59 protein-coding genes are annotated in these 94215 nt (G+C 54.8%); 29 read left to right on the top strand and 30 right to left on the bottom strand.

Going from position 1 to position 94215, the window contains the following annotated elements:
* Positions 1–215: 215 nt before the first annotated feature.
* The 3 genes from arcA to G497_RS0105280 all read right to left on the bottom strand — a co-directional run bounded on the left by arcA (position 216) and on the right by G497_RS0105280 (position 4963).
* Positions 216–1472 carry an arginine deiminase gene (gene arcA, locus G497_RS0105270; protein WP_027187375.1) on the bottom strand — a complete coding sequence of 419 codons (1257 nt, stop codon included), beginning with the start codon at positions 1470–1472 and terminating at the stop codon, positions 216–218.
* A 37-nt stretch (positions 1473–1509) separates the two neighbouring features.
* Positions 1510–3015: an amino acid permease gene (locus G497_RS0105275; protein ID WP_027187376.1), complete on the bottom strand. Its 1506-nt coding sequence runs from the start codon at positions 3013–3015 to the stop codon at positions 1510–1512.
* A gap of 445 nt (positions 3016–3460) precedes the next feature.
* The gene (locus G497_RS0105280) at positions 3461–4963 is read right to left on the bottom strand and encodes an amino acid permease (RefSeq protein ID WP_027187377.1); all 1503 of its coding nucleotides are present in this window, start codon (positions 4961–4963) and stop codon (positions 3461–3463) included.
* Between the two features lie 380 nt (positions 4964–5343).
* Between G497_RS0105280 and G497_RS0105285 the strand changes: the two genes are divergently transcribed.
* The 5 genes from G497_RS0105285 (at position 5344) to G497_RS0105305 (ending at position 26684) form a co-directional block, all read left to right on the top strand.
* On the top strand, positions 5344–6915 hold the full coding sequence (locus G497_RS0105285) for an alpha/beta hydrolase (RefSeq protein ID WP_027187378.1): 1572 nt from the start codon (positions 5344–5346) through the stop codon (positions 6913–6915).
* Between the two features lie 417 nt (positions 6916–7332).
* Positions 7333–9060 carry an adenine deaminase gene (ade, locus tag G497_RS0105290; RefSeq protein ID WP_027187379.1) on the top strand — a complete coding sequence of 576 codons (1728 nt, stop codon included), beginning with the start codon at positions 7333–7335 and terminating at the stop codon, positions 9058–9060.
* A 230-nt stretch (positions 9061–9290) separates the two neighbouring features.
* Complete coding sequence (locus tag G497_RS19020; RefSeq protein WP_051257865.1) at positions 9291–11333, top strand: HD domain-containing phosphohydrolase; 2043 nt, start codon at positions 9291–9293, stop codon at positions 11331–11333.
* Between the two features lie 120 nt (positions 11334–11453).
* The gene (locus G497_RS0105300; protein ID WP_169726973.1) at positions 11454–13658 is read left to right on the top strand and encodes a CHASE2 domain-containing protein; all 2205 of its coding nucleotides are present in this window, start codon (positions 11454–11456) and stop codon (positions 13656–13658) included.
* A 381-nt stretch (positions 13659–14039) separates the two neighbouring features.
* Positions 14040–26684: a Calx-beta domain-containing protein gene (locus tag G497_RS0105305; protein WP_027187381.1), complete on the top strand. Its 12645-nt coding sequence runs from the start codon at positions 14040–14042 to the stop codon at positions 26682–26684.
* 191 nt (positions 26685–26875) lie between these two features.
* Here the strand turns inward: G497_RS0105305 and hisF are convergent, their stop codons facing one another.
* From hisF to G497_RS16875, 3 genes are all read right to left on the bottom strand, one after another.
* On the bottom strand, positions 26876–27658 hold the full coding sequence (gene hisF / locus G497_RS0105310; RefSeq protein WP_027187382.1) for an imidazole glycerol phosphate synthase subunit HisF: 783 nt from the start codon (positions 27656–27658) through the stop codon (positions 26876–26878).
* A gap of 3 nt (positions 27659–27661) precedes the next feature.
* Entirely contained in the window at positions 27662–28291 is a 630-nt protein-coding gene (gene hisH / locus G497_RS0105315; protein ID WP_027187383.1) for an imidazole glycerol phosphate synthase subunit HisH, read from the bottom strand.
* Between the two features lie 218 nt (positions 28292–28509).
* Complete coding sequence (locus G497_RS16875) at positions 28510–30207, bottom strand: M99 family carboxypeptidase catalytic domain-containing protein (protein WP_245576349.1); 1698 nt, start codon at positions 30205–30207, stop codon at positions 28510–28512.
* 633 nt (positions 30208–30840) lie between these two features.
* On the opposite strand from G497_RS16875, the gene ilvB reads away from it, so the two are divergent.
* Both ilvB and ilvN read left to right on the top strand, forming a co-directional pair.
* The gene (gene ilvB / locus G497_RS0105330) at positions 30841–32517 is read left to right on the top strand and encodes a biosynthetic-type acetolactate synthase large subunit (protein ID WP_027187385.1); all 1677 of its coding nucleotides are present in this window, start codon (positions 30841–30843) and stop codon (positions 32515–32517) included.
* 300 nt (positions 32518–32817) lie between these two features.
* On the top strand, positions 32818–33156 hold the full coding sequence (gene ilvN, locus G497_RS0105335; RefSeq protein WP_027187386.1) for an acetolactate synthase small subunit: 339 nt from the start codon (positions 32818–32820) through the stop codon (positions 33154–33156).
* Positions 33157–33394: 238 nt separating this feature from the next.
* Here ilvN and argJ read toward each other — a convergent pair whose 3' ends face one another.
* Both argJ and secA read right to left on the bottom strand, forming a co-directional pair.
* Positions 33395–34579 (bottom strand): bifunctional glutamate N-acetyltransferase/amino-acid acetyltransferase ArgJ, encoded by a 1185-nt coding sequence (argJ, locus tag G497_RS0105340; protein WP_027187387.1) that lies wholly within the window; start codon positions 34577–34579, stop codon positions 33395–33397.
* 38 nt (positions 34580–34617) lie between these two features.
* The gene (gene secA, locus G497_RS0105345) at positions 34618–37335 is read right to left on the bottom strand and encodes a preprotein translocase subunit SecA (RefSeq protein ID WP_027187388.1); all 2718 of its coding nucleotides are present in this window, start codon (positions 37333–37335) and stop codon (positions 34618–34620) included.
* 674 nt (positions 37336–38009) lie between these two features.
* Between secA and G497_RS0105355 the strand changes: the two genes are divergently transcribed.
* The 3 genes from G497_RS0105355 to G497_RS0105370 all read left to right on the top strand — a co-directional run bounded on the left by G497_RS0105355 (position 38010) and on the right by G497_RS0105370 (position 41660).
* Positions 38010–38636, top strand: a complete 627-nt coding sequence (locus tag G497_RS0105355) for a DUF47 domain-containing protein (RefSeq protein WP_027187389.1) — start codon at positions 38010–38012, stop codon at positions 38634–38636.
* Complete coding sequence (locus G497_RS0105360) at positions 38629–39639, top strand: inorganic phosphate transporter (RefSeq protein ID WP_027187390.1); 1011 nt, start codon at positions 38629–38631, stop codon at positions 39637–39639. The genes G497_RS0105355 and G497_RS0105360 overlap by 8 nt, the downstream gene beginning before the upstream one ends.
* Before the next feature lie 590 nt (positions 39640–40229).
* Positions 40230–41660, top strand: a complete 1431-nt coding sequence (locus tag G497_RS0105370; protein WP_027187391.1) for a basic amino acid/polyamine antiporter — start codon at positions 40230–40232, stop codon at positions 41658–41660.
* 197 nt (positions 41661–41857) lie between these two features.
* On the opposite strand, the gene G497_RS0105375 is transcribed toward G497_RS0105370, so the two are convergent.
* From G497_RS0105375 to hisD, 9 genes are all read right to left on the bottom strand, one after another.
* Positions 41858–42253 (bottom strand): DUF4911 domain-containing protein, encoded by a 396-nt coding sequence (locus tag G497_RS0105375; protein ID WP_245576350.1) that lies wholly within the window; start codon positions 42251–42253, stop codon positions 41858–41860.
* A gap of 79 nt (positions 42254–42332) precedes the next feature.
* Positions 42333–43736, bottom strand: coding sequence for a MiaB/RimO family radical SAM methylthiotransferase (locus tag G497_RS0105380; RefSeq protein ID WP_034636793.1), 1404 nt, complete (start codon positions 43734–43736; stop codon positions 42333–42335).
* A 341-nt stretch (positions 43737–44077) separates the two neighbouring features.
* Entirely contained in the window at positions 44078–44314 is a 237-nt protein-coding gene (locus G497_RS0105390; protein WP_027187394.1) for a ubiquitin family protein, read from the bottom strand.
* Positions 44315–44537: 223 nt separating this feature from the next.
* The gene (recD2, locus tag G497_RS0105395) at positions 44538–46745 is read right to left on the bottom strand and encodes an SF1B family DNA helicase RecD2 (RefSeq protein ID WP_027187395.1); all 2208 of its coding nucleotides are present in this window, start codon (positions 46743–46745) and stop codon (positions 44538–44540) included.
* A complete protein-coding gene (gene hflX / locus G497_RS16880) occupies positions 46723–48540 on the bottom strand; it encodes a GTPase HflX (RefSeq protein ID WP_500683359.1) in 1818 nt (605 codons plus the stop codon). The genes recD2 and hflX overlap by 23 nt, the downstream gene beginning before the upstream one ends.
* 198 nt (positions 48541–48738) lie before the next feature.
* A complete protein-coding gene (locus G497_RS0105410) occupies positions 48739–49332 on the bottom strand; it encodes an IMP cyclohydrolase (RefSeq protein WP_027187396.1) in 594 nt (197 codons plus the stop codon).
* Positions 49333–49356: 24 nt separating this feature from the next.
* Entirely contained in the window at positions 49357–49524 is a 168-nt protein-coding gene (locus G497_RS20080; RefSeq protein WP_156907947.1) for a hypothetical protein, read from the bottom strand.
* Between the two features lie 256 nt (positions 49525–49780).
* Positions 49781–50560 carry an enoyl-ACP reductase FabI gene (locus tag G497_RS0105430; RefSeq protein ID WP_027187397.1) on the bottom strand — a complete coding sequence of 260 codons (780 nt, stop codon included), beginning with the start codon at positions 50558–50560 and terminating at the stop codon, positions 49781–49783.
* A 498-nt stretch (positions 50561–51058) separates the two neighbouring features.
* Positions 51059–52384: a histidinol dehydrogenase gene (gene hisD / locus G497_RS0105440; protein WP_027187399.1), complete on the bottom strand. Its 1326-nt coding sequence runs from the start codon at positions 52382–52384 to the stop codon at positions 51059–51061.
* Between hisD and G497_RS0105445 the strand changes: the two genes are divergently transcribed.
* From G497_RS0105445 to G497_RS0105475, 6 genes are all read left to right on the top strand, one after another.
* Entirely contained in the window at positions 52383–52607 is a 225-nt protein-coding gene (locus G497_RS0105445) for a hypothetical protein (protein ID WP_027187400.1), read from the top strand. The genes hisD and G497_RS0105445 overlap by 2 nt on opposite strands.
* A 492-nt stretch (positions 52608–53099) precedes the next feature.
* On the top strand, positions 53100–55922 hold the full coding sequence (locus G497_RS20555; protein ID WP_245576351.1) for an Rne/Rng family ribonuclease: 2823 nt from the start codon (positions 53100–53102) through the stop codon (positions 55920–55922).
* Between the two features lie 298 nt (positions 55923–56220).
* Entirely contained in the window at positions 56221–56949 is a 729-nt protein-coding gene (locus tag G497_RS0105460) for an epoxyqueuosine reductase QueH (protein WP_027187403.1), read from the top strand.
* Positions 56950–57003: 54 nt separating this feature from the next.
* Positions 57004–57807: a nitroreductase family protein gene (locus G497_RS16885; RefSeq protein ID WP_051257866.1), complete on the top strand. Its 804-nt coding sequence runs from the start codon at positions 57004–57006 to the stop codon at positions 57805–57807.
* A gap of 343 nt (positions 57808–58150) precedes the next feature.
* The gene (locus G497_RS0105470; protein WP_027187404.1) at positions 58151–59065 is read left to right on the top strand and encodes a TIGR00269 family protein; all 915 of its coding nucleotides are present in this window, start codon (positions 58151–58153) and stop codon (positions 59063–59065) included.
* A 115-nt stretch (positions 59066–59180) separates the two neighbouring features.
* Positions 59181–60770: a sulfatase-like hydrolase/transferase gene (locus tag G497_RS0105475; protein WP_027187405.1), complete on the top strand. Its 1590-nt coding sequence runs from the start codon at positions 59181–59183 to the stop codon at positions 60768–60770.
* A gap of 143 nt (positions 60771–60913) precedes the next feature.
* Here the strand turns inward: G497_RS0105475 and G497_RS16890 are convergent, their stop codons facing one another.
* The 4 genes from G497_RS16890 to G497_RS0105495 form a co-directional block, all read right to left on the bottom strand.
* Positions 60914–64006 carry an FAD-binding and (Fe-S)-binding domain-containing protein gene (locus tag G497_RS16890; RefSeq protein WP_084516017.1) on the bottom strand — a complete coding sequence of 1031 codons (3093 nt, stop codon included), beginning with the start codon at positions 64004–64006 and terminating at the stop codon, positions 60914–60916.
* Positions 64007–64203: 197 nt separating this feature from the next.
* Positions 64204–64977, bottom strand: a complete 774-nt coding sequence (locus G497_RS0105485) for a TIGR03915 family putative DNA repair protein (RefSeq protein WP_027187406.1) — start codon at positions 64975–64977, stop codon at positions 64204–64206.
* Between the two features lie 211 nt (positions 64978–65188).
* Complete coding sequence (locus tag G497_RS0105490) at positions 65189–66463, bottom strand: putative DNA modification/repair radical SAM protein (protein ID WP_027187407.1); 1275 nt, start codon at positions 66461–66463, stop codon at positions 65189–65191.
* A gap of 167 nt (positions 66464–66630) precedes the next feature.
* Positions 66631–67827: an MFS transporter gene (locus G497_RS0105495; protein ID WP_034636799.1), complete on the bottom strand. Its 1197-nt coding sequence runs from the start codon at positions 67825–67827 to the stop codon at positions 66631–66633.
* A 467-nt stretch (positions 67828–68294) separates the two neighbouring features.
* Here G497_RS0105495 and ahbC point away from each other — a divergent pair, with 467 nt between their 5' ends.
* The 9 genes from ahbC (at position 68295) to proC (ending at position 78862) form a co-directional block, all read left to right on the top strand.
* Positions 68295–69479 (top strand): 12,18-didecarboxysiroheme deacetylase, encoded by a 1185-nt coding sequence (gene ahbC, locus G497_RS0105505; protein ID WP_027187410.1) that lies wholly within the window; start codon positions 68295–68297, stop codon positions 69477–69479.
* Between the two features lie 478 nt (positions 69480–69957).
* Positions 69958–70932, top strand: a complete 975-nt coding sequence (gene hemB, locus G497_RS0105515) for a porphobilinogen synthase (protein WP_027187411.1) — start codon at positions 69958–69960, stop codon at positions 70930–70932.
* A gap of 185 nt (positions 70933–71117) precedes the next feature.
* Entirely contained in the window at positions 71118–72221 is a 1104-nt protein-coding gene (gene ahbD / locus G497_RS16895) for a heme b synthase (protein ID WP_034636832.1), read from the top strand.
* A 306-nt stretch (positions 72222–72527) separates the two neighbouring features.
* A complete protein-coding gene (locus G497_RS0105525; protein WP_027187412.1) occupies positions 72528–73910 on the top strand; it encodes an MATE family efflux transporter in 1383 nt (460 codons plus the stop codon).
* A gap of 1 nt (position 73911) precedes the next feature.
* On the top strand, positions 73912–74793 hold the full coding sequence (locus G497_RS0105530; RefSeq protein WP_027187413.1) for a DUF2156 domain-containing protein: 882 nt from the start codon (positions 73912–73914) through the stop codon (positions 74791–74793).
* Between the two features lie 534 nt (positions 74794–75327).
* The gene (locus G497_RS0105540; RefSeq protein WP_027187414.1) at positions 75328–76512 is read left to right on the top strand and encodes a pyridoxal phosphate-dependent aminotransferase; all 1185 of its coding nucleotides are present in this window, start codon (positions 75328–75330) and stop codon (positions 76510–76512) included.
* Between the two features lie 235 nt (positions 76513–76747).
* Positions 76748–77290 carry a bifunctional pyr operon transcriptional regulator/uracil phosphoribosyltransferase PyrR gene (gene pyrR / locus G497_RS0105545; RefSeq protein WP_027187415.1) on the top strand — a complete coding sequence of 181 codons (543 nt, stop codon included), beginning with the start codon at positions 76748–76750 and terminating at the stop codon, positions 77288–77290.
* A gap of 291 nt (positions 77291–77581) precedes the next feature.
* Positions 77582–78004, top strand: coding sequence for a nucleoside-diphosphate kinase (gene ndk / locus G497_RS0105550; protein ID WP_027187416.1), 423 nt, complete (start codon positions 77582–77584; stop codon positions 78002–78004).
* Positions 78005–78013: 9 nt separating this feature from the next.
* Positions 78014–78862, top strand: a complete 849-nt coding sequence (gene proC / locus G497_RS0105555) for a pyrroline-5-carboxylate reductase (RefSeq protein WP_051257867.1) — start codon at positions 78014–78016, stop codon at positions 78860–78862.
* A gap of 194 nt (positions 78863–79056) precedes the next feature.
* On the opposite strand, the gene G497_RS0105560 is transcribed toward proC, so the two are convergent.
* Both G497_RS0105560 and G497_RS0105565 read right to left on the bottom strand, forming a co-directional pair.
* Positions 79057–79617: a GNAT family acetyltransferase gene (locus G497_RS0105560; protein ID WP_027187418.1), complete on the bottom strand. Its 561-nt coding sequence runs from the start codon at positions 79615–79617 to the stop codon at positions 79057–79059.
* 393 nt (positions 79618–80010) lie between these two features.
* On the bottom strand, positions 80011–81525 hold the full coding sequence (locus G497_RS0105565; RefSeq protein WP_027187419.1) for a sulfatase family protein: 1515 nt from the start codon (positions 81523–81525) through the stop codon (positions 80011–80013).
* Between the two features lie 57 nt (positions 81526–81582).
* Here G497_RS0105565 and G497_RS20725 point away from each other — a divergent pair, with 57 nt between their 5' ends.
* The gene (locus G497_RS20725; protein WP_342663656.1) at positions 81583–81729 is read left to right on the top strand and encodes a helix-turn-helix domain-containing protein; all 147 of its coding nucleotides are present in this window, start codon (positions 81583–81585) and stop codon (positions 81727–81729) included.
* Between the two features lie 158 nt (positions 81730–81887).
* Here the strand turns inward: G497_RS20725 and G497_RS0105575 are convergent, their stop codons facing one another.
* The 3 genes from G497_RS0105575 to G497_RS0105585 form a co-directional block, all read right to left on the bottom strand.
* Entirely contained in the window at positions 81888–83063 is a 1176-nt protein-coding gene (locus G497_RS0105575; protein WP_084516021.1) for a cyclic di-GMP phosphodiesterase, read from the bottom strand.
* Positions 83064–83315: 252 nt separating this feature from the next.
* The gene (locus G497_RS16900; RefSeq protein WP_051257868.1) at positions 83316–84485 is read right to left on the bottom strand and encodes a cyclic di-GMP phosphodiesterase; all 1170 of its coding nucleotides are present in this window, start codon (positions 84483–84485) and stop codon (positions 83316–83318) included.
* Between the two features lie 97 nt (positions 84486–84582).
* Positions 84583–86244, bottom strand: a complete 1662-nt coding sequence (locus G497_RS0105585; protein ID WP_051257869.1) for a glycosyltransferase family 4 protein — start codon at positions 86242–86244, stop codon at positions 84583–84585.
* 575 nt (positions 86245–86819) lie between these two features.
* On the opposite strand from G497_RS0105585, the gene nifJ reads away from it, so the two are divergent.
* Positions 86820–90356 (top strand): pyruvate:ferredoxin (flavodoxin) oxidoreductase, encoded by a 3537-nt coding sequence (gene nifJ, locus G497_RS0105595; RefSeq protein WP_027187422.1) that lies wholly within the window; start codon positions 86820–86822, stop codon positions 90354–90356.
* 349 nt (positions 90357–90705) lie between these two features.
* On the opposite strand, the gene G497_RS0105600 is transcribed toward nifJ, so the two are convergent.
* Together G497_RS0105600 and G497_RS0105605 are read right to left on the bottom strand one after the other, a co-directional pair.
* Complete coding sequence (locus G497_RS0105600) at positions 90706–91059, bottom strand: L,D-transpeptidase family protein (RefSeq protein ID WP_027187423.1); 354 nt, start codon at positions 91057–91059, stop codon at positions 90706–90708.
* Positions 91060–91061: 2 nt separating this feature from the next.
* Positions 91062–91622 (bottom strand): hypothetical protein, encoded by a 561-nt coding sequence (locus tag G497_RS0105605; protein WP_027187424.1) that lies wholly within the window; start codon positions 91620–91622, stop codon positions 91062–91064.
* A 147-nt stretch (positions 91623–91769) separates the two neighbouring features.
* Here G497_RS0105605 and G497_RS16905 point away from each other — a divergent pair, with 147 nt between their 5' ends.
* Positions 91770–91919 carry a bacterioferritin-associated ferredoxin gene (locus tag G497_RS16905; RefSeq protein ID WP_034636807.1) on the top strand — a complete coding sequence of 50 codons (150 nt, stop codon included), beginning with the start codon at positions 91770–91772 and terminating at the stop codon, positions 91917–91919.
* Positions 91920–91965: 46 nt separating this feature from the next.
* Here the strand turns inward: G497_RS16905 and crcB are convergent, their stop codons facing one another.
* On the bottom strand, positions 91966–92406 hold the full coding sequence (crcB, locus tag G497_RS0105615) for a fluoride efflux transporter CrcB (RefSeq protein ID WP_245576352.1): 441 nt from the start codon (positions 92404–92406) through the stop codon (positions 91966–91968).
* Positions 92407–92918: 512 nt separating this feature from the next.
* Between crcB and G497_RS0105625 the strand changes: the two genes are divergently transcribed.
* On the top strand, positions 92919–93767 hold the full coding sequence (locus G497_RS0105625) for a zinc metalloprotease HtpX (RefSeq protein WP_027187426.1): 849 nt from the start codon (positions 92919–92921) through the stop codon (positions 93765–93767).
* Positions 93768–93971: 204 nt separating this feature from the next.
* Here G497_RS0105625 and tnpA read toward each other — a convergent pair.
* A partial coding sequence (gene tnpA / locus G497_RS0105630; protein ID WP_027187427.1) for an IS200/IS605 family transposase occupies positions 93972–94215 on the bottom strand: 244 nt, incomplete at its 5' end.

Raw genomic sequence — 94215 nt, forward strand, 5'->3', positions numbered from 1 at the left:
TCTGAAGCAGGAGTGGACTCTTCCGTCCTCGACTGCTTCAGAAAAAGTGAAGTAACGCCGCCAAACGGTAAAAGACACATCAAATCAGGAAATGGGTGGATTTTTGGGTTTGGCTAGGCGCGATGTTTTTTTGGAGGGGAGGGCTGGGTTCTTTCACCCTGCCCCCCCGACAAAAAAGCAAGCAACACCGCCAAACCCAAAAAGACACTTATTTCCTAGAAGGTGACGGCGTCACGGATGATCGGACACGTCATGCAGTGGCCGCCGCCACGCCCACGGCCCAGTTCGCTGCCAGAGATTTCAATAACTTCCACGCCTTGTTTACGCAGCATGGCGTTGGTGTGGGTATTGCGGTCGTAAGCAAACACCACACCAGGGGAAACGGCCACCATGTTGTTGCCGCTATCCCACTGCTGGCGTTCCGTGGCGTAATCGTTGCCAGCGGTTTCCACCACCCGGATTTTCTTCAGGCCAAGGGCACCTGCCACCACTTCCACAAAGGTGCCTTTGTCGCGGGTCAGCTCAATGCCACCGGGCTTGTTGCTGGGCCGCAGGGAGAAGGTGCGTACCTGGTCCATAATGTGGGGGTACAGGGTTACCAGGTCGATGTCGCAGAAGGTGAACACGGTGTCCAGGTGCATGGCGGCACGCAGGCGGGGCATGGCGGCAATAATCACACGCTCAGCGGCCTTGTTGGCAAACAGGGCTGCGGCAAGCTGGCTGATGCCCTGCCAGGAGGTACGTTCACTCATGCCAATAAGCACGTTGCCATTGCCCACGGGCATTACGTCGCCACCTTCTACTGTGGCAGTACCGTGGCTAATGGTAGGGTCGCCGTACCACACGTTCACTTTACCGGCAAAGTCCGGGTGGAACTTGTAAATGGCGGTGGTCAGCACAGTTTCTTCATGGCGTGCAGGCCAGTACAGGGGGTTCAGGCTCACGCCACCATACAGCCAGCAGGTTGTGTCGCGGGTGTACAGGGTGTTGGGCAGCGGGGGCAGCAAGTATTCGGTAATGCCCGCAGCTTCACGCACCAGTTTCAGCATGTCTTTGCCATAGGTTTCCGGCACTTCTGCGGTGGAAAGGCCACCAATAAGGTGTTCTGCCAGGGTGCGAGGGGGCAGGCTGTCCAGGAAGGCGCGTACGTCGTCCACAAGGCCAAGGCCTACTTCATTGGGCACAATTTGCTGGTCCAAAATCCACTTGCGTGCTTCGGGAATTTCCACGGTTTCTGTGAGCAGGTTGTGCATTTCCACAACGTCCACACCGCGTTCACGCAGCTTCACAATAAAGTCAAAGTGGTCACGCTTGGCGCGTTCTACCCACAGCACATCGTCAAACAACAACCTGTCGCAATTGCTTGGGGTAAGGCGGGTGTGGGCAAGGCCTGGGGCGCACACCATTACCTTACGCAAGGTTCCCACTTCGGAATGAACACCAAAAGGCATTTTTTTCGTATCGGTAGTCATTGTGTATTCTCCTGTAGTTAACAGTAATAACAGCGAATTAGATGGTAATAATACCCGTTGCCAGGCAGTAGGCTGCCACGGCAGCAGCAGCTACCACACCCAAGAAGACTGTACGTTCACTCCCCGTAAACACACTCACGCCCTGCTCACGCCGAGCCATGATAAACAGGTAAGAACCCGGTGCATAAATAAGGGCCGAAAGCAGAATGTACTTTAACCCGCCAGCAAACAGCATGAGCAGCGCATAGAACGTACCAATGGCAGCTATGGTCAGTTCTTTGTTTCTGGCTCTGGGGTTTATGTCGTAGGTTTCGCGGGTAAGGGCAAGCTTGTAGCCGTAAGCACCCACAAAGAAATACGGAATAAGGCTAAGGGCGCTGGTCAGTTCCAGGGCAAGCATAAAGGCATAGTCGGTGAACAGGGTCACCACAAGGAAAGCCTGAATAAGAATGCTGGTAAGCCACATGGCGTTGGCGGGCACGCCTTCACTATTTTCCTTTCGGAAGGTAGCTGGCACGGAACCGCTTTTTGCCACGTTAAACAACACTTCCGCAGCCAGAAGCGCCCAGGAAAGGTAGGCACCCATAACGGAGACAATAAGGCCCACACTAATAAAAATGGCACCGGGCCTGCCGAGCAGGTGTTCCATTACCCCGGCCACGGAAGGTTGGCGCAAGGCGGCCAGTTCCTGGCGGGACATAACGCCGTAGGAAAGCAGGGTAACCATAACAAACAGGGCCATAACACCCAAAAACCCCAGCACAGTGGCAGAGCCCACATCTTCCCGGCGCTTGGCAAGGCGGGAATAAACGCTGGCACCTTCAATACCAAGGAACACGAACACCGTCACCAGCATGGTGTTGCGCACCTGGGTGAACAGCGATTCTGCCGGGACTGTTTCAATGAGCATTTCCGCATGGCCCACAAAGCCATACTTTTCAAGCCCGGCAAGGTCGGCCTTGAGGTTGTCCACAATGTTGTAGCTGAACATGTTCATAGAGAACGTGTCGGAATTGAAGGCCCAAATAACCACCCCAATAAACACCACAAGGGGCACTACTTTGGCCACCGTAACAATGGTGTTAATGGCGGCTGCGCCTTTTACGCCGCGCAGAATAAGAAAGTGGTAGGCCCAAAGCAGTACAGAGGCAAACAGCACCGCAGCAATGGTGTTGCCGTCGCCAAAAATGGGAAAGAAAGCCCCAAGGGTGGATTTGATGAGTACAAAGTAGGAAACGTTCCCTACGCAGCTTCCGGCCCAAAAGCCAAAGCCGGAAATAAAGCCCATGTAATTACCAAACCCTTCCTGGGCGTAAATAAACACCCCGGCATCCAGGTCTGGTTTTCGGGCGGCAAGAGTTTGGAACACAAAGGCCAGCATAAGCATGCCGCTGCCTGCAATGGTCCAGGCAATAAGAGCGCCTGCCACGCCAGTTGAACGACCAAAGGTTGCCGGCAATGAAAAAACACCCGCGCCAACCATTGAGCCCACCACAAAGGCAACCATTGCCCAAAAGGATAATTTTTGTTCAGTTGACGCCATAGCGCACTGCTCCTTTAGAAGTTGCAACCACATATGCTTACGGCAAAAAGCTGCCACAGCAACGAATATTCAGGGGATACAAGAAATAAGAAGAAATGATATTCACCTGTATTCCCATGCAGCAAAAACGCACAAGAAAATACAATAGAACAGATGTCAAGCTATCACTCAGCCTGTTTTATGTCAACGGCATCACTTAATTAAGCAAATACTTTTATACATTCCATGGCTATTGCACAAAACATTTGAACTGTAAGAGGACTTCTTCCGTAAAAGCCGTGCATGCACAGGTAAACACCGTGCAAATAGGTGCCCAATGCCTATGCACTGCTGTACTGCGAGGCATAACATATCATACTAAACTACTTACAATTTTGTACAATAGTGATAGTAGTGAAGTCGAGTTTATTTTTCGCACTGCCAAACGGAATAATTCAGCGTTTCCTTAAATAGTAATGGTACCAGAATACAGCCCCGCCACCGCAGCTATTGCTGCACACCACACCGCAACAAGCAGCATTTTTTCCCATGGCGGCAGGCGCAGCACCCCTTGTTCGCGCCGGGCCATAACATACAGCACACTGCCAGGGGCATACACCAGGGCACTGAGCAGAACATACTTTATACCCCCGGCCCACAGCACCACCAAAAGATACAAAATGGCAACGCAGGCAATAATGGCATCACGTACCCGCAGCGTGCTATTGCGTGCATAGGTTTCTCCGGAAAGGGCCAACTTCAGGGCAAAGCCAGCCACAAAAAGATACGGCATACGGCTAAGGGCGCTGGTCAGTTCCAGAGCAAAGCCATAGGCATAGTCGGAAAACACGGTACACAGCAAAAAAAACTGTACCAGGCCACTGGTGGCCAGCAACGCAAGGTGTGGCACCTGGTTACGGCTCATGCTGTACATAAACCGGGGCATCCCTCCCCGTTTTGCTGCACTGTACAGCACTTCCATGGCTAAAAGCACCCAGGCAAGGTACGCCCCAAGCACCGTAACCACCAGCCCGGCCCGCACAAACAGGCCACCACGTGTGCGGCCCAAATATTCCAGAATTCCTGCCAGGGAAGGCTGACGTAGCGCCGCAAGGCTTTGGCGTTCCATAACACCGTATGAAATAAGAGTAACCAGAATAAACAGAAGCAGAACGATGAAAAAACCCATCAGTGTGGCAAGGCCCACGTCTTTTCTGCGCCGGGCATACCGCGCATAAATGCTGGCTCCTTCCACCCCAATAAATACATACGCAGCCACCAGCATGGTGCGGCGCACTTGCTCCACCAACCCTTCCGGCCCCTGGGCCCGCATTAGCCATGCGGCGTGCCCGGTGCGGCCATAATAATCCAGGGTGTCCACATCTGCCGGGGGCGGGGGTAGCGGGCCACCCCAAAAATTCAGTTGAAACATTTCCGGCTCAAAGGCCCCGGCAACAATAACGATAAAAATAATAACGATAAGCACCTTGGCCACGGTGGCCACGGTGTTAATGACTGTGGCCTGGCGTATGCCGCGCAATACAAGAAAATGCACCAGCCAAATGCCTGCGGAAGAAAGCAGCACGGCAAGGGGGGTGTTGCCTTGACCCAAGGCAGGAAATACCAGGCTGAATGTAGACTTTATAAGCAGGAAATAGGAAACGCTGCCCACACAACAACTTGCCCAAAAACCAAACACCGCGAAAAACGCCGGATATTCCCCAAACCCTTCCCGAACATAGTCATATATGCCAGCCTTCAAGGTAGGCTTGCGCCAGGAAAGTTTTTGAAACAGCAAGGCCAGCATAAGCATGCCTACCCCGGCAATAACCCAGGCAATAGTCGCCCCAAGCGCTCCTGCGGCCCTGCCAAAGGTAGCAGGCACGGAAAAAATGCCTGCATCCAGGATAGAGCCCACTACAAGCGCTGTTAACGCCGCAAGGGAAAGCTGGTGCGCCTTGGGAACCATAAAAAGCCGCCTCATTCTTTTGGAACAACTGTTAAGGGAGCAACGCTGCCAAACGGAATACATCAGCGTTTCTTTTTATGCGAATAATTACATGCTGGTATATGCCAGCACTATACAAGAAACAGCCATTCTATCAACTGAATATTCTCCAGCCTGCACAGGCACGCATTCTCTTTGCGCCAGAACATCTGCACATAGGCCCAGCGACTAAAGCCTGCTGTAGTTATGCGCTTTCAACTTTTACCAGCTTGCATTCCTGGCCGCAATTGCGCTACTATATATTCAAGGGACTACACAAGAAGAACAATCACTTATTTGTTACTCCACTGCCAAATAACAGCCCGTCCACACTCCACTTTTGTAAGAAAGGAAAACACCCAATGCCGCGAAAAGTGAAAAGTATATTGAAATTTTGTGCCTTTGCCGTTGTGGTTGCCCTGTTTACCATGTGGGGGGTGCGTGCCTTTAATGCCTGGCAGTCACCGCCACTGCAACTGTGGCACACCGTTATTCCCCAGGAAATGCGTGAGGCCGAACTGAACAAGGCAGACTGGGCAGCCTACTTGCAGCGCGAAAACGAGCTGTTTGAAACAGTGCGCAAGGAAGTGACCGATAAAATCCCCCAGGCAGCCCAGGTGCCCAGTAACCGTTTTTATGCCAAAGCCCCCATTTACCCCCCCAGCTTTGCAGACAACTGGAACCGCTCCTATGTTATGGAACCCCAAGGCCCCATCAAGGGGGTTGCCATATTCCTGCATGGCCTGACAGACACTCCTTACAGCTTGCGCCACCTTGCCCGCCGCTATACGGAAAGTGGCTTTCTTGCCATTGGCCTGCGCGTGCCTGCCCACGGCACGGTGCCCGCAGCCTTAAGCGACGTTACCTGGGAAGACTGGCTGGCTGCCACCCGCCTTGCCGTGCGTGAAGCAAAGCGCCGCACCGGGCCGGAGGCCCCCCTGCACCTGGTGGGCTTTTCCAATGGCGGGGCACTGGCTGTAAAGTACGCCCTGGATGCCCTGGAAGACCCCACCCTTGCCAAGCCCCAAAAGCTTATTCTTATTTCCCCCATGATTGGCGTAACCCGCTTTGCCCGGTTTGCTGGCATTGCGGCTGTGCCTGCCCTGTTCCCCCCATTTGCCAAGGCAGCCTGGCTTGGGGTTGTGCCGGAATTTAACCCCTTCAAGTATAATTCGTTTCCTGTAAACGGCGCACGCCAGTCGCACCGCCTTACCGCAGAACTGCAAGAACAACTGGCCCGCCACGCCAGGGCTGGCACCCTGGAGGCAATGCCCCCCATACTCACGTTCCAGTCTGTTATCGACTACACCGTCAGCACGGCGTCCATTATTTCTGTGCTGTACTCCCGCCTGCCCCAAAACGGCAGCGAACTGGTGTTGTTTGATATTAACCGCGCCTCTGTATTTGGCCCGCTCATGCGCTCTGCCTCGGAAATTGCCCTTTCCCGCCTGCTGCCCCCCTTTCCCCAGCGGTTCGACCTTACGGTGGTGGGCAACCGGGCAGTGTACGACATTCGCACCAACACAAGAACCATTGTGGCAGGCACTTCCGTAGAACAGGTGCAGGACCTTGACCTGGTCTACCCGCAACAAATATTCTCCCTTTCCCACGTGGCCCTGCCCTTTCCCATGGACGACCCCCTGTACGGCATGTCAGTGCGGGCAGAGGGCCCCCACCCCTATGGGGTAAACCTTGGGGGGCTTTCCCTGCGCGGTGAACGCGGCGTCCTTATTGTAAACCCTGCCTCACTCAGCCGCACGTCTTCCAACCCGTTCTTCCCGTACCTGCAAGAACGGGTGGAATTGTGGCTGGAAAAATCGGTTCAGGCGGTGCAGCATTCCATCAAAGCCGCCCCCCTGCCCCCTGGCTATGAAGAAAACGCAGAACACATGCAGGAACCAGAACAAAACCTGCCGCAAGACGAAGAAATGTAACGCGAAAGCACTGTATAATAGGCTACTGTAATTTTGTGCTCTTTGCGCTTGGCAGAGGGGGGCAAAGCCTCCCCAACTCAATGTAGAAAGTTTATGAACCGCTGATTAATTGGCATTTAGGAAACGCTCAGTTATTTCGTTTGGCAAGGCACAAGCGTTTCTTGAAGCAGGAGTGGACTCTTCCGTCCTCGACTGTTTCAAGAAACGCGAAGTAACGCAGCCAAACGAAATAAATCAGTGTTTCCCCACACAGGGGGCACCAGCCCCCTTTTTTTATGCTGGCAAGACTTGCCAGCCCCTGTTAGTATACACCTATACATTGTTCAAAAAAGACACCATAGTGGACTCAGGAGAGATAATTTCCCTGAGCGCCAAAATACTACCAGCATACCCGTTTCTTTTTTTACGGAGAAGACCATGCAAAAACCGCTTGAGGGCCTTGTTGCCGTTGCCCAGCGCCAAAAAAAAGCCCATATTGTCATCAAAAATGCCGAAGTATATAACGTATTCACCAAAACATTCCGCCTGGCAGAAGTCGCCATTTATGGTGGCTACATTGCTGCCATTGGGGCAGGCTACCACGGGGAAGAAGAAGTGGACGCCCAGGGAGCCATGCTGGTGCCAGGGTTTGTGGACGGCCACGTGCACATTGAAAGTGGCATGGCCATGCCCCAGGAATACGCCCGCACCCTGGTGGCCCTTGGCACCACTACCATTATTGCCGACCCCCACGAAATTGCCAACGTCGCAGGCATTGCCGGCATTGAATATATGCTGGAAGCCACGGAAAATGCCCCCATTAACGCCTATTTCATGCTGCCCTCCTGCGTGCCTGCTTCCCCCCTGGAAATGGGGGGCCATGCCCTGGAAGCTGCCCACCTTGCCCCCCTGCTGGCCCACCCACGGGTGCTGGGCCTTGGGGAAATGATGAACTACCCTGGGGTGCTGGCAGGCGACGCCGGGGTTATGGCCAAACTGCGCATGGCAGAAGGCCGCCCCATTGACGGCCATGCCCCGGCCCTGAAAGGGGATGCCCTGCAAGCCTATGCAGCGGCAGGTATACGCAGCGACCATGAATGCCTGCTGCCGGAAGAAGCCCAGGCCCGCCTGGAAAATGGCATGGCCGTTATGTTGCGTGAAGGGTCTGCCACGCGCAACCTGCTCAGTTTACTGGCCGTGGTGAACGATGCCACAGTGCCGTACTGCTTTTTTGCCACAGACGACCGCCACCCGGAAGACCTGGAACAGCGCGGGCACATTAACCACATGGTGCGCCTTGCCCAGGAAGATGGCAGGGTGAACCTGCCCAATATTTTGAACATGGCCTGCTTTAACGCTGCCCGCCACTTTGGCCTGCGCGACATTGGCGCCATTGCCCCTGGCTACCGGGCCGATTTGGCCCTGTTCCCCAAAAACAGCAACTGGCGGCCCAGCCATGTATGGAAAAGCGGCACCCTTGCCGCCCATAATGGCAAAGCCCTGGGCACATGCCGGGCAGTGAACGAACAGGCAGTACGCGGCAGCATGCACCTGCCCCCCCTTGGCCCCCAGCACCTGCGTGTGCCTGCCACCAGCAACAAAGCCAGGGTTATTGGCACCATTGCAGAGCAGGTGGTCACCCAGAAACTGGTTATGGAACTGCCCCAGGAAGCGGGTTGCTTTGTACCAGACCCGGCAAACGATGTGGCTAAAATTGCGGTGTTTGAACGCCACCGTGGCAGCGGCAACGTGGGGGTGGGCTTCATCAAAGGGCTTGGGTTGCAGCAGGGGGCTGTGGCTTCCACCATTGCCCATGATTCACACAACCTTGTGGTGGTGGGCATGGACGATGCCAGCATACTGCTTGCCGCACAAGAATTGCAGCGCATTGACGGCGGGCTTGCCATTGCCTGCCAGGGCCGTGTGGTGGCTTCCCTGCCCCTGCCCCTGGCTGGCCTTCTTTCCGACAAGCCAATGAAAGAATTGACAATATGCCTGAAGGACATGCACAATGCCGTGCGTGAACTGGGCCTTGCCCAGGGCAACGACCCCTTCATGACCCTGGCCTTTATGAGCCTGCCTGTTATCCCCCACCTTAAAATAACAGAGCGCGGCCTGGTGGATGTGGATGCCTTCACCGTAGTGCCTGTAAGCGTGGCCCCATAAAGCAGGCACGGCAAGTACCAAAATTCCCCATGAAGGGGCTTGTTTTTCATGGCATATCTATTACAGTAGTGCTATACACTGGAGCATTGCATAGGGAATTTCGCCTTACAAAGGCATGCGCGGCAACACACTTGGCCTGCACAATACCTCTACGCCAGGGGGGAATGGAACAAGTCACCAGTGTTTCCTTAACAGCCTGTTAAGCACAGGCAGTAGTTCATGGACAGCTTATGGAAATTACACTTTGGGGAGTTCGCGGCAGTATTTCTAGCCCCTCATCCGCAACTCAATACTACGGGCCCAACACCGCCTGCATTGAATTACGCACGGAAGATGATATGTTCCTTGTGTTTGATGCAGGCTCGGGCATTCGCCTTTTAGGCGATAGCCTGCCCGACAAAGGCACCTGCCATTTGTTCATTACCCATGGTCACTTAGACCATGTGCAGGGCCTTGGCTTTTTCAAGCCATTGCACCACCCAGGGTGGACAACACACCTGTATTTGCCGGAATGGCTGGCAGACCTGCCGGAAGCCTATTTCAATGGCACCCTTTTCCCCATTGCTTTTAGTTCGTTGCGGGGCAGCACTATTCGCCACATGGTTACACCCGGCACCCCCCTCCTGTTAACTAGCCCACAAGGAACAGAAGTGCGCGTGGAAGGCATTTTGACCAACCACCCCGGTGGCAACATGGCCTACCGCGTGCAAACCGAAGGCCTTACCTTTTTCTACTCTGGCGACCACGAAATTACAGACACCCCGGAAGTGTGGGCCAGCACCAAAGCCATGCTGCACGGTGCCAATGTAGCTGTGGTGGATGCTTCCTATAACAGAAGCGACAAAATGCCCGGCTGGGGCCATTCTGCCTGGGAAGACTGGGTAGAGGCGGCTAGAGAGGTGGAAGTGGGCTGCCTTGTCCTTTCCCACCACCAGCCAAGCCGCACAGACACAGAACTGGACACCCTGCAACGCAACCTGCTGCTTTATAAAGAAGAAGGCACCCCCCCCATGTATGTGGCGCGGGAAAACATGCGCCTGCTTCCCCCGGCCCACCCCCCGTACCAGCCGGAAAGTAGCACATGGCTGCATGAATTTTTAGACGACCTTGCCCTGTACCGGGAAGAAAACGTCATTCTTGACCGTATTCTTGCCAAAGCGCGGCACATTACCCGTGCGGATGCAGGCACCATGTTCCTGGCAGAAGGCAATGAACTGGTCTTTGCCTATACCCATAACGACACGTTTTTTCATGTAAACAGCTCCTACCGTTATGCCTATGTGAACATGCGCATGCCCATTTCCCGGGAGTCTCTTGCAGGCTACGCCGCCGCCACCGGGGCCACGCTGAACATTCCTAATGTGCACCTGCTGCCTGCCGATTCCACCTACAAATTCAACAGCGAATTTGACGCAAAAACGGGCTACAACACCCAGTCTGTGCTTACCATGCCTTTTTTTGGCAGAAACAAGCAACTGTTGGGGGTGCTGCAACTGCTTAACAGCGTTCACCCCCGCACCAAGCAGCCCTGCCCCTTTACAGCCGACATGGAAGCCAATGTACGCATACTGGCCCGTGAGGCCGCAAAATTCCTGGAATTCGGGGCCATATTGCGGCAAAATATTTACCGCATGCTGCACATAACCGCCATTCACGACCCCAGGGAAACTGGCCCGCACGCCGAACGGGTGGGGGCCATTACCGCTGAACTGTACCAACGCTGGGCAGAAAAGCAGGACATTTCCCCCGACCAGATCCGCCACTTCAAAAGCCAGTTGCGTATGGCAGCCATGCTGCACGACATTGGCAAAATTGGCATTAGTGACCTTGTGCTGAAAAAGCCGGGCAAGCTTACCCCTTCGGAATTCATTGTCATGCGCGACCACGTTTCCCTTGGCGGTGCCCTGCTTGCCTCGGAAGACCAAGATATTACCGAACTGGCCTGCCTTATTGCCCGCCACCACCACCAGCGCTGGAACGGAACAGGCTATGCAGGCTCCGGCCAGGAAGGTTTGCTGGCAGGTGAAGACATTCCCCTTGTGGCCCGCCTTACCGCCCTGGCAGATGTCTTTGACGCCCTTGTTTCCCCCCGCTGCTATAAGGCACCGTGGTCTTTTGAAGACGCCCTGGGCTACATACAGGAAGAATCCGGCAAGCACTTTGACCCGGAACTTGTCACCTGTTTTATGGAAATAACCGATATTGTCCGCATGATTGGCCAGCGTTACCCGGATACCAACATCGCTTCTGCCCTGCTCCCCCCCGTGGATTAACACAGGGGCCCCAGGAGAAACGCTGATACATTCCGTTTGGCACGGCACAAGCGTTTCTCAAATGCCATGTCACCGCTGGTTCCCAAGATTTTCGTTGCGTTCCCCATAAGGCATTGCACTATGCTCTCCCCTAAACTACGCAGTATGTTCTTCAAGCAGTCTGTGCTGTTCGCAGCCATTGCTGCATGCCTTATGGGGGCCATACTTGTGCTGCACGCCTTGCAGCCAGCCCCGCTGCGCATGGTGGAACTGGCAACCTACGACGCCCTGCTCCCCCTGCGCACCCGGCCCGCGCCTTCCGCCTTGCCAGTGGTTATTGCCATTGATGAAGAAACCCAAGAGACTTACGGCCCGTGGCCCTGGCCCCGCACCTTGCTGGCCCGGCTGCTGGAAGCCGTTGGAAAGCAAAAAGTAGCCGCCATTGGCCTTGACCTGGTGCTTTCAACCCCGGACAACACATCCCCTGCCAGCCTTGCCGCCACCCTGCTCCCCAACAGGCAGAACCTGGAACTGATACACGCCCTGAATAACCTGCCAGACCCGGACACCATTCTTGGAAACACCATTCAGGTGCTGCCTGTGGTGCTGGGTGCCTATGCCCGCGTTGACAGCCAGCCAAGACCAAACACCCCCATGCCACCCCCTGCCGGGTTTGTAGCCGTTGGGCATGGGGCCAGCCCGCAATTTGAAAAACACCTTACTGAGGCAAGCGGGGCCTATTTCCCCCTGCCCCAATTTTGGCACCATGCCCCTGTGGGAATGGTGAACCTGCCGCCAGATACCGACGGCGTGCTGCGCCGAATTCCCCTGGTAACACAACTTGGGGAAGGGGTGTATGCCACCCTTGCCTTGCGCACCCTGATGCGGGCTTTGCACATACCCAACATACGCATTACCATGGGCAGCCGTGGCCCTTCCACCCTGCATGCCGGGCCCTTTGCCATTCCTATTGCCCACGATGGGTCCATGCTACTGCCTTTTCAGGTGGAAACCCAAAATACACAGCACATAAGCGCCAAAAGCCTTTTAGATGGCACCCTGCCCCCTGAAACCTTGAAAGGCCGCATTGCCTTTGTGGGCGTTACCACCCCCAACCTGCCAGGGGCCAGGCCCATTTTGGAAATGGAAACACCGGAAAGCACAGCCGTACATGCCGCCCTGCTTAATGCCATTGTTTCCAACGACTTTCTTGTGGCTGCCCCCTGGGTGCCCCTGCTGGAATCAGTCCTCATTGTACTTGCCAGCCTTGTAGGCTTTGCCTTTTTTGGCTTTCTTCGCCCCATGGCGTGCGCTGCTGCCGTTATTCTTCTACCCGGCATTATGCTGCTGGGTACCTGGCACTTTACCAAGCAAGGTATTTTTGTTTCCCCTTTATACACTCTGCTTGCCTTTACCCTGCAAGGCATTGTGCTGGGCACCCTGCGCTACCGCACCCTGGCAAGCCACAAGCAAGCCATTATGGCGGCCCTGCACCACGCAGTCACCCCTGGAGCATTGCAACGCATTACCCGCCTGCCCATGCCCCTGCACCCAAAGGAACACGAAGTAACGGTGCTGTATGCCAGGCTACGCGGCTTTTCCACCCTAACCCGCAAACTGGCCCCGGCCCAAAGCCTGGAAGTGCTGAACCATTTTTGCGCCACCCTTAACCAGGAATTGCTGGCACACCACGCCACCCTGGATACCCCCATTGATGTTGGCCTGCGAGCATTTTGGAACGCCCCCCTGCCACAGCCAGGGCACAAAGCCCACGCCGTGGAAGCAACCCTTGCCTTGCAGCAAAGCATGCGCGCCCTGAACACCCAGTTGCGTGCAACCCATGGGCTTTCCCTGCATGTGCACATGGGGCTGCACACCACCACAGCCCCTGTGGGGTGCCTATTCACGGGTTCCCGCCCGCAATATACCCCTGTGGGGCACAATGTGCGCCTTACCATTCAACTGGAACACATAGCAGCGCAGTATGGTATTCCCCTTGTGGCAAGCGCGGCAGCCGCACCCCCCCCCACCCCCCATTTGGTTATGTGCCCGCTAGACACCCTGGCCCTGCCTGGCAGCCGCACCCCTGTTGCCCTGTGGTTTCCCCTGACGCAGGAAGAAGCTGACGCGCGCAAAGAAGAATTGGAGGCTTGGCAGGAAGCCCTGTTGCTATATAAAAAAGGCGAATTTGCAGAAACCGCCTTGCGCTGCATTGACCTGCACGACCAGCACCCGGACGAAGCCCTTTACGCCCTGTTTGCCGACCGCGCCCAGAAACTGGCTGCCGCCCCGCCCATTTATTGGGAGGGGGTGTGGAATTTATACGATGCAAAGCCCCACTTTTAGGGAAGGACTTCTTTTTTTCGTTTCCCTATATTTCCATCTAGTTCAACAAATAACACATACACCCCTTTCTTTTCCCATTATGTATTGACACAGTAGCCAAATCAGACTATTTCTTCTTACTATGAGTGAAATCACTGAAACGGTTTTGCTACTTCCTGGCGCAAGCGGCATGCCACATGGTGTGCAAAGCAGCTCTTCAATTCAGGCAGTAAGCAAACCCGCGCACGTGCATACCACATACCCTGGCTGCCAAGCGGCTTGTTGTGCCTGCATATGCTCGCACTCTGCACAAACAAGCGCCTCAAAGACAGTTTCAGGTGAAAATATCATCAGGCCTTCAAGCTACGGTACGTTGGTAAACAACACCGGTGGAGAAGAAGTATGAATTCCGTTGCTACAGTCAGCCAAATATCTGGTGAGGCATATGTTGAACGTAATGGCCAAAAAGTAGCCTTGCAGCAAGGTGACCCCGTATTTGTGGCAGATACGGTGCTCACCAGTGCTGATTCCAAACTGGAACTGCACTTTGCAGACGATGCCGTTATTTCCCTTGGCGCTTCTACAAAAATCGCTGTGCAAGACTTCGCCTTCGACCCGCAGGGGAAAACGCCCCCCTCCTTTGCCCTGGAAATGCTGGACGGCTTGGTGCGTTCTGTTTCCGGCAAGGTGGTGGAACAAAACCCCGAAGCGTTCAAGCTTTCCTCCCCTCTTGGTACTGTAGGCATTCGCGGTACGGAAACGCTGCACCACATTACCATGAAGTATGAAGTGCACACCGTGGTAAACATGGAAACAGGGCACACCGTGGTTATTACCACGCCCGACGGCCGCCAGGTGATTATTGCCGAATCGCTTAAAGGGGTAACCATTTTCCAGGACAACCCCGGCCCCCTCAACCCGCGTTCTGTAAACCCCGACGAAATTCAGGAAGAACTCAAGCAAACCTTTGCCAACGATGAACCGGGCGCACGCCCCCTGAACGGCTTTTTCGTGCTGGCCGACACGGCCTTCTTATCCGCTTCCGGGGCCAACCATGTGGAAGGCGGCCCTGCGTTCATTTCCGGCGCACAAATACAAAGCCTGTTTGGTGCCCTGAACAATTTCATGACCAGCCTTGGCTACTCCGGCCTTAGCCACTCACTGGGGCAGTTCGGCAGCGGCATATCAAACTACAGCGACTATTCCGGCAGCCTGGTAGGTTCCATTGGCCGAATGCTGGCCTATGGCAATGCCTGGAACTGGTCTAACAACGCATCCTCAGCCGACTTCTTCCCTGTGCTGCCCCCAAGCGCTCCGATTGTGGTGCCCAGCACCCCCACGGCTCCCATAGCCCCCACGGGCCCCACCCTTGCCATTGGCTTGCAATACGGCAGCTATTACTTCGCCAACAACCAGAAAGTGCTGGAAAGCGACCCCTTTGGCATTCAGTGCCGGTTGCAACTTTCCGCCCCCACCACGGGGCAGCCTCTTATTCTGTCCATTGGCGGCAATGCCGTGGCAGGCACCCATTACGAAAGAACACTAGGTGTGGGCGATATTATTGAAGACTGGAAGGTGTACCCCGCCGCTAACACCCTTTTTTCTGCATTTTCAGAACCCCTCCCCATTGATGGAGCCTACATTACCTGGCTTGGCGACGGCAAAATAGCCATTCACTTGCCCCCTGGGGTAACCTCCTTCTACTTCCAGGTGCCACTTATTGACACCCTAGGTGGATCTTCTGCCCACACCTTTGAATACACTTTGGTGGATTCCGGCGGCTACACCCTTTCCACCAGCCCCACCGGCAAAGTTACCATTGTGCCAGACGAAGTGGCACAGGAAAACGGCTGGGTGCCACCTGTTCCCGGCACTCCGGAATATAACGACTTCATAACCAATCTCAACGTACCCGGCCCCAAAGGGCCCCTTGTGGCTATTACCCAGGGCAGTGGCTCTGTGCTGGAAAATGCTGACCAAAGCTACTCCATTTCCCTCACACCACGCGGGGGAACCCTTGCCCTTACTGGCGGCACCACCACCATTGTTCTGGAAATTACCGGAAAAAATGGAGCGCTGTTAGGCAACACCAACTTTGATGGCACCACATTAGCCTCTACCATTGCTTCCACCTATGGAATAACGGCAACTTACGACGACACCACAGGCAAGCTTACCATTACCCTGCCCAACGGCTGGACAGGCACCTCCATAGACTTCTCCACTGGCCTTACCCCAGATTCCACTGTGGAAACCGGAACAGCCAGCGAGCAAATCAACATCAGGGTGGAAAGCGTTGCAGGTAATGAAGCTTCCCATAACCCGGAGAAGATCGAAACCGATATTATCGACATTCCCACCGTTTCCGTGGAAGCCGGGGCCGCGTCATTCAGCGAAGACGGCGGCACGGTAACCTTTACCTTTACCCTGAGTTCCGGCATTCCAAGCGGCCTGCCCATTACCTTGGACTGGACTGGAACCGCTGCTGGCGGCTGCAAGCTGCTCAACGGCGACCCCCTGCCCACCAGCATCACCATTCCCGCAGGGCAAACCACCTATACCATTACGGTAAAGGGCACCAACGACCACCTGCAAACAGGCAACAAGCCCCTGAACGTAACCATTGTGCCTGATGGTGGAACAGCTGAGGCAAATGACAACTACCATGTAAGCGGAACCGACGGCACAGCAGACGCAACACGCATAGACGACGTACCGGCAAACTACGACGGCCCCTTGGTGCGCCTTGTGGCTGGCACAGGGGATGTAAGTACCAATGGCAACGACCGCCACGCCGTGGTGAATGAAGACGGCAGCGCAGGCAACACCAATGGTGGCATTACCTTCAAAGTGGAACTGGTAGACCGGGCAAACACCACCCAGGCCTATAGCGCACAAGAAACCATTACCGTTACCCTTACCCTTGCCGGCAAGGGCGGGGCTGCGTACGGCACCGACTATAAGCTGGACTGGGCAGCCATACAGGCCATTGACTCCGCCGCCACCTTCGACAACATTACCGGGAAACTGGTCATTCACCTGCCCGCAGGCACCACAAGCTTTAGCCTGCCTGTTATTACGTTAAGCGATGCCATTAAAGAAACGGGTGAAGGCTTCAGCCTGAAAATTGATTCTGTGGATGGGAACGAGAGCACCGTGCTGCAAAGCAAAGACACGGTGGAAACCGACATTGCTGATGGGGAAACCCTTGTTTCCCTCACCACCAACGCCACCCCGGTGAACGAAGGCAGCAACGTAACAGGCACCATTACCCTGGATAAAACCTTTACTGAGCCTGTTACCATTACCTTGAAGCTGAATGACGGCAACGGGAACATTACCACTCACAACGTTACGGTTGCCGCCGGAAGCACCACCGCTACCTACAGCCTGCCCACCATCAATACAGACAAGCAGGAAGGCAACAGAACCTACACCGTAAGCGTGGACAAGGTGGAAACCGCAAGCAACGCTGCGGCTGAAGCCGTTGCCGACCCCACCAACGGTACGGCCACGGGCACCTTGCAAGACGTCATGAACGGCCCTGTGCTCAACCTTACAAGCAGTGGCACAACCGTATCGGAAGCAGGCACTGCTACCTATACTGTCAACCTGACTAAAGCCTCCGTGGAACCCATTGATGTGGTGCTGACCTTAAGCCCCACAGGAACCAACGGGGCCACCATTGGCACAGACGTGAAATGGCCCGACAATGCAGACATTCTCAGCTCGCTCCCTTCCGGGTTCAGCATTGTCAGCAATGTCAATGGCGTGCTGACAATTCGCGTACCAGCTAACTACGCCGGTGGCTCGTTCAGCGTGAATGCCAGCATTGTGAACGATACCTTGGCGGAAGCGAACGAGAGCTTTAAGGTGACGCTTGGGCTTGGCACCCCTTCGGTAAATGCACCGGGCAGTGAAGCCACCCTTAATAACGCCCAAAAAGAAGCCACCACCACCATTACTGACGACGGCAACGGCCCGCAAATTAGTATCACAGCAGACAAACCCGCCATGGAAGAAAACGAGGGCACTTCGCTGTTCACCATTAGCGTGAACGGCACGCCTTCTGAACCCATTGACCTGAAGCTGTCGTTCAGCAGCTCCGCCGGGGGGGCTACCCTTACGGGTACGAATGCTGACGTAAAGTGGCCCACCGCCGCAGAAGTACAGAATTACCTCACAACCAACTACGGCGCGGGCTTTACCGCTACCGCCAATGGGGACAACACCCTTACCATTCGGGTGCCTGCGGGCTTTGCCCTTGGGGCATTCAAGGTGCCGGTAACAGTGGTGAACGATGTGCTCACCGAAAACCCGGAAAGCTTCAACGTGAACGTAGCCATTGTGCCCGGCACCAACGGCAATGGCAGTGAAGCGAAAATTGCCAGCGGGGGCGGCAGCGCCACGGTAACCATTACCGACGATGCAAACCTCGACCCTTCCCTGCGTACCGGGCCCAAGCTGCGCCTTGTGGCACTGGATGCCAGCAACACCCCTGTGGCAGACCGCGACGTTTCCGTAATGGAAGACAACGCCAGCAAGCAAGGCAGCACCATTACCTACCGCCTGGAACTGCTAGACAGAAATGATGGCACCACCCCCCAGGCAGCCGGGGAAGAAATCAAGGTCACCATTGATGTGAAAAGCCTTGGGGGCGCTACTTATGGCAGCGGCACCGGAGGCGACTTCTACTTCGACCTTGCCAGCATTCCCGCCAAGTATAAAGCCACATACGACAGTGGCAGCGGCAAGCTGACCATTTATGTGCCCAAAGGGGAAAACCACGTTGACATTCCCGTAAAAACGGTACCTGACCTGCTTACGGAAAAAGACCGCCCGGTTTACGATGCCAACGGCGACCCGGTAATGGATGGCAGCCAGCAGCAAAAGCTGGAAGACGAAGGCTTTGAGCTGAAAATTAGTGACGTTCACGGCAACGAAGCTTCTATTATTACAGACAAAAACACCATCACTACAGAGATTGACGAAGAGCCTAGCGGCGTACAGGTGGGCATTCGGGCCATTGCAGCTTCCAATGTGAAAGAAGAAGGAGTAGCAAAATTCCAGATATTCCTTTCCCAGGCAGCAGACGAAGACGTGGAAGTCATTCTGCGCCCCACGGGAGCTTCCAAAGACAATTTTGAAACACTCCGTTTTATCATTCCCAAAGGGCAAACAACCCTGAACATTGAGGTGCCCATTGCCAACGATCAGGTAAGCGAAGGCACTGTGCCCTTTACCATGGAAATTGCCGACGTTATTGGCGGAGAAGGCTTTGTAAACACCAATGCTTCCAGCGCCAACGGCAGTTTTACAGACAACATGGACGGCCCGGAAATTTCCATTACCGGCGACGCAAACGCCCAGGAAAGCCAGGCCGATGCCATAGAGTATACTATTTCCCTGGGCGGCACCTACCCTGTGCCTGTGGAAGACATTGACCTGCGCATTACCCTGAGCAACAGTGTGGATGCCAAATTTGGCGACTTTGCTGATTTGTGGGATGCTCTTGCAGACCAGGGCATTGAACTGCTTGAGCGTACCAGCGACGGCAGCATTCTGGTGCGTGTGCCCACCGGGTGGAATGGTGGCAGCTTCAACTTTCCTGTGAATGTGGTGGACGACTTCAAAACAGAAGGCCCTGAAACCATTACCGTTTCTGTGGCAGTGGTTACCAGCACTGAAGCCCCCGGCAGCGAAGCCACGGTAAAATCAGGGGAAGGCTCAACCAGCACCGTTATTGCAGATGACGACACCAACATAACCCGCGACGGCCCCTTCCTGAAGCTGGTGGGCACCGGGTTTATCAGTGAAAGTGGCGGCTATGCCAATTACAAGGTTATTTTGTGCGATGCACACGGCAACCCCATTGACCCAAGCCTGATTACCGAAGATGTGACCATTACCCTGGGCTTTGGCCCAACCCCTGGAGCACCCAACCAGGCCCAAGAACGGGTAGACTACGAACTACTGCCCGGCCAGGAAACCCTGGTTATACGGGCAGGCACCAACAGTGCTTCTGTGGACATACGTATTGCCGACGACAACCTGACCGAAGAAAACAAAAGCTTTGATGTGTGGATTGATGATGCCACAGGGCAAGAGGTGCGCTACAACACCCCTACCCTGCAAGACAACAAAGTGACCACCGTTATTGTGGACGACACCCAGCCCTGGCCCAAAGATGGCAACAACCAACCCGTGGAAGGCGTGGGGAGTGAAGGGCACGGCGCCGAGGCAAAACTGGAAGGCCCTGCTGTAAGCCTGTTCGGCCCTGGGCACATTCTGGAACCGGAATTTGGCAGCACGGGTGAGGCAGATTTCACTTTAAAACTCAGCAGCATTTCCCAAGAAGATGTAACGGTAACCATTAAGCTGGACATTGCACCAACCGGAACAGCGGGAGTTAAAGGCTTTGACCTTGCCGACCTGTTTGCAGGCACAACCTCTGCTGCCATTCTGGCAGAGTTGGAAGCCCTGAACCCAACCCTGACCTTTTCCAACTGGCAGCAGTCCGGCACGGGCTATACCTTTGATATTACGGTGACAGCCAACAGTACATTTACCACCTTCAAGCTGCCCATTCAGGCAGATGATATTTCGGAAAACAACTGCACCTTTATCACCAAAATTGAAAAGGTAACAGGCAACGAAGCCCACATAGACACCAACCTTGACGATGTGCAAACAACCATTGTGGACGAACCCCTGGGCGGGCCAAAAATAAGCCTGGAAGTAAAGGATTATAACGCTGATGGCAGCAGCAGCTGGGGAAGCTCCGCTGACCTGCCGGAAACCTATACACCCAGTGACAGCGGGGACACGGACAAGGTGTATTTCCGCCTTACCACAGACAGGGTCGTTTCAGAACCTACAGAAGTGGTTTTCCGCCTGTACGACAGCAACCGGAACGTTATTGACAGAGGGCTTATCCCGGGGCTGACAAAAGGTGTGGACGCCTATGGTACCTACTACAAGATTACCATTCCCGCAGAGCAAAATGAAGTTACGTTCAGCGTGCCCAAAATAGTTGGTCAGTATGATTATTTCCAGTTGCAGGCAGAGTCTGCCACTGGCTCTGAAACCGTTATTGACCAGGATTCCTGCATTACAGAAGCTGAACAACATTGGGGTAGCACAACCACCCGGCCCATAGTGAGTGTGGAAAAGGTAAACGGAAATAGCTCGCATGATGCAGAAGGCGCAGACGCGGCCTTCCGCCTGAAAGTGACCAATGGTTCCATTGACACCCCAACCACCGTTACCCTGAAAATTTCAGGGCTCAACACTGGCTTTAATACCGCAGATATTAAAGAACTCAATGGCGTAGCCATAACCTGGCTGGACCCATCCCGCGGGCTCTTCACCGTCACCCTGCCTGCAGGGCAAAGCGTACTGAACTTTACCTTGGGGCTGCAAGAAAACGACGGCTATGAAGGCCCGGAAAGCTACATCATTAACGTGGTGGGAACAGAGGGCAAGGCGTGGTCTGGCAACTCTGCCACTGGCGTTATTGACGATGGCCACACCCCCCCTACAGTTTCCCTGGGGCAGGAAGGCACAGGCACATTCCAGGAAGGAACTTCCGCTAAGTACTACCTGGAGTTTGATACCGCCATCAAACCCACAGAACTAGTCACGGTAAAATTAACGTATACCAGCAACGGGGCCACACCGGGGGACTATACCCCTGTGAACACGCTGTATATTGACCCAAGCGACAGCAACTGGAGCTTTGACAACGCAACCCAGAAATGGCGCTATTCCTTTAGCGTGGAACTGCCCAACGACGAATTTTCGGAAGGGAATGAACAATTCAAGGTGGAAATTGCCGATATTTCCCAAGGATTCAGCAAAAACCCGAACCCTGTGGAAACCACTATTGAAGAAGTCAAGGACGGCCCCACCATTTCCTTCGACCATGGCAGTGCTACCGTGGCGGAAGACGGAGTGAATGCCCCCACCTTTGAACTGGTGCTTACCCGCCCGGCCGTGGAAGACGTGTTTGTATACCTGCGTGTGAACGCAGGCAGCACCAAGGTTTCTGGTACCAACGACCCGGCTTCCCCCCTGGATGTGGACTTTTCCCGCATTAGCGGGGCTACCGCCATTTGGGATAACACGGAAAACTGCTGGTTCATCAAAGTAAAAATTCCTAAAGGTGACATTCAGGCCACCCTCGATTTGGCTGGCATCTTCAATAACGACAAATCCACCGAACTGGACGAAAACTTCAGCTTTACCATAGACCATGTGGATGGCGGCGAAGTGCACATTAATAGCGGCAAAGACACCGCAGCCATTACCCTGGAAGATTCCCGTGATGGAGACAGCATTACCGTTACTGCGGACAAAACCAGCGTTAACGAATGGGACGGAGTGGAAGGCAACACAGATACACTTATTACTTATACTTTTTCCTTGCCTCCAGGTGTTACCGCCACGGAACCCATTACCATTACCTTTACCGTGGGCGGCATTCGGGCAGATGGCCTGAGCGCCGATGACCTGCGCAATGTCTTTGGAACCCATACCGTAACCATTCCGGCTGGGGCAAATTCCATTACATGGGTTATGAAAAAAGATGCCCTGGTCAACGACAAAATTGACGAACGTAGCCCGGCAGAAGGCATTGTGGTAGAAATTACCAACGTGCATGGCAACGAAGCAGGCGGCGAAGGTGGCAAGGCAACGGTGACCATTACTGACGACGACCATGCCCCGGTGACGAACCCGGACGATGTGGTTATTCTGGTGGCCCCGCATTCCGGCAACGATAGCTGGACCATTGATGTGCTGCACAACGACACCGATGCCGATGGCGACCCCTTGCGCACCGTGGCCAAAACCATTCAGGGCAGATACGGCACATTTTCCATTGATGATAATGGAAACATGACCTACACGGTGGACAACGATTCCACTGCCATTAAAAATGGCAGCAAGGGCGACAAGTTCACAGAATTTAACGGGTTTTCCTTTGAAGTGGCAGACACAGACGCCCTCACAGGCAACGCCATCTATAATATTGTGAACAGCAATGCCACCCTGGAAGTGCAGGTTACCGATACGTACACAGGCAACGGCAATGCCCAGTGGATTATGGGTTCCGGCCAGGCAGAAAAAATTGATGCCGGCGGCGGCGCAGACGTTGTTCGCGCTGGCGGTGGCAACGATACAATCACCGTGAACAACGACGCCAAGGGCGAATACTTTGGCGATGCTGGCAGCGACACCTTTGTGGTAAAACCCAAAACGGGCATTGTGGCTGCGGCAGCCGACTTTGGCACGATTCACGGCGGCAACGGCACAACCGACACCGAAGTGGATAGCATAACCCTTGCCGGAACAGGCCAAACCTTAAGCTTTACAGGCTGGGACGGCACCAAAATTACCGGCATTGAAGTGCTGGACATTACCGGCACGGGCGACAACAACGTGCTGCTTGACCTTGACGCTGTGACCAAGCTTAATGCCCAGCGTGGCGACACCACAAACCCCATTCGCATTGTGGGCAATGAAGGTGACACCTTTACCCTGACCGATGCCGAAACTTGGACCGCCACGGGGCCTGAAACAGTAAACGGGGCCAATTACTACCGCCTCACAAACGGCAGCCAAGAACTGCTGGTGCATGAAAGCGTGCGCCTTGTGGTGAACGGCACGGCAGGTGCTGATGCCATTGACGTGGCCAGCCTTGCCAACCAGGGCACAGGCCGCTTTGTGGTGGAAGCAGGAGACGGCAACGACACCATTACGGCTGGCACCAGCAGCAAAGACATAGTCAACGCAGGTGCTGGTGACGACGTTATTACCCTGAATGACGCAGGCACCCCCAACGGCACCTTTGACAAAGACGACATCACCAAAGTGGATGGCGGCGCAGGTAACGACACCCTGCGCTTTGCAGGCGCAGCCGGGCTGGTTATGGACTTTACCACCGGCCTGCACGCCAATATTAAAAACGTTGAAGTGCTGGATTTAAGCCAGAGCGCAGGAAGCATTCTGCGCCTGAACGGAGCTGCCTTCCAGGCCCTTGCAACCACGGACACAGGCAACAGGCTGTATGTGGAAGGGGGCAACACCCTGGAACTGTGCAACACCACGGAAAACACCTTTGCCAACTGGCAGTATGCCAGCACAGACGGCGACTATTACGTGTTGCAGTGGGGTGCTGATGCCAGCAAACAACTGTATGTGCACAATTCTGTCACCCTGTCCATTAATGGGGGCACAGGGGCTGACACCATTAACTTTGCAGACTACCCCGGTGCACTGACCATTACATCTGGCGACGGCAACGACACCATTACCGCAGGCAATGGGGTAAACACCATTACCGCAGGCCTTGGCAACGACAGCATTACTGGTGGCACTGGTTCCGGCACCTACAACGGCGGTACTGGCAACGACACCATTACTGGCGGCACTGGCAACGAGGCCATTAACGGCGACGACGGGGCAGACGTACTGCGCGGCGGCGGCGGGGCCGACACCATTCACGGTGGCGCTGGCACCGACACGCTGTATAACGGCAGCGCCCAGGAAGCCCTGTTTGGCGATGCAGACAATGACACATTCATACTGCACAGCCTTACAAACAGCAGCACCGTTACCGTTAACGACTTTGGCACCATTGACGGCGGCACAGGCACCGATGTGCTCAAGCTGGCAAGCACCGACCAGACCCTTGACCTTTCCGGCCTCGGCACTGGGGAAATTGACGGCATTGAAACCATTAGCCTTACAGGCACAGGCGCAAACCACCTTATTCTGGATGCCAGCACCCTTACCAACATGGGCATTGCCAATGGCGGTATACTGGCCGTAACAGGCGACGCAGCAGACACCTTTGAACTGCAAGGCACCTGGACTTTTGCCGGGGAGAACGGCAGCAACGTGCAGTACCGCGACCCCAACGGTTGCCTTGTGGAACTTCCCGGCACCATGCGCCGTGTGGTTGCAGACGCCATTGCCCTGCCAGACAAAGACGCAAGCGGCATCATTACCGCCGATGAACTTGGTACCATTACCGGGAAAACTGGTCTGACTACCCTTACCCTGGACAGCAGCCAGAACGACACGGTGCTTGACCTTGTCAGCATTGCCAATAGCCAAATTACAAACATAAACACCATCAAACTGGACGGCTTTGGCAGCAATAACCTGGTTATTGGGGCAAACACCCTGGCCAACATGGGCCTTGGTTCCGGCACCTTAACGGTTGAAGGCGACACCAACGACACCTTTGTGCTGCAAGGGGCGTGGGCTTTTGCCGGGCTGGATAACGGTTATGCCACCTACACCCTGGGCGGGGCCACCCTAAAAGTACACAGCAACATAAACCAGTTGTACCAGGGCACCCCCAGCAATGATACGTTTGCACTGGTGGACAAAGACAACAACGGCATTATCAGCGGTAACGACTTTGCCCGTATTGATGGCAAGGCAGGCAACGACTTACTGGCCCTGGATGCAACCCAGACCGGAAAAACCCTTGACCTTTCCAACCTTGGCGCAAACAAAATCAACGGTGTGGAAATCATTGACCTTTCCGGCGCTGGCAACAACAGGCTTGTGCTGGACGAGAACACGTTAACCAACATGGGCCTTGCTGCCAACGAAACCTTGACGGTGTACGGCACGGCACAAGATTCCTTTGAACTGAAAGGCACAGGCTGGAACTACATCGGGCTGGATAACGGCTACTATGTGTACAGCAACAACGCCGGGCAGTTCCTGCATGTGCAGGAGGGCCTCACCAGGGCGCAGGAAGGCACCAGTGCTCATGAGATATTCTCCATTATTGACACCGACACCATTGGTGGCATTACGGCAGCAGACTTTGCCACTATCCACGGCAACGGTGGTAACGACACCCTGCGCATAGACGCCCACGCCAGCCAGGATGATAAATCCCTTGACCTGACTGGCCTTGGGGCCGGGCAAATAAGCGGCATTGCCACCATAGACCTGACTGGTAATGGCAACAACCTGTTGCGCCTGGATGCAAGTACCATTGGCAACATGGGGGTAGACACCCTTACCGTAACAGGCAATGCTGGAGACACCTTTGAACTGGCAGGCAACGACTGGTCATACCAAGGGGTAGACGCTAACGGGCAACTGTTTCAAGATGCCAGTGGCAAGAGTTTGCTTGTGGGCTTTGACATGCTCAAGATGACCGCCCCCGGCACCCTTACCAACACCTCCGGGTCTGATTACCTGCTGGGCACCAGCGCAGACGACACCTTCACATTGAAAGGATTCAATGCAGGCACTACCTTTGTAGGCCTTGACTTTGGCAAAGTAGATGGAGGTGAAGGGCATGACATTGTTTCCTTTGAGGAAGACTATCGTTGGATTAATCTCACGAACTTGGGCGCAGGCAAGCTCACCAACATTGAAGGCATAAGCCTGACAGACCACGGTGCCAACCAGCTTGATGTGGATGAAAACACCTTTGAGGCCAACAAGCACTACATCATTACGGGCGATGCCAACGACACGGTGAATTTTGTTGATGTAGATACCAACTGGACATACGAGAGCCTGGCAGACGGGTGGGCCAACTTTGTGCACAACACCAACGGCACCACAGTAGCTATTGCCGAAGCCTTGATGCAGGGCTACCCTGCCCCCAGCAGCCTTATGGCCCCGGCTTCCATGACGGCAACGGAAGAAACAGACGTGTATGCCCCCACTGCCAGCCAGAGCGAACCCCTGACAGGGGAAAACACAAGCAGCGTGCTGGAGCTTGCCACCTTTACCCAAAACGGCATGGACACCATAGCACTGCACGACGGGCAAATACTGCACATTGATGCTGATGGCCTGAATGCCCTGCACGAAAAAGGCGGCGTTGCCATGATAAGCGGCGACGAAACCACAGAAGTTGTGCTTGAAAGCGTCACCTTATTCCGCACAGGCAGCACGGTGGAATTGGAAGGCAACCAGTTTGAATACTGCACCTTCACCGCACCGGATGAAACAGAAATACAAATGCTTATTCAGACGACGTTGCTTACAGGGCAGGCTGGGTAAGGGTTGGCCTTAGCGGAATAACTGCAATAAAAAAAGCGCTGTGCGAAAACACAGCGCTTTTTTTGATTTGGTATGACTTAACAATTTTTGCGGCGCAAGAACCCTCGCAGAGCGAAAGAGTTAAAAAACCACAAGCCGTTGCGGCGCAAGCGCCACACAACCCTCCAGCGCTTTGCCAAACAACAAACCCCTTACCCCGTTACAGGCCTCACTTTACACCCTTTGCCAGCCAAATATTCTTTAATAACCGGAATAGTATACTCCCCGTAATGCACAATGGAAGCAATAAGCGCAGCAGAAGCATGCCCCTGGGTTAACGCTTCATACATATGCTGGGGCGAGCCTGCCCCGCCGGAAGCAATAACCGGAATGCGCACACCATCGGCAATGGTGCGGGTCAGGGTCAGTTCATAGCCTGCCTTGGTGCCGTCGGCATCAATGGAATTCACGCACAGTTCCCCTGCCCCCAGCTCCTCGCACCGTTTGGCCCAGGCAATGGCATCTATGCCCATGTGGGTACGGCCGCCATGAATAACAATTTCATAGCCCGAAGGAATGGCCGCCGTAGGGGGCACCTGTTTTACGTCCATGCCCACCACAATGGCCTGGGAACCAAAGGCCTCGGCCCCGTTACTGATAAGTTCCGGGGTTTTCACCGCCGCAGAGTTAATGGAAACTTTTTCAGCTCCAGCCACCAGCACGGCCCGCATGTCTGCCACGCTGGCAATGCCGCCCCCCACACTAAAGGGAATGGCAATGGCTTCTGCCACGCGCTCTACCACGTCCAGAAAAATGCCGCGCTCCTCGGCAGAGGCCGTAATGTCGTAAAACACAATTTCGTCGGCCCCTTCTTCATAATAGCGCCGCGCAGTTTCCACAGGGTCGCCAATGTCTACGTTGCCCTGAAATTTCACGCCCTTGGTAAGCTTGCCATTACGTACATCCAGGCAGGGGATAATGCGTTTGCTCAGCATGGGCTACCTCGTTTCTGTGTAAGTATAAAAGTTACGCAACAGCCGCAGCCCGGCGGCACCGCTCTTTTCCGGGTGAAACTGCACAGCCCAGAACCCTTCACGCCCGTAAATGGAACAGAATTCCACCCCGTGGGTGGTGGTGGCAATTACCAGTTCCGGGGCAGGTTCTGTGTAATAGCTGTGCACAAAATAAAATTCCGCTGCCGGGTGAATGCCTTCCAGCAACGTGCTTTTTTGCTTGGCTTGCAAGCTATTCCACCCCATGTGGGGAATGATGATGGGCTGGCCTTCCTCATCCTTCAGGGCAGGGTCAAAACGGCGGCAAATGCCCTTTTCAATGCCCAGGGTGGGAGTATTATTTTCCTCACTGCGCTCCAGCATAATCTGGCAGCCAAGGCACACACCCAGCAGGGGCTTGCCATCAGCTATCAAGGTGCGCAGCACAGCGTCCATGCCTGTGCGCTGCAACATGCCCATGGCTTGCCCCGCAGCACCCACACCAGGAAAAATAACGCCTGTAGCAGCGCCAAGCTCTTCCGGGTTGCGGGTAATGGCGGCGGGAATGCCAAGGCCTTCCAGGGCGCGGCGCACACTGGTCTGGTTTCCTGCTTCGTAGTCGAGTATGGCAATCATACGGTTCCTTTTAAGGCTGTTGTTTTTCTTTGGGGAGGCTCTGCCTCCCCAAACCCCTCCGCCAAGGGCATGATGCCCTTGGAACCCCACATCGGCGTTCAGTTTTTCGCTACGCGAAGAACTGAACGCTAATGGGGGTCAAGGGGAATCATTCCCCTTGCAGGGGTTGGGGGACAGCGTCCCCCAAGTGAAATACTGTAAGAACAAAAGACCATGGATTAGAAGCCAAGAACAGACTCAGGCCCGGACGTAGCAGTTAATGCGCCAGTTGAAGGCCCATGCCCTGTTTCCCCAAACCGCACCAGCACCATGCCTGCAAAGGCTTCCCCCTTGTACACTTCCACGCGGTAAGTGCTGCCGTCTTTATCCAGGGAGTATTGGGGCAAAAAATCTTTCTGGAACAGTTCCACCCCGGCTTCTGTGCCGTTTTGTTCCTTACGCGCTCCAATGGCATTTACCCGGTAGCCTTCCGGCACTGTCACAGTAAACGAATCGCGCACCCCCACCACATTGCCCAGGGGCACAGTTACGGGGCTGGCGGTGTCGCACTGCATACCAAGGCTTGGCAGGGAATTGTCAAATTCCATAAACTGCGGCTTGAAGCGCGTCAGGGTACGGTTGCCATAGGCCACCCGCCATGTACCATCTTTTTCCGGCACCATTAACAGCAAGGGCTTGCTGGCTTGCAGGGCAGGGGCTTCCCCCTGTTTGAAAGGCAACAGGCTTAAGCTCGTCCGGGCATTATCCAGGGGCAGCACCAGCTTGCTATCAAAGGCAGCAAGCATAAGGTTGGAATTCAGGGTAGCCAGCACCCCTTGCGGGGTAAGGGTAAAATTGCGTGTAAATTCTATGCCCATTTGCCGCATGAACGATTCCACAAGCAGCAGGTGATAATAGCTGCGGTATTCAGTGGAAAATTCTTTGCTGGCTTCCAGCCCAAAGGCTGGTTTGCCACTGCACACCGCAAAATAGCTCAAGGTTTTTTCCATTTCCTTGTCGCCCTGGCGGGTATGGGTATTGCGCAGGTGGTAGCGGTGTTCCGGGTGGAGCAGTTTTTTATTGGCATCTTCCGTAGCGGTTTGGGCCATGCCTTGCAGGTTAGCAAAGCGCGGGGCGCTCATGTCTTCCTGGTCAATAATCACGCTTTGTCCCCAGCGGCCGGGGTTATGTAGCTTGTCTTCAAATGCGGGGCGGTAAAAGCCACTGCCATCATGCAGGTTCAGCACCAGGTCCACGGTGCTTTCCGTAAGCACTTCTTTGATGCGGGTCACGGTGGCGTAGTCCGGGTCTGTGGTGTTGAGGAAAGCAAATTTGCGGTTCATGTCGCCGGAACTGCCCCGGTTGCGTAGCAAAATGCTGGGCAAGTTCAGGTCTGGCACCACCCACACGGCACCTTTGGTAATGGTATAATGCGAAGCAATTAAGGCTGCGGCAGAAAAACCGCCGGGTTCGTCGCCCTGAATGCCCCCGACAACCAGCAGGGTGGGGCCACCAGGGGCACCCATTTTATGCAGAATAAACGAAGAAGCCGAAGGGGCAAAAGGCAGGGTAGGTAACGGCCCGGTGGCCAGGGCTAATGCATTTTCCACCATTGCTTGTGGAATCGCTTTTGAAGGCAGCACAGAGGAAGGAAGAGCGGTGGGCACAACGGTACCTTGCCCGGCCTGACTGGTTAGGGCCTGGGGGGACGAAAGGCTGGCAGCAAGGGCTGGTGATTTTGGGGAGGCTGTTTCACTCTGGCGGGGTAGGCTGGGTTGGGTTGCATCAGCAACAGGCGCACTGCCCTGCGGGAGGGAGGCTGGCAGAAAAGAAAGGAGCGTTTCAACACGCAGGCTGCTCCAATAGGAGGTAACACCGCTGCCCAATGCTGCACCAAGCAGGAAAGTACCCAATAATATAAAGTGCGTGCGTTTCATGTGCGGTGGCGTATGCCGCTCCTTTAAGGAATAATACCGTGTAGTGCGTTTATACAGTGCCATATTTTATGCAAAATTCCAAGAGAACCCTGCAAAGCTTCCCCATGCCCCGGTGGCCCTGTTTTTGGGGTTATGGCCCCAGCACCAACCACGCGGGAATAGCCTTTGCCTGCCCCCTTCCCCACACGCACAATCCCACGTGGTATGGGTCAAAACAAGCTGAAAAACATATCCCTATGAAACAATTTTTACTTTCATGAAGCCTGGGGACTTGACAAATTAAACCAAGAACCGTAGCGTTATTTTACGCAAAAACACGTTGACCGATATACTCCGGCCAATGCATTTTGCTCAAAATTGTTTTACCACGCCAACCTACTTTTCGGGAACCACACAGTATGTCCTTCTCCTCCATTTCCCTACACAGCACACTTTTGCAGAACAGCCTTCTTGGGCTGATTCTTGTTGTCGTCTGTGTTTTAGCGGGAATGCCGTAGCGGGATTAGTGTATTTTCATACAGAACCCCCCGTCGGCATTCCCGGCGGGGGGTTTTTTGTTGACCCCGCTGGCATACCACGGGAAAACCAGGCACTTTGGAAATGCAACCCAAAGGGTCAAGCCAAGGAGGCTCTATGTATTCCATGCAAGGCGCGGACCTTGTTATCCGGCTTCTTGAACGACAAGGAATAGACGTGGTTTGCGGTATTCCCGGCGGCGCGGTGCTGCCCCTGTATGACGCCCTGCTACGCCACGGCGGCATTCGCCACGTGCTGGCCCGGCATGAACAGGGGGCAGGGTTTATGGCCCAGGGCATGGCCCGCGCCACAGGCAAAACAGCCGTGTTTTTTGCCACATCCGGCCCGGGGGCCACCAACACCCTTACGGCCCTGGCAGATGCCCGTGCCGATTCTGTGCCTGTGGTGTGCATTACCGGGCAAGTGGCAAGCCCCCTTTTGGGCACCGATGCCTTCCAGGAAGTAGATACCTATGGAATGAGCCTGCCTGTGGTAAAACACAATTTTTTGGTACGCAGTGCACAAGAGTTGCTCAAGGTTATTCCTGAAGCGTTCCGCATTGCCGCTTCTGGCAGGCCTGGCCCGGTGCTGGTAGACATTCCACGCAACATTCAGCTTGCTCCCGTGGAATTTGCTGCATGGCCGGAACCCGGCACAGCCACGCCCCACCCCCAGGCCCAGGAAGCAACCCTGCAACAGGCCCTTGCCCTGCTGCTTTCTGCCAAGCGCCCGGTTATTATGGCTGGTGGGGGCGTAATGGGGGCTGGTGCGGTGGATGAAGTGCGGGCACTGGCAAAAGCCATGGGTGCCCCTGTGGCCATGTCGCTGCTGGGGCTTGGCACCATGCCGGAAGAAAACCCCCTTTCCCTTGGCCTTATTGGTATGCACGCCGCACGCTACACCAACATGGTCATTGATGTGTGCGACCTTTTGCTGGTGGTGGGGGCACGGCTGGACGACCGGGCCACAGGCCTTGTGCAGGGCTTCTGCCCAGAAGCAAAAATTGTACACATTGATATTGACCCCAGCGAGTTGGGGAAAATCCGGCAAGCCCACATTGATATAGTGGCAGACGCTGGTGCATGTTTACGCTGGTTCCTGGAACATATGCCTGCCGATGCAGCTAAGGCCCGTGCCCCGTGGCTGGCCCAGGTGGCAGCCCTTAAGCTGGCGCACCCCCTGCACACCCCCGGTGCAGATAAGCCCACTACCCCTTATGGCATGGTGCGGGCCGTGGCCCAGCGTGTGCCGGAAGACACCATTGTGGTGACCGATGTGGGCCAGCACCAAATGCGCACGGCCCAGTTTTACCCCATACGCCACCCCCGCAAGTGGCTTACTTCCGGCGGGCAAGGCACCATGGGCTTTGGGTTGCCTGCCGCCATTGGCGCAGCCCTGGCCTTTCCACAGCGCACAGTGGTGTGCTTTTCAGGCGACGGCAGCCTGCTTATGAACTTGCAGGAAATGGCAACGGCAGCAGACCAGGACGTGAATGTTAAAGTGATTCTGGCTGACAACGGCGGCCTTGGCCTTATTCAGCAAATGCAAAACCTGCTGTTTGAAGGGCGCACAGGCGTTTGGCGTTATGAACGCCCGGTAGATTATGTGAAGGTGGCGGAAGGGTTTGGCTGGTACGCCGTGGACCTTGGGGCAAGCCAGAACCCGGCAAAAGCCTTGCAGGAAGCGCTGGAACGCCCCGGCCCGGCCCTGGTGCGGGTGCCGGTGGCAGCTGAGGAGAATGTGTACCCGCAGGTTTTGCCAGGGGCGGCCAATACTCAAATGATCGGCAATTAAGCACACTATGCCCTTTTGCCCTCTCGCTACGTCAGGTGGCGTCGTGTATTTCAGTCATGTACCAAAGCGTACACTCCTTCATACACGACTTACCTTCCTTGCGAGAGAGCAAAAATCCTATAGTGTGCTATCGGTAAAAACGTAGTTTTTCATCCGGTAAGAGCACCCCCTGTAAAAAACACTCGCGCCTTGCCAAGCAAAAAAACTCACCATTTTCATCCCTATGACGTTATTTAGGAAACGAGCCCTGCCTCGGAGCATCTATCCCGCCCCAGGAGCGGAAGAAAGGAGTTAGGCAATATGACGACTACTTCAGAAAATAACACACCCCTGGTGGCCCTGCGCCTTACGGTGCTGAACCATCCAGGGGTGATGAGCCACATTTGCGGTATGTTTGCCCGCCGGGCGTTTAACGTGGAAAGTATTTTTGTTATGCCCATGCCCGGCACAGACAAAAGCCGGGTGTGGCTGTTGGTACATGAAGATGACCGCCTGGAGCAGGCCCTGCGCCAAACAAGCAAGCTGCATGATGTGTTTGAGGTGACCACCTGGCCTGGGGGGGTGGATGCCTTCCAGCGGTTTGCCGCGTTTATGGATGTTTGGGAGGCCACCGCCGCCAACCTTACGCCAAAACGCTGATTTTTTCCGTTTGGCGGCGTTGCTTCATGTTTTTTACAGGGGGGCAGGGCTAAAGAGCCCACCCCCCCTATAAAAAACACTTGCGCCTTGCCGGACGGATAAAAACGGGCTTTGGGAAACGCTCAGTTTTTCGTTTGGCAAGGCACGAGATTTTTTTGAGGCGGGTGCTGGACTCTTCGGTCCTGCCCCGCCTCAAAAAAACCGAGTAACGCCGCCAAACGGAAAACTCAGCGCTTCCCTAGCTGCGGTAGTCCGCATTGATGTTCACATACTCATGCGTCAGGTCTGAAGCCAGCAGGGTATATTCCCCGTCTCCGCTTCCCAGCACAATGTCCATGGCCAGGTCGCGCCCCTGCAAGGGTTCTTTCAGCAGGGAATCAAAATCAAGGGGGGTGGGCTGGCCCCCGGCAAACAGTTCCACACCGCACAAGGAAACCCGCACTTCTTCCGGCACAAACTTAGCCCCGCAGCGCCCAAGGGCTGCTACAATACGCCCCCAGTTGGCGTCTTTGCCGTACATGGCAGTTTTCACCAGTTGGGAATGGCCCACGGTACGGGCAGCGCGTTCCGCGTCGGCTGCGTTGCGTGCGCCAGTTACGTGAATGTGCATCACCTTGGTGGCCCCTTCACCATCTTGCACCAGCATATAGGCAAGGTTCCCCAAAATGCGCACAAGGGCCGCTTCCATAAGGGCCATGTCCTGCCTTGCCACCCGCACCCCGGAAGCGCCGTTGGCAAGGCCATACAGGGTGTCGTTGGTGCTTGTGTCGCCGTCTACCGTAGCCCGGTTAAAAGTAAGGGCCACAGCGCGGGAAAACAGACGCTGCCAGGCAGCCGGGGGAATAACCGCATCACACAGCACCGTGGAAATCATGGTGGCCATATTGGGGCAAATCATGCCTGCGCCCTTGGCAAACCCTGTCAGGGTGACCACACCGCCTGTAAGGGAAACCTGCTCTCCGCAAAATTTGGGAAAGCTGTCTGTGGTCATCATGGCTTTAGCCAGCTCTTCCACCGAGGCGTTGCCAAGGTTTTGCACAAGCGCCGGCACGGCGCTTTCCCAGGCGGGCATATTCATTTGTGCGCCAATAACCCCTGTGGAAGCGGGCAGAATTTCTTCCGGCCCAATGCCAAGGGCAGTGCCCACCAGTGTTTGGGTGTGGCGGCAGTTGGCAATGCCTTGCTCCCCGGTGCAGGCATTGGCCTGCCCGGTGTTTACCAGCACAGCGCGGGCATGGGGCGATTTGTGCAGCATTTCCTGGCCCACCAGCACAGGGGCGGCCTTGAACATGTTGGTGGTGAACACCCCGGCCGCAGAACACGGCAACTGGCTGTATACAAGGCTTAAATCAGGTTTGCCGGAACGCTTGAACCCGGCGGAAACAGCGGCAAGCTGGAATCCTTTTGCAAGTGGTGTAGACATACTCATATCCTGTAACCTTGAAGTATTGTTGCCTGTGGCTATTTGCCGCAGCATTTCTTGAATTTTTTGCCACTGCCGCAGGGGCAATCATCGTTGCGCCCCACTTTGGGCGTTTCGCGTTTATCCGGTCCTTTTTTGTGGCCTTCCCCTGCGCCGGAGTAAGAAAGACGGGAAGAACGGTCTTTGTGCATAAATGGAGATTGCTGCGGCCCAGGCTGCGCGGAAGCACTTTCAAATTCCTGCTCTGGTTCTTGCTGGGCAGGGGCCTGTGGTACCGCTTCGTTGTGCCGGGGCACACTGGCTGTGCCCACCACCGGGCCTTCTTCAACAGTGGTTGCGGTCTCAGGCGCTTCAGCGGCATCCTGCCCCACGCTTACCCCAAGGTAGGTGGTGTCTTCCCCTTGCTCGTTCTGGCCTTCTGCCACTTGGAAGCGGAGGCGGGCAACGGTTTTCAGCACGTTTTCCTGCAAGCGCATAAGCATGTCGCGGAACAGGGCAAACCCTTCACGCTTGTATTCTTGCTTGGGGTCGCGCTGGCCATAGCCGCGCAGGCCAATACCGTCGCGCAGGTGGTCCATGTTCAACAGGTGTTCTTTCCAGCAGCGGTCCAGTTCTTCCAGCACAAAATAGCGCAGAATGTCCTGGTAAATTTCCGGGGCAGCTTCACGCACTCGGGCCAGCATACGTTCAGCACATTCGCGGGCTTCATTCTGGTTGGGCAACTCTTCGCCCTGCCAGTAGGCATTCATGCTGAAAATATCTTGCAGGTTGGCCCGCAGCATGTCTTTTTCTTCTTCACTCAAGGCGCCGCGTGCCGCTTCGTACCCTGCATACAAATCGTTGAGCACAGCATCAATAAACTCTTGCACCAAGCCTTCCACTTCCGGGCGGCTGATGGCATCATAACGCAAGGAATACACCACTTCGCGCTGCTGGTTCATAACGTTGTCGTAATCCAGCAGGGTTTTACGAATTTCAAAGTTATGGCCTTCCACCCGCTTCTGGGCATTTTCAATGGCCCGTGAAATCATGCGGTGTTCAATGCATTCGCCGTCTTTCAGGCCCAGGGTTTCCATAACCTTCATGATGCGTTCTGAACCAAACAGGCGCATAAGGTCGTCTTCCAGGGAAAGGAAGAAGCGCGAACAGCCAGGGTCGCCCTGGCGGCCGGAACGGCCCCGCAACTGGTTGTCAATACGACGGCTTTCGTGCCGTTCCGTACCCAGAATGAACAGGCCCCCAAGCTCGCGCACGCCGTCCCCAAGCACAATGTCTGTACCCCGGCCTGCCATGTTGGTGGCAATGGTCACTTTGCCCAGTTGCCCGGCTTCTGCCACAATGTCTGCTTCCTGCTCATGGTGCTTTGCGTTAAGCACGTTGTGCGGAATGCGGTCACGCTTCAGCAGGGTGGAAAGCAGTTCAGAAGTTTCAATGGAAATGGTGCCCACCAGAACAGGCTGCCCCTTGGTGTGCAATTCTTTTATCTGCTCCACAATGGCTAGGTACTTTTCCTTGCGGGTGCGGTACACCACGTCAGGCAGGTCTTTACGCACCATAGGCCGGTGGGTGGGAATGGAAACCACCTCAAGCCCGTAAATTTCATGAAATTCAACGGCTTCAGTATCTGCCGTACCTGTCATGCCGCTGAGTTTTTCATACAGGCGGAAGTAGTTTTGGAAGGTGATGGAAGCCAGGGTCTGGTTTTCCGCCTCCACTTTTACGCCTTCCTTGGCTTCAAGGGACTGGTGCAACCCGTCGGAAAAACGGCGGCCCGGCATAGGGCGGCCTGTAAATTCATCAACAATCACCACCTGTCCTTCTGTAACCACATAATCCACATCCAGGCGGAAAGCGTGGTGGGCCTTCAAGGCCTGCAACACGTGGTGCTGCAAGGTGATGTTTTGCATGTCGAACAGGTTGTCTACCCCCAGCAGTTCTTCACACCGCTGCACGCCAGCATCGGTAAGCATGGCGGTTTTGGCTTTTTCGTCCAGGGTAAAATGAGTTTCGCGCTCCAGCAGGGGAATGATATTGTTCACGGTGCGGTACAGGTCGGTGGAATCGTCTGCCGCGCCGGAAATAATAAGGGGGGTTCTGGCTTCGTCAATAAGAATGGAGTCCACTTCGTCCACAATAGCAAACTGGTGTTTGCGCTGCACAAGCTGGTTCTGGTAAAACTTCATGTTGTCGCGCAGGTAGTCAAAGCCAAATTCGTTGTTGGTGCCGTAGGTTACGTCCGCAGCATAGGCGGCTTTGCGTTCTTCGTCGCTCAGCCCATGCACAATAACGCCCACACTCAACCCAAGAAAATTGTACAGTTTGCCCATCCAGGCAGCGTCGCGCTTGGCCAGGTAGTCGTTCACCGTAACCACGTGCACGCCTTTGCCGCCCAGGGCATTAAGCACCACGGCAAGGGTTGCCATGAGGGTTTTCCCTTCCCCGGTTCTCATTTCCGCAATTCTGCCACCATGCAATGTCATGGCACCAATAAGCTGCACGTCAAAGTGGCGCATGCCCAGCACACGGTTGCTGGCTTCACGCACCAGGGCAAACACTTCCGGCAAAAGTTCGTCTGGGGTCACTTCCTCTTTGCGCAAGGCTTCCTGCCATGCGCAAATTTGGGTACGCATGTCGTCGTCTGAAAGAGCCTGCATGCGCTCTTCCAGAGCGTTGATTTGCGCCACAAGTTGCGTCTTGCGTTTAATGTAGCGCTCGTTCTGCGAACCAAACAACTTTTTAAATATAAGGCTGAACATGAGTACTCCAGGGAGGGTAGGTGGCTGCAACACTTGAGGTAAAGTAGGCGTTAACCCGGCAGAGTCAAGCGCGGGCTGGAAAAAAGTCATTTTTACACAGGGTGGGCAGCCGGGGTACAGTACCCCAAAAAGACCCACAAAAAATGGCAGCACTGTTCCTTGGGCTGTGTGTGTAAAAATGTGTGGTGCAGCTTGCCAGTGTAGCTTTTTTGGTAAAAAAAACAAAGTGTTCTTTTTTTGGGCAAAACCCCCTGAAAATCCATGCAATTCAGTCTACCCAAACGATTCCGCAAAGGGTATGGGCGGTTACTTTTTACCGGACATCAGGCAGTTTTTGCGGCAGCACAAGGCCTACTTCAGTCGCGTACAAAACACACTGCCCGGCACAATTCATGACGGAAGGCATGGGGTTATTATAATACAGCAATAAAAAGTATATATTTCAATTACATGTTGCGGTACAAACACGAGAGAGCCTTTCAGAGTTACATCTCTTTTTTGCTGACTTTTTTGCTATTTTATGAAATTGTCAGCACCACGCAAACTGGCAGGCAACAGCCGTTTTTACTTTGCCAACCTTTTCTTCTTCCACAGGAACGATTCTTCTGGGTGTTGAAGTAAACAACCTATTGTAAAGAATTACGTTCGGGAAACGTTCGACAGGAGACACTGTCATGTTCAACTCTCTTCTTCCTCAATCAGCCCCATTTTTCAAGCTGTTGTTAAAACAAAACCAGATATTGCGCACTGTAGCTGCCGCTGTTGTGGAAATTCTGGAACACAACAATGCCCTGGACAAACAACACAGGGAAGTGGCCACACTTGAAGCCAAGGCAGACAACCTGCATATGGTTATCAGCCGCCACCTTTCCCAAACGTTTATTACCCCCATTGACCGCGAAGATATTTTGCACATTAACAAGGCGCAAGAAGAAGCCATTGACCAACTGCACAACATGGCCAACCGCCTGTATATTTTTGAATTTGCCAAAATCCGCTTTCCCATGCTGCGCCTTGCCCGCACCCTGCACCACATGGTGGAATTAACAGGCAACATGCTGCAAGGCCTGAGCAAACGGAGCGACAGCCACAATACCCGCGAATTCCGCACCCTGCGCAATGAATGTGAAATGCTGCTGAGCATGGGCCTTGGGGAGTTACACGACCTGAGCGACCCCACCCCGGCCAACATTCTGGAAGTGCTCAAATGGAGCCAGGCCTACGACCGCATGGAACTGGCCCTGGAACAGGTGGTGGAACTGGCAGAAGCCATTGAGGAAGCGGTGCTGAAAAATGCTTGATATACCTCTATTACTGGTAATCATCATCTTTACTGCCCTTATTTTCGACTTTACCAATGGTGCGCACGACTGCGCCAACGCCATTGCCACAGTGGTTTCCACCAAGGTACTCAGCCCGCGCACCGCTGTAACCCTTGCTGCACTGCTCAACCTTGTGGGTGCTCTGCTTGGCACGGAAGTGGCCAACACCCTTGGCAGCGGCATTGTGCGGCCTGAAGTGGTTGCGGGCAGCCACATACTTGTTCTGGCAGCGCTTTTTGGGGCCATTTTCTGGAACAGCATTACCTGGTATTTTGGCATTCCCTCTTCTTCTTCCCACGCCCTTATTGGCGGGCTTATGGGCGCTTCCTTTGCCCACGCTGGCCTTGAATCGCTGAACTTTCTTTCTATTTTCAAAAAAATTATTGTGCCCCTGCTTGCCTCCCCCATTGCCGGGTTCATTATGGGCGGGCTGCTTATGTGGCTTATTTACCTGATTTTTGCCAAAGTTAACCGACCCCTGGTCAACCGCATTTTCCGCAAGTCGCAAATGCTTTCCGCAGGGGTTATGGCCCTTAGCCACGGCCTGAACGATGCCCAGAAAACCATGGGGGTTATTACCCTTGCCCTGCTTATTTTTGGCAGAATTGAAACCTTTCATGTTCCCCTTTGGGTAAAGCTGGCCTGTGCCTTGGCCATGGCCGCAGGCACTGCCATGGGCGGCTGGAAAATAGTGAAAACCATGGGCCACAAAATATTCAAAATGGAACCTGTGCATGGTTTTGCTGCGGAAACCTCCGCCGCCATGATAATTGGCTGCGCTTCCATGATTGGCGCCCCCATTAGCACCACCCATACCATTACCGCCAGTATTTTTGGGGTAGGTTCCACCAAGCGCCTTTCTGCCGTGCGCTGGGGCGTTGCCGGCAACCTGATTATTGCCTGGGTTATTACCATTCCTGCTTCTGCCACCGTGGGGGCGCTTAGTTTTTGGGGGCTTGAACTGCTGGGCGGCCTTTTCTAGGGAAACACTCATTTATTCCGTTTGGCAGCGTTGCTTCGCTTTTTTTGAAACAGTCGAGGACGGAAGAGTCCACTCCTATTTCAAAAAAAACTCGTGCCTTGCCAAACGAAATAACTGAGCGTTTCCAAAATACTATGTAATCAGTTTTTTTTAAATTCCAAAACCTCCAGGGAGAATCGCGCAATACGCCACGCTTAAAGGACTCCCTGTAAAAATCAGTAACACATTTCTATACACAATAAAAAAACGGCGGGTTTCCGCCGTTTTTTTATTGCCCTTGTTGCAAAACTAACACCATAAGCTAGCTGCACAAAACATCCAAGTTACCTATTGAAAATGCGTGCAATATCAAATACAATTCCTGTACCAGCCTGTAATGCCTATACAGAATCACATCTTTTATTCCTGTATTCCGGCACCACACCTATGCGTTTCCTGCTGCCAGGGTTACCTTTGGGCATTTTCCTGGCAGAGCAGGTAGCGGCCTCACTGCACCCAGGTAAAATTCCCCGCACGCACTGCCACCCCCGCCAGGCATTCTGACATTGCCTGTTTGCCAACGCATAACACCTTCAGCACAAGGCGGAAGCATGTCTCTTTCCACAGACCAAAAACTTTCCCTGCGGGCGCTTGTGGCGCTTGTTATGGGCTCCATGATAGGCTCTGGTATATTTGCCCTGCCCTCTGCCCTTGCCCAGCAAACAGGTTCGCTGGGGGCCATTATTGCCTGGTGTATTGCGGGCTGCGGTATGCTCACCCTGGCCCTTGCCTTCCAGAACCTTTCCCGCAGAAGGCCCGATTTAGATACTGGCATTTTCGCCTATGCCCAGGAGGGCTTTGGCGATTACCTTGGCTTTTCTTCTGCCCTTGGCTACTGGATTGGCTGCTGCATTGCCGACGTGGCCTGCATCATTCTCATTAAAGCCACCCTTGGGGTATTTTTCCCCATGTTTGGCGACGGCACCACCCCTGTGGCCCTGGTTGCGGGCACCGCCCTTATTTGGGGCGTGCATTTTCTTATTCTGCGCGGCATCAAGGAAGCGGCCATATTAAACACCATTGCCACCGTAGCCAAAATTGTGCCCATTTGTGTATTTATTGTGGTTATTCTGTTCCATTTCGACAGCAAAATATTTATGGAAAACCTGTGGGGCGGCGTGGGCTACACCCCCTCTTCCGTGCTGGGGCAGGTGCGCAACACCATGCTGGTTACCGTATTTGTGTTCGTGGGTATTGAAGGGGCCAGCGTCTATTCACGCTATGCCAAGCGGCGGGAAGACGTGGGCATTGCCACTGTGCTGGGCTTTTTGGGAGTGCTGGGCCTTTTGGTACTGGTTACCGTGCCCGCTTATGGCGTTATGCTGCGGGCTGAAATGGCAGGCTTGCCCACCCCTTCCATGGCAGGGGTGTTTCAGGTAATTGTAGGGCACTGGGGCGCTGTGTTCATTGCTACGGGGCTTGTTGTTTCCATTCTGGGCAACTACCTTTCCTGGTCGCTTCTGGCTGCGGAAGTGATGTTTTCCGCTGCCAAGGCCAATGCCATGCCCGCCTTTTTGGCCAAGGAAAACAAAAATAACGCCCCCATTACGGCCTTGCTGGTTTCCAACATTATCATCCAGTTTTTCCTGCTGCTTACCCCGTTTGCCGATTCCGCCTTCAAACTGGCCCTGAAAATGACCAGCGCCATGACGCTTATTCCCTACCTGCTGGTGGGGGGCTATGCCTTCAAGCTGGCATTCACCGGGGAAACATATGAAACAACCCCAGCCCCGCGCCGGGGGGACCTTGTAAAAGGGTTCCTGGCAACCCTGTATGCTTTTGGCATGCTCGCCGCCGGGGGCCTGCGCTTTATTATGCTTTCCGCCATTCTCTATTTCATCGGCACCGTTTTGTATATTATGGTGCGCCGGGAACAAAAAAAGACCCTGTTTACCCCTGTGGAACTCATGGTGTTCCTGGCCGTGGGAGCCATGGCTTGCTTTGGGGTGTGGAGTTTGGCCTCCGGCAACCTCGTATTTTAAGGAATTATCTTGGGGGACGCTGTCCCCCAACCCCTGCAAGGGACGTGACGCCCCTTGACCCCCATTTACGCTCTCAGTTTTGCATTGCGAAACTGAGAGCGTAAATGGGGGGATCCAAGGGCATCATGCCCTTGGCGGAGGGGTTTGGGGAGGCAGAGCCTCCCCAATAAAAATCAATACAATTTGTACACAATAATCTACCCGGCATCTGCCGCCAATGTCTCCACGGGGAGAATGGTAAAGGGCACGGTTTCCATCATACCTGCCAGCCATTCCCGCACTTCCCGTTCCTGATGCGGTGAAAAGCGCACCAGCAGCACGGCCCCCCACCTGTCCACCACGGTCATAATGCCCAGGTTATCTTCCGCTTCCAGCAGGTACCGGAACATATGCACCTGCCCGGCATGAATTTTTACATACAGCCTGCCGGAATAGGCAGGGGCAGGGTATACCTTGCCCTTGCGCGGCCTGCGGCGCTTGCCCCGGCTTTGCCCGGCAGGCTGCACGCCCATGGCCGGGCAATGGCCTTTGGGCAAGCAGCGTTCCCCGGCTTGCCCGCTGGCACTGGGCACTTCACGCACTACGTCTTCCATAAATAGCTCACACATTCCTGCGGTTATCCGAAATTTTCATTGCGTTACAATGGATTAATGCAGCAAGTTTCCGGTAAGTTTACTCAGCACACAGCTCCACAGGCTCCAGCAACAATGTTGTGCCTTGGGCCTGCACGGGCCTGCCAGCCACAAACGAACCATCGTGCGGCAGCCGCACAGGCCCGGTAAAGCGGCATTCTGTGTAATATTCATTCACCCCTTGCACCTCGCTGGCTACGCTGCCACGCTCTTGTTTATGTCCTTCCGGCACCACATACACCACGGGCAACTGGCACTGCGCCGCTACAAATGCGGTAGCCTTTGTAGCCACCAGGGCGCGTAAGGCAGCGGTGCGGGCTTTTTTCGCATCGCCCGCCACCTGCCCTTGCATGGTGGCTGCCGGGGTGCCGGGGCGTTTGGAAAAGGCGAACACATGGGCATAGGAAAGGGGCAAGGCCTGGCACAGAGCCATGGTTTCAGCAAACTCTTTCTCGGTTTCCCCTGGGAAGCCTGCAATAATGTCGGCCCCCAGCCCCCACACAGGACGCACCTTGGCAAGAGCCTGCATGAAGGTGGCGGCCTGATTGGGGTCATAATGCCCGCGCCCCATGCGCCGCAGCACAGCAGGGCTGCCACTTTGCAGGGAAAGGTGCAGTTGCGGGGCAATAATGTTGCTGTGTTGCAGGCACACCAGTGCCTTATCGGTAAGTTGCCCAGGCTCCAGCGAACTAATGCGAAGGCGCATACGCCCTGCCCACACCGGGGCAAAGCGCTCTTCCACGCGCTCCATAAAATCCCAAAAATCCACGGCAGGGTTCAGGTCGCGCCCGAACTGGCGCAGGTTCACCCCATTAATGCCTATTTCCCGGAAGCCCGCTACCAGCAGGCGTTCAATTTCTGCCAGGGCATCTTCCACCGGGCGGGAACGGGCCTTGCCCCGTGTGCTGGGCACAATGCAGTAGGTGCAGCGGTGGGAACAGCCGTCCTGCACCTTCACAATAGCGCGGGAGCGGTCGTACCCGCTCACCTGAAAAGGCGGGAAGGCGGCAATATCGTGCATGGCGGGAGGTTCCTGCCCTGCTATGCCCATGGCAGCCTCGCCTGGCACAACAGCCAAATCATCAGCCTGAACCTCCAACACGGGCAGTTGCAGCAGCAATGCCTTGTCATGCTGGGGCACAACTCTGGTTACTCCTTCCAGGGCAGCCATTTCCGGGCCAAGCACTTCTGCCGCGCACCCGGTAATAACAATGCGGGCCTGCGGAGCCAGCCTATGCAACCTGCGCACAGCGCTGCGCACGTCTGCTACGGCACCAGCCGTTACAGCACACGAGTTTACCAGCACCACATCTGCCACTTCCGGCTGCACAACTTCCGTGCAGCCATGGGCCAGCCACGCCTCACGCAGGGCATGGCTCTCATACTGGTTTACTTTACAACCCAAAGTTGCCAGAAAAAATCGGAACGGAGCAAGTGTTTGCATGAAAATCCATTAGTGGGTTTATTATGGGGGAGGCAGAGCCTCACCACTTTAAATCACCTAACGCAGACAGGAAGAGAAAACTGAACTCGAAGGAAATGCGTAGTTTTTTCGTTTGGCAAGGCGCGAGCTTTTTTTGCAGTGGGTGCTGGACTCTTCGGTCCTGCCCCGCTGGAAAAAATGCGAGCAACGCCGCCAAACGGAAAAAATCAGCATTTGGTAATTCATAAGGATTTTTGCTTTCTGCCAAGGAAGGAAGCTGCGTGCGGGGCGATGTGTATAGGGACATACATGAGCATCGCACGCAGCGAACCTGACGCAGGCAGAAACAAAAAGACTATGAATTACCCGGAGGAGGTGACAACGCGGAGAGTTATGGTATCCCCTGGGGCAATAGCCCTGTCATGGGTCAGCAACTCCCCGTCGCGAATAACCAGGGCCGAGGTCAAACCAAAGCCTAAGGTTTGCAGCAGGCGCAACACCGTTTTCTGGTGGGGCATGATGATTTCCCGCTCTTGGGGCTGCATACGCACAGTAATGGTCCTGGGTGCGCGAACAAATTTTTCGGTATCTTCTGTCATACTATGTCTTTTGTATGGGTTTGTGGCACGGCCTGTTGGTATGTGCCAATGCCTTGCAAAATATTTGAAAAAATGCCGGTTAGTTGCTATTTGGAAACGCTGTATTTTTTCGTTTGGCAAGGCGCGAGCATTTTTTACAGTGGGCGCTGGACTCTTCGGTCCTGCCCCACTGGAAAAAATGCGAGCAACGCCGCCAAACGGAAAAAGACAGCGTTTCCTAAGTTTATTCCAGGCCTTCGCGTAGACGCTTGGCCAGCCAGGTGTAGCGCTTATGCATCTTGTTGTTCTTCACCGCCATGCTCAGCGCTTTCACCGACCCCACCAGCACCACCAGCTTCTTGCCACGGGTCACGCCCGTGTACACAAGGTTGCGCTGAAGCAGCATATAATGCTGCATTAGCACAGGCAGCACCACGGCCGGGTATTCCGACCCCTGCGACTTATGCACGGAAATAGCATAGGCCGGGGTCACTTCATCCAGTTCTTCGAAGGTATACAGCACGTTGCGCTCGTCAAACCGCACGGTCAGCTCGCGCTCTTCCTGGTTGATATAGCAAATGCGGCCAATGTCGCCATTGAACACGTCTTTGTCGTAGTTATTGCGCACCTGCATGACCTTGTCGTCCAGGTGGTAATGGCGGTCGCCCCGCTTAATGGGGTTGCCATTCTTGTTCAGGGCTTCCTGCAATTTGCGGTTCAGGGCGGCAACGCCAGCTTCCCCCTTGTGCATGGGGGTAAGTACCTGAATATCTTCCACCGGGTCCAGCCCGAAGCGGCGCGGGATGTGGTTTTTCACCAAATCCACCACCATGTTGGCGGCCTGCTCCGGGTCTTCCTGGCGGATAAAATAAAAGTCCGAAAGACCTTTTTCCGGTGGCATAACCGGGGGCACTTCCCCCTGGTTAATGCGGTGGGCGTTCATGATAATTTCGCTGGCTGCTGCCTGCCGGAACACTTCCGTAAGCTGCACCACCCGCGCCACGCCGGATTCAATAATGTCTTTGAGCACGTTGCCGGGGCCAACGCTGGGCAACTGGTTCACGTCGCCCACAAACACCAGGGTAGCACCCAGGGGCACGGCTTTGAGCAGGTAATACAGCAACACCGTGTCCAGCATGGAAGCTTCATCCACCACCAGCAGGCTGCACGCCAGCGGGTTGTTTTCGTTGCGGGCAAAGCCGTCTTCCTTAGGGCTGTATTCCAGCAGGCGGTGAATAGTTTTAGCTTCCAGCCCGGTGGCTTCTGTCATGCGTTTGGCCGCGCGGCCCGTGGGGGCTGCCAGCAGCACCTTGCCCTTACCCGCCTGAAACAGCTTGATAATGGCGTTAATAACGGTGGTCTTTCCTGTGCCGGGGCCACCGGTGACCACCAGCAGCTTTTCAGTCAGGCAGGCGTGGGCGGCTTCCTGCTGTTCTTCTGCCAGCTCAATGGGCAACATATGCAGCACTTTTTCCAGCAAGGAATCCGGGTTAGTAAACAGCACGGATTTGGGGGAATGCACAATGCGCCGCAAATAATGGGCAATGCCAGATTCGCAGTGGTGGTAGCGCCCAAGGTACAAGGCCTGGAAGGCTTCGCCTTCATCTGGCACAAGTTCTTCCAGCACCACGCGCTCTTCCAGCACCAACTGCTGCACGGCATCTTCCACCGTAATGGTAGGAATAAGCAGCTCGTCGGCTGTCATGGTTACCAGTTCTTCAAAGGGATAAAATACATGACCATCATCCGTAAGGCGGCGCAGGGTAAACAGCAGCCCGGCCTGTGCCCGCAGGGGGCTTTCCGGCAGAATGCCCAGCTTTTGGGCAATAAGGTCGGCTGTGGCAAAGCCAATGCCATGAATGTCCATGGCCAGGCGGTAGGGATTTTCCTTCACCACGGCAAGGGCGTCTGCCCCGTAGTGGCGGAAAATGCGCACAGCGTAGGAGGTGGAAACCCCGTGGGGTTGCAGAAACATAATGAGGTCGCGCACGCCCGTGTGTTCTGACCAGGCCGTTTTAATCTGGCTGATGAGCCGGGGGGAAAGCCCCTTGATGGTGGAAAGACGGTCCGGGTCTTCGTCCAGCACCTGAAACGTTTCTTCTTTGAAGGCGTCCACAATGCGCCCGGCAAGCACAGCCCCAACGCCCTTGATAAGGCCGGAACCGAGGTAGTGGCGAATACCTTCCAGGCTGGCGGGCAGCAGCGTTTCAGCCGACTCCATTTTAAACTGGCGGCCAAAGCGGGCGTCCTGCACCCATGTGCCTGTTACGCTCAGGCCAATGCCCGGCTGGGGGGAAGGCATAGCCCCCACCACGGTAACAGGGTCGGTTTTGCCCTGCATTTTCAGACGCAGCACAGTGTAGCCGTTGTCTTCATTATGGAACACAACGCGCTCAAGCGTACCTTTAATGGTCTGTTTGCCTGCAAAATCAAGAAGGGAAGGATTCGTCATGGTTCTCTTCAAGGGGTGTAGGTAAAGCGGGTTCGCTTACGGTGCGTGTCCAGTCTATGCGCTGCACAATGCGGGCAGAAAGAGCTTCCAGCCCTTCCCGCGTGGCCGCGGAAATAAACAGGGCATCGGGAAAGGCTTCCTGCATAACTTCGCGCTGTTCCTGGGCCAGGGCATCCACTTTGTTCAACAAGAGCAATACAGGGGTTTCCTGCAAGCCAAGTTCTGCCAGAATGCCTTCCACAGCCTGAATTTGCTGGAGACACTCAGGGTGGGAAGCATCTGCCACATGCAGCATAAGGTCGGCCTCTTCCAGTTCTTCAAGCGTGGCCCGGAAGGCTTCCACCAGCGCTTTGGGCAGGCTGCGAATAAAGCCCACGGTGTCGGTAATAATCAGTTCCCGCTCTTGCGGAAAGCGCAGGCGGCGGGTGGTGGGGTCAAGGGTGGCAAACAGCTTGTCTTCTGCCAGCACGCCGGAACCTGTCAGGGTGTTGAGCAAGGTGGACTTGCCCGCGTTGGTGTAGCCCACCAGGGAAGCCACGGGCACGTTGCCCTTGGCCCTGCGGGAACGGGCATATTGGCGCTGGCGGCGCAGTTCTTTCAGCGCGTCTTTCAGGCGGCTGATGCGGTCGCGCACGCGGCGGCGGTCTGTTTCCAGCTTGGTTTCCCCTGGGCCACGGCCCCCAATGCCCCCTGCCATGCGGTCGAAGGCGCGGTTCTGGTGGCTCAGGCGCGGTAGCATGTATTCAAGCTGGGCCAGTTCCACCTGCAACTTGCCACCCTTGCTGGTGGCGCGGCCTGCAAAAATATCCAAAATAACCTGGGTGCGGTCCAGCACCACCCGCTTGGTTATGCCAGCTAAGTTACGCAGTTGCGAAGGGGAAAGCTCGCCATCAAAAATAATAAGCCCGGCATTGGCTTGCAGGGCCAGCACTTCCAGTTCCGCCATTTTGCCCTTGCCCATAATGGTGCGCGGGTCCAGGCTTTTTACCCGCTGGGTAAGCGCCCCTGCCACCACCACCCCTGCTGTGCAGGCCAGTTCCGCCAGTTCTGTCAGGGCCGATTCCTGCTCGGCCCGGCTGCGGGTGGAAACACTCACCACCACGGCCCGGCGGCTTGCCCCGGCTTCGGGGTTCTGCTTCAGGCTTTTTTCCTGCACCAGGCGCAAGGCGCTGGGGCCTTCTTCCGGCTGCTGGGCAAGGCCGTTGCCACTGCCAAAAGGAGCCGTTTGAATGGCGCGGGCCAGCTCGTCTTCCAGGGCTTGCACTTCTGCCACAAAGTCGGTTTCCACCGCGCTCCAGGCCACTGCCGGGCGAATGGTGTACGTGCTGTTTTCCGGGTTGGGGGGTAGCAAGTGCGCGTGCTGGAAGGTGACAGGCTCGCCCCATTCACTCACTGTGAGCACTGCCATGCTGTCCAGGCGCAGAAAGAGCATGTCCATGCAGTCTTCCTGCGAAAGCAGGTCAGGCGTTAAGTGGGTGTGGATAAGGCGAAAACCCCGCAGCCTGTCTGCCGCTTCCCGTGCGCGGGGCAGTTCCGGAATGAGAATACCGGAAGGGGTGCCCACAATAACCATAAGCACCCGCCCCCGGCGGTCTATGCACAGGCCAACTTGCCGACTAATGGAACGGGAAAGGGCCGCAAGTTCGCGGGCCTGCTCCGTGGTATACCCCCCCTGGGCAGGGTAACGGCGGGAAAGCAAGCGTTGCAGCGCTTTTAACTGGCTTGATTTAAGCCCCTGGGTGTTGCCTGTTACTTGTGCTATGGCGTGTTCCTGATGGTTACGAGGTAAGGGCAAAACAATGCAGTGCCATTCATTTACACTGGTCAATGCATGAGTGTTTTATGAAAACATGGGGTAATTAGCCATGGGAAACGCTCAGTTTTTTCGTTTGGTAAGGCGCAAGTGTTTTTTGCAGGGGGGGTGGGCTCTTTGGCCCTGCCCCCCTGCAAAAAACGTGAAGCAACACAGCCAAACGGAAAAAATCAGCGTTTCCTAGTGTAATGTGAAATACTGAGTAATCATGGCATCGTAGGCAGCGGTTGCGGCAAAGGTGGCGCGGGCCATGGTTTTGCGCAGTTCCAGGGGGGCCTGCATACCGTTGTTGAGCAGGTCTTCAGTAATGCGTTCATACCAGGATGGGGCAGGCACAACCAGCACAGAATGGTAGTTTTTGGCAGAAGCGCGCAACATGCACGGGCCGCCAATATCAATCTGTTCAATGGCTTCACGCGGGGGCAGGCCTTTTTTGGCAGCCTCAGCGAAGTTGTACAGGTTCACGCACACCAAATCAAAAGGGGCAATGCCAAGGCCTGCAATGGCGCTTAAGTGGGCAGGGTTGTCTTTATCTGCCAGGATGCCACCATGAATGGCAGGATGCAGGGTTTTTACCCGGCCTCCCATGATTTCAGGAAAATTGGTGACCTTTTCCACGGGGGTTACGGGCAGGCCTTCATTTTGCAAAAAGGTAAAAGTGCCGCCAGTGGAAACAAGTTCCACCCCGTTTTTCACCAGAAAGGCGGCAAAGTCGCCCAGCCCGGATTTATCGGTGACGCTCAAAAGCGCACGTTTAATGGGAAGAAATTCCATATTCTATTCCTTGCAGAAGGATTGTTATTGCTTGGTTGTCTTATCTGTTTCCGGGGGGATGCTTGCAGCGGGGGCAGGGGGTTGCTCTGCGGGGGCATCTGCTGCCTGCTCGCTGTTTTGCTCCTGGGGCTGTTCCCCGGCGGGGGCTTGTGGTTTTTTGGTGCCTAACTCCCGGTTAGGCTTTGGGGCCATTCCTCAACAACCTACCCCCATGCCTGGGGGCAACACCTTGCGCAGCAGTACAAGCACTGCCACCATAATTAACAGGGGGAGAATTGTATCCATGGATTGCCTCGCTATGAGGATTAGCCCTGCCCGCCTTGCGGCAGGAACAGGCCTGTGTTGTGCATATGCGTTAAACGGCAAAGGCAACGCACCCCATAACCGGAATGCATTGCCAAGCAAACATGCAGTATTCTTTGGGGAAAACTCCTCAAAGGGAATTGCTTTACTCTACCGCAATTTGAATGCCGGACGTCTGGAAACCTGCATCCACGAACAAGACGTCACCCGTTACCCCGGAAGCCAGGTCGGAAGCAAGGAACAAGGCGGTGTTGCCCACTTCTTCAATGGTTATGTTCTTTTTCAAGGGGGTGTAATGTTCGATATGGCTTAAAATTTTGCCGAAGCCGGAAATACCGGAGGCTGCAAGGGTTTTCAGGGGGCCAGCACTGATGGCGTTAACGCGAATACCTTTTTCCCCAAAATCGTAGGCAAGGTAACGCACGGAAGCTTCCAGCGCGGCCTTGGCAATGCCCATAATATTATAGTTGGTAATAACTTTTTGGGCACCGTAATAGGAAAGGGTCATAACAGAGCCGTTTTTGTTAATAAGCGGCTCAAACGCGCGGGAAAGACCAATCAGGGAGTACGCGGACACATCCAGTGCCAGGGCAAAGCCCTCACGGGATGTGTCTATACACCGGCCTTGCAGGTCTTCACGGTTGGCAAAGGCAACGGCGTGTACCAGAATGTCAAAGTTGCCCCATTTTTCTTTCACGGTGGTAGCAGCGTTAGCAAGGTCCTGGTCGGAAGTCACATCGCACGGGAAGGTAAAGGCAGCGCCCAGCTCTTCAGCAATGGGGTCTACCCGTTTACGCAAGGCTTCGCCTGGCCAGGAAAGGGCAATTTCGGCCCCGTGGTCCACAAAGGCCTTGGCAATGCCATACGCAATGCTTTTATTGTTTGCCACACCGCAAATGACTGCTTTTTTTCCTTTCAATAGCATAAAGGCTCCTTGGTTGGCGCACGCCTTTTGGCGCCGTTTTCCGGTGTTGTCTAGCAACATTAATATTGATTTCAGCACAATGGCAGCATTGTACCGCTGGTTCCTGCACCCCTAAGGGTGTTAATTAATATGGGCTAGTTGCTTGCCAAAAAAAAACCGATTTGGCAAGGGGCTTTCCCACTGGCCTGCAAAAAGACATTGGGCAAAAACTGCCACAACAGCCCTTGCCAGCACATTATTCTGTGCAGTATGCGCTGAATAAGCGCCAAGGTCAAACACTCTAATTAGCGTTGCAGCGCAGCGCATAAAAGAATCAATTCCTGCACGGCACACCGTGCTGGTGCCGGACTGTTTCCTTTATCCGCTCGGACTTCGTGGAAATGTGCGGGTAGCCAAGCCACCCCGCACCCTCCGCCCTCACTCCACGGCTCGCAATGCTCGCGACTGCTGTCAGCTTCAGGGCTATAACGCCGCCAAACGAAATAAATCAGCGTTTCCCTACCCTTCCCCCCGGCACAGGGCGGAACGAGCATGTGCTTCCAGCCCTTCCATGCGGGCAAAGCGGGCCACGTGGGCGGCGTTGCTGCGGGAAAAGGCCGCACTGGGGGCCACAATGGACATTTTTTTGCAAAATGTTTCCACACCAAGGGGGGAAGCAAACCGGGCCGTGCCCATGGTAGGCAGCACGTGGTTTGGCCCTGCCATGTAGTCGCCCAGGGCTTCAGCGGCATGGTGCCCCATGAATACTGCCCCGGCGTGGCGTATGCCCGGCATAACAGCCCAGGGGTCTTGCACCAGCAATTCCAGGTGTTCCGGGGCTACCGCATTGGCAATGTTCACCGCTGTGGCAATGTTTGGCACAACGGCCACGGCGCTGTATTTTTGCAGGGAATGGGCGGCAATGTCTTTGCGCGGCAACAAGGCCGCCTGGCGTGCCACTTCCGCATGAATGGCGTGGGCCAACGCTTCATCTGTGCACAGGCACAAAGCAGAAGCAATGGGGTCGTGTTCAGCCTGGGAAAGCATGTCTGCCGCAGCCCAAGCAGGGTTTGCGGTGTGGTCGGCAATAACCAGAATTTCGCTTGGCCCGGCAATCATGTCAATGCCCACCCGGCCCAGCAGCAACCGTTTTGCAGTGGCTACATAAATATTGCCCGGCCCGGCAATAACGTCCACCGGGGCAAGGGGGCCAGCCCCAAAGGCCAGGGCCGCCACACCCCAGGCGCTGCCTGCGGCGTATACTTCCGTAATGCCCAGCAGGTGGGCAACAGCAAGAATGGCTTCATGAATGGTGCCGTCTGGCCCCGGGGGAGAAACCACGGCAATTTCCTGCACACCTGCGGCCTGGGCAGGAATGGCCCCCATGAGCAGGCTGGAAATAAGCGGGGTGCTGCCTGCCTTGCCACCGGGCACATACAGCCCTGCACGGTCTACGGGCAGCACGCGGCGGCCCATAATGGAACCATCTTCCCCGGTAATGAACCAAGAATTTTCGCGCTGGCGCTCGTGGTAGATGCGAATGTTATGCACAGCCTGTTGCAGCATGGCAAGGTCTTGGGGGTCCATGCGCGCAAAGGCGGCTTTCAGGGCCGCTGCGGGCACCTTGAACTGCGCCTCGGTAAATGCAGGGGCGTCGAAGCGGCGGGTAAAATCCACCACAGCCTCAAGGCCTTCCTTTTCCACCCGGTGCAAAATAGTGGCAACCTGTTCTTCTGTGCCGGGTTTGCCGGGCACAGCGGGTTCAGGTTCGTTCCGGCCTTGTAAAACAGCCAGAAGTGGAGCTGCATCAGCAAGGGAATGTAGGCGTAGAAAGGGGCAAGGCATGGATCCTCCAATAAAAATGCGCGCGAAAAAGGGCAAGGCAATGCGGCCGTGTATGCCTGTAACACTAGCCGAGGAGGCCGAAAAAGTCGAGCAGTTGGCACTGCATTTAACAATACAGGAAAATAGTTTTACTTGCCATTTAGAGAAAAAAAGGTTTTTATCCAATGGTGATGGTAAATTGGCCCGGACAAAGAGCGCTGTGCGTGGTTTTTCCTTCCGGTAAGGCCGGAAATGCCCTTTTCTCGCAGGGGGAAAACGCCTGCCGCTATTGCCCGGCCCATGCCGTGTGCGCCCCCGCGCCACGGTGCTGCCACCAGTAACAAATTTTGGGAACAACTGACGCAAGGCTTTTTTTCTGGCAATGTCTGGGTTGTTTCGTGCAAAGACCGCATATTTTTTTTCATATGTTCGCTTTGCCGGAATGTCCATTCCTGGCAGAAATACAAATACCAATCATCAGAAGTTTTCCGGGAGCAGAAACTTTTTTCTGTTCCTGCGTATTTGCAGGCCACCTGCCCCGCGGCAGGCTGGAGTATTTTGAAACGCTGACCCTATGGTTTCTGTTTTTGTTTGTAGCCAAAGCACCCGTATTGAAAATTGTTTTTTCTTGCCAGTACTGTTTCGTCACGGAAGTGCCCTTGGCCCCATGCAAAAATTTATTCGCCTGCCGCAGCGGTTTCATCAATCATTTTTTTATCTCTTTTTGAGGACATTTATGACATCTGACCAAGATGCACCCCGCGCTATTACCCCTACGGAACAACCCGCACCTGCCGCAGCCGACAAAAAAGCATCTGACGCAACGGCAAAAACTGCACGCAAAAGTGTAAAGCAAGGCTCCACCAAAACTGCTGCTGCCGCAAAAACACCGCGTAAAACCACTGCCAAAGCGGGCACCGCCAAAAGCACTGCCAAAACGGCAGAAACAGCCCAAGGCAACACCGCACAAGACACCCCCACCACCAGGGCGGAAAAAGCTGCCAACCCCACCAGCCAGGTGAAGAAACCCGCCAGCAAACCAGCGCGCAAGCCCAGGGCCGCTAGCGGGGAAGCTGCCGCACCCGCACAAACTACGGCTGCAACCCCCACCCATGAAGGCCAGGACGCAGGGAAGCCTGCTGCTGCCCCAAGAATAGCCAAAGCCCCGGCCAAAAGAACAAGCAGGGCACCCCAGGCTGCCAAAACGTCCACTCCCCCCCAGGCCAGCACACAGGGCCACGCCACCCCGCCCGCGCCAGAGCAGGCTGCCCCCGCTTCTTTTACAGCCCCTTCTTTTGAAGTTTCTCAGCCTGCCCAAGAAGCACGTGCAAATGACACACGTAGCACTTCTTCTGCCAATGAAGCACGTGGTGCTTCTTCTGCAAAAGAACAGCAGCGCCAGCCCCGGCACAGTAATGGCAGGGGGCGCGGCGGCAACGCCGCTGCAGCACGGCAGGGTTCCCCCAAGGGCGCACCCAAAGTTACCGCTGCCCATGAAGGCACCAATGCTCCTGCTGCCCCTGTATCCCCTGTGACACAGTCCCCATCCCAACCTTCTGCCAACCTTGAAGGCGCTGAAAGAAGCATGGCTGCGGAAGACGCTGGCCAGCACAACGCCACAGGAAGAAAGCAGGGGCGCCGTGGGCGCGGTGGCAGAAAGCCAAGAAATGGAACGAACGGGACCAATGGCAACCAGCAAAGTGCCGCCGCCATGGGCGCGGCATTGGTGGAAGGGCCTTTTGTATTTACAGATGATGAGCCCACCGGGCCAGAAATGATTCCTGCGGAAGCGCAAGCCCCAAGAACAGAAGCTTCGCGGGCGGAAGACCAAGCCCAGAGCCGTGGGGATGAAGGCAAGGGGCGTTCGCGTTCACGCCGTGGGCGCGGCCGCAAAGGCCGTGAAGACCGCCTGCCAGGGCAAGAGCCCGCTGAAACCACTGAAGCATGGCCCGCTGGCGATATGGACACCTTTTTTGCCCCGGCAGATGCCGGGCAAGACAGTACAGATGACGAGTATTTTGAAGGCGAATCCACCCAGCAAGATGGCGGCAACGGCAGGCGTAAAAAGGGCGGCAACAAAAAAGGCCAGCCTGTGGAAGCAGACAACCAGGGCAAAGGTTCACGCCGCAAGATGTTTGTAAGCGTTCTGCCAGAAGAGCAGGTGGAAGTAGTGCTTACAGAAGAAGGGCAAGTACGTGAATATTATGTTGAAATGCTGCACCAGGCCAAAACCAAGGGCAACATTTACAAGGGCATTATTCATAACATAGACCCCAACCTGCAAGCCGCCTTCGTTAGCTATGGCGCTGTTAAAAATGGCTTTTTGCAAATAGATGAAGTGCACCCGGAATACTTCAACTCCCCGCACGACCCAAGCCGCAACCACAAGTACCCCCCCATCCAGAAGGTGCTGCGCCCTGGGCAGGAAGTGCTAGTGCAGGTAGTAAAGGAACCCACGGGCACCAAAGGGGCCTTTTTAACCACCTACCTTTCTTTGCCGGGCCGTTTTTTGGTTATTACCCCTGGCCGGGAACAGATTGGCGTTTCCCGCAAAGTGGAGAACGAAACAGAAAGGGCCCGCCTGCGTGAACTGCTGAACGGCCTGAACCCTGGCCCCGGCCTTGGGGTTATTGTTCGCACCGTAAGCATGGGGGCAGACAAAAACAGCCTTGAAAGCGACCTTGAATACCTGAAGGAAACATGGGAAGAAATTCGCACCCGTGGCACTTCAGAAGATGCCCCCTGCCTTGTATACCAGGAATTTGACCTGGCCACACGGGCCGTGCGCGATTATTTGACCGACGATGTGGTGGAAGTGTGGCTGGACGATGAACCCGCCGCCAATGCTGTCAATTCCCTCACGGCCAAGCTGTTTCCCCGGAAAAAGAACCTTGTGCGTGTACACCAGGAAAGCATGCCCCTGTTTGAGCGCTTCAACCTGCAACGCCAACTGGACCAGATTCAGTCGCGTGAGGTTGCCCTGCCTTCTGGCGGCAGGCTGGTAATTGATGCCACCGAAGCGCTTACAGCCATCGACATTAACTCTGGCCGCAGCAGCGGGAAAAACAATTTTGAAGACATGGCCTACCGCACCAATATGGAAGCAGCCCGCATGATTCCCCTGCAACTGCGCCTGCGCGACATTGGCGGGCAGGTGGTGGCCGACTTCATTGAAATGCGTGACAAAAGCCACTGGCGCGAGGTGGAAAAAGCCCTGCGCGACGGCATGAAAGTAGACCGTGCCCGGTATGACGTAGGGCGCATCAGCACCTTTGGCATGCTGGAAATGGTGCGCCAGCGCCTTGGTTCTTCCGCCATTTCTGTCAGTTCTGAACCGTGCCCGCATTGTAATGGCACAGGCCAGCGCCGCAACATGGAATGGCAGTGCCAGCAGGCCCTGCGTGAAATTACCCGCCTGATGCGTGCTGCCAAAGGCCAAGAAAAACTGGTGTATGAAACCGACCAAACCCTGGCCATGTACCTGCTCAATAGCAAACGCCAGCGCCTTGCCGAAATGGAACAAACCTACGGCATGGACCTGGAAATTCGCTTAAAATAATTGTGCTTTCTTTGGTCAGGCTCTGCCCCCCCAAACCCTTCCATTTCTCCGCTCGGACTTTGTGGAAATGTGTGGGTCAGCATAGCTGCTTACACCCTCAGCCCTCACTCCACGGCTCGCAACGCTCGCGACTGCCGTCGACGTAAAGGGCATGACGCCCCTTGCAGGGGCTGGGGGACAGCGTCCCCCAAGAGAATCCAACAATTCATTGCACAATGGTCTCATAACGGGTTTATCAACACATTGGGGGGGCTATGGCCTCCCCAATTGTGCTTTTATCTTTGAAATCAGGTGCCCTATGCCAATTCTTGTCCATGTATGTTGCGGGCCATGCGCTATTGCGGTGCTGGAAGCCTTGCAGCAGGAGCAACACGAAATTGCCGCCTTTTTCTACAACCCCAATATTCACCCCCTGGCAGAATACCTGCGCCGCCGGGAAGGGGCTATGCAAACGGCTGCCCTGTATGACGTACCTGTGATTTTGGCAGACACCCTGCCGGAAGAAGCACAGCACCTTGCCCTAGTGCCCCCCAATTTCCCGTGGCCCAGTCAGGAGCAGGGGGAAACGGACAAACCCAGTGCCCCAGCAGGCACTGCCCTTGCGCCCCTGCCCCAAGTGCCCCTTTCCGCCCGGCACCCTGTGCCCCCGGCAGTAAACCCCGTGCCCTGGTTACGTGCCATGCATGGGCATGAAGGGGAGCGCTGCCTGTTTTGCTGGTACAGCCGCCTGGAAGGCACAGCCCGCTACGCCAAGGCCCACGGATTTGAGGCCATTACCACCACCTTATTTTATTCACGCTACCAAAACCAGGAACAGGTGCAACGCATGGCAGCCCTTGCCGCACAGGCCCATGGCGTAACAGTCTATTACCAGGACTTTCGCCCGCTGTGGCAACGCGGGGTTGACCTTTCCAAGGCCAAGGGCATATACCGCCAACAGTACTGCGGTTGCGTGTTCAGTGAATATGAACGGTATGCCAAGCAGTTGCACACAGAAATAGGGAACACATACCTCAAAACGGAATAGATCCGCGTTTCCTACGCCAGACACCAAGGGCACCACGCCCACACAGGAGAATATATGAGCATTATTACTGTTAACCCCGAGTTGTGCCGCAAAGATGGAATTTGCTCCAGAGTATGCCCCACCCGCCTTATTGTGGGCGAAGTGGGCGCTGTGCCCACTGAACGTGAGGGCGGCTCCTGCATTCAATGCGGGCAGTGCATGGCCTTTTGCCCCCACGGTGCCATTCGGGTACAGGGGCTTAACCCAGCCCTGGCCCGGCCTGTAAACCGCAAGCGCCTGCCGGAAGCATCTGATGTAGATATTCTGCTGCAAAGCCGCCGTAGCATTCGCCAGTACAAGCAAACCCCGGTGCCCAAAGATGTGCTGGAAGGACTGCTGCACACCGCAGCGTATGCCCCCACGGCAAAGAACAGCCGCAGGTTGCGCCAGGTGGTGGTGTATGATGCCGCCAACATGAAGGCCCTGGGCGACTGCATTGCAGATTGCCTTGCCAATGACAAAAGCGAGAATCCCCTTATTGCCGAAGGCCGCGCCCTGGCCCTGGCCTGGCGCAAAGGCCTTGACCCCATTTTACGCGGTGCCCCCCACCTGGTAATGGTGCTGACCCCCAATGACCACTGGGCCGTTATTGATGCAGCCATTTACCTGACTTACCTGGAAATTGCGGGCCACGCCCATGGCGTTGGGGCGTGCTGGGCCGGGTATGTTACCACTGTGGCCAACCACTACCCTGCCGTGGCCGCCCTGCTGGGCGTGAAGGAAGGGGAAATTGTGGCTGGCGGGCAAATGATGGGCTTGCCGAGTTTGTTGCCCATGAATATGGCGCCCCGTGCCCCCTATCCTGCCACCTGGCTCTAATTCATAGTCTTTTTGTTTCTGCCTGCGTCAGGTTCGCTCCGTGCGACGCTCATGTATGTCTCAATACACATCGCTCCGCACGCAGCTTCCCTTCCTTGGCAGAAAGCAAAAATCCTTATGAATTACGGAAATGCTGATTTTTGGTGAGGCCCTGCCTCCCCAAACCCCACCGCCAAGGGCATGATGCCCTTGGAACCCGCATCTACGTTCACCTTCCCGCCTTGCGGGAAGGTGAACGAAAATGGGGGTCAAGGGGAATGATTCCCCTTGCAGGGGGTTTGGGGGACAGCGTCCCCCAATTATACCCACAAGCTGCGCATTATGCGCCAAAGGTTTTGTTGCTATGAAATGCAGCCGCTGCAAGGCCCCTGCCGTTGTTTCCCTGCCCAGCCACCACAGTGCGTTTTGCGAAGCCTGTTACCTGGATTTTTTCACCAAGCAGGTGGAAAAGGGCATTCGCAAGCAGAAATTATTCACCCATGAAGACAGAATTCTTGTGGCCCTTTCCGGCGGCAAGGATTCTTTGGCCCTGGTGTATGAACTTCAGTTGCAGGGGTATAACGTTACGGGCCTGCACATTGACCTTGGCATTCCCAGTTCCTCTGCCCCGGCCCGCAACAGTACGGAAGCGTTTTGCACCAAGCACAACATTCCGCTTTTAGTGAAGGAAATGGAAAAAGAAGGGCTGGCTATTCCCATGGTAAAGGAGCGGCTACGCCGCCCTGTATGCAGCGCCTGCGGGAAAATTAAGCGCCATTTTTTCAATAAAATTGCTCTTGAAGAAGGGTTTACGGTGCTTGCCACAGGGCACAACCTGGACGACGAAATTGCCCGCCTGTTCAGCAACACCATTCGTTGGGACATTCCGTACCTGGGGGACCAGGGCCCTGCCCTGGAAGCAGACGACGAACATGGCGGGTTTATTCGCAAGGTAAAGCCCCTGTGGCGCTTAAGTGAGTGGGAAACCGCCAACTACGCTTTTTTACGCGGCATTGAAAACCACTATGCCTCGTGCCCTTACAGCAAAGGGGCCAGCTTCACCTTCCACAAGCAGGTGTGGGCCACCATTGAAAACCACATGCCAGGCCGTAAAATTGATTTTTACCAGGGCTTTCTGGAACGCGGGCAACCCCTGTTTGCCCAGGCTTCCGAAAAACAAAGCGACCCGCTGCACCCGTGCCAGCGCTGCGGTTTTCCTACCTCTGCCGGGGTGTGCGGCGTGTGCCGCATTCGGGAAGCATTGGCTGAAGGGCAATAACCCGGCAACGGCATACCCCGCAGGGCTGTGCACAACGGGACATGATGCAAACAAGCACACAACACGACGTGTGGTACTCTTTTTGAATTGATAGATTATAATAGGATACCATTGCATGATGCCGTTGTTCTCTGCGCAAACGCCTTCCCCCTTCCCGCTGTTCCGCCGTGGCCGTGTGGTTATTACCTCCGGTTCCCTGTTTTTTCAGGCCCGCTATGCCTGCCTGCTGCTGGGGCTGGCGTTGCTGGCTTCGTTGCTGTACAACCCCCTGCTGGCGCGGGTTGGGGCAGCCCCGGAATATGCGTTTGCCTTACTGCTTTCTTCCCTGGGGCTGGTGCTGGGGGTGTACCTGTTGCATTGCCTTGGCAAAGTTGGGCTGGTACTGGCCCCGCTATTTGGCCTTGTGCTTTCGCTGTTCACCTATATTACCGCCCTGTATTACCTGGAGCCTGGGCCTTCCTTCATCGGGGCCATGGCTGAAACAACAGGCGAAGAAGCAGGGGTGTACATTACCTTTGCCTCGGTGGGCACAATACTGGCTGGGGTAGCTGCCTACACCGGGGTGGTGTGGCAAACACGCCGTTTTTTTTCCCACCTCAATGTTTTTATCCTGGTCTTTTTCGGTATTCACCTGCTGTTTGCCCAGTCTAACAACCTTACCCGCCACGCCACCAAAGAAATGCGCCATGCTGCCAAGTGGAGCATGGAATACCTGACAGACCCCATAAAGTATGCCTTGCAGTATGTGAATGGGGAAAAAGGCCGGGTAGATACCCTGCGCAACCTGCCCAGTGCGGCGGCGTTTCCTGCCAGCCTGCGCCCGCAGGAACCGTTGACCATTGTGCTGGTTGTGGGGGAATCGTTGCGGGCTGACCACCTGAGCATGAATGGCTATGCCCGCAGCACAACACCGCTGCTGGCAAAGGAACGGCTGGTGAACTTTCCCCGTACCCGCTCCACCGCCGCCTGGACGCGGGAATCCGTTATTGGCATATTCACCAACCGCCTGCCAGAACAGGAACAAAGCAGCCACGGTTCGTTTGTAAGCATTTTGCAGAAGCTTGGGTTTACGGTAGCCACCTACAGCGCCAATACAAAACCCAACCGAAGCGATTATTCTTTCGCCATTCTCACTGAAGGGGCCAAGCGTTTTTACTCCCCCCGGCCAGACATGATTATGGTGGGGCAACTGCAACAACAACTGGACGCTGCCCAGGGGTTTTCCCTGCACATTCTTTCGCCCTATGGCAGCCATTTTGGCTACCGCGACGGCTACCCCAAAGAAGACGCCGCCTTTACCCCGGACGATTACAACTACCCCCTGAGCACCAGCGAAATTCCTACCATTATCAACAGCTACGACAACACCGTGCTGTATACAGACAAAGTACTCAGCGCCGCCATTGACCTGTTGCGCTCAAAGAATGCCGTGCTTATCTACGTTTCCGACCACGGGGAATCGCTGGGCGAAGAAGGCCGCTTTTTCCACGGGCAAAACACCGCGGCAGAACAACGGCAAGTGCCCTTTTTCCTGTGGTTTTCCGAAAGCTTCCGGGCCGCAAACCCTGCTATTATTGCAGCCCTGGAAGGCCACACCAAAGAACAGGTACACCACAGCAATCTGTTCCACACCCTGCTTGGCATTGCGGGCATTAGCACCCCCCTGCGCGACCCGGCCCGCGACCTGACCCAGGTGCAACCGTAACTGATAAGCAGGCCTTGTAACCCATTAAGAATACGCCAATTCCCACAAGTAATGAACAAACCCCTGCCAGCCCGTTACAGGCCAGCAGGGGTTTGTTTATTGCGCTGTCAAAAGCCGTGTGAACTCAGGGTCACTCGTTCCCTCTATCGTTTTTTACCTTTCCCGCCATGGGTATTCTTGCCCTTTCCCGGCTGAATGTTGCCCGCTGGTGCAGGCTTTTGGGCTGTGGGCTCAGGATTTTTTGCCACAGGGACAGGTGTTTCAGCCACTGGTGCAGTCTTCTCAGGCACAGTCACAGGCAGTGAAGTCACATGCACTGCCGGGGTTGCGTCTTGCTTCACCATGGGGCGTGATTCCGGCTTCACCACAAGGGCTGTGGCGTTTGCGTTTTCCGGGGTGGCCTGTTCCTTCACCTTGGAAGCACGGGTGGCTTCATCAATAAGGAACAAGATGGAATAATACGGAATGCCCCCGTGCAGGGAAAGGCCAATTTGGCAGGTGCGGCTTGTGGAATAGCCAGCTTCGCATTGGCATACCTGCATGCGCAAATCCTGCAAGGCAGAATCGTTCAGTTCCGGGTGGGTAAAGCCCCTGTCCCCGGCAAAGCCGCAACAATCAATGCCTTCTGGTTCCACCACTGTTTGGGCACACAGCCTTGCCACCTGGGCAAGCTTTTGGGTGAGCCCCAATTTACGCACAGAACAGGTGGCATGCACAGCCACCGTTTTAGGCAGGGTGGAAAACTCCAGGCGGTCTTTGAGGTATTCCAGGGTAAAGCTGACAGGCTCATACAGTTTCAGGCGTTTATCCAAGGTTTCCTTCATGTGCAAAAGGCACGGGCTGGTTTCAGAAAGCACAGGATAATTGCCATTGTTAGTGGCCTGTAGCAGGGCGGCGTTAAGGGCTTCTTCCTTGGCAGCGGCCTGGGGGCGTAGCCCCTTGCTGGCAAAGGCCATGCCGCAGCACAGTTTTTCCACCTCTGCCGGGATAATGACATCAAATCCGGCTTTCAGCAGCAGGGCAATGGCCACTTCCGGTTCCGTACGTTTATCATGATGTTCTGCCCCTGGGCCCATGGTGCGGCTAATGCAACTGGGGAAGTACACCACTTTATCACGATTCCCGTTCAACGCTTCTGCCTTGCTCAGTTTTTTGCCACCAGTGGGCATGGCGCGGTTCCAGCTTGGGCTTGTTTTCAGGGAAACAAGGCGCAGCAGGCTGGAGCCGTTTTGCATAACCCGGTACCCCACAGTGCGGCGGGTGGCGTCTGCGGCGGTAAGCATCATGGAAACAGTGCGGCACACCCCGTCAAAGTGACGGGCCACAAACCCGGCAACAGCGTTGGCAACCTCCCCAACCTGTTGTGCCCGCACATCTTTAATAAAAGCCCCGGTGTTAATGCCAAGGGGGCAGCGGGTGCCGCACAGGCCATCGGTAGCACAAGTGGCATTGCCCAGGTAGTCAAAGCCTTTTTCCAGGCTTTTCAGGTCGGCGCTGCGCACAGCACCGCTACGCACCCCCTGAATTTCCCGCCAGGCCGTAATGCGCTGGCGCGGGGTCAGGGAAAGGTTGCGGGAAGGGCAGGCCGGTTCGCAAAAACCGCATTCCATGCACTTGTCAATGCTTTCTGCCGCCGGGTGCTGGGGCTTCAAGTTTTTCAGGTGGGAGCGGCTGTCGGAGTTCAGCACAACGCCGGGGTTCAAAATACCGCTGGGGTCCAGCAGATTTTTAATGGAATGCATGAGTTTGAAAGCGGCTGTGCCCCACTCCATTTCCACAAACGGGGCAATATTACGGCCCGTGCCGTGTTCTGCTTTCAATGAACCGTCATACTTGCTGGTAATGGTGGCGCACAGGTCGTCCATAAAGGCGGCATAGCGGGCCACTTCTTTATCAGAGCTGAAGTCCTGGGTAATAACAAAGTGCAGGTTGCCGTCGCGGGCATGGCCAAACACCGGGGCTACGGTGTATTCATGCTTGGCAAACAGCGCTTGCAGGTCCAGGGCAGCATCTGCCAGCTTTTCAATGGGAACGGCCACATCTTCAATAAGCAGTGAAGTGCCAGTTTTACGCAGCCCGCCCACGCTGGGCAAAATGCCTTTGCGCACCAGCCACAGGGCTGCGGCCTTTTCCGGGTCTGCCGTAAAGGCACCGGGCAACACGGTGGGATGCTGTTGCAGCAGGCGTTCCACTTCGGTAATTTGTTCCTGCAACACACTGGCAGAACCTGCCCGCGTTTCCATAAGCAGGGCGCACACGTCCGGGCCAAGGGCTTCCAGCCCTTCGGGCAGGCCGGGCTGGCCTTCTACGGAGCGCAGGGAAGCGCGGTCCAGCAGCTCAATGGCGGAAAGCGGAGCCTTGTTCAGGGTAATGGCGGCTTCGCACGCGGCGTGCATGGAAGGGAAAAAGAACAGGGCAGAAGCCTTGTGCTTATGCTCTTCCACCGTACGGTAGGTGACCTCGGCAATAAAGCCAAGGGTGCCTTCCGAGCCCACCATAACGTGCTGCAAAATTTCAAAGGGGTCTTCAAAATCTACCAGGGCGTTCAGGCTATAGCCTGTGGTGTTTTTAATCTTGAATTTTTTGCGAATGCGCTCTGCCAGGGGTTTGTCTGCCATTACCCCGTCGCGCAGGCTTTTGAGCCCTTCAAGAATATGGGCGTGGCTGCGGCTGAACAGGGCCCGGCTTTTGGCGTCTGCCGTGTCCAGCACGGTGCCATCAGCCAGAATAAGCCGGGTGGAAATGACGGTTTTGTAGCTGTTGTCTGAAGTGCCGCAACACATGCCGCTGGCGTTGTTGGCCATGATGCCGCCAATTTTGCAGCTATCAATGGAAGCCGGGTCTGGCCCGATTTTTCTGCCAAACTCGGCCAGAATGGTGTTGGCCCGGCCACCAATAATGCCTGGCTGCAAGGTAATGGTTTCCGCGTTAGCGCCCACCGTAAAGTTGGTCCACCCACGCCCAAGGCGCACAAGAATGGAGTCCGTTACGCCCTGCCCGGAAAGGCTGGTGCCTGCGGCCCGGAAGGTGACTGGCAAGCGAAAACGCTGGGCCAGCACAAGCACTTGCACCACTTCGGCTTCTGTTTCTGCATCCAGCACAATTTTTGGCACAAGGCGATACACGCTAGCGTCTGTGCCATAAGCCAAGGTGCGGAGGGGGTCGGTATACACGCGCTCTTCCGGAAAAAATTCCTGGAGCGCAGTGAGAAATTCTTGGTATTCAACAGGTAGCATATGGTTTCTCCCATAGAGTGTGAAAATGACTAGAGAGGGGTATACAGGAAAACTGAAGAGTTCAATGCTCTATATCATGCTCTCGCCAATAGGAAAACCCAAAGTTTAGCCCTTGCATGCCAACAAAAAGAACCACCTTATGGAAAAAAATAAAGCAAATAGTAACCACTATCGTTCCTAAACTATTATGCTACCCACTACAACCCTTTGGGAAACCGCTTTTCGGTCATATACCGCCAGTACCGGGCAGGCATACACCGCCGCTGCAACCGGGGGTTCAGCCGTTCTTTAATTACCGTGGCTGTGCAGTACCCGCGCCATGCCTTTTCAAACAGGGTTTCCCCTTCTGCCAGCAAGTGGCTGGCAAGGCCGCCTTCCTGCACAAGATGGGCATCCAGGGTGGCATCCTGCAAGCGCCCGTCTTCAAAATAGACGCCCTGCCCGCGCACTTCGTCATAAATAAGCCAATTCTGGTCAGCAAAGCGCTCTACAAAATGCTCCACTATCAGGGGCAGCACATGGTAGCGCGGCCCAATAACCGCGCCGTATACCCCTTGCGCCGTTTTCTGAAAACGCACAAACCCTTTCATCAGGTGCGCTTCATGGGTGACCTGCCGCGCCAGCTTGGTTAAGGCCAACACGTCATCATCTGCCATGTTATGTTCCTGGCCCCTGGCCCCGTCAAACACCTTGCGCATAAAGCGGAACATGGTCATATCGGTTCCCGGCTCTTCCGCCAGCCACCCCAAAAGCAACATATGCATAACGCTGGCAGAAAGGCGCTTGCACAGCCCCGCCAGTACCCGCCCGCTCTTTTCTTCTGCCGTTTCAACCTGATGCACCTGGCTGGCATGCAGCGGGGGCACGTCCCCCGGCCCCAGCAACCCCGCCGGGAAGCACTTCATGGTGTAGGCGTCGAACAGGCAACTGAGCAGCCCTTCAAACGTGCCATCATAGCAAAAAACAACCATACACTGCACCCTGAAATAATTGCATAATTGATAGTGTTACTTTCCTTGGGGAGGTTCTGCCTCCCCAAGCCCCTCCGCCAAGGGCAGGCTGCCCTTGGAACCCCACATAAACGTTCTCTGCTTCGCAAGGCGAAACAGAGAACGCAAATGGGGGTCAAGGGGCGTCACGTCCCTTGTAGGAGGCCTGGGGGACAGCGTCCCCCAGCGGACATTAAGAGAATAGCGACAATTGATACGCCACCGGCTTCTTCCCGCTTTTGGTGGTGAGCATGGCCCGCACGGCTTCCGGCCCGGCCTCGTTCACCAGGGCAGCACCATTGCCAGGAAAGGCCAGAAAATGCTTGGCCCGGCGCATAACCACCCCCAGTTTTTGCAGGTGCTCCGGCCCAAGGCGCGCTGCCCGGCGGGCCCGCACAATGCGCTGGGCGCTTATGGTGCCAATGCCGGGCACCCGCAAAATTTCAAAATAATCGGCGCGGTTCACATCCAGGGGGAACCAAGCTGGGTTGCGCAAGGCCCACCCCAGCTTGGGGTCTATTTCCAAATCAAGGTTGGGGTGCTCCTGGCTGGCAATTTCTTCTGCCCCGAACCCGTAAAAACGCATAAGCCAGTCTGCCTGATATAAACGGTTTTCCCGCACCAGGGGGGCACCTTGCAGCACAGGCAGGCGTGCGTCGTGCCCATTCACAGGCACAAAGGCGGAATAATACACTCGTTTCAGTTGCGGGCCGGAATAGAGCATGGAAGAAAGGCGTAAAATGGCGTGGTCCGGCTCGTTGCTGGCCCCCACAATCATTTGGGTGCTTTGACCTGCCGGGGCAAAACGTGGGGCACTGCGCAGGCGCTTGCGCTCATCCTTACTTTGCAGCATTCCCTGCTGAATGTACTGCATGGGCAGGTACACGCTTTTATGGTCTTTCTCCGGAGCCAGCATTTTCAGGTTGCGTTCCGAAGGAATTTCAATGTTCACGCTAAGCCTGTCGGCATACAGCCCTGCCTGGTGCACCAGTTCCTGGCTGGCACCGGGTATGCTTTTCATGTGTATATAGCCGTTAAAGCGATGCTTTTGGCGCAGTTCACGCACGGCCCGCACCATGCGTTCCATGGTGGTGTCTGCACTGCCCACTACGCCGGAACTTAAAAACAGGCCTTCAATGTAGTTGCGCCGATAAAATTCAATGGTAATGTCCACAAGTTCCTGCACACTCAAAGCAGCGCGGGGAATGTCGTTGCTCACCCGGTTGATGCAATAAGCGCAATCATACTTGCAGTAGTTGGTATGCAGCACCTTGAGCAAGGAAACGCAGCGGCCATCGTCGGTAAAGGAATGGCACACCCCCATGGCGGCTGTGCTGCCTAAGCCAGCCTTCTGGCCCGTTTTTTTACCGCCTGCATTGCCACGCCCCACCCCGCTGGATGAACACGAAGCATCGTACTTGGCAGAGTCTGCCAGAATTTTCAGTTTGTGTAATGTTGCTTCGGTCATGCCTGCCTCCTGTTTGCGTTTATATATATGAACAGCGTTGCCATGTCCAGAGCAAAGCAGGCAAGTGCTTGGATAAATAAACGCCTGCCACAGAATTGCGGCAGGCGTTTATTTATTGTGTGCAAGGCACGAGTGCTGCCCTACAACGCTTTATCTTCGTTATGTCCTTACTGCACCACTTTGTTGGCTTCATAATGGGCCACCACAAAAAAGCGGAAATACAGAAAAGAAAGCACCAGCAACGCCACCCCGGTCAGGTAGGCCGTTTGCATGCCAAGCTTTTCCCCCACCACCCCGCCAAAGAACACCGCAATGCCTATGCCAAGGTCAAATGCGCTGAAAAACAGGGAATTGGAGCGCCCCCGTTCATGCGGGGCCACAAGGGTTGTGAATATAGTTTGGAAGGCTGGCATGAGCAGGCCAAACCCAAGGCCAATGAACAGGGCAGAGCCAAAAAACAGCCATTCGTGCCAGGTTATGGTAAATACAAAACAGGAAATAATGACAATGAAGTAGCCCGCGCTCATAAGGGGTATAAGCCCGCCACCATCAATAAAGCGCCCGGCAAACAGGCGGCTTATAATAAGCCCCAGGGCCATAAGGCTGAACACATAGCCCACGTTCAGGGTAAAGCCTTTTTCCCTGGCAAACAGGGAAATGTAGGTAAGGAGCAAGCCATAAATAAATGCCAGCAGGGCAAAGGCAATAAAAGGTTTTTTCACCACGGGCAAAAACAGGCTTTTCAGGCGCAGGGGGGCCTTGTGGGAAATACTGGTGGAAGGCAGGGGCCGCACCAGCAGGCCAATGGCAAGGCCCAGGGTGGCAACACCAATGCTACTGGCAAATACCACCGGGTAGGAATAGCGTTCCAACACAAACATGCCAATACTGGGGCCAAGGGCCATGGCCAGGGCGGCTGTTGCCCCAAAAAAACCAATACCAGCCCCCAACCGGGCCGGGGGCAGCACTTCCACCACATACACGGTGGTGGAAGTGGTAACCATACTGAAGGAAACGCCGTGGATTGCCCGCAAAAAAAACAGCAGGGTCAGGCTTGCGGGCAACAGGTAGCCTGCAAAGCACAAAGAAAACAGAAAAAAGGTCACCAGAAACAGGGTTTTGCCTTTATAGGCATCTGCCACATAGCCGGCAAACGGGCGTACCATAAGGGCACACAGGGTGTAGGCAGCCAAAATACTGCCCATGGCCACCGGGCCTGCCTTCATCTCCAGCGAAAGGTACATGGGCAACACGGGCATAATAAAATAGAATGCCACGAACAACAGCAGGTTTGCCACACAAATGGCCACAAAGCTAAGTGAAAAGAAGGATTCCTTTTGGGAAAACAGAGACCGGGAATGCATGGGAATGTTCCAGTAAGCGCAAAAAATGATGTACAAAGTGACTGTCAAAGACGCGCCGTGAAGTGTTGGCGCAGGGTTGCCCAAAAGGGCCGCTGCCGTGCGCTCGCTCCGGGCCTGATGTAGCACAGGCCACCGGTGTATGCAACGCCCTCCACCGTTTTCTTGGGGGAAAGAATTTCTTTACCACACTGCGTTTTTCTTGCATTATTGCCCTAGCCAGAGTAGTCTGCCAAAGCACTCTTTCCGTAATGGGCAGAGTGGGCTTTGGCCCTATGCGGCAAAGCCTTGGCGGGGTAAAGCAACCCTTTGGGTGCAAAGGCTGTGAAAACGCTACACTTTTGATGCGCCACATGGCAACGCTTTTTTCCCCGTAAAATCAGCCGCCCTTTATTCCTTCTTCGCCCCGCGTTTGTTGCCGGGCAGGCGGCCTTTCTTCTCCTCCAACCTGACCCCTCCAAGGAGGCATCATGATAGGTATTTCCAAACTGTACTGCGGGCAGGTAGAATCTTCGGATGCACTGCGCTATGGTCGTGATTCAGGCAAGCTGCCTTCACACCTGTTGCAGTTTTCAGCAGATAAAAAACCCGTAGTGGTATGGAACATGACCCAGCGTTGCAACTTAAAGTGCGTGCACTGCTACGCCCACGCCCTGGAAGAAAACGGCACGGACGACATTTCCACCCCGCAGGCCAAAGCCCTTATTGACGACCTGGCCACCTTTGGTGCACCGGTTATGCTGTTTTCCGGCGGGGAACCCCTGGTACGCAAAGACCTGGTAGAATTGGCCCACTACGCCACCAGCAAAGGCATGCGCGCCGTTATTTCCACCAACGGCACCCTTATTACCAAAGAAAAAGCCCGCGAACTGAAGGAAGTGGGCCTTTCCTATGTAGGCATTTCCTTAGATGGCGGCGAAGAAATACACGACCGCTTCCGCGCTGTGCCCGGCTCCTTCAAAAAAGCCCTGAAAGGCATTGAAAACTGCCAGGCAGAAGGCCTGAAAGTGGGCCTGCGCTTTACCATTAACAAGCGCAACCAAAGCGAAGTGCCCACCCTGTTCAAGCTGGTGGAAGAGTTGGAAGTGCCCCGCATTTGCTTTTACCACCTGGTGTATTCCGGCCGCGGTTCCGAGCTTATTAAGGAAGACCTGGACCATGCGGAAACACGCGCCGTGGTCGACATGATTATGGACAAAACACGCGATTTGTTTGAACGCGGCAAGCCCAAAGAAGTGCTTACCGTAGACAACCACGCCGACGGCCCCTATGTGTGGATGCGCCTGCTCAAAGAAGACCCCAAGCGGGCCGAAGAGGTGTTCCAGTTGCTCCAGTTTAACGAAGGCAACAACTCTGGCCGGGGCATTGGCTGCATTTCCTGGGACGGTAAAGTGCACGCCGACCAGTTCTGGCGCAACCATACCTTTGGCAACGTGCTGGAGCGCCCGTTCTCTGAAATTTGGAACGACCCCAGCATTGAACTGCTGGCCAAGCTCAAAGATAAAAAAGCCCACGTGGGCGGGCGCTGCGCCAAGTGCCGCTTCCTGCCTATTTGCGGCGGCAACTTCCGCGCCCGGGCTGAAGCCTGGTACGGCGACATTTGGGCACAGGATCCGGCTTGTTATCTGACCGACGAAGAAATCGGCATTAAATAGCGAAACACTCATTTATTGCGTTTGGCGTCGTTGCTTCATTTTTTCTACAGCGGGGCAGGGCAGAAGAGCCCAGCCCCCACTGTAGAAAAAACTTGCGCCTTGCCTAACACAAAAACTGAGCGTTTCTTAGGCCTGTGGTTGTAACTTCTTTTGTTTATGCTCTTTTCTTTGACCTATGCTTTCCACAACCCCCTGCAAGGGGAATAATGCCCCTTGACCCCGCATGAGCACTTTCCATTTCGCAAAGAGAAAGGTAAACGCGATTGCTGAGGATTTTTTGGTTCTGCCAAGGAAGTGAAGTTACGGGCGGAGTGATGTGTATAAAGACATACATGAGCGTCGCGCGTGACGAAACTGACGAAGGCAGAAGCAAAAAAGACCAGCAAGATGGGGTTCCAAGGGCATCATGCCCTTGGCGGTGGGGCATGGGGAGGCAGAGCCTCCCCATTTTTCTATCCTACCTATTGAGGAGTCCACCATGTTCTTTCGCGGAAGACGCCTTCGCACCTCTGCTGTGCTGCGTGATATGGTTCAGGAAACCCGCCTTGCTACCCAGAATTTGATTATGCCGTATTTTGTCACGGAAACGGATGACCCTGGGTTTGAAAAGCCCATTTCTTCCATGCCGGGGCAAAGCCAGTATTCATTGGATAAGCTGGAAGCGCGGGTAGCCCAGGCAGTGGATGCCGGGCTGACTTCCTGCCTGCTGTTTGGCATTCCTGCCAGCAAAGACCCGGCAGGCTCTGGCGCGTATGCTGAAAACGGCATTGTGCAGCAGGCTGTGCGCCGTTTAAAGCAGCGCTTCCCCACCCTTTTTGTGGTCACAGACGTGTGCCTGTGTGAATACACATCTCATGGGCATTGCGGGCTGGTTACCCCTTCCGGGCGTGTGCAGAACGACGCCACCCTGCCCTTGCTGGCAGACGTGGCCCTTTCCCACGTGCGGGCCGGGGCAGATATGGTGGCCCCTTCCGACATGATGGATGGCCGGGTTGCCGCCATACGCGACGCCCTGGACGACAACGGCTTTAAAGAACTGCCCATCATGGCCTACTCTGTAAAATATGCGTCCAGCTTTTATGGCCCGTTCCGTGAGGCAGCCGAATCTGCCCCGCAGTTTGGCGACCGTAAAACCTACCAGATGAACCCCGCCAACAGGCTGGAGGGCCTGCGTGAAGCGCAGGCAGACGTGGACGAAGGCGCAGATATTATTATGGTAAAACCCGCAGGCCCGTACCTTGACCTTATTCGCGACCTGCGCAATACCTTTGATGTACCCGTTGCGGCCTATCAGGTAAGCGGCGAATATTCCATGATCAAAGCCGCTGCCGGCAACGGCTGGCTGGACGAAACCCAGGCCGTGCTTGAATCGCTCATTGGCATTCGCAGGGCCGGGGCTGACCTTATTTTGACGTACTTTACTGAAGATATTCTTCATAAGAGGCTTCTCTAATGCATCCAAAACCCCCTTTTGAAGCGGAAGAAGACACAAAACCCCGCTGCCCCCATGCAGGCAGTGGCAAACCCAATCCCCACGGGGCACACCTTCATACCGAAGATAACACAAAACCCCGCTGCCCCCATGCAGGCAGTGGCAAGCCCAACCCCCACGGGGCACATCCCGGCGGGCATGGGGCCATGCGCGGCGACGGCCTTGCCGGCAACCCCCAGCGCACCCTGCCCAATGGGGCACCCCCTTTGCGCCTTATTGCCTGGGAAGTGACCCGTTCCTGCAACCTGGCCTGCAAGCACTGCCGGGCAGAAGCGCACCTGGAGCCATACCCCGGCGAACTTTCCACAGCGGAAGCCAAGGCACTTATCGATACCTTCCCGGAAACAGGCAACCCCATTATTATTTTTACCGGGGGCGAGCCGCTTTTGCGGCACGACATTTTCGAGCTGGTAGACCATGCCAACAGCAAGGGCCTGCGCTGCGTTATGGCCCCCAACGGCACCCTGATTACGCCGGAAAGCGCCCGCCGCATGAAAGAAACAGGCATTCAGCGCTGTTCCATTTCCATTGACGGTGCCACCGCCGCTGAACACGACGTGTTCCGGGGCGTGCCTGGTGCCTATGAACAGGCCATGAAGGGCATTGAGTACCTGAAGGCTGAAGGCATTGAGTTTCAAATCAATTCAACTGTGACCAAAACAAACCTGCCCCGGTTCAAGGAAATTTTCCACCTTGCGGAAAAACTGGGGGCAGCGGCATGGCACATTTTCCTGCTGGTGCCCATGGGCCGGGCCGCCCAACTGGCGGAAGAAGTGATTACCGCAGAAGAATATGAAGAAGTGCTCAACTGGTTTTACGATTTCCGCAAAACCACTTCCATGCACTTAAAGGCCACCTGCGCCCCGCATTACTACCGTATTATGCGCCAACGGGCCAAGGAAGACGGCATTCCTGTAACGCCAGACACCTTTGGCATGGACGCCCTTACCCGTGGCTGCCTTGGGGGCACAGGGTTCTGCTTCATCAGCCACAACGGGCAAGTGCAGCCTTGCGGCTACCTGGAAATTGACTGCGGCAACGTGCGCAAAACGCCCTTCCCGGAAATTTGGCGCGCTTCCAAGCCGTTTGTACAGTTCCGCACCCCAGCAGAATACCATGGCAAGTGCGGCACCTGCGAATACCACAAGGTGTGCGGCGGTTGCCGGGCACGGGCGCACAGCCTTACCGGGGAATACATGGCAGAAGAGCCGCTGTGCAGTTACACCCCCAAGCGCCCTGCTGCAAAGTAATTACAGAACAAGCCTGTTTGGCACATCTAAAGCAAGAGGAACCCGCTGCCAACAGGGGGTTCCTCTTGTGCGTATCCCCCACGCGCAGTAATGCATTACACACGCAGCAAATTTAATTTACTTGCACGCCTCTTCACAAACCAGATGAAAAGCTTATACTTCCTCAAATCCCCTTCCGTAAGGAAGCACTGATTCAACTGTTTTTGGAAATGCTACGTTTTTCGTTTGGCAAGGCACGAGCTTGTTTTTGAAACGCCGCCAAACGGAATAAAGCAGCATTTCCCCACTTACCGAAAGCGAAATCCCATGCCCCCACACATTTCCTCCCCCTCGCGGGTTTCTTCACGCGAAATCTGGAACCTCACCTGGCCCCAGATTCTCATGATGCTCTTCCAGTTTCTGGTGGGCTTTACCGACGTTGTGGTGGCAGGCCGCATTCACCCTAACGTGCAGGCGGCGTTTGGCATTATTATTCAGTGCCAGTTCACCCTGCTGGTGGTGGGCATGGCCCTGAGCAACGGCGGCATTGCCGCCATGAGCCAGTCACTTGGGGCAGGCATGCCCCTGCGGGCAGAACGCTATGCCGGGCTTATGACCACCCTGGCCCTTGGCCTGTGCGGCCTTATTGTACTGCTGGGCTGGGTGCTGCGCGACATTATTTTTTCCCTGCTCAGCGTGCCGCAAAACCTGCTTCCCCTTACCAACGAACTCTGGGCCGTTGTGCTGTGGGTTATTCCTGCCAACTACCTGGCCATACAAACCATGGCCATTTTCCGCTCGCGTAAAAACGTGCTCATTCCCCTGGCTTCCGGCATGATTATGTGCCTGTTCAATGCCATTGGGGACTTTGGCTTTGGCCTTGGCATGTTCGGCCTGCCCAATTTTGGGGCACAGGGCATTATTGTTTCAAGCCTTGTGGCCGTTAGTGCTGGCGCACTGTTCAACTGCTTCATGCTGTGGAAAAAGGGCTACATTTCCTCAAAAGCCTTTGCCCCCCTGCGCTGGCAAAAAAAGGCCGCCCCCTATTTGCTGCGTGTGGCCTTGCCTTCCGGTGGCATGCAAGTGCTGTGGCAACTTGGCTACCTTGTGCTGTTCACCATTACCGCCACCTTGCCCATGAACCAGGAAACTGCCCTGGCTGGCCTTACTGCTGGCATGCGCATTGAGTCATTGCTGTTTCTGCCTGCCATGGCCTTCAGTGCCACAGGCTCCGTGCTGGTGGGGCACTGCCTTGGGGCAGGCAACCCGGCAGAAGCAAAAAGGGTGGGGCTGCGGGTTGCCGCAACAGGGGCCATACTTATGAGCCTTGTGGCTGCCATTATGTTTCCCTTTGTGCCCGCCATTTCCGCCTTTGTGGCGCCAGACGCTGCCGTGCAGGCCCAGGCCATAAGCTACATGCGCTACAACCTTGTTTCCACCCCCTTTACCGTAACCAGCATGGTCATGACAGGCATCCTTACCGGGGCAGGGGCCACCTTGTACCCCATGAAGGTGAACAGCATGAGCATTTGGCTGGTGCGCCTGCCCCTGGCCTGGTTTTTAGGCCACATTTTGTGGCAGGACGCTGCCGGGGTATTCTGCGCCATGCTTATTTCCCAGTGCGTAGGCGCTGCGGCGCATTATTATGTCTTCTTGCGCCTTAACTGGTACAGGTTTGCCCTTACCGCCAAACGAACCCAACGAGCATAACATGACCCAAGAATATTCCCCCATTTCCCTTGCCAGCATAGAGCAGTACCGTACTCTGTGGCATAGTTGCGGCACCCGTGCTTCCGACTATACCTTTGCCAACCTGTGGGGCTGGGCCCCGCATTATGGCCTGCAATGGCGCTTTGAAGGCCCCCTGTGCTGGATGCAGCAAACAGCCAAAGGGGAAACCAAACACTGGGCACCCATTGGGGACTGGTCGGCTGTGGAAAACTGGAATGATTTTGCGGAAATTGCCACTGGCAATACCTTTATTCGGGTGCCGGAACGCCTTGCCCTGCTCTGGCAGGAAAAGCTGGGGGAACGGGTACAGCTTGAAGAAGCCCGCGGGCAATGGGATTATTTGTACTCGGCAGAAGAGCTTGCTACCCTTTCCGGCAACCGTTTCCATAAAAAAAAGAACCTGCTCAAGCAGTTTCAAAAAATGTATGAATACACCTATAATTCACTGAGTGAACACTGCGTGGAAACGGTGCTGAACATGCAGAATGAATGGTGCCGCTGGCGCGACTGCGAGGGGTCTGAAACCCTGCTGGCGGAAAACGACGCCGTGGCCCGCGTGCTTACCCACTGGCAAAGCATTCCCGGCCTGTGCGGGGGCATTATTCGGGTGGATGGCACGCCTGTGGCGTATACGCTGGCAGAGCCGTGCGGGCCAGATACCATGGTGATTCATTTTGAAAAGGGTGCGCCAAACGTGAAAGGCGTGTACCAAGCCATTAACTATTTGTTTGCCCAGGACCAGGGGAAGGGGTTTACCCTGATAAACAGGGAACAAGACCTGGATGAAGAGGGCCTGCGGCAGGCGAAGTTGAGTTATAATCCGGTGGATTTTGTGAAGAAGTATACGGTGACGGTGAAATAAGTAGCTATAAAAGAAACGAGAAAGAGGCGGCCTGGGGGCCGCCTCTTTTTTTGCAGGGAAGGGGGAAAACAAGAGATGGTGCGGCGCAAGCGCCAGACCATTCCTCTTTTCTTGTTTTGTTTGCCGCTCCGCGTGGGTGGAAACACGAAGTTTTTTCGTTTGGCAAGGCGCGCAGTTTTTTGCAAGGGCGGGCGCAGCAAAGCGCACGTAGCTGGGGGTGACGCGAAGAATTATGTAAGACTATTATGCAATAGTCTTACAGCGACTTCCCGCAGGGAAGACGCTCCAAAAAGCACGCAACACATAGTTTTGCAATGGTCTTTATTTAAAGAGGAGGAAACAACCGTAAAACGTTTTTTCCCTCATTTTTTTGGCCATGCCATTGTTCACCTGTTGCCATATGGGCGTTCTCCTTCTATGGTGAAAAAGCATGTTGTGCTCCATTAATTTCATGTCGCCTGCACGGCACATGCCGCGGTGTGGCATGTCATGCAACAAATACTAATAAACTGATTATTCCGTGTGGGAGACCGTATGAAAATGCTTTCTGATGCCACTGAAAAGAGTATTGCTGGTGGTTCCATGATTCGCCAGATGTTTGAGCAGGGTATTATGCTAAAAAAGCAGCATGGCGAAGAGGCTGTGTGCGATTTTAGCCTTGGCAACCCAGACCTGGCACCGCCAGCGGCAGTGACGCAGGGCTTGCGGGCTTTTGCGGAAACCTTGGGCAAGCCTTTTGCTTTGGGGTATATGCCCAATGGCGGCTATCCCTTCGCGCGTGAAGCGCTGGCAAAGCACCTGAGTATAGAGCAAGGCACCCCCATTGCCACAGAAAATGTCATGCTTTCCTGCGGGGCTGCCGGGGCGCTCAACGTCTTTTTTCATGCCGTGCTGAACCCTGGGGATGAGGTGCTGGTAATGGCCCCCTACTTTGCGGAGTATGGCCCTTACGTTGCCAACCATGGCGGGGTATTACGCCCTGTGCCCACCATGCCGGAAACCTTTGCCCTGAACCTGCCCGCCGTTGAAGCAGCCATCACCCCGCGTACCAGGGCGGTTATTATCAATTCGCCCAACAACCCCACGGGTGCCGTGTATACGCGGGAAGAACTGCAAGGGCTGGTCGCCATTCTGGACGCGGCTTCACAAAAGCATGGCCGCCCTGTGTACCTTATTGCAGACGAACCCTACCGCTTTTTGGCCTTTGATGGGGTGGAAGTGCCCAGCCTGCTGCCCATGTACCGCTTTGCCGTGCTGGTGAGTTCGTTTTCCAAGAATTTGTCTATGCCGGGGGAACGTGTGGGCTACATTGTGCTTTCTGCCCTTATGGAAGAAAGTGCCACCCTCATGGCAGGGCTTGTGCAGCTCAACCGTACCCTTGGCTTTGTAAACCCCCCTGCCATTGGCCAGCACCTGATGCTGGCAGCTCTCGGTTCCCAGGTGGACGCCAGTGTGTATGATGCACGGCGCAAAGCCATGGCTGAGGTGTTGCAAGACGCAGGGTATGAATTCCAAATGCCGCGCGGGGCGTTTTACTTTTTCCCCAAGGCGCCAGGGGGCGACGACGTGGCCTTTGTCAAGCGCCTGGCAAAAGAGCTGGTACTGGCTGTTCCGGGTTCCGGCTTTGGCGGGCCGGGGCACTTCCGCCTGGCATTTTGTGTGGACAAAGAAGTTATTTTACGGGCAGCACCGGGCTTCAAGCGCGCATTGAAAAGCTAGGAAGCACTGTCTCTTTCCGTTTGGCAGCGTTTCCTCATTCCGCTCCCTCGGTGGGGAAGATGCCGAAGCCCCTTTTGATCGCTTCATGCCGTCGGCGTTAGGGAAGAACCGTAGGGAAGCAGTAAAAAGCCTGCTTTCCGTAGTAAGTACTCAAGACAAAAGAAGCACCTTACATAAAGAATAGTGCATTGCCTGTTTTGCAAAAATGCGTTACTTGATAACGCTGGAGGACGCCATGGGAAAAGACCGTTGCCTTATGACAGCCCAGGAAATGGATGAAGCGCTGAACCGCCTTGCGGCTGCCATTATTGAACGCCATGGCAACTGCGAAAAGTTGGCCCTGGTGGGCATTCAGCGCCGGGGTGTTGCTATTGCCGCCCGCCTTGGCAAGCGCCTGAAAACCGTGCTTGGCCGCAGCTTGCCCCATGGTACTTTGGATATTGCCTTGTACCGTGATGACTGGAGAACCTCTGTAAAGCAGCCGGAAGTGTTGCAAACAGATATTTCTTTTTCTGTGGATGGCGCGGTGCTGGTGCTGGTGGACGACGTGCTGTACACGGGCCGTACCATTCGCGCTGCTCTTGAAGCCTTGGCAGACTTTGGCCGGCCCAGCCGGGTGGAGCTTTTGGTGCTGGTGGACAGAGGCCACAGGGAACTACCCATTCATGCGGATTATGTGGGGCTTACCGTGCCCACCCTGCGCAGCGACAGGGTGCATGTGCGTATGCAAGAGAATGACGGGCACGACGAAGTGTTCCTGGCCGCAGCCCCGGAATAATATTTACATTAATACGGGTTTATTATGTAGTGGGTTTGGCGCCTTCCCTTACTAAAGGGTACCTCTAAAAATTGTCGTCCTGGCAATTTTTAGAGAAGACTTGCCGAAATGAATTCGGCTTCGTCTTTCATTTTCAATACCTTGCAAGCATTGAAAATGGCGGCGCGTCCTGCGCCACACGGGAACCTCCAGTTTTTAGAGGTTCCCTAAAAGGACAAGGCGCAAAGCCTGCTTTTTGCCTACCCTGCTTCCTGGTCTTTTACCCCCCCCGTTTATTCAAAGGAGCTTCCCATGCGCCAGCGCACGTTGTGTTTAATTAAACCAGATGCCGTAAACCGCAATCTTGTGGGGGCTGTGCTGCAAGCTATTGAAGCAGAAGGCCTGCACGTGTGCGCCCTGCGTATGATTCACTTTACCAAGGCGCAGGCCGAAGGGTTTTATGCGGTTCACCGTGAACGCCCTTTTTTTGACAGCCTGGCAACCTATATGTGTTCCGGCCCGTTGGTAGCTTGTGTGTTGGAAGGGGAAAACGCCGTGGCCCGCTACCGTACCCTTATGGGGGCCACCAACCCGGCAGATGCGGCGGAAGGAACCTTGCGTAAGCGTTTTGCCCAAAGCCTTGAGCACAATTCTGTGCATGGATCAGATTCTCCGGAATCTGCTGCTGGTGAAATCGCCTATCTTTTTAGTACGTGCGATATTGTAAGCCGTTAGGGAGGCAACATGACAACTACTACTGAAGTGACAAATACAGCCAATGCAGCCCTGCCATTGGGGCTTATTGGGTGCGGGAACATGGGGTCTGCCCTTGCCCGTGGTATTTTAAACAACGCTACTCTTTCCAAACATTTCCCGTTACTTGTGTATGATAGAAACCCGGAAAAAATGGCGGCCCTGCAAGAACTGGGGGCTGCGCCCTGCTTTTCCATGCAGGAAGTGGCGGAAAAAAGCCAGTATATGATTCTGGCCGTAAAGCCTGCTCAAATGTTTGGGGTACTGCAAACCATTAAAGCCTATGTGACGATGGAACATGTGGCTATTTCCCTTGCCGTGGGGGTTACTATAGCTGCCCTGGACAGAGGCGTGGAACGCGCCTGCGCCGTGGTGCGGCTAATGCCCAACACCCTGGTGGCTGCTGGGCATGGGCATTTTGGCTTGTGCCTGGACGACCCGGATTTGCAGGATAAGCAGAAAAAAATTGTGCGTTACCTGTTTGCCTACCTTGGTGAAGTGGTGGAACTGCCTGAAAACAAGATGAATGCCTATGGTGCCCTGGCCGGGTGTGGCCCTGCTTATATGTATTACATGGCAGAAGGCCTGGTGGATGCCGGGGTAAACATGGGCCTTTCACGCGCTGCGGCCCGCGGTATTGTGCTTTCCCTTATGGAAGGCAGTGCCCTGCTTGCCAAGCAAACGGGACAGCACATCAGTATTCTGCGGGAAGAAGTCACTTCCCCCGGTGGCACCACCATTGCTGCTACCACCAGCTTTGATACTGCTGGCGTGCGCGGGCAACTTATTCAAGGGGTGCTTGCAGCGTTTGAAAAGGGCAAGGAGTTTGAACAGAATTAAGGTTGCTTGCAAGCAAAGCAGGACATTATAAAAACGCCATGAAATATAACCTCTATTTCATGGCGTTCCTTTGTAATACAAAACAAGAGGCTCGAGCTGTCGTTGGCGGGTATAGTCAAAAAATACCCTGAGTATTGCGAGGTGCTTTTTCGTTAATGCGGCACAACCAGCAACACCACTTATATAGGTACGAATTACGCAGGCTTTTGGTTTGTGGGGCACGCCAGCATATAGTAGTCATTGTTGTTGAACTGAAAAGTGCACACGGTATCCATTGTTACTTTTTTGGTATGAGCTGCATACGACCGAGGATTGATTTTGTTGATAAAGGTAATCATAATCGGGTAGCGATGCACCATGCTTGCAAGTGACGCATAAAAAATTGCATCAAACACACCAGTGCTACGGTATAATTTGTCAACACAAATTGGGCCGTATTGGTACGAGTTTTCTACGCTAAGTGCCTGCCCATTAAAAGAATGTTCAGGAAGTTTTTGTATCATATGAATAAATAATGGCCATGCAGACCAAAATTGCCATGAGGCTGCCATGGCGTAGGCAATAACGGTATCCCCATCCTTCGCAATGGTTATGCCACGTTCCTGTTCTATAAGCGCTTGAAGCTGTTCCTGGGTAAAGTTTGTTGTCACAAAACCGTCAGGCTTGTCCTCAGGGCTAATTGAGGTTACGTGATACCTTTTATGTAATGCGAGTATTCCTTCGAGATCATTCATTCCTGCTATTTTAATTTCCATTGTGTCCCTCGCTGCGATAAGGTGAAGTAACAATCATTGTGCATAAAAAACGGGCTCTTGCGCGGTGTAGCAAGGCTTACCCCAACTTTCCTGTGTGGTTATAGCCTGAACGGAATTGAATGTCATTTGCTTAGTACCTCCTAAAGGGCTTGCTGTATAAACACCCCCCCCGGCATAGTAGTATGCCGGGGGGGTTGTTGGTATTTCTAGCTTTCTATTGGGGGACCCTGTCCCCCAACCCCCTGCAAGGGGCGTGACGCCCCTTGACCCCCATTTGCGTTTTCTGTTTCGCCTTGCGAAGCAGAGAACGTTTATGTGGGGTTCCAAGGGCAGCCTGCCCTTGGCGGAGGGGCTTGGGGAGGCAGAGCCTCCCCAATAGCATGCAAAATAGCCTTAGGAAGTACGCAGTTCGCCAATGCGAAGCTTCAAGCGCTGCAACAGTTCTTCTGCCACTTCAGGTTTTTGGGTAATAATGTTGTTGAGCTGAAAGGGGTCCTTCTTTCTGTCGAACAACTGGTCGTTTTCCGGCACAATCACTTTTGCCCCGGCGGTGCAGCTCCACATTTCTTCGCTGTCATTCATGTCGCCCTTAAGGATGGGGCTATCCTTAAAGTCATTGATAAGCCAGTGTACGAAGGTGTAGTCTTCTGTAATCAACGACCAGGACTTACCAAAATACCCGGCAATGGCGTGGTCACGAATGGTCTCTTTTTCGCCATTGATGAGGGGGAGCAGACTTTCCCCATGAATGTCGGACCAGTCGTACACAGGGAAGCCGTGGCCGGAGTCAGGACGCTCTGTGCTGTCCAGAATGCCAAGGGCGTCCAGAATGGTGGGCATGATGTCTGCGTTTTGCACAAACCCTGTAATACGCTGGTTGGGCTTTGTGCCGGGCATGTGCACAATAAGCGGCACGTGTACCAGTTCTTCATAAGGCCAGGGGCGGCACTTGCGCATAATGCCATGGCCATGTTCCCCGTTGCCCATGGGCTGGCCGTGGTCGGAAGTAACAATGATGAGGGTTTCATCCATCAGGCCTTCCGCTTCCAGTGTATCCAGCAGGTTACCGACCCATTTGTCGGCAACGGTAATTTTTTCCATGCACAGGGCGCGCACATGTTCTGCTTCGCGCTCTGTTACGCGGCCTTCAAGGGGGGTCCAGGGGGTAAGCACCAGGGGGTTGCCCTTGTAGTCCGGGTCGTAGGGGCAGGGTTCGTTAGCCCACACTGATGGTGGGTCCCAGGGCTCATGCGGGTCAAAGGAATCAACCCACAGCATAAACGGGCGGGTTTTGTCGCGCACGTCGGTAATCCAGCGGCGGGCAGAAGTTGTAACCTTGGCCACATAGCTGTCTGCGTCGGTGCGGCGGTTCTGGAACTGGCGCAGGAACAGGTCAAGCTCTGTAATCAGGGCTTGGCTGTCTTGGTCAATCATTTCGCCTTGTTCATTGAACACCATGGTGGGAGAGGTGTAGTCTTCTGCCTTGAAGGCAGGGTCCAAAGGCACGTCGGAAAAGGAGGTGTGGTCAAGTTCATGCCCAGGCATAAACTGCACATAGTCGAACCCGCGGGAATAGCCAAATTTGGGCAGGCGCATGGGGGGTGTGTCATACACAAGGGCAGTTTGCCATTTGCGTCCCCACAAAATGTCTGCCAGGGTGGTGTCGTCGTGTTCCAGGGGCTTCCAGCCGCCGTAAGGCAGGGTGAAGCGCCCGGTCATAAGGCAGCGGCGCACAGGCACAGTGGGCAGGCCTTCGCTGTATGCGTTTTCAAACAGGGTGCTTCTGCGGGCCAGGCGGTCTAGGTTGGGGGTTTTCACTACCTTACTGCCGTAGCAGCCAAGATAGTTGAAGGGGAGCGTGTCCAGCATGATGAAGACAGCATTTTTCACATACTTTTTTTGCGACATGGCAAACTCCTGTGGGTTAGGGCTTTGTACCTTTGAGGAACCACTCATTTACTGTATTTGCACCACCGGGAAGGGGGCATTATTGTGCCCCACATAAGCCAGCAAGACCTTGCTTCCTTGCTGGGCATTTACCGTGGTTCCCTGCACAAGGCGTTTGCCCGCCTGCGTGAGGTATTCTGGAATCGTATTCCCGGCACGAACTAATTCTGTTGGACGCGCAGCGGCTGCATTGCTATGCCGAAATTGATGAAGGCGTGTGCTAGATATGCGCTGCTCTATTCCGTTTGGCTGGGTTGTGCTCATTTTTTAAGGCGGGGCATGACCAAAGAGTGGCCGAGGTCCGTTTTGGGCCTCGGCCTTTGCTACTCCGTTACACTTGCCAGCACGCTCAGTACGTCCACATTTTTTTCTTCCGCCGTATAGGCCGTGACAATGCGTGCTTCCCCCTGCCGGGTCAAATCGCGCATTTCTCGTATGGTTTTTCCTAGCTGGCTCTGCACCACCATCACTTTGGGCGCTGTGGAGTTTTCGGAAACGTCTGTAACCACCGCCAGGGTGCCGTCTTCCAGTTCCACCACGCTGCCTACCGGGTACACCCCCAGCATTTGAATAAATTCCGCCAGCATACTTTCTGCCCAGGCTTTGTTGCGCATTTGAAACATAATGCCCAGCGCCGTGTTCTGGGGAATGGAGCTTTTGTAGGGGCGCTGGCTGGTAAGGGCGTCGTATACGTCGGCCATGCCCACCACAGTGCCAATGTGGCTAATGGCCGCCCCTGCCAGATTGCCGGGGTAGCCTGTGCCATCAAACTTTTCGTGGTGTTCCAGGGTGCCGCGCAGCACGTCTTCCTGCACTTGCGGCACACGCATCAGTTCCCGGTAACCCAGGGTGGGGTGTTCCTGCATTACCTTGAATTCTGTGGTACTTAACTTGCGCGGGGCGTTAAGTATCTGCTTTGGCACAAGCGCTTTGCCCAGGTCGTGAAAGAGCCCGGCGTACCCGGTGGTAAACACCTTCATGGTGTCGTGGTGCAGGGAGCGGGCCAGGGAAATGGAAAGAATGGCCACGTTAACGCAATGTTTGTATGTGTATGCGTCTGTCTGGTGCAGGCGAGAAAGGGAAAGCAGTGCCCCTGGGTTGCGCTGGGTGCTGGCAAGTAATCCTTCTACGAAAGGTTCTGCCTCATCATAATTGAAGCGACCCTTGGCCGAATCAGACATAAACTTTTGGGCATACACCGTGCATTTGGCGTGCAGGGCTTGCGCCTTGGGCAGTTCTTCTGCCAGGGCAACAGTGGGGCCCTGGTAGCCTGGGGGCGGAAAAGGCTGCGTGGGCTGGGCTGGGGCGCACTGCTCCGGTGGGTCTGGCAAGTACACAAAGGCTTCTGTGTAGCCAAGCTCACGGATGTTGTGAATTTGCTCCTGGGAGGTAATGTCCAGGTCTTCCCCAAAGGTGTTGGGTTGAATTTGCCAGCCAAGACCACGCCCGATAATGCGCATGCCAACAGCAAGTTCCTCTATGCTCATCTTTTGTATCATATGAAAAGATACCACCCGAAAAGTGGGAAGGTGGAGGGACAATGTGGAAAAGGAAACAAAAATGCCCTACATACCTTATAACCAGACTTTTGTGTTGTAGCAAGGCCTGGAAAAAAAGAGTCGTATTTTGTTGTCCTGGAAGATGTAGCACAAGAAGTATTCGTATAACGAAGTGCTGCGTTCACAGGCTGGGCGGATGAGACTGAACAGCGCTGTGCATGGAGTAACACTGCGTTGTTCTGAGGAAGAGAGCTATTGGGTGCAGGCTTCCATTACGCCCAGCACATCCACTTCCTTTTCCTCCGGGGTAAAGGCTGCGGTTATGGTCAGGTCTGCATACGAGGTCAGGTTGCACTGTTCATGGGTGGGGGTGCCCTCCGGGGTGCGCACAATAACAACCTTGGGCTTGACGGCGCTTTCCGAGGTGTCTGTCACAATAGCCAGTGCGCCGTTTGCCAGTTCCACCACGCTGCCCACGGGGTACACCCCAAGCATTTGGATAAATTCGGTAAGCAGGCCCTTGGGCCAGGCTTTGTCCTGCATTTGGAACATTATGCCCAGGGCTTTGCTGGGGGAAATGGCATCTTTATAAGGGCGTTTGCTGGTAAGGGCGTCATACACATCTGCCATGCCCACAATGCTGCCAATGCGGCTGATGGATGTACCACACAGCCCGGCGGGGTAGCCGGAGCCATCGAATTTTTCATGATGTTCAAGGGTGGCGCTGAGCACATCGTCCTGCACTTTGGGCACCTGCAACAGGGCATTATACCCCATGGTGGGGTGCTTTTGAATCACTTTGAATTCTGCCGGGTTCAGTTTGCGCTGGGCGTTGAGCACGTGCTGGGGAATAAGGGCCTTGCCAAGGTCGTGAAACAGACCAGCGTACCCGGCAATAAAAATTTCATTACTGGGTTTGCCAAGGTATTGGGCCACAGCAATGGAAAGAATGGAAACATTGATGCAGTGGCGGTAAGTGTAGCTGTCTGACTGGTGCAATTGGGCAAGGGAAAGGAGAGCCCCAGGGTTGCGCTGGGTGCTGTGCAGCAGGTTTTCCACAAAGGGTTCCGCTTCATCGTAACTGAACTTGCCGTTGCCCATGTCTGTCATGAATTTTTGGGCATACTTTGTACACTGGTTGTGCAGGGCGCGGGCTTTTGGCAGTTCTTCCGCCAGGGGGGCCGAAGGATGAAAGCCAGGGGGGGCTGGCTGTTCCCCATTGCTTTGGGCAGGGGTGTCCGGTGGGTCTGGCAGGTAAACAAACGCTTCGGTAAAGCCTTGCCCGGCAATGTTGGCTATCTGTTCTGCCGAGGTAATATCCAGGTCTTCGCCAAAGGTGTGTTCCTCTATTTGCCAGCCAAGACCACGCCCAATAATGCGCATGCCCACCTGAAGTTCATTGATTGCGAGTTTTCGTATCATGGCTGTTGCTGTGGCTGAAGTTCCTGGGTAAGGGTGAAACGCTCTGCAATTCTTACTGGGTGTGCGCTGTGGTGTGGCGGGTCATTACCGTGCTGTTTCAGGGGGCAGTTCTCTTCTGCGGGGCATCCACTTCTTCCAGGTAGTCGTGCTTTAATGCCCAAAGCACCACCATAGCTGCACGTTCCTGGGCAATGCCCTGTTGCACCGTGGGCCAGTGCTGGCGCAGGAGTTCCATAAGCGTTTTTACCATAACCGGCTTGCGGGCAGCCAGCAGCATGCGGTGCAGGGGTTCTTCATCTATCATAAGATCCATACCTGCGTAAAGCAAAGGAGGCATTCTTCCCTGATATACAGCATCACCCGTGGGGGTACGGCGCACCAGCAAGGTACTTTCCGGCCCCAGGGTGTGGCTGAAGTGGGCACGGAAGCTGTGGGCAAAGTCCGGGGCAAGGGGGTGGCGCAGGCTGCGTATTCTGGCTTCTTCCTGCGGGGGCAATGGGGTGCTGGCAAGGCGTTGCCACAGGGCAACATAGGCCGAGGCAATGGCGGGCCAGGAAAAATGGGCGCGTGCCCGCGTGGCCCCGCCCTGCCCCATGGCTTGGCGCAAGGCCGGGTTTGTGCCAAGCTGGGCCAGGGCTTTGGCCAGGTCAGGCACGCTTACGCAGGTTTGTTGGGCAAGGCGCAGGTGGTACTGGTTGTCAAACCAGGTTCCGGCAAGCAGGTTTGTTTCCTCACAGCTTTCCGGGCCAATGGTGGGCACCAGCAGGCCGCTTTCCCCGTGTATAATAATGTCCCGGTAACCATTAAAGTTGGAAGCAATAACCGGCAAGCCCATGCTGCCTGCTTCGGCAAGGGTAAGCCCAAAGGTTTCCTGAATGTTGTCGGAAGGGGAAACAAATACGTCTGCCGCAGCATACAGGGCGAGGCATTCTTCGTCTGTGGGGCGTAAAAAAGGAATAAACCGTATTCCCATACGCTGGGCCATGGCCGCCAGGGCCTGGGGCAGGGGGGCATTTTCTTCTGCCCAGCCTGCCACCACCAGCACCGTTTCTTCCTGGCAAAGGCCCAGGCCAGCGGCCCGTTGCAAGGCACAAAGCAGGGGGGCAAGGTCCATTTTGGAATCCACTGTGAGCCGGGCAAGGCACAGGAATATGGTTTCCGTGCCAAGGCCCAGGCGGGCACGCATGGCTGCCCCGTGCCCGGAAAAATACTGGCGCGGGTTGTGCCCAGCGGGTGAGCTGAACAAAGGGTTTGCCCCCAGGGGGATGCGTTCCAGGTGCGGGGCATGGGCGGTTGCCGGGCAGGGGTAGTTTTGGCGCAGCAGGGCAAAGGTGTGTTCCAGCATGGCAGTGGCCGCATGAGAAGTGCCCACAATAGCATCGCGCGCAGTGGCACCGCCCCACAAATGGCCCAAAAAAGCGGGCATGAAGCGTTCGTAGCTTAAGGAGTGGGTAGTGCCTGTTATGGGAAACAGGAACGGGGCATAGGCGTTGCGCAGGCGTGCCAGCCGGGTGAAGGTGGTAATGGGGTCGGAAAGATGGAAAACGGTATACGGGGTTACTTCCAGTTGCTGGTGCAGCCTGTTTTGCGGGAAAAAATGGAAGGCTCCCCGCTGGAACGATTGGGGAAAGGCACTGCGGCAGTAGTCTTGCTGGTGGGCAAGGGCGGCTGTGTCTGTAAGGAAGAAATGGTATTCATCAAAAGGGTCTTGTGCCAGCAGGGCTTCCAGGAAACCTTTGTTGGCAACTTTGCGTCCCAAAACGCCCCCAGGCTCGATGAAAGGGTCGAGCGTGCCCCAACGTCTGTTGTTCATGATGAACGGTAAAAACTTGGCGGTGTAATGTCAAGCAGGGAGTGTGTGCAGGCATTGGGCAACCCGTTGCTTTGGGGGCATGAAAAGCAGTTGCAGCAATTTTTGGCGGGCTTGTTCCTTCCCCTTTGGGGAAATCCTTGGGCCGGAATACTGTAGGGAAGAAAGGGACTATTTTTGCGTAAATGCTATGGGGTGCTTATGTTTACAGGAAGAGTGGTCTTTTATTTCACAAGCAAATGGATTTTTCTGTAAAATTTGGCAGGTCATTTTCCTTGACTGCAGGAATAAGCATCTTATTTTGTAAATAATTTAAAAGGGTTCGGTGGCAGTTACAACGCCATGAAGACGCAGGAGGGTGGGTTGTTTTTTAGTGCATTTTCCAGGTGCAAAACAAATGGGATTGTGCTAGTATCCCTCACGCCTTCAACGAGGTAACGCGTTTTGGTGGACAATGAATGTAGCGAATCGCATGAAGTGTCTGCCAGGGGCAATGAGTGTTGTCATACTAAGGAGTTGATACAATGGCTAAAAAAATGAAGACCATGGACGGCAACAGCGCCGCGGCTTATATTGCCTATGCGCTGAGCGATACAGCTGCTATTTACCCAATTACCCCTTCCTCCAACATGGCGGAAGAGGCAGAGGAAATGGCCGCCAAAGGTATAAAGAACATTTTTGGGCAGACAGTGCAGGTGCGGCAGTTGCAGTCTGAAGCCGGGGCAGCAGGTGCAGTGCACGGCTCCCTTGCTGGTGGAGCACTTACCTCCACCTTTACCGCTTCTCAGGGCCTCCTGCTCATGATTCCTAACATGTACAAAATTGCAGGTGAATTGCTGCCCGGCGTGTTCCACGTTTCTGCACGCGCACTGGCAGCCCACGCCCTTTCCATTTTTGGCGACCACCAAGACATTATGGCTGCCCGCCAAACCGGCTTTGCGTTCCTGTGCTCCTCTTCAGTGCAGGAAGCCATGGACATGGCCCTGGTAAGCCACCTTGCTGCCATTGAAAGCAGCGTGCCTTTCTGCCACTTCTTTGATGGGTTCCGCACATCACACGAAGTGTCCAAGATTGAAGTTATCAATTATGATGACATTGCCGAAATGGTAAACTGGGAAAAGATTAACGAGTTCCGCGAAGGCGCAATGCTGCCTGAAAACCCCCACACCCGTGGCACCGCCCAAAACCCGGACATTTACTTCCAGAACCGCGAAGCAGCTAACCGTTATTACGAAAATCTGCCCCAGATTGTTCTGCAGGAAATGAAAAAAGTCAGCAAGCTGACTGGCCGCCCATACAAGCTGTTTGACTACGTGGGCGACCCGGATGCAAACCGCGTGGTTATTGCCATGGGTTCTGCCTGCGAAACCCTGGAAGAAACAGTAAACTACCTGTGCGCCCAGGGCGAACGTGTGGGCCTTGTTAAGGTACGTTTGTTCCGTCCTTTCTCTGTGGAACACCTCATGCAGGCTATTCCTGCCACAGCAGACACCATTACCGTTCTTGACCGTAGCAAAGAGCCAGGTGCCATTGCTGAACCCATGTACCTTGACGTATGCACTGCGTTCATGGAACAGGGCCGCATGCCCACTATTGTGGGCGGCCGTTTCGGGCTGGGTTCCAAGGAATTCACCCCTGCCATGGCAAAAGCTGTGTACGACAACATGCGTGCCACTTCCCCCAAAAACCACTTCACCGTGGGCATTGAAGACGACATCAGCTTCACTTCCCTGACTTTGGAAGACGACATTGACACCGTGCCCGCAGGCACCGTGCAGTGCAAGTTCTACGGCCTTGGTGCAGACGGTACCGTGGGTGCCAACAAGCAGGCCATTAAAATTATTGGCGACAACACCGACCTTTACGCACAAGGGTACTTTGCCTACGACTCCAAAAAGTCTGGCGGCTTTACCGTTTCCCACCTGCGTTTTGGCCCCGCCCCCATCACTTCCACCTACCTTGTGAACCAGGCCGACTACGTAGCCTGCCACAAGTCTGCTTATGTTACCCAGTATGATGTGCTTGACGGCATCAAAGAAGGCGGCGTGTTCGTACTGAACTCTGCCTGGACACTGGCCGACATGGAAAAAGAACTGCCCGCAGAAATGCGCCGCACCATTGCCCGCAAAGGCGTGAAGTTCTACAACGTGGACGCTGTGAAAATGGCTTCAGAAGTGGGTCTTGGCGGGCGCATCAACATGATCATGCAAACCGCCTTCTTCAAGCTTGCCAACGTACTGCCCTTTGAACAGGCCGTTGCCCTGCTGAAAACATCCATCCAGAAAGCTTACGGCAGCAAGGGTGAAAAAATTGTGGCCATGAACGTTGCCGCAGTTGATAACACCATTGCTGGCCTGAAAGAAATCAAATACCCCGCTTCCTGGGCAGACGCTGCGGCAGACGATTGCTGCTGCGACGAGCACGAACCCGCCTACATCAGCGAATACGTGCGTCCTATTCTTGCCCAGAAAGGCGACGACCTGCCAGTTTCTTCCTTCAGCCCCAACGGCGTTGTGCCCCTTGGCACCTCTGCCTTTGAAAAGCGCGGCATTGCCATTAACGTGCCCCGCTGGTTGCCGAAAAACTGCATTCAGTGCAACCAGTGTTCCTATGTATGCCCCCACGCTGCTATTCGCCCTGTGCTTGCCGCAGCGGAAGAGCTGGAAGGCGCACCCAAGTCTTTTGTGACCATTGAAGCAAAAGGCAAAGAACTGACTGGCCTGCAATACCGCATTCAGGTGTACTCACAGGACTGCCAGGGTTGCGGTTCCTGCGCGGAAACCTGCCCTGCCAAGGAAAAAGCCCTGGTAATGCACCCCATTGCAGAAGAAATGAAAGACCAGGTGCCCAACCTTGCCTTTGCTGAAGCACACATTGCTCCAAAAACCGAACTCATGAGCCGCGACAGCTTGAAGGGTTCCCAGTTCCAGGAGCCCCTGCTTGAATTCTCTGGCGCATGCGCAGGCTGCGGCGAAACACCTTATGTGAAGCTTATTACCCAAATGTTTGGCGAACGCATGATTATTGCCAACGCAACGGGTTGTTCTTCCATTTGGGGCGCTTCCGCACCTACCATTCCTTACACCACAAACCGCGAAGGCTTCGGCCCTGCCTGGGGTAACTCCCTGTTTGAAGATGCCGCCGAATTCGGCTACGGCATTAACATGGCAGTAAGCCAGCGCCGCGACAAGCTTGTGGACCTTGCCACTGAAGCATTGGCTGGCGAACTGCCTGCCGACCTGAAAACTGCCGTGCAAGGCTGGGTAGATAATAAGGAAAATGCCGACCTTTCCAAGAAGTTTGGGGAAGAAATTCTTGCCCTTATCGACGACGAAAGCGCATCTGCCAACGAAGCGTTGTATGAAATGGCCACCATGGGCGACCTGTTCACCAAGAAGTCTGTATGGATTATTGGCGGCGACGGTTGGGCTTACGACATTGGTTACGGCGGCCTGGACCACGTGCTGGCTTCCGGCGAAGACATCAACATACTGGTGATGGACACAGAAGTGTACTCCAACACTGGTGGTCAGGCTTCCAAGGCAACCCCCATTGGTTCCATTGCCAAGTTTGCTACCCAGGGCAAAAAAGTTGCCAAGAAAGACCTTGGCCGCATGGCAATGACCTACGGCTACGTGTACGTTGCTTCCGTATCCATGGGAGCCAACAAGAACCAGCTTATTAAAGCGCTGAAAGAAGCTGAAGAGCACAAAGGGCCTTCCCTTGTTATTGCTTACGCTCCTTGCATTAACCAGGGCCTGCGCCGTGGCATGGGCAAGAGCATGGAAGAAGCCAAACAGGCTGTGGAAAGCGGCTACTGGCCCCTGTACCGCTTCAACCCTGCCCTTACCGAAGAAGGCAAAAACCCGTTTGTGCTGGAATCCAAAGCACCTGACGGAACACTGCAAGAGTTCCTTTCCGGCGAAACCCGCTATGCGGCGCTGGAAAAGATTAACCCCTCTGAATCTGCCCGCCTGCGTAAGCTGATTGAAGAAGAGTACAAAGAACGCTATGCTATGTTCAAGCAATTGGCAGACTTGCCTCTTGCCAAGCCTGAGTAGTACTGCGGAAACACTGATTTATTCCCTTTGGCTGCGTTACACCCCTAAGGCCGACGGCAGTCGCGAGCATCGCGAGCCGTGAAGTGAGGGCGAAGAGTGCGGGTGGCTTTGCTACCCGCACATCTCCACGAAGCCCAAGCGGATAAAGGAAACAGTCGAGGACAGAAGAGTCCACTCCTGCTTCAAAAAAAGTTCGTGCCTTGCCAAATGAAATAACTGAGCGTTTCCCAAAAGGCATAGCAGCGGGAAACTGCCTGCTATGTGATTGAAATAAGAAAGCGCCCTTGGTTGATGCCAGGGGCGCTTTTTGCATAGGGGGCTTAAAGTTGATTTCGACAGCAAACGTGCGTTATGCAGTGACGCTAAGCGTTTCTCCGATTGAGTTTTTGAGCATATTTCTTGCTTTTTCAGTGTCAGAATTTGGGTCAAGACCAATACATCCTAATGTTCCTGGAGGCCCCCCATCGGGGTGAATGCCGATGCCGGTACGCTTGGTAGATCCCTGAGGAATGAGCTCGCAAAACCAAGGTTTTCCAGTACGTCCTTCGTATCGTTGGTCGGTGAAGTTGGTGCGTATTTTGCCAATGGTGTACGTCATAACAGGCAAGGGTTCATAATTATCAATGCCACCACTTTTACATCTCCATTGAGCATTTCCGTCACTGGCTGTGAGTGTTTTTAGGCTAATGCTGTACGTCCACATGGCTATTTCTCCTTACATGTATCCAATTGTTCGCCATAGTAGCCCCAATCGCCGATGCGTTGTTGCAGCACCTGAACTTTTTTCTTGGCCTTTATGCTGATTTGGTCATCCCCCCCATAACAGCCATAGGTAAGGAGTAATTCCAGTAAGTAGCTCGAGGGGGGGGCTTTGAACCGTTTTTCAAAAGCGAATAGTTCCATCAATTCATCTGGTTTTTCAGGAAACTCTTGCACAAAGCGCAGGTTGTCGGCGTCATTGTTGTTGCCTTGCAAAAGAGCAATGGCGTAGTTTCTGAACGTGGTCTCTGTAAGAGATTCTGGCTGTTTTCTGCCTTGCTTAAGGGCCTGCACCAGGGGTTTATCTTGGTCAAAACCCGCGTGCCCGCTTACCAGCATAGCCCCAAGGCGCACTTCCATTTCTTTATCTTCATACAGGCGCAGAAATGCCTTGGTGATGGGCGTAGGGGGCAATTCGTTGGGGAGAGGAGGCCGGGCATGTCCAGGGGAAATGATGGTCAACGAAGCTGTGCACACAATGCACAAGAATAATAACAATGACTTCATAGGCGCTCCGTTTTTGTGTTTCACAAAGTCTATATTGCGTGTGATGCGTATAAAAGTCAATACAGTGCGCAATTGCTCTTCTTGCTGTGGCAGATGCTTTACGCTATAAAGAGATGTGTGGGAAAGATCACCGCCAGGAGGGCACACATGCTTATATGCTATTGTTTTGGCATCACAAAAGAAGATATCATTCAAGATGTGCAAGGCAACGGAAAATCTACCATTTTAGAACGCATTGCGGCAGCGAAGCAGGCAGGGGGCTGCCAGTGCGCAGTAAAGAACCCAGCCGGGAAATGATGCCTTGCAGATGTTCACCGGGTTGTGAACAGCGCAGCAAGCACTCTTATTCCCCCAAATAACGTATAAGCGCCACGGTGCCTAGGCCCAGAATGGTCATGCCAAGGGTGCCCCCCAGGTGCAGGGCCGCGGCAAGGCAAGCCATGCCAAAGCGCCCTTCCTGCAACAGGGTGACCACTTCAGCAGAAAAGGTGGAATAGGTGGTAAGCGCGCCCAGAAAGCCTGTCATAACAAACAGGCGCCATTCCGGTGCAAGCCCTGGCAGCAGGGCAAAAATACCCATGGCCAGCCCCATGCCATAGCCCCCTATAAGGTTTGCCGCCAGGGTGCCCAGGGGAATGGCAGGGTACAGGGCGTTCAGGGCGCGGCCCAGCAGCCAGCGGCTAACCGCCCCGGCAGAAGCGCCAGCGCTGATGAACAAAATGGAGTGCAGCATGGTGGGCCTGTGTGCTGTTGGTGGTGTGGCAACAAGGGGGGAATGTGCCATGGTTACCCGTGTTGCGGCTAACAAAATTCCCCTGTGTGTTTTATGCGGTGCCAGCAAAGCATGCCAAAGGATGCGTAAAAAATCGAGAAAATAATAGCCGGTTGCCCATGGTGGCATTTTCCTGTATTCTATATATTGAACAACGGTTCGTATTTTCGTGTATTGTAACTCACTGGCAAGGAGAATGGCATGGACTTCCTTTTTTTCTTTCTTGGCCTTGGCTCAACTATGGCTGCACTGCGTTACATTAAAAAAACAAGCTAATATTTCCGCCAATTATATCTCCATTCCCTTCCCTGCCACGCTGTTTTCCTTCTGAAAGCAGCGCCTTTGGTGTTTCCCCTTCTTGCCTTTCGTTCTTGGCGTCTTATAGTATACTGTAATGCGCCACTCTATGTGGTGTTAGTTTCCTTGTGGCACGCTCTGCTGTGCTACTGTGCTTGTTGTGTAAGCCAGCATGAAGGGACATGCGCCGCGTATGTAATATTTTGAAAATGAAGGAGAATACGTATATGTCTAGCCAAATCAAAACGTTTATGCTGCTGGCCCTGCTTTCCGGGCTCATGCTGCTTATTGGCAAGGCTATGGGGGGCTCCACTGGCCTTGCTATTGCCCTGGTCATTGCCCTGGTCATGAACGTGGGCAGTTACTGGTTTTCTGACAAAATTGTACTTGCTACCTACAAGGCCAAGGAACTTAGCCCGGCTGATGCCCCCATGCTGCACCGCATGGTGGAAGACCTTAGCCACAAGGCTGGCATTCCTATGCCCCGGCTGTATATGGTGCCAGATTCCTCCCCCAACGCCTTTGCCACGGGCCGTAACCCGGAACATGCTGCGGTGGCGGTTACAGAAGGCCTTATGCGCCTGCTGAACCCCGATGAACTGCGCGGCGTGCTGGCCCACGAAATTGCCCACATCGCCAACCGCGATATTCTGGTGCAAAGCGTGGCTGGTGTGCTGGCTACAGTGGTCATGTACGCGGCCAATATGCTGCAATGGTCGGCTATTTTTGGCGGTGGACGCAGTAATGAAGAAGGCAACTCCGGCGGGGGGCTTGTGGGGGGCCTGCTTTTGGCCTTTCTCGCACCTGTTGCCGCTTCCCTTATTCAGTTTGCCATTTCCCGCTCGCGGGAATACATGGCAGACGCAACGGGCGCGTCCCTTAGCGGTACGCCGGAAGCACTGGCTTCTGCCCTGGCAAAACTCAGCAACCGGGTGGAGCAAGACCCCATTCATGAAGGCGGCCAGGCAACGGCCCATATGTTTATTGTAAACCCCTTTGCTGGTGGCCTTGGCGGACTTTTTAGTACGCACCCGCCAGTGGAAGAGCGGATACGCCGTTTGCGTGAAATGCGCTAGAACTGTGCTTTTTCCGTTTGGCGGCGTTGCTTGCTTTTGTTGAATTCTCAAAATAGTTGAGACCGTCTCAAAATACATGAGACGGTCTCAGCTTATTTTAGATGGGATTTAAGAGTCATGTACCCCCGGCAAAGCCGGGGGCTTGAAATGCTGTGAACCGCTCAAAGCGGTTAGAAACGCTTGAACCGCCTAAAGGCGGCTGCCTCAAAACAATTGCAACTGGTCTATTCGCTGGTCTTCTTTTTCCTGATGCTTGATGTACTCACGCACAGAAGCTTCATCGAGCCCAACAGTTGAAACATAGAATCCTCGTGCCCAAAAACTTTCGCCCACAAAATTGCGACGCTTTCCCAAAAAATTGCGAGCGATATAAATGGCACTTTTCCCTTTGATAAAGCCAACAGCAGAAGAAACTGCCATCTTTGGTGGAATTGAGATAAGAATGTGC

This window comes from Desulfovibrio cuneatus DSM 11391, assembly GCF_000430005.1.
Classification (GTDB): Bacteria; Desulfobacterota; Desulfovibrionia; order Desulfovibrionales; family Desulfovibrionaceae; genus Frigididesulfovibrio; species Frigididesulfovibrio cuneatus.

Bases quoted from the DNA above. Each gene is read 5' to 3' on its own strand.
- ilvB (WP_027187385.1), top strand. From the start codon at position 30,841: ATGTATTCCATGCAAGGCGCGGACCTTGTTATCCGGCTTCTTGAACGA.
- G497_RS0105600 (WP_027187423.1), bottom strand. From the start codon at position 91,059: ATGTGGACGTACAGCATTAGCCTAAAAACACTCACAGCCAGTGACGGA.
- G497_RS0105375 (WP_245576350.1), bottom strand. From the start codon at position 42,253: ATGGAAGACGTAGTGCGTGAAGTGCCCAGTGCCAGCGGGCAAGCCGGG.
- nifJ (WP_027187422.1), top strand. From the start codon at position 86,820: ATGGCTAAAAAAATGAAGACCATGGACGGCAACAGCGCCGCGGCTTAT.
- ndk (WP_027187416.1), top strand. From the start codon at position 77,582: ATGCGCCAGCGCACGTTGTGTTTAATTAAACCAGATGCCGTAAACCGC.
- G497_RS16890 (WP_084516017.1), bottom strand. From the start codon at position 64,006: ATGCTACCTGTTGAATACCAAGAATTTCTCACTGCGCTCCAGGAATTT.
- G497_RS0105575 (WP_084516021.1), bottom strand. From the start codon at position 83,063: ATGATACAAAAGATGAGCATAGAGGAACTTGCTGTTGGCATGCGCATT.
- G497_RS0105560 (WP_027187418.1), bottom strand. From the start codon at position 79,617: ATGGAAATTAAAATAGCAGGAATGAATGATCTCGAAGGAATACTCGCA.
- G497_RS0105530 (WP_027187413.1), top strand. From the start codon at position 73,912: ATGACCCAAGAATATTCCCCCATTTCCCTTGCCAGCATAGAGCAGTAC.
- G497_RS0105490 (WP_027187407.1), bottom strand. From the start codon at position 66,463: ATGACCGAAGCAACATTACACAAACTGAAAATTCTGGCAGACTCTGCC.
- G497_RS0105380 (WP_034636793.1), bottom strand. From the start codon at position 43,736: ATGCAAACACTTGCTCCGTTCCGATTTTTTCTGGCAACTTTGGGTTGT.
- G497_RS0105285 (WP_027187378.1), top strand. From the start codon at position 5,344: ATGCCGCGAAAAGTGAAAAGTATATTGAAATTTTGTGCCTTTGCCGTT.
- G497_RS0105390 (WP_027187394.1), bottom strand. From the start codon at position 44,314: ATGACAGAAGATACCGAAAAATTTGTTCGCGCACCCAGGACCATTACT.
- proC (WP_051257867.1), top strand. From the start codon at position 78,014: ATGACAACTACTACTGAAGTGACAAATACAGCCAATGCAGCCCTGCCA.
- ade (WP_027187379.1), top strand. From the start codon at position 7,333: ATGCAAAAACCGCTTGAGGGCCTTGTTGCCGTTGCCCAGCGCCAAAAA.
- G497_RS0105280 (WP_027187377.1), bottom strand. From the start codon at position 4,963: ATGGTTCCCAAGGCGCACCAGCTTTCCCTTGCGGCGTTAACAGCGCTT.
- hemB (WP_027187411.1), top strand. From the start codon at position 69,958: ATGTTCTTTCGCGGAAGACGCCTTCGCACCTCTGCTGTGCTGCGTGAT.
- G497_RS16885 (WP_051257866.1), top strand. From the start codon at position 57,004: ATGAGCATTATTACTGTTAACCCCGAGTTGTGCCGCAAAGATGGAATT.
- G497_RS0105370 (WP_027187391.1), top strand. From the start codon at position 40,230: ATGTCTCTTTCCACAGACCAAAAACTTTCCCTGCGGGCGCTTGTGGCG.
- G497_RS16900 (WP_051257868.1), bottom strand. From the start codon at position 84,485: ATGATACGAAAACTCGCAATCAATGAACTTCAGGTGGGCATGCGCATT.
- G497_RS0105445 (WP_027187400.1), top strand. From the start codon at position 52,383: ATGGATCCTCCAATAAAAATGCGCGCGAAAAAGGGCAAGGCAATGCGG.
- G497_RS0105305 (WP_027187381.1), top strand. From the start codon at position 14,040: ATGAATTCCGTTGCTACAGTCAGCCAAATATCTGGTGAGGCATATGTT.
- G497_RS0105430 (WP_027187397.1), bottom strand. From the start codon at position 50,560: ATGCTATTGAAAGGAAAAAAAGCAGTCATTTGCGGTGTGGCAAACAAT.
- argJ (WP_027187387.1), bottom strand. From the start codon at position 34,579: ATGTCTACACCACTTGCAAAAGGATTCCAGCTTGCCGCTGTTTCCGCC.
- G497_RS20080 (WP_156907947.1), bottom strand. From the start codon at position 49,524: ATGGCCCCAAAGCCTAACCGGGAGTTAGGCACCAAAAAACCACAAGCC.
- pyrR (WP_027187415.1), top strand. From the start codon at position 76,748: ATGGGAAAAGACCGTTGCCTTATGACAGCCCAGGAAATGGATGAAGCG.
- G497_RS16875 (WP_245576349.1), bottom strand. From the start codon at position 30,207: ATGAAACGCACGCACTTTATATTATTGGGTACTTTCCTGCTTGGTGCA.
- hisH (WP_027187383.1), bottom strand. From the start codon at position 28,291: ATGATTGCCATACTCGACTACGAAGCAGGAAACCAGACCAGTGTGCGC.
- secA (WP_027187388.1), bottom strand. From the start codon at position 37,335: ATGTTCAGCCTTATATTTAAAAAGTTGTTTGGTTCGCAGAACGAGCGC.
- ahbC (WP_027187410.1), top strand. From the start codon at position 68,295: ATGATAGGTATTTCCAAACTGTACTGCGGGCAGGTAGAATCTTCGGAT.
- G497_RS0105410 (WP_027187396.1), bottom strand. From the start codon at position 49,332: ATGGAATTTCTTCCCATTAAACGTGCGCTTTTGAGCGTCACCGATAAA.
- G497_RS20555 (WP_245576351.1), top strand. From the start codon at position 53,100: ATGACATCTGACCAAGATGCACCCCGCGCTATTACCCCTACGGAACAA.
- G497_RS0105470 (WP_027187404.1), top strand. From the start codon at position 58,151: ATGAAATGCAGCCGCTGCAAGGCCCCTGCCGTTGTTTCCCTGCCCAGC.
- hisD (WP_027187399.1), bottom strand. From the start codon at position 52,384: ATGCCTTGCCCCTTTCTACGCCTACATTCCCTTGCTGATGCAGCTCCA.
- G497_RS0105300 (WP_169726973.1), top strand. From the start codon at position 11,454: ATGCTCTCCCCTAAACTACGCAGTATGTTCTTCAAGCAGTCTGTGCTG.
- G497_RS0105355 (WP_027187389.1), top strand. From the start codon at position 38,010: ATGTTCAACTCTCTTCTTCCTCAATCAGCCCCATTTTTCAAGCTGTTG.
- G497_RS0105495 (WP_034636799.1), bottom strand. From the start codon at position 67,827: ATGCATTCCCGGTCTCTGTTTTCCCAAAAGGAATCCTTCTTTTCACTT.
- G497_RS0105525 (WP_027187412.1), top strand. From the start codon at position 72,528: ATGCCCCCACACATTTCCTCCCCCTCGCGGGTTTCTTCACGCGAAATC.
- G497_RS0105565 (WP_027187419.1), bottom strand. From the start codon at position 81,525: ATGTCGCAAAAAAAGTATGTGAAAAATGCTGTCTTCATCATGCTGGAC.
- ilvN (WP_027187386.1), top strand. From the start codon at position 32,818: ATGACGACTACTTCAGAAAATAACACACCCCTGGTGGCCCTGCGCCTT.
- G497_RS19020 (WP_051257865.1), top strand. From the start codon at position 9,291: ATGGAAATTACACTTTGGGGAGTTCGCGGCAGTATTTCTAGCCCCTCA.
- G497_RS0105275 (WP_027187376.1), bottom strand. From the start codon at position 3,015: ATGGCGTCAACTGAACAAAAATTATCCTTTTGGGCAATGGTTGCCTTT.
- crcB (WP_245576352.1), bottom strand. From the start codon at position 92,406: ATGGCACATTCCCCCCTTGTTGCCACACCACCAACAGCACACAGGCCC.
- G497_RS0105540 (WP_027187414.1), top strand. From the start codon at position 75,328: ATGAAAATGCTTTCTGATGCCACTGAAAAGAGTATTGCTGGTGGTTCC.
- hisF (WP_027187382.1), bottom strand. From the start codon at position 27,658: ATGCTGAGCAAACGCATTATCCCCTGCCTGGATGTACGTAATGGCAAG.
- G497_RS0105460 (WP_027187403.1), top strand. From the start codon at position 56,221: ATGCCAATTCTTGTCCATGTATGTTGCGGGCCATGCGCTATTGCGGTG.
- G497_RS0105485 (WP_027187406.1), bottom strand. From the start codon at position 64,977: ATGGTTGTTTTTTGCTATGATGGCACGTTTGAAGGGCTGCTCAGTTGC.
- recD2 (WP_027187395.1), bottom strand. From the start codon at position 46,745: ATGACGAATCCTTCCCTTCTTGATTTTGCAGGCAAACAGACCATTAAA.
- G497_RS0105360 (WP_027187390.1), top strand. From the start codon at position 38,629: ATGCTTGATATACCTCTATTACTGGTAATCATCATCTTTACTGCCCTT.
- G497_RS16905 (WP_034636807.1), top strand. From the start codon at position 91,770: ATGCTTATATGCTATTGTTTTGGCATCACAAAAGAAGATATCATTCAA.
- ahbD (WP_034636832.1), top strand. From the start codon at position 71,118: ATGCGCGGCGACGGCCTTGCCGGCAACCCCCAGCGCACCCTGCCCAAT.
- G497_RS0105475 (WP_027187405.1), top strand. From the start codon at position 59,181: ATGATGCCGTTGTTCTCTGCGCAAACGCCTTCCCCCTTCCCGCTGTTC.
- G497_RS0105625 (WP_027187426.1), top strand. From the start codon at position 92,919: ATGTCTAGCCAAATCAAAACGTTTATGCTGCTGGCCCTGCTTTCCGGG.
- G497_RS0105605 (WP_027187424.1), bottom strand. From the start codon at position 91,622: ATGAAGTCATTGTTATTATTCTTGTGCATTGTGTGCACAGCTTCGTTG.
- arcA (WP_027187375.1), bottom strand. From the start codon at position 1,472: ATGACTACCGATACGAAAAAAATGCCTTTTGGTGTTCATTCCGAAGTG.